The organism is Buttiauxella cochleicola, assembly GCF_021282405.1.
Lineage (GTDB): Bacteria > Pseudomonadota > Gammaproteobacteria > Enterobacterales > Enterobacteriaceae > Buttiauxella > Buttiauxella massiliensis.
In genome coordinates this window covers 1-115,343 of the sequence record NZ_JAJSOU010000007.1, presented here as the reverse complement: position 1 = coordinate 115,343, position 115,343 = coordinate 1, and the positions used below count along the sequence as shown (strand labels likewise).

The following is a 115,343-nucleotide window of genomic DNA, read 5'->3' as shown; positions in this document are numbered from 1 at the left end:
GAGTTTGTGTTCATCTTCAAGCGTTGCACGAACGGCATCATCAAAGGTAAGTAGCTTTTGCGGGATCAACGCGCGAAGTTCACGATCGTCGGCCAGCAGATCGTGTTTCAACCCCTGGATCAGCGCCTTAGCGATCGTTGGTGGCACCGAAGTGATCATGTTCAGGAACCAGACCGAGATCCAACTGGTCGGTAACGGAATGGGGATAAGAGGGCGACGTTTACCGCTAATTGCCATAAAACGCTCGAACTGCTGCTGATAGCTCAGTACTTCCGGGCCCGCGGCTTCGAAAACACGATTTTCCTGTGATGGATGATTGAGTAGTTCAGTTAAATAATGCAGCAAGTTTTCGAGTGCGATAGGTGTGGTGCGTGAGCGCACCCATCGTGGGGGCGTGAGTACCGGTAGGTTATAAACCATATCGCGCATGACTTCGAAGGCGGCAGAACCTGCGCCAACAATAATGCCAGCCCGAACTTCAGTTACCGGAACTCCAGCATCACGCAGGATATCGGCGGTGAGTTGGCGAGCGCGCAGGTGTGCGGAATCACCGTCACCTTCGGCAGCTTGCAGTGAACTCAGAAAGATAAGCTGTTTTACCGGATGTTCTCGTAGTGCATCACGCAAATTGAGCGCAGTCTGGCGTTCATGGGCAACAAAATCAGCGCCGTCGCCCATGCTATGTACCAGGTAGTAAAGGGTATCGATGTTTTCCAGCAGTGCGGGAAGCGTTCCCGGCCACTGTAAATCGACATGGCGACAAACGACCCCCGGCCAGGGTTGTTTCTCCAGCCACTCGACACGTCTTGCCGCAGCAGTAACATGATGCCCGGCAGCGGCAAGCTTTGGCACCAGATGCTGGCCTATATAGCCGCTAGCACCGAGCACCAGAATGTTTTGTGGCTGTGTCATCGTCCGTGACCTCTGTTTAGCGTTGTAAAAAAGTCTGCCAGTGAGAAACCACTTCGGCCAACTGCTCACGGTTCACATCAAGGTGAATCACCAGGCGAGTTACCGGGCCCGCACTCATCAAAACACCGCGTTCTTTCATGAATTTACCGAGGCTTTCAGCTTGTTCAACCGGCACGCGTACAAACACCATATTGGTATCCTGACGAGAGACATCAACACCGATTTCACGCAATTCGCCAGCCAGCCAATGAGCGTTGTCGTGATCCTCTTTCAGGCGTTGCACATTATTTTCCAGCGCGTATAAACCCGCCGCTGCCAGAATTCCCGCCTGACGCATACCGCCACCAACCATTTTACGCCAGCGTGTCGCACGTTTGATGTACTCGTGGCTGCCGACTAACAGCGAACCGACCGGCGTTCCAAGTCCTTTAGAGAGGCAAATTGTGAAGGTGTCGCAGTAGCGCACCACTTCTTCAAGCGTACAGCCATATTCCACCACGGCGTTGAAGATACGTGCACCGTCAACATGCAAAGCCAGGTTGTGATTGCGGCTAAATTCCCAGGCCTGCTTCAAATACTCACGCGGCAAAACTTTGCCGTTATGGGTATTTTCGAGGCTAAGCAATTTGGTGCGCGCAAAGTGGATATCGTCGGGTTTGATCTTCGCGGCGACTTTATCAAGCGGCAACGAACCGTCCGGGTTGGCATCAATAGGCTGCGGCTGAATACTGCCTAAAACCGCAGCACCACCGGCTTCGTAGAGATAATTGTGCGCAAGTTGACCGACAATATACTCTTCGCCACGTTCGCAATGGCTCAGCAGCGCTACCAGGTTTGCCTGGGTGCCGGTTGGCAAAAACAGCGCTGCTTCTTTACCGCTGAGTTTGGCGGCGTAATCTTGTAGTTCGTTGACCGTTGGGTCATCACCGTAAACGTCATCGCCAGTGGGGGCTGCCATCATACGTTTGAGCATTTCATCGCTCGGGCGGGTTACGGTGTCGCTGCGCAAGTCAATCACGGTGGGTCCTTATTATTGTTCAAAATTATCCTTACTTTTACCGGAACCAGTTGGTTTTCGCCAGTTCGATAACTTCATCACCGCGTCCGCTGATGATGGCGCGTAGCATATACAGACTGAACCCTTTGGCCTGTTCAAGTTTGATTTGCGGTGGAATCGCCAGCTCATCTTTGGCAACGACTACATCCACCAGCACCGGGCCGTCAATACTTAGGGCGCGTTGCAAGGCGTTATCCAGGTCGGCCGCTTTTTCAACCCGAATACCTGTGATTCCGCAGGCGTCAGCGATTTTGGCAAAGTTTGTGTCGTGCAGTTCGGTGCCGTCTGTGAGGTAGCCGCCCGCTTTCATTTCCATCGCCACAAAACCCAGCACGCTATTGTTAAACACCACAATTTTGATCGGCAGTTTCATCTGCACGACCGAGAGAAAATCCCCCATCAGCATGCTGAAACCGCCATCGCCGCACATGGCGATAACTTGCCGGTCGGGTGCGGTCGCTTTTGCGCCCAGCGCTTGTGGCATGGCATTAGCCATCGAGCCGTGAGTGAATGAACCTATCAGGCGGCGTTTGCCGTTCATTTTCAAATATCGCGCGGCCCAAACGGTAGGTGTACCGACGTCACAGGTGAAGATGGCATCTTCATCAGCGTACCGGCTGATTTGCTGTGCGACATATTGCGGATGGATGACGCTGCCATCACCGGGTTGTGCCAGCTCATCGAGGCTTTCACGCGCTTCGCGATAATTATCCAGCGCTTTATCGAGGAAGCTGCGATCGGTTTTTTCTTCCAGAAGCGGAATGAGTGCCGCAAGTGTGGCTTTGATGTCACCGACCAGCGCCATATCAACTTTGCTATGCGCACCGATGCTGCCGGGGTTGATATCAATCTGAATGATTTTTGCATCGGTCGGGTAGAAGGCGCGATAGGGGAATTGGGTACCGAGCAGGATCAACGTGTCGGCGTTCATCATGGTATGGAACCCTGACGAAAAACCGATTAGCCCGGTCATGCCAACATCGTAAGGGTTATCGTATTCAACGTGTTCTTTGCCACGCAGCGCGTGAACAATCGGCGCTTTAAGCGTGGCCGCAAATTGCACCAGTTCTTCATGCGCACCTGCACAACCACTACCACACATCAGCGCGATGTTGTCGTTATAGCGCAGCAATTGCGCCAGTTTTTTTAGCTCGTCATGCGGCGGCACAATAATTGGCTGTGGTGCCGGATACCAATGCGTGCTGGCGGTTTCCGGGGCGGGCTTAAGCGCCACATCGCCGGGTAAAACCACGACCGAAACGCCACGGTTTAATACCGCTTTGCGCATCGCAATCGCCAGTACCTGGGGAATTTGTTCCGGGGATGACACCAGCTCGCAATAATGGCTGCATTCGCGGAATAACTCTTCGGGATGGGTTTCCTGGAAATAACCGCTGCCGATTTCGCTCGATGGAATGTGCGCCGCAATGGCCAGTACCGGAACCCGGTTACGGTGGCAGTCGAACAGGCCATTGATTAAATGAAGGTTTCCGGGGCCACAGGAACCCGCGCACACCGCCAATTCACCTGATAGGTGGGCTTCTGCGCCCGCGGCAAAAGCGGCGACCTCTTCATGACGGGTCGGCATCCATTGAATGGTACCCATGCGATTCAGACTATCGCTCAGCCCATTGAGGGAATCCCCGGTGACGCCCCAGATTCGTTTTACGCCTGCACTTTCAAGCGTTTTTGCCAGGTAAGCTGCTACGGTCTGTTTCATTGGTTCTCCTTGTCACGATTCAGTTAACGTAAACAAGCTTAGTCAAGGAAACAGAAGAGGCAGGGCAGAAAGTGCCACTCAGAATCTGAGTGGCACGAGTGGGATCAGGCGAGAACTAAATCACTTTGCGGATGGCAACAGCAAGCCAGTACGTAACCGTTGGCAATTTCTGCATCGGTCAACGTCATGGTGCTGCTTACGGTGTAATCACCAGACTCAACTTTGGTTTTACAGCTGCCGCACACACCAGCACGACAAGCCGCATTCACTTGCACTTTATTGCTTTCCATTGCCGCCAACAGCGAACTGCCTACCGGTGCGTAGAACTCGCGCAGCGGTTTTAGCGTGGTGAACTTCAAACCGCTTTCGACAGGTGCAGCGACTGGGGTAAAGAATTTCTCAGCATAAAAAGCGCTCACGCCCAATGCTTTGACTTCTTTCTCCACCAACTCCATATACGGAGCTGGGCCGCAGGTCATGACTGTGCGAGAGGCAATATCCGGCACGGTTGTCAGAATTTCGCGCGTTAAGCGCCCGGCGATAAAACCGTGCGTCGCGTGATTCTCTGCAACCATTGTCACCGGATAATGACGCCATTCGTCGGCAAAAATCACATCTTCGGGCGTTCGAACGTTATAAATAACCTGTACGTCTGCCTGTGGGCGATGCTTTGCCAGCCAGCGGCGCATCGACATAATCGGTGTGACGCCACACCCTGCCGCCATCAGCAGATAGCGGTCGGTGGTGAGATTTTCACAGGTAAATTCCCCCTGCCCTTCAGACAGCCAGAGGTAATCACCGGGTTTCACATCCTGGGTAAGCCATGCGGAACCAACGCCATTTTCGATACGGCGGATGGTCAGCGTGACGAACGGGCTGAGCCCCGGCGTGGAAGAAATGGTGTAAGCCCGCAGTGTTTCATCACTATCAAGAATACTTACCAGTGCGTACTGCCCGGCTTTGTATGGGTAAAAATCGTGATTAATCAGCGAGAGCGTCCATACATCCGGTGTTTCCTGATGAATATGATGCACCTGCATGCGATACGGGCACAGTGGCGTTGGCATTGTCATGACTTCTCCTTATGCGCCTATCAGCTGTTTAATATCTTCATCAACAGTCGTGATGGCGCGCAGGCCAAACTTCTCATTGAGCACAGCCAGCAGGTTTGGTGTCAGGAAGGCCGGTGTAGTAGGACCTGCGACAATATTGGTCACGCCCAGCGACAGCAGCGTCAGCAGGATAACAATCGCTTTTTGCTCAAACCATGAAAGCACCAGGCTCAGTGGCAGGTCGTTCACGCCACAACCGAGTTTTTCGGCAAGCGTTACCGCAAGAATGATTGCTGAATATGCGTCGTTACACTGGCCGGCATCGATCAGGCGTGGCAGCCCTTCGATATCGCCGAAGTCCAGTTTGTTAAAGCGGTATTTACCGCAGGCAAGCGTCAGGATCAGGCAGTCTTTCGGCACGCTGGTAGCGAAATCGGTGAAGTAGCTACGCTCGCCGCGTTCACCGTCACAGCCACCCACCAGGAAGATGTGGCGCAGTTTTTCACGGCTAACCAGGTCAATAAGGGTATCGGCAGCGCCCAGCAGAGTCTGACGGCCAAAGCCGACAGTAATCAGGTGCTCGATTTCGCTGTATGGGAAGCCCGCCATTTGCGTGGCCTGGGTAATAACCGATGTGAAATCGTCACCTTCGAGGTGGCTAACGCCCGGCCAGCCAACAATGCTACGCGTCCAGATGCGGTCAGTGTAGGAGCCGACTTCCGGGTTAATGATGCAGTTTGAAGTCATCACGATTGGGCCAGGGAAGCGGGCGAATTCGCTTTGCTGGTTCTGCCAGCCGCTGCCGTAGTTGCCAACCAAATGTTTGAATTTGCGCAGTTCCGGGTAGCCATGCGCTGGCAGCATTTCGCCATGGGTATAGACGTTTACGCCAGTGCCTTCAGTTTGTTCCAGCAGGTTATAGAGATCTTTAAGATCGTGGCCGGAAATCAGAACACATTTGCCAGCGACCGGGCGCACATTCACTTGCGTAGGTGTTGGGTGACCGTATTTCTCGGTTTCGCCCTGGTCCAGAATGCTCATCACTTTGAAGTTCATCTGGCCTATTTCCATGGAGCACTCAAGCAGTGCGCCCATGTCCGCAGGCCAGGTGCCGAGCCAAGCCATAATTTTGTGATATTGCGCGTAGATGTCGTTGTCGTACTGGCCGAGAACGTGGGCGTGTTCCATGTAGGCCGCAGCACCTTTCAGGCCGTACAGGCACAGCAAGCGCAGGCCGAGAATATCGTCACCAATTTCTGCTTTGTCGCGGTTTGGCGCGAACTCAGCAGCCTGGCGCTGCAGGTCCCCCAAATCGTTGCTGACCAGTTGCAGTTCAGCCATTGGATTGGTGACGGTAATGTGTGGGTTAATCGCAAGGGTACGAGTTTTCAGGCTTTCGCGCGCAATGATGGCTTCGCGGGCGTAGCCAACGATGCGTGGGGAATCGAAGTTGACGTTGGTCAGCGTTGAGAAAAAGGCACGCGGTGCAAAGTGATCAACTTCATGACTGATGATGCCGACTTCACGTGCGGCCAGTGCCCATGCAGATAAACCCTGCAGTGTTGCGATCAACAAATCTTGTAGGTCTGATGTTTCAGCCGTTTTCCCGCACATGCCCTGAGCATAAGAGCAGCCGTTGCCCGCAGGGGTGCGGATTGTTTGTTCACATTGCACACAAAACATGATCGTACCTTTTAAAGTTATATTTGATATACATGTTTAAGGTTATGCTCAGTGCCGCACAGGGAAAAGGTATTTCTGATACAACTTAAAAGGAGATTGATTTAGCGCAAATTTGGCGGCAGAAACCTACCGCCAATGAGGTATCAGGAAGCGAAAAATGCCATGAGAAGCGGGGTGAGTAAGCTGAGGATGAACCCGTGAACAATCGCCGCTGGAACAATTTCCAGCCCTCCGCTGCGTTGTAAAACAGGCAGGGTGAAGTCCATCGACGTTGCGCCAGACAACCCGAGTGCGGTTGAGCGTCTACGGCGTACCAGTCCGGGAATCAACATGATGGCAATTAGCTCTCGCGCAAGGTCGTTAAAGAATGCCGCACTACCAATTACTGGCCCGTAGGATTCCGTCATCAAAATGCCCGACAGTGAATACCAGCCGAATCCCGATGCCATCGCTAAACCTGTCTTAATTGGCAGGTCAAGAATAAAGGCGTTGATAACACCACCGGCAAGTGAGCTCAGTGCCACGACGACTGCCACGATCATACCGCGCCGATTAAGCACAATCTGTTTTAACGTCATACCGCTATTACGCAGTTGGATACCTACCAGCAGCAACAGGAATATAAGTGTGTATTCGCTGGCGTCGGTGGCGTGATGCAGAATTGGCCAGCCAGTCAGACCAAGCAGAAAACCCGCTATCACCACAAAGCATAATTTTAGTGATTCCAGCGCCATCGCAATTCGTGAAGGGAGTTTTTCTTGCTCGTGATTGTGGCGCCATGGCATGGAACGCTCAAGCCAAAGCAGTGCAGCAGCATTGCAGAGCAATAACACCACAACGGTGACCGCAGCGTAATGAAGGATTGCAAGCAGGTTACTTGCCAGGTTATCGAGAAATGCGAGGCTGATGCCCATGAAAAATAAAATCACATACACAATCCAGCTCAATAGGCGATTAATGAGCTTTAACAGACTGGTTTTTTTCAGAGGAATCAGATAACCGATAATCAGCGGCACTAAGATAATTAACAATCCCGAAAACATGGTGCGGACAATCCTTGCGATAGAAGTAACGACGTATGTCACACTACCCAAAGAAAGAGAATGAGTAAAGCTACGAAAAAAAAGGATTTTTATGCAGGTTGAGGATTTAGTGCAGGGCAAGTAAATACAGCGCCACCAGCCAAATTGAAGCCGGTGACGCTTGAATCAAATTAGTTACGTTTTTCCAGCAATGTCCGGTAGATAACGCCACCCAGGATACCGCCAATAATTGGCATTACCCAGAACAGCCACAATTGCTGTAATGCCCAACCGCCCTGGAAGATAGCAACGGCAGTACTACGTGCTGGGTTCACAGAGGTATTGGTGACTGGGATGCTAATCAGGTGAATCAAGGTTAACGCAAGGCCGATAGCAATGGGTGCAAAGCCCGCTGGTGCAAACTTATCGGTTGCCCCATGGATCACAATCAAGAAGCCACAGGTCAAGACGATTTCAATAATGATTGCTGACAACATGGAGTAATGGTCTGGTGAATGTTCACCATAACCATTAGAAGCAAAACCGCTTGCTGCTGCATCAAAGCCACTTTTGCCGCTGGCAACTAAATAAAGAATACCGGCTGCAACAATACCGCCAATCACTTGCGCCACAATATAACCAATAACATCTTTAGCTGGGAAACGACCGCCAGCCCACAAGCCCAGCGTGACTGCTGGGTTAAAGTGGCCACCGGAAATATGACCAACTGCATAAGCCATAGTTAATACGGTTAAACCAAATGCTAATGCCACACCAGCAAAACCAATCCCTAACTCAGGATATGCCGCTGCCAGCACAGCACTCCCACAGCCACCGAATACTAACCAGAATGTACCAAAGAATTCTGCCGCTAATTTCCTAAACATAACCACCTCTGCATTTCAAAAACAGTGAATCCCGGGTGATGTAAATAAAGGCATCTACCCGATTATTGTTTGTTACAGCCGTTTAAGACGTAACGTAAATAATAAAAGAGCAGCAATGTTAATGAGTTCACTTAGTTAGAGCCACACTATAAAATCCTAAAAAATTGATTTAGGGCAATGAGATGGCATTCCTTTCAAGAATAAACACGTTGGAAGTATAGAAGAGTTTTTAATAAAGTAAGAATTGTCTTGTATTAAACGCACTTTTTATCGGTTGGCAGAATTACAAGTAATAACAATAAACTTCACTGTTTATTTTTGAGCAAAATAAAAATGGAAAAATTAATAGTATCCTGCTACGCCATAAATAACTCGACGGGCTAACCTGCCGCCAGAGGGGGAAAGGTATATACTCGAGCTATGCAGGCTGTGGCGTGTAGCTAAAGGAAAGCATTAACCAATCTGGAGGGATTATGTTTCTCGAGCGCGTAGAAATTGTCGGATTCAGGGGTATTAACCGTTTATCGTTAATGCTTGAGCAAAATAATGTTTTGATTGGCGAAAACGCATGGGGTAAATCCAGCTTGCTGGATGCGCTCACTTTGTTGCTGTCACCGCACGAAACTCTCTATCACTTCGGTCGTGACGATTTCTACTTCCCTCCGGGCGATCTACAAGGCCGGGAGCACCATCTACACATTGTGCTGACCTTTCGGGAAACAGCACCTGGCCATCATCTCGGGCGGCGTTACCGCTCACTGTCGCCTGTATGGGTGGAAGGGAATGATGGCTTCCATCGCATCATGTATCGTCTGGTCGGTGAGCTTGCGGAAGATGGCACAATTCTGACGCTACGCAGCTTCCTTGATAACAACGGTCACTCCGTTGAGCTTGATGATATTGATACGCTTGCCAGGCAAATTATCCGTCTCAACCCCGTGTTACGCTTGCGTGATGCGCGATTTATGCGCCGCCTGCGCAACGATAGCATCCCGGTAATGCCAGAAACTGAGATGACGGCCCGTCAGCTTGATTTCCTCGCGCGTGAACTGGTTTCTCGCCCGCAAAATCTCACAGATTCACAGTTGCGCCAGGGGCTGTCGGCCATGGTGCAATTGCTTGAACACTATTTTTCTGAGCAGGGCGCTGTTGCGCATCAGCGGCTGTTACGACGTCGCTCGCACGATGAGCAACGAAGCTGGCGTTATCTGGATGTCATCAACCGCATGATAGACAAACCCAATAGTCGCGCTCATCGCATGATTTTATTGGGAATGTTTTCAACACTTCTGCAAGCAAAAGGAACCGTAGCGCTGGATAAAGACGCGCGCCCCCTGTTGCTGGTGGAAGACCCGGAAACGCGGCTACACCCTATTATGTTGTCAGTGGCCTGGCATTTATTAAATTTGCTACCGCTACAAAAAATCACCACCACCAATTCCGGTGAATTGTTATCACTCACCCCGGTTGAGAATGTCTGTCGTCTGGTGCGTGAATCTTCGAAAGTTGCTGCATGGCGGCTCGGTCCTGGCGGGATGAATGCTGAAGATAGCCGTCGCATTGCGTTTCACATCCGTTTTAATCGGGCCTCATCACTGTTTGCTCGTTGCTGGTTGTTAGTTGAAGGGGAAACAGAAGTGTGGGTGATGAACGAACTGGCGCGCCAGTGTGGGCATCATTTTGATGCTGAAGGGGTGAAAGTCATCGAATTTGCACAGTCTGGCCTGCGCCCACTGATTAAATTTGCAAGGCGCATGGGTATTGAATGGCATGTGCTGGTTGATGGCGATGAAGCGGGAAAAAAATATGCGTCTGTGGTGCGCGGCATTCTGGAAAATGACCGCGATCAGGAACGCGACCATCTGACGACATTGCCTGCGATGGATATGGAGCATTTCATGTACCGCCAGGGATTTGCAGATGTTTTCCACCGCGTGGCACAACTTCCCGAAAATGTGCCGATGAATATGCGGCGCATTATTGTAAAAGCCATCCACCGTTCTTCTAAGCCTGATTTAGCCATTGAAGTGGCGATGGAGGCTGGCAGGCGTGGTATTGATGCTGTGCCTTCGCTGTTGCGAAAAATGTTCTCACGCGTACTTTGGCTTGCACGTGGACGTGCTGATTAGCCCGGTAGTTGCTTAAAACTGCTGCTCAATATGCGTTGTCATCTCATCTAACAAGCTGTAGCGGCGGCGATACTCCGCGCGTTTTTTGCTGGCGATATCCTCAAGGGGTTTGCGAGCCACGCTCAAAGGCATGCTAAAGAGACCTTCTGGCAATAACTCACCGCTCATTGATTGCCAGAAGCTGTCGTAATCGGCATGGATTTTATCTTTCTTCTTTTTCGCATAACGCCATGAGCGATAGATATGCGAGCTGTTGCTGACCGCGAGGATTTTTTTCGCTCCCAAATGGCGTGCCAGTTGGCAGGCAGCTTCAAGAACCAGGCGTTTTGGGAACAATCCGTGACAGGCTTTTGTGGCGACCTGGATATATTCATGGGGTACGTCGCTTTGAGCTCCCTGCAATCCGCCGATAAACAGCGTCTTTTGGCCCTGATACTGGCACAAAGTGAAGGTTAATCCGGCAAGCGAAATCCCATCCTGACGGGTGAAAGTCAACGTCGCTTCACCTTCTTTGTCGAGATTGGCGATGGCACAAAAATTCAGGTAGTAGAAGCATTCATCTTTACCCGTTATGGTTGCCAGATGCGCACCTTTTTCTGAGAAGTGCTGCTGTAGTAGGGCTACAGGCAGGGCATTGGTCAGTTCGTTGTAGTGGAAAGACAATGCATTCGCCACAGCCTTGCGGTTAAAATTCGTTGTTAAATAAGGGCGATGGGTTCGGCAGGGTAAACCAGGTTGCACGTTAAGCAGTTTTTCAAGCCAGGGCTGATGAGATAAATCGCTCAGTAAACGTGCCGTAGCCCATGGATTTGCCAGTGACCGCAGGACAAACTTGCGGCGGTAAGCCGGATTCTTCCATGCGCTACCAGGCGTCCACTGTCCCTTTGCCAGACAAAGAAATAGCTGCCAGCCATTAAGTTGCGGTGTTGAAATAAGTTCGTCTACGGTAATTGGCGACATGATTGAAACCTGGTTGATAAAGAATGGTGTAATTTCACCACTCTTAAGTTCAATGAATGTTCAATCAGTAGCCAGAGAGCCGTAGACTCGCGGTTTTTGTTGAGACTTTATTTAATTAGCCAGTCTGTTTGCAGGATACCTATGAGATTCAAGGGAAAAATAAAAAAACGTTATTGGCTTCTGGGCCTGTTGGTATTGCTGTTCGTCATTTGGCTCTGGAAGTTTCTGAATGCGCCAGCGCCGGTTTATCAGACCATGATCGTGCGTAAAGGTGAGCTGCAACAAAGTGTGCTGGCGACGGGTAAGCTCGATGCTTTGCGTAAAGTTGATGTGGGTGCGCAGGTCAGCGGGCAGCTAAAAACGCTGTCGGTAAACATCGGCGATAAAGTGAAGAAAGATCAGTTGTTGGGAGTTATTGACCCAGAACAAGCGCAAAACCAGATTAAAGAAGTGGAAGCGACATTAATGGAGTTGCGTGCTCAGCGGCGCCAGGCTGTGGCGCAGGCCAAACTTGCGCAAGTAACGTTAAACCGCCAGCGGGCGCTGGCCAAAACGCAGGCAATATCACAGCAAGATCTGGATACCGCAGTGACCGATCTTGAAGTCAGGCAGGCGCAAATCGGCACTATTGATGCGCAAATTAAACGTAATCAGGCGTCGTTAGATACGGCAAAAACCAACCTTGATTACACGCAGATTGTGGCACCGATGGCAGGTGAGGTGACTGAAATTACCACCAAACAAGGCCAGACGGTGATTGCGGCTCAGCAAGCACCGAACATTCTGACACTTGCCGATCTCGGCACCATGCTGGTGAAAGCTCAGGTTTCTGAAGCTGACGTGATTCACCTGAAGCCCGGCCAAAAAGCGTGGTTTACCGTGCTTGGCGATCCGCTAACACGCTATGAAGGGCTGCTAATCGATATTTTGCCGACGCCGGTTAAGGTCAACGACGCGATCTTCTATAACGCCCGTTTCGAAGTCCCGAACCCGAAAGGTGTGCTGCGTCTGGAAATGACGGCGCAGGTACATATTCAGCTTGGTGGCGTGAAAGACGTATTAACCATTCCGCTTGCCGCTCTGGGCGAGCCGGTCGGTGATAACCGCTATAAAGTTTCGGTTTTACGCAACGGTGAAACCCGTGACCGCGAAATTACTATCGGTATGCGTAATGACACCCAGGCGCAAGTTGCCACTGGCCTCACCGAAGGTGAAGAAGTGGTGACTGGCAAAAGCACCGCCGGGAGTGCGCCATGACAGCACTGCTTGAGCTACGGGATATTCGCCGTAGCTATCCGTCGGGAGACGAACAAGTTGAAGTGCTTAAAGGCATCAACATCACTATTGAAGCTGGTGAGATGGTGGCGATTGTCGGGGCGTCAGGCTCTGGTAAATCCACGCTGATGAACATTCTTGGCTGTCTGGATAAACCCAGCAGCGGTAGTTACAAAGTGGCCGGGCAGGACACGGCACTGCTGGACAGTGATGCACTTGCGACGTTACGCCGTGAGCACTTTGGTTTTATCTTCCAGCGCTACCATTTGCTCTCGCATCTGAACGCGACCCAAAACGTGGAAGTACCCGCGGTGTATGCCGGTACGGCGCGGATTTATCGTCAGCAACGTGCGCGAGCTTTATTAATGCGTCTGGGGCTTGCTGAACGTGTTGATTATCTCCCTTCACAGCTTTCAGGCGGGCAGCAGCAGCGCGTCAGTATCGCTCGCGCTCTGATGAATGGTGGGCAGGTTATTCTTGCTGATGAACCAACCGGTGCGCTCGATAGCCACTCTGGCGAAGAGGTGATGGCAACACTCAAGCAACTGCGTGAACTGGGTCATACCGTCATCATTGTGACCCACGATCCGAGTATTGCAGCACAGGCACAGCGTGTTATCGAGATTCACGATGGTGAGATTATCAGTAATCCTCCTTCTGTTATTCAACAGACTGGTGCACCGAAAGAGGTGAAACCACAGCCCGCAAACTCGGCATTTCAGCAAACACTTAGCAGTTTCCGCGAAGCATTTACCATGGCCTGGCTGGCGCTGGCGGCGAATAAAATGCGCACGCTGTTAACCATGCTTGGGATCATTATCGGTATTGCTTCGGTGGTATCGATAGTCATTGTCGGTGATGCGGCAAAACAGATGGTGTTGCAGGATATTCGCTCGATAGGTACCAATACGATTGATATCTATCCAGGTAAAGATTTTGGCGACGATGACCCGCAGTACCAGCAGGCGCTGAAATATGACGATCTGGCAGCAATAAGCCAGCAACCTTGGGTCAGGTCAGCCACACCTGCGCTTTCAAGCAACTTACGTTTACGTTATGGCAATGTTGATGCGGCCGCCAGCGTGAACGGTGTCAGCAGCCAGTATTTTAACGTCTATGGCATGACCTTTAGCGAAGGTAACACCTTTAACGAAGAGCAGCTGGCAGGGCGCGCACAGGTGGTGGTGCTCGACAGCAACACCAAACGTCAGTTGTTCCCCGATAAAGCCAAAGTAGTGGGTGAAATCGTGCTGGTGGGGAATATGCCCGCGACGGTAATTGGTGTAGCGCAAGAGAAGCAGTCGATGTTTGGCAGCAGTAAAATTCTGCGTGTCTGGCTGCCGTATAACACCATGGCTGGGCGGGTGATGGGGCAAAGCTGGCTTAACTCTATTACGGTACGCGTTAACGAGGGTTACAACAGCCACGAAGCGGAGCAGCAGCTCAACCGGCTGTTGCAGTTACGTCACGGTAAGAAAGATTTCTTCACCTACAATATGGACGGCCTGTTGAAAACGGCGGAAAAGACCACACGTACTCTACAGATGTTCCTGACTTTGGTGGCGGTGATTTCGTTGTTGGTAGGTGGTATTGGCGTGATGAACATCATGCTGGTGTCGGTAACGGAGCGTACCAAAGAGATTGGTATTCGCATGGCGGTCGGCGCACGAGCCAGTGATGTCCTGCAGCAGTTTTTGATTGAGGCTGTGCTGGTGTGTCTGGTGGGAGGTGCGTTGGGGATTTCTTTATCTCTTCTTATTGCCTTCACTTTGCAACTGGTTTTGCCGGGCTGGGAAATTGGTTTCTCGCCGATGGCATTGTTAACCGCATTTGCCTGTTCGACTGCGACGGGAATTATTTTTGGCTGGCTGCCAGCGAGAAATGCCGCAAGATTGAACCCGATTGATGCGCTGGCGCGTGAATAATTTTAATCTGAGATATGACGATTGGTTATAGACCCGAAATAAAAATGCCAGCTTGCGGGCTGGCATTTTGACTGGGTGATGTACACAATGAAACAAAAGGTCAGGCGACCGCTGCTTCTAGCTCCAGAGGTACAATCAAGCTAGCGTGATTGCCTTTTGGCCCCTGATGTACATCAAACCTGACTGTTTGCCCGGCTTTAAGCGTTCTGTAACCATCCATCTTAATGGTGGAGTAATGAGCGAAGATATCTTCGCCACCGCCTTCAGGGCAGATAAAACCGAACCCTTTGGCGTTATTGAACCATTTAACTGTACCCGTCTCCATGCTTCTACATCCTTCGAAAATCTTATAAGTGAGATGGAATGAACCGGTGGGTGAGGGCGGGCTGTTCAAAACCTCGCCAACTCACGCTTGTACAATGTAGATAATTTAACCATGTCGTCAAGCGTTGCACGGGGGTGATCGATTGAAAATGAATCAAAAATTTGAAGCAGTTAACGCTATTGTGATTAATGTGACAGAGCTCTCTATAGCTAAAAGTTGTCACGTTTGAACTCAATGAGTCACGTTAACTGAAAGCGTATTACACTCAACCTATGGGCTTCGCCTTAATGATAACGGGCGATTTAACATGATGACGATTTGCAATGGGTAAGACGAACGATTGGTTGGATTTCGACCAACTGGTGGGTGACAAATTGCGCGAAGCGCTAAAACCACCGTCGATGTATAAAGTAATGTTAATGAACGATGACTACACGCCGATGGAATTTGTTATTGACGTGCTGCAAAAGTTCTTTTCTTATGATGTAGAACGTGCGACGCAATTGATGCTCACTGTGCACTATCAGGGTAAAGCTATCTGTGGCATTTTTACTGCAGAAGTAGCGGAAACCAAAGTCGCGTTAGTGAACCAGTATGCAAGGGAGCATGAGCATCCGCTGCTGTGTACGCTAGAAAAAGCCTGAAGAAGGCAAAATTTGGGGGAGGTGCCTATGCTCAATCAAGAACTGGAACTCAGTTTAAACATGGCTTTCGCCAGAGCGCGCGAGCACCGACATGAGTTTATGACTGTCGAGCATCTGTTACTGGCTTTGCTCAGTAACCCATCGGCTCGTGAAGCGCTGGAAGCGTGTAGCGTAGATCTGGTGGCGCTGCGACAGGAACTCGAGGCCTTCATCGAACAAACCACACCGGTTCTGCCAGCCAGTGAAGAAGAGCGTGACACTCAACCTACGCTCAGCTTCCAGCGCGTGCTGCAACGTGCGGTGTTCCACGTCCAGTCTTCTGGTCGCAGTGAAGTCACAGGCGCAAACGTGCTGGTGGCTATCTTTAGCGAGCAGGAATCCCAGGCAGCGTACCTGCTGCGTAAACATGAAGTTAGCCGCCTTGATGTGGTGAACTTTATCTCTCACGGTACACGTAAAGACGAACCTAATCAGGCACCGGGTGCAGAAAATCCGGTCAATGAAGAGCAAGCAGGCGGGGAGGAACGTATGGAAAACTTCACCACCAATCTCAACCAGCTTGCACGTGTGGGAGGGATCGATCCGCTGATTGGCCGCGAGAAAGAGCTTGAGCGTGCCATTCAGGTTCTGTGCCGTCGCCGTAAAAACAACCCACTGTTAGTGGGTGAATCGGGTGTCGGTAAAACCGCCATTGCCGAAGGGCTTGCCTGGCGTATTGTGCAGGGCGATGTTCCGGAAGTGATTGCTGATTGCACTATTTACTCGCTGGATATCGGTTCGCTGCTGGCGGGTACCAAATACCGTGGTGACTTTGAAAAACGTTTCAAAGCGCTGCTTAAACAGCTTGAGCAGGATCAGAACAGCATCCTGTTTATTGATGAAATTCATACCATCATCGGTGCGGGCGCTGCATCTGGTGGGCAAGTTGATGCCGCAAACCTGATTAAGCCGCTGCTCTCAAGTGGCAAGATTCGTGTTATCGGTTCAACCACTTACCAGGAATTCAGCAATATCTTTGAGAAAGACCGTGCTCTGGCGCGTCGCTTCCAGAAAATTGATATTACTGAGCCAAGCGTTGAAGAAACCGTTCAGATTATTAACGGCCTGAAACCGAAGTACGAAGCGCACCACGACGTGCGTTACACCGCGAAAGCGATTCGTGCAGCGGTGGAGTTGGCGGTGAAATATATCAACGATCGCCACTTGCCAGATAAAGCCATTGACGTTATCGACGAAGCGGGTGCTCGTAGCCGCCTGATGCCGGTGAGCAAGCGTAAGAAAACGGTCAATGTCTCTGACATCGAAACCGTGGTTGCGCGTATTGCGCGTATCCCGGAGAAAAGTGTTTCAGCAAGCGACCGCGATACGCTTCGCAGCCTTGATGATCGCCTGAAAATGCTGGTGTTTGGCCAGGATAAAGCCATTGAGGCGTTAACCGAAGCCATCAAAATGAGCCGTGCCGGTTTAGGGCATGATCATAAGCCAGTGGGTTCATTCCTGTTTGCCGGCCCTACGGGTGTTGGTAAAACAGAAGTCACTGTTCAATTGGCGAAATCACTGGGCATTGAGCTGTTGCGCTTCGATATGTCGGAATACATGGAACGCCACACGGTGAGCCGTTTGATTGGTGCACCTCCAGGTTACGTTGGTTTCGACCAGGGCGGCCTGCTGACGGATGCGGTCATTAAACATCCTCACTCCGTGCTGCTGCTTGATGAAATCGAAAAGGCGCACCCGGATGTCTTTAACCTGTTATTGCAGGTGATGGACAACGGTACGCTGACCGATAATAACGGGCGCAAAGCTGATTTCCGTAACGTAATTCTGGTGATGACCACCAACGCCGGTGTGCGTGAAACCGAGCGTAAGTCTATTGGCCTGATTCGTCAGGACAACAGCACCGATGCCATGGAAGAGATCAAGAAGATCTTTACTCCAGAATTCCGCAACCGTCTGGACAACATTATTTGGTTCAACCATCTGTCTACAGATGTGATTCATCAGGTTGTCGACAAGTTTATCGTCGAACTCCAGGTGCAGCTGGATCAGAAAGGTGTGTCTCTGGAAGTGAGCCAGGAAGCGCGCGATTGGCTGGCAGAAAAAGGCTATGACCGTGCAATGGGCGCTCGTCCAATGACACGTGTTATTCAGGACAACCTGAAAAAACCACTCGCTAACGAACTGTTATTTGGTTCACTGGTGGATGGGGGACAGGTGACGGTAGCGCTGGATAAAGATAATCAGAAACTGATTTATAATTTCCATAGCGCGCAGAAGCATAAACCGGAAACGGCGCACTAATTAATAATTAGTGCCGTAATAAAAAAAGGCCAGGTCAATGACCTGGCCTTTCTATTATTAAATTGTTCACGCCGCCTGTTTACTACGCAGCGCTAAATAAAACTATCAGCGACTACGGAAGACAATGCGGCCTTTGCTCAGGTCGTACGGGGTCAGCTCTACAGTGACTTTGTCACCCGTCAGGATGCGGATATAGTTTTTACGCATTTTACCGGAGATATGAGCGGTTACCACGTGCCCGTTTTCCAGCTCAACGCGGAACATGGTGTTAGGTAACGTATCAAGTACGGTACCCTGCATTTCAATATTGTCTTCTTTGGCCATCTAATCCTCGAGGGTATCACTACCATAGTTTTGAACCGGCAAGATAATGCCCAAGTTCACGTATCATGTAAAGAATTGTTGGTGAAATCACCAGCGAAAGTGCAATTTGCGCATTACCCAAAACCCAACCAAAAGCTGCACTATTGGCGCTTATGATGAGGGCTGCGAAGAGATAAACGATGGGCTGTCCCTGTTAAAGCTAATCCCAAACGGCGGCGGGGTAATGAGCAGAGCTCACTCTGCGGGGCTAATTATAACACTCTTAACAGTAATGTGCCGTAAACATTATCGCTACGACAGGATTTGTGGCACCCAACAATAAGATGCCAGATGTTGTGGACGAAATATGGACAGATGTTCCAGATACTCACGGCGAGGAATTTCAATTGCTCCTAGCGATGCGGTATGGGCATTAAGTACCTGGCAATCTATTAGCTTGCCGCCATAACTGAGAAAGTGTTGGCAGAACACCAGTAGCGCTGTTTTGGAGGCGTTTTCTCGGCGACTGAACATTGACTCTCCACAAAATAGAGAGCCTTGCGCCACACCATATACTCCCCCCACTAATTCTTTATCTTCCCAGACTTCTATCGAATGAGCATGGCCGAGTTCATGGAGTCGTTTATAGGCGTCGATGATTTCAGGTGTAATCCAGGTTCCTTCGTCACGATCGTCTGCGCACTCGGCGATAACACGCTCGAATGCGTGGTTCAGCGTTACGCGGTACGGGGAGTTGCGGTGGAAACGCTTCATGCTGCGGCTCAGGTGAAACTGATCCGGGAAAAGCACCGCGCGCGGGTCTGGCGACCACCACAAAATAGGATCGCCAGGTGAAAACCAGGGAAAGATGCCACGCTGGTAAGCCATCAACAAACGAGCCGGGCTTAAATCGCCCCCGAGCGCCAGTAACCCATTAGGTTCACGCAACGCGCCTTCCGGTGAAGGAAAGGCGATTGAGTCACGGGAAAGCTGAATAAGGCGCATGACGTCACGGCTCCGGGGCTAACTATAATTATTGATAATAGACTAAGTGCTCATCCCATTAGGGCTATTTAATTTGCCATTTTGAACCTGGGCAGTGCTCAGAATCCTCACGTACTTCGTTTACGTTCCGGTTCCTGCGCGCTGTCCGTGTTCAAACTGACTGCAACAATAACGCCTACTGGGATGGTACTCATTACACAGTCTACAAACGCTGATGGAAATGATAATAACGGCCAGCGCTGGCCATCAAATCTGCGTGAGTACCTTGCTCAATAATTTCCCCGTTGTCCATCACAATAATGCTGTCGAAATGAGCCAGCCCACGCAGGCGATGCGTCACCATCAGCACGGTTTTTTCTTTGGTCACTTCGGCCAGTAAATCAAGTATCTGGCGTTCAGTTTCCGCATCTAAACCTTCGGTCGGCTCGTCGAGCAAAAACAGCGGCGCGTCATGCAATAAGGCTCGTGCAATCGCCAGACGGCGCAATTCTCCGCCTGATAACTGCCTGCCACCTTCCCCAAGCCAACTATTCAGGCCTGAGTCGTCTAACAACTTCTCAAGACCTACGCGCGTCAGTACACGACTCAGTTGTTGATCGCTTGCCTGGGGGGCTGCGAGCAAAAGGTTGTCGCGCAGCGTGGCACTAAATAAATGGACGCGCTGAGAGACGACGCTGGTGGCTGCGCGTAAAGCCGTTTCATCAAACTGGCTCAACGGTTCTCCATTAAGGCGAATCTCGCCCTGCTGCGGTTCCCATGCACGGGTCAGCAATTGAAGCAGCGTTGATTTACCACAGCCTGTGCGCCCGAGAATCGCGACATGTTGCCCAGCCTCGATTCTGAGAGAGATGTCCCGTAACGCCATTTGAGACTGCTCAGGATAGGCAAAGCTAAGGTTGTTAATATCCAAAGCTACGCTTTCAGGGATGGAGTGAGGCTGTTCGGTGAAAACGACCTCCGGTTTTTGACTGGTGATTTCAGTTACGCGTAATGCTGATGCGATAACCTGACCTAAATGTTGAAACGCTCCGGTGACCGGAGCCAGTGCCTCAAAGGCGGCCAGGGCACAGAACACAAACAACGCAATAAGCGCACCAGGTGTTGTATTTCCACCTACACCAGCCGCAGCCATCCACAGCATCAATATGACGGCAACACCGCTGATAAGCAGCATAACGGCTTGTGAAAGAGCCGTAAGCTCCGCCTGGCGGCGCTGTGCTTCTTGCCAGCGATCTTCGGTGGCTTCGAGTTGCTGGCGATAACGCTGGGTAGCACCAAAAATGGTTAATTCTGCGTGGCCCTGTAGCCATGCTGTGAGTTGCTGACGGTATTGTCCACGCTGGACGGTAATCGCCTCACCGGTTGATTTTCCCGCGTAATAAAATAAGGGTGGCAATATGACTAATGTCGCCAGTAAAACACCGCCGAGCGTTAGAGCTAACTGCACATCGAGGAAGCTCAAACCGAACGTGACAACGGCAATGACGACAAATGCACCGACCATCGGCGAAATCACGCGCAGGTAAAGATGATCAAGGGTGTCGACATCCGCAACCAGGCGATTAAGCAATTCACCCTGACGAAAACGAGCAAGCCCAGCAGGGGAGAGCGGAAGCAGTTTGCTAAAAGTGGAGACGCGCAGATGCTGAAGCACGCGGAAAGTCGCATCATGGCTGACTAAGCGTTCAAAATAGCGCCCTGCGGTACGCGTAATTGCGCCACCACGCACACCCGCGGCAGGCAACATATAGTTAAAACTATAAATACCTGCAACGCCGACCACAGCCGATGCGGAGAGAAACCAGCCAGAAAGCGTGAGCAGCCCAATGCTTGCCAGCAGTGTGATAATCGCCAGCACCACGCCAAGTGTCAGTAGCCATTTATGACGGCAATAAAGCGCCAGATAGGGCAGTAAAGCGCGCATTAAATCTCCTCCTGGCGATGAGCCAGTAATGTAGCAAACGGACCTTCCTGAGAGGCAAGCGTTGCGTAATTCCCTTGTTGCACAATACGACCATCACGCATCACCCACACTTCATCCCAGTCGCTGATGTAGTCCAATTGGTGCGTTACCATTAACGTCGTTTGTTGGCGGGAAGCGTCACTCAAAGCGTCCATCACTCGCTGCTCGCTGTGAGCGTCCAGGCTTGCGGCTGGTTCATCCAGCAGTAACAATCCACATGGCATCAGCAAGGCTCGTGCTACGGCAACACGTTGTGCCTGGCCGACCGATAAGCGCGCTGCGGCTTCGCCAAGCGGTGTATCAATACCTTGCGGTAACAACGGCAGGAATTCGCTGACAGAGGCTTTTTCCAGTGCGGTAGCTAATTGTTCAGAGCTGGCATCTGGATCACTTAACAGCACGTTTTCGCGGATGGTTGGAGCCGGAAGTTGTGGGTTTTGCCCAACCCAACTGAGTTGTTCACGCCACCATTTAGGGTCAAGCTCTGAAAGCTCAATACCGTTGATTAGCAAGTGCCCTTGATAAGGTAAAAAACCAGATAACACGTTGAGTAGTGAGCTTTTACCAGCACCACTTTGCCCAACCAAAACGACGCGTTGATTAGCTGAAAGAGTGAAGTTCAGAGGACCTGCGAGAGCTTTTTCTTCGGTTGACAGGATAACTAAATCTCGCGCTTCAATGCAGATTGGCTCGTTGCAATTAAATTGTGCACTGCCTTTTTTACGTTCCTGCAATGGCGCATCGAGGAATGTCATCAGGCTATCAGCTGCACCCACGGCTTGTGCTTTAGCGTGATAGAAAGTGCCTAAGTCGCGTAGCGGTTGGAAAAATTCAGGAGCAAGAATCAGGGCCAGGAAACCCGCAAACAGAGTCACGCCGGTGCTGTAATGGCCAAAGTTCAGCTCGCCCAGATAGGAGAAACCGAAGTAAACCGCAACCAGCGCGATTGAAAGTGAGGCGAAGAACTCCAGCACGCCGGAGGAGAGGAACGCAAGACGTAATACTTCCATTGTCCGCTGGCGGAAATCCTGCGAAGCGACGCGGATATTCTCTGTTTCAGCGCTACCACGGTTAAACAAGCGAAGTGTTTCCATACCACGCAGGCGGTCAAGGAAATGGCCGCTAAGGCGAGCCAGCGCCTGGAAGTTACGGCGGTTCGCATCTGCAGCCCCCATACCGACCATTGCCATAAACAGCGGGATAAGCGGTGCGGTGCAGAGCAAAATCAATGCAGCGACCCAGTTAGATGGGAAGATTACGATTAAAATCAGTACCGGAACCATCACTGCAAGCGACATTTGCGGCAGGTAACGGGCGTAATAATCATGCATATCTTCAATCTGTTCGAGAACCAGCGTTGCCCAACTGCCTACAGGTTTGCCCTGAATCCAGGCCGGACCAGCTTCGTGGATGCGATCGAGCACTTTACGGCGTATTTCCTGCCGAATGTGCAGCCCGGCATAAAAACCGACCTTTTCACGCAGCCATACGACCCAGGCTCGTAATACAAAAATCAGAATCAGGATAACGAACAGCAGAAGCAAAGCTTCACGCGGTATGTTTTCCATAATCATATGCTGCAACATCCTGGCTAAAATCCAGGCCTGAGCAACGATCAGCAGCCCACTGACCAAACCCAAAAAACGGGAAAGCCCCAGCCAGCGGCGCGAGATAATGCTTTGTGTTTTTAGCCAGCGGCTAAGTTCTTGTTGACGGGTTTTATTCATGGTTGCCAGTGCAGGTAAATGATGAATTATCAGGCAAAATTTGCGGGCAATGTTACAACGCAGGCAAAAGAAAGGCGACTTATTCAGTCGCCTTTACGTATCTTCAAACTGTCGCTATGGGTTATGAGAGTTACTTATTCTGTTCGGCGAGTCCGTCCAGGTAACGCTCAGCATCTAATGCAGCCATACATCCTGTGCCTGCAGAGGTAATTGCCTGGCGGTAGATATGGTCCATAACATCACCAGCGGCAAATACACCAGGGATGCTGGTTTGCGTGGCATTACCGTGGATACCGGACTGGACTTTGATGTAACCATTCTCCAACTCTAGCTGACCGTCAAAAATCCCCGTGTTCGGGCTGTGGCCGATAGCAACAAACAGACCCGCAACTTCTAGCTCTTCAGTCTGGTCAGTATTATGCGCATCGCGCAGACGCAAGCCACTAACACCCATTTGATCGCCAGTTACTTCATCCAGCGTGCGGTTAGTGTGAAGTACGATATTGCCGTTCTTCACCTTATCCATCAGGCGATTAATCAGGATTTTCTCAGCGCGGAAGCTGTCACGGCGGTGAATCAAATGCACTTCAGAGGCAATGTTTGCCAGATAAAGGGCTTCTTCAACTGCGGTGTTACCACCGCCGATGACCGCAACTTTTTGATTGCGATAGAAGAAACCATCACAGGTAGCACAGGCAGAAACACCACGACCTTTAAATGCCTCTTCTGAAGGCAGACCCAGGTAACGTGCTGAGGCGCCGGTTGCGATGATCAATGCATCACAGGTGTATTCACCGCTATCACCCGTCAGTCGGAATGGACGATTCTGAAGATCAACTTTAGAAATATGATCGAACAGGATTTCTGTTTCGAATTTGGTCGCATGTTCGTGCATGCGCTCCATCAGAGCCGGGCCAGTCAGGTCGTTTGGATCACCCGGCCAGTTCTCGACTTCGGTCGTAGTGGTCAACTGGCCACCTTTTTCCATTCCGGTAATCAGAACGGGTTTGAGGTTGGCGCGTGCCGCGTAGACTGCTGCGGTGTAGCCCGCAGGGCCGGAGCCAAGAATTAGCAATTTACTGTGTTTAGCGGTGCCCATGAGATCCTCATTGTTCGTTGGCAGACAATCGAGGGATTGTAGGGAATTTGGCGGGTTAAAAAAAGGGTGCAGCGATTTTGTTAACTATATGTGCAATAGCTGTGCTCAATCAGCCGTAGAACAATTCACTGAAAGCGCATAAAAATCCACCTGATCAGGGTAATTAGTCACGTAGGTAAAGTGATGAATAATCGTCAAGTGCCCCGGATATATGGCACGTTCCACTAAATTTCGATGTTTTGCTTTGACAATCCGCTAAGCATTTGCGAAAACATTCGAGGAAGAAAAACATTTGGTATGAGAGCTGTAAAATAATCACGCATACCTGATGCAATTTTACCGGGTTATTGAAATCTACTCATGGCGTGGACAGACGCCATGAGTGATGTCGATGGCGGCCATTGGGCACCGGTCTTCTCACGTACACTCGGAACATTGACGTTGCCCGGGTTATGGCAGGTGAAGGAAGGAACACAGAGAGACAATAATAATGGTAGATAGTAAGAAGCGCCCTGGCAAAGATCTCGACCGCATCGATCGTAACATTCTAAACGAGCTGCAGAAGGATGGACGTATTTCCAACGTCGAGCTTTCGAAGCGAGTAGGGCTTTCACCGACTCCGTGCCTTGAGCGCGTGCGTCGCCTGGAACGACAGGGTTTCATTCAGGGCTACACAGCTCTGCTGAACCCGCATTATCTGGATGCATCACTTCTGGTTTTTGTTGAGATTACTCTGAATCGTGGCGCACCGGATGTGTTTGAGCAATTTAACGCCGCAGTTCAAAAACTTGAAGAAATTCAAGAATGTCATTTGGTATCCGGCGATTTCGACTACCTGTTGAAAACCCGCGTGCCTGATATGTCAGCGTACCGCAAATTACTAGGCGAAACCTTGTTGCGACTGCCGGGTGTGAACGATACCCGTACCTATGTGGTCATGGAAGAGGTCAAACAGAGCAATCGTCTGGTTATTAAGACCCGTTAACACGGGCCAGGTGCAAAATCTGCGTATTTTGGTTACACTCCTGGTAATTCATACAGCAACAGTGCCGGGAATGCCCGGCACTGTTGCTCTCCATAGTTATTAAGGACCTGGAGAGTCTTACTTGAGCCAGGAATACACCGAAGAAAAAGAAGTTACATTGAGGAAACTCAGCAGCGGGCGTCGGGCATTAGAAGCCTTACTGCTCCTTGTTGCCATTTTTGCCGTCTATTTGATGGTAGCGCTGCTTAGTTTTAATCCTTCCGATCCCAGTTGGTCACAAACCGCATGGCATGAACCTATCCATAATTTAGGTGGGATGCCTGGCGCGTGGTTGGCCGATACACTGTTGTTTATTTTTGGCGTAATGGCCTACACCATCCCGGTTATCATTATCGGTGCGTGTTGGTTTACTTTCCGCAATCGGGATAACGAAGAGTTTATTGATTATTTTGCCGTTTCCTTACGCCTGATAGGCGTGTTGGCTATGGTTCTTACCGCCTGTGGCCTTGCTGCGATTAACGCCGATGATATTTGGTATTTTGCCTCTGGCGGGGTAATTGGTAGCTTGCTGAGCACTGCCATGATGCCATTGCTCAACAGCAGTGGCGGCACTATTGCGCTTTTGTGCGTGTGGGCGGCAGGGTTAACGTTGTTTACTGGTTGGTCTTGGGTCGGGATCGCTGAGAAAATTGGTAGCGCGACTTTAAGCGTGCTGACGTTTGCCAGCAACCGCACTCGCCGGGATAACACCTGGCAGGATGATGATTACGACGAAGAAGAACATGATGAAGAACACGCACCAGCAGTAGAAAAGCGTGAGTCTCGTCGTGCGCGTATTTTGCGTGGCGCATTGGCTCGCAAGCAGCGCATTTCAGAAAAATTCGCCAATCCAAATGCACGCAAAACAGATTCAGCGCTGTTTTCTGGCAAGCGTATGGATGATGCCGAAGATGATGTTTTGTTCTCGCCAAATAAAGCTACGCAGTCTGAGGATGACGTACTTTTCTCTGGTAATAAAGCAACACTGTCGGAAAACGATGAGTACGATCCGTTATTACATGGGCAATCTATCGTTGCGCCGGTCGCTGCTGCTGCCGCTATGGCGAACCCAGCATACGCCGCCCCGGTGATGCCAACAGCAACCGTGCCTCCTGTCGCTACACCTGCGCCGGAAGTAGTAGAGACTCCTGCAATTGCCTGGGAACCAGCACCGACTACTGTGACGCCTGAGCCAGTGCTTGCGCCGACACCTGAAAGTTATCACGCGCCTCGTGCCGCTGAACAATACAGCCCTCAACAGGTGACCAGCCATTGGGCAGAGCCAGAAATAGTTCAGCCTGTTGTTGAACAAGCTGTTGTTGCACAAGCTCCAGTTCAGCCAATTTATTACGACCCCACCCCAGCACAACCAATTGTTGAGCCTGAGCCTGTAGAAGAGGTAAAGCCAGCCGTTCGTCCGCCTATCTATCATTTTGAAGAAGTAGAAGCCAAACGTGCTCGTGAGCGTGAACAACTGGCGGCCTGGTATCAACCGGTTAGTGAGCCGAAACCCGATCCTTATGGGTATGACAGCTCCCCGGCATTTGCATCAACATCTGTACCGGATTCTTCACGCTTTGAAGCGCCAGCTATTCCTCAGGGCTTCTCTGGCGTTGTGCCTGAGGTTACTGTCGTAGCGGCTCCCCCTGTTCCTCAGGGTGTCAAAGATGCGGCAAAAGCTGCCAGTGCTGTGGCTGCCTTTAGCCCGGTATTCAGCATTGCCAGTGATGCGCCACGTCCGCAGACAAAAGAGGGGATTGGCCCGCAGTTGCCACGCCCAAATCGTGTGCGTGTACCGACTCGCCGTGAACTCGCCTCTTATGGAATTAAGTTACCGTCTCAGCGTATGGCTGAAGAAGAAGCGCGTCGCCAGAATGGTATGGATATTGAAGACGACTATGCTGACGATGACGCAGAAATAGAACAGCATGAGCTTGGGCGTCAGTTCGCAGCCCAACAGCAGCAGCGTTATGGCGAAGAGTATGAAGACAACTCTTTGCAGCAGGATGCGGATGAGGCCGAGCAGGCAGAATTGGCGCGTCAGTTTGCTGCCCAGCAGCAACAGCGTTATTCAGCACCTCAGCAGCAACCGAATCAGCAGCCAGCGAGTCAACAACAGCCAAACAATGTACCGTTCTCACTGGATGATTTTGATTTCTCACCAATGAAAACGCTAGTAAACGAGGGGCCAGGCGAACCGATATTTACGCCGAGTCACATTGAAGAGGCTGTGCCTGTTCAGCAGCCGCAAAGCTGGCAGCCTGCACCGCCGCCGCAACACAATGTGCAACAGCCGCCAGCACCTTCTGCACCCGTAGCGGCGCCACAGGCGCAGATTCATGAAAGTTTGATCCATCCTTTCCTGATGCGTAATGGTGACGATCGCCCATTGCAGCGCCCAACCACGCCGTTGCCATCTCTGGACTTGCTGACTTCGCCACCTGCGGAAGTTGAGCCAGTAGATACCTTTGCTCTTGAGCAAATGGCGCGTCTGGTTGAAGCTCGTCTTGCGGATTATCGTATTAAAGCCGATGTGGTGGATTACTCTCCAGGTCCGGTAATCACGCGCTTTGAACTTGATTTAGCGCCGGGTGTTAAAGCTGCGCGGATTTCTAACCTGTCTCGTGACCTTGCGCGTTCGTTGTCGACTGTCGCGGTGCGTGTTGTAGAGGTTATTCCGGGTAAACCGTACGTGGGCCTGGAATTACCGAACAAAAAACGCCAGACCGTATACCTGCGCGAAGTGCTCGATTGTGCCAAATTCCGCGAAAGCACGTCACCGTTAACCGTGGTGTTGGGCAAAGATATTGGTGGCGAGCCTGTCATTGCCGATCTGGCGAAAATGCCGCACTTGCTGGTAGCCGGTACGACCGGTTCAGGTAAGTCCGTTGGCGTTAATGCCATGATCCTCAGCATGTTGTATAAAGCCACACCTGACGAAGTGCGCTTTATCATGATCGACCCGAAAATGCTTGAGCTGTCGGTGTATGAAGGCATTCCACATCTGTTAACTGAAGTCGTTACAGATATGAAAGATGCTGCCAATGCATTGCGCTGGAGCGTTAACGAAATGGAACGTCGTTACAAGCTGATGTCTGCGTTAGGCGTGCGAAATCTGGCGGGTTACAACGAACGCGTTCTGGAAGCTGAACGCATGGGCCGTCCGATTCCAGACCCGTTCTGGAAACCGGGCGACAGCATGGAAATTGCCCATCCAATGCTTGAAAAACTGCCGTATATCGTGGTGCTGGTGGACGAATTTGCTGACCTGATGATGACGGTAGGCAAGAAAGTTGAAGAGTTGATCGCTCGCCTGGCGCAGAAAGCGCGTGCCGCGGGTATTCACTTAGTGCTGGCAACCCAGCGTCCATCGGTAGACGTGATTACCGGCTTGATTAAAGCCAACATTCCTACGCGTGTAGCGTTTACGGTGTCGAGTAAGATTGACTCCCGTACCATTCTTGACCAGGCCGGTGCTGAGTCACTGCTGGGAATGGGGGATATGCTCTATTCCGGGCCAAACTCAACACTGCCAGTGCGTGTACATGGCGCGTTTGTCCGCGATCAGGAAGTACATGCTGTCGTTCAGGACTGGAAAGCGCGTGGTCGCCCACAATATATCACCGGTATTACTTCAGATACCGAAAGTGAAGGCGGTGCAGGTGGCGGTCTTGACGGTGATGAAGAACTCGACCCGTTATTTGATCAGGCTGTCGCGTTTGTGGTTGAAAAACGTAAAGCGTCTATTTCCGGCGTTCAGCGCCAGTTCCGCATTGGCTACAACCGTGCGGCGCGAATCGTTGAGCAGATGGAAGCGCAGGGTATCGTGAGTCCCCAAGGGCATAATGGTAACCGCGAAGTGCTTGCCCCACCGCCATTTGAGTAACCCTGTGCAAAAGAGTCGTGATTGCGGCTCTTTTGCAAAGAAGGGTAAATTACCGGAAAATCAGCTTATTCTTCTGTTGCTTCAGAATAGCTCTCAACTAGAGTGGGCAGCAGAAACGCCACTGTGTATTCATTTTGTGGTGCGTGAATTTAAAGGGATCATAATGAAAAAAATCGTTATTACTTGTGCTTTGTTGACCGCTCTTACCGCAACCGCTGCCTGGGCTGATGCCGCAGGCGACCTGAAAACGCGTCTGGATAAGGTCAGCAGCTTCCACGCCAGTTTCACGCAGAAAGTGACTGATGGTAGTGGCGCGGCTGTTCAGGAAGGTCAGGGGGACTTGTGGGTTAAACGTCCAAACCTTTTCAACTGGCACATGACTCAACCTGATGAAAGTATTCTGGTCTCTGACGGCAAAACCTTGTGGTTCTACAACCCGTTTGTTGAGCAAGTCAGCGCAACCTGGCTGAAGGATGCAACCGGTAATACACCGTTCATGTTGATTGCGCGTAACCAGAGCAGTGACTGGCAGCAATACAACATTAAACAAAGCGGTGATGATTTTGTACTTACGCCAAAAACCAGTGCAGGTAATCTCAAGCAATTCACTATTAATGTCGGAAGCGACGGTACTATCCATCAGTTCAGTGCGATTGAGCAAGACGATCAACGCAGCAGCTATGCGCTGAAAACTCAGCAAAATGGTGCGGTGGATATGAGCAAGTTTACGTTTACCCCGCCTAAAGGCGTGACGGTGGACGATCAACGTAAGTAGGGGTATCAGTGAGCAACCTGTCGCTCGATTTTTCTGAGAATACCTTCAAACCTCTGGCTGCGCGTATGCGGCCGGAGAACCTCGCGCAGTACATTGGTCAACAACATCTGCTAGCCCCTGGCAAACCGCTTCCTAAAGCAATCGAAGCGGGGCATCTTCATTCGATGATTTTATGGGGACCACCAGGTACGGGCAAAACCACACTTGCTGAAGTGATTGCTCACTATGCTGACGCCGATGTAGAACGCATTTCGGCTGTCACTTCAGGCGTCAAAGAAATCCGCGAAGCCATAGAACGTGCGCGCCAGAATCGCAACGCCGGGCGGCGAACGATTCTGTTTGTCGACGAAGTCCATCGCTTCAACAAAAGCCAGCAAGATGCTTTTTTGCCACACATTGAAGACGGCACGATTACGTTTATCGGCGCAACCACTGAAAACCCCTCATTCGAGCTCAATTCTGCACTATTGTCGCGTGCTCGCGTTTACTTGCTTAAATCGCTGACCACGGAAGACATTGAAAAAGTTTTGAGCCAGGCGATGAGCGATGCCGCTCGTGGCTATGGTGGGCAAAACATTGTTCTGCCCGATGACACGCGTCTTGCTATTGCAGAACTCGTCAACGGCGATGCCCGGCGTGCATTAAACACGCTGGAAATGATGGCCGACATGGCCGAAGTCGATTCTAGTGGCAATCGCGTTTTGCAGATTGCTCTATTGACTGAAATCGCGGGCGAACGCAGCGCGCGTTTTGATAACAAAGGCGATCGTTTTTACGATCTGATTTCTGCATTGCACAAATCGGTTCGCGGTTCATCCCCTGACGCGGCTTTGTACTGGTACGCGCGCATTATCACGGCAGGCGGTGATCCTTTGTATGTGGCTCGTCGTTTGCTGGCGATTGCCTCAGAAGATGTAGGTAATGCTGACCCTCGTGGCATGCAGGTTGCTATCTCTGCGTGGGACTGCTTTACCCGTGTTGGCCCAGCGGAAGGGGAACGCGCCATCGCTCAGGCCATTGTTTACTTAGCCTGTGCACCTAAAAGTAATGCGGTTTACACAGCATTCAAAGCAGCAATGGCGGATGCTCGGGAACGCCCGGATTATGACGTTCCGGTTCACTTACGTAATGCCCCAACCAAGCTGATGAAAGAAATGGGTTATGGCCAGGAGTATCGTTATGCTCACGACGAGCCTAACGCCTATGCTTCCGGCGAAGTCTACTTTCCACAGGAAATGGCACAAACACGCTATTATCAGCCGACAAACAGAGGTCTTGAAGGCAAGATTGGTGAAAAGCTCGCCTGGCTTGCTGAACAGGATCAAAATAGCCCGACAAAACGCTACCGCTAAAGCAGACGTTGCGGTAAGGTTAGGAAAACTATCACTGTGGTTGCAGTCTGTGGCCGCATCCCCTTCATTTAATTCGATAAGCACAGGATAAGCATGCTCGATCCCAATCTACTGCGTACAGAGCCAGACGCAGTCGCTGAAAAACTGGCACGCCGAGGCTTCAAGCTGGATGTAGAAACGCTGCGCTCTTTAGAAGAGCGTCGTAAAGTGTTGCAGGTAAAAACTGAAAATCTGCAGGCTGAACGTAACTCGCGATCGAAATCCATTGGCCAGGCGAAAGCGCGTGGAGAAGACATCGAGCCGTTGCGTTTGCAAGTCAACCAGTTGGGTGAAGAGCTGGATGCAGCGAAAAGTGAGCTTGATGTCCTGCTTGCAGAGATCCGCGACATTGCACTGACGTTGCCTAACATCCCGGACGATTGCGTGCCGATGGGTAAAGATGACAGCGAAAACGTTGAAATCTGCCGCTGGGGTGAGCCGCGTAAATTCGATTTTGAAGTACGTGACCACGTGACGCTGGGCGAAATGGCTAAAGGCCTGGATTTCGCATCTGCGGTTAAACTGACCGGTGCTCGTTTTGTTGTGATGCAAGGGCAAATTGCTCGTCTGCACCGCGCTCTGAGCCAGTTCATGCTTGACCTGCATACTGAGCAGCATGGTTATATTGAGAACTATGTTCCGTATCTGGTAAACCACGACACGCTTTATGGTACAGGCCAATTGCCGAAATTTGCCGGTGACTTGTTCCATACTCGTCCGCTGGAAGAAGAGGCTGATGCAAGCAACTACGCGTTGATCCCAACCGCAGAAGTGCCGTTGACCAACCTGGTGCGTGATGAAATTCTCGATGAAGATACTTTACCGCTGAAAATGACCGCACATACCCCATGCTTCCGTTCCGAAGCGGGAACGTATGGTCGTGATACCCGTGGCCTTATCCGTCAGCACCAGTTCGATAAAGTTGAGATGGTGCAGATTGTGCGTCCGGAAGACTCTATGGAAGCTCTGGAAGAGTTGACCAGCCACGCTGAGAAAGTCCTGGAGTTATTGAACCTGCCATACCGCAAAGTGTTGTTGTGTTCTGGAGATATGGGCTTTGGCGCGGTCAAAACTTACGATCTGGAAGTGTGGCTGCCTGGGCAGGATACTTACCGTGAAATCTCCTCTTGCTCCAACTGTGGGGATTTCCAGGCGCGTCGTTTGCAGGCTCGCTGCCGCAGCAAAGCAGACAAGAAAACCCGTCTGGTGCATACACTGAACGGTTCTGGTCTGGCTGTAGGTCGTACACTGGTTGCTGTGCTGGAAAACTACCAGCAGGCTGATGGCCGTATCGAAGTTCCTGAAGTGCTGCGTCCTTACATGAAAGGGCTTGAGTTCATCGGCTAATATATTAGTGCTATTTTATTCTTGAAAAGCGCCTGCGGGCGCTTTTTTTATGCCGTAAATATTCTCATTCCCATAGATAATCTGCCTTTATTGACACCAGACAATAACAAATACCCCTATATGGGTATTATCTCTCCCAGAAAGAGAGTGGTGATTATTAATACAATTCATTCGGCGTCCTTATCATTTGATAGTTTCAGATTACATGATGTAACTGGACTACCAATAGCGGCCCTGACATAGCCTAAAACACTCCTTTCTCTTTTGGGCTGAGCAATGGACACGCGTGCCGCAATTTAGTCAGCAACCGTTGCCAGCTTGTTTAAATGTGAGCACTAAACAAGTGGGTCATTATGAAAGAGAAAACTTCTAATGCGGTCCTTACCGCACAAGTGAGTCGTCGTAAGCTGGTGCAAACCACAGCTATCGGTGGTCTTGCTGCTGCGAGTGGAGCATTAACACTTCCCTTTAGCCGCCTGGCTTTTGCACAGTCCGCCGCTGATACACAAACAGATGCTGAAAAAGTTATCTGGAGCGCCTGTACAGTAAACTGTGGTAGCCGTTGCCCACTTCGTATGCATGTGGCGGATGGTGAAATCAAATATGTAGAGACAGACAACACCGGTGATGACAACTATGAAGGGTTGCATCAGGTTCGTGCCTGCTTGCGTGGCCGCTCAATGCGTCGCCGTGTCTATAATGCCGATCGCCTGAAATATCCGATGAAGCGCGTTGGTGCTCGAGGGGAAGGCAAATTTGAGAAAATCAGTTGGGATGAAGCTTTCGACACCATCGCCAACAGTATGAAAGGCATCATTAAAGAGCATGGCAACGAAGCTATTTACCTGAACTACGGTACAGGGACGCTGGGTGGAACGATGACTCGCTCCTGGCCGCCAGGGTCAACATTAATAGCCCGCTTGATGAACTGCTGCGGCGGTTATCTGAACCATTATGGCGACTATTCTACCGCGCAAATTGCCGCTGGCCTGAATTACACCTACGGTGGCTGGGCGGATGGCAATAGTCCATCAGATATTGAAAACAGTAAACTTGTCGTGTTGTTTGGGAATAACCCGGGTGAAACGCGTATGAGTGGCGGCGGGGTGACGTATTACCTCGAGCAAGCGCGCGAAAAATCCAATGCGCGCATGATTATCATTGACCCGCGTTATACCGATACTGGTGCAGGCCGTGAAGATGAATGGATTCCGATTCGCCCCGGTACTGATACCGCGCTTATCTCCGCACTGGCGTGGGTGATGATCTCTGAAAATCTGGTCGATCAGCAGTTCCTCGATAAATACTGCGTCGGTTACGACGAAAAAACTCTTCCAAAAACAGCTCCTGCTAACGGACATTACAAAGCCTATATTCTTGGTGAAGGAGCTGATGGCCAGGCAAAAACGCCACAATGGGCGGCCCAAATTACCGGTATTCCTGCCTATCGCATTGTTAAACTTGCTCGTGAAATTGCCACGGCGAAACCGGCATTTATCAGCCAGGGTTGGGGGCCGCAGCGCCACTCAAATGGTGAGCTGGTTTCCCGCGCCATCGCCATGTTGTCGATTCTGACCGGCAACGTAGGGGTTCACGGTGGAAACAGCGGCGCACGCGAAGGTTCTTACAGCCTGCCATTTGTGCGCATGCCGACGCTGGAAAACCCGGTACAAACCAGTATTTCGATGTTCCTGTGGACCGATGCTATCGAGCGTGGCCCGGAAATGACGGCAACTCGTGATGGCGTGCGCGGCAAAGATAAGCTCGATGTTCCAATCAAGATGGTCTGGAACTACGCCAGTAACTGCCTGATTAACCAGCACTCAGAAATTAACCGTACTCACGATATCCTACAAGACGACAAGAAATGCGAAATGATTGTGGTGATCGATAACCACATGACTTCATCAGCTAAATACGCAGATATATTGCTGCCTGACTGCACCGCATCTGAGCAGATGGACTTCTGCCTTGATGCGTCATGCGGAAATATGGCTTATGTAATTTTTGCCGATCAGGTGATCAAACCGCGTTTTGAGTGCAAAACCATTTATGAGATGACGACTGAACTGGCAAAACGCATGGGTGTTGAGCAACAGTTCACTGAAGGGCGCACGCAAGAAGGCTGGATGCGTCATCTCTATCAACAGTCTCAGGAAGCGATTCCTGGCCTACCGAGCTTTGATGAATTCCGGAAAGTTGGCATCTTCAAGCAGCGTGACCCTGAAGGGCACCACGTGGCGTATAAAGCCTTCCGCGAAGACCCTGCGGCGAATCCACTGACGACACCATCAGGGAAAATTGAAATCTATTCTGAGCAGTTAGCCGAAATTGCAGCCACCTGGCAACTTGATGAAGGAGATGTCATCGATCCGCTGCCGGTTTACAGCGCGGGCTTTGAAAACTTTGGCGATCCGCTGGCCGAGAAATGGCCATTGCAGATGACGGGCTTCCATTACAAAGCGCGTACCCACTCAACCTACGGCAATGTGGATGTATTGAAAGCAGCCTGTCGTCAGGAAATGTGGATCAACCCAATTGATGCACAGCAACGTGGGATTAAGAACGGCGACATAGTGCGCATCTTCAATGGACGTGGGGAAGTTCAAATCAATGCGAAAGTGACACCACGCATAATACCTGGCGTTGTCGCGATGGGGGAAGGGGCCTGGTATAGCCCTGATGCCAATAAAGTTGACCACTCGGGTAGCATTAACGTGTTAACCACGCAGCGACCGTCGCCACTGGCAAAAGGCAATCCATCCCATAGTAACCTCGTCCAGGTCGAGAAGGCGTAAGGAATAGCTGATGACAACCCAATACGGATTTTATATAGACTCCAGCCGCTGCACTGGTTGTAAGACCTGCGAGCTGGCTTGTAAAGATTACAAAAATTTAGGCCCGGACGTCAGCTTCCGTCGCATTTATGAATATGCTGGCGGTGACTGGCAACAAGACAACGGGGTTTGGCAGCAAAACGTCTTCGCCTACTATCTGTCGATTGCTTGTAACCACTGTGAGGATCCGGCTTGCACCAAGGTCTGCCCAAGCGGTGCGATGCATAAGCGTGATGACGGTTTTGTGGTCGTTAATGAAGATGTTTGTATTGGCTGCCGCTATTGCCACATGGCTTGCCCGTACGGCGCACCACAGTACAACGCTGAAAAAGGTCATATGACTAAGTGTGATGGCTGTCATGAGCGTATTGCTGAAGGCAAGAAACCCATCTGTGTTGAGTCCTGCCCATTACGCGCGCTAGATATGGCACCAATTGCCGAACTGCGCGCGAAGTATGGAGAACAGGCCGCCATCGCTCCGCTGCCATCAGCACATTTCACCAAGCCAAATATTGTCATTAAACCTAACGCCAACAGCCGCCCATGTGGGGATAAAACCGGTTATCTGGCAAACCCGAAGGAGGTGTGAGATGGGCAGCGGATGGCATGAATGGCCACTAATGGTCTTTACGGTTTTAGGACAGTGCGTCGCAGGTGGTTTTATTGTTATGGCATTAGCATTGCTGACTGGTGTTTCTGACCGGGTACAGCAAAAGCGTGTGTATTGGGCGATGATCGTGCTGTGGGTGTTGATGGGCATTGGTTTTATGGCCTCAGTACTGCATCTCGGCTCACCACTACGCGCCTTCAACTCGCTTAATCGCATCGGGGAATCAGCCCTCAGTAATGAAATTGCCAGCGGCTCGGTCTTCTTTGCAGTGGGTGGTTTCTGGTGGCTGATTACCGTGCTGGGCAAAATGCCGCAGGCACTGGGTAAAATCTGGATGACGCTGACGATGGTTCTGGGCGTATTTTTTGTCTGGATGATGTGTAAGGTCTACCTGATTGATACCGTACCGACCTGGTATAGTGTTTATACGCCGCTCAGTTTCTTCCTGACTATGTTTATAGGTGGGCCGCTACTCGGTTACTTACTGCTGCGTGTTGCAGGTGTAACGGGTTGGGGAATGCGTCTTCTTCCTGCAATTTCATTGCTGGCTGTTGTAGTAAGTTCCATGGTTGTGATGTTGCAGGGTATGGATTTAGCGACAATCCACAGCTCAATCATGCAGGCATCTGCACTGGTTCCTGAATACGGTGCATTGATGTCATGGCGCTTGTTGGTGCTGGCGCTTGCATTAGCTTGTTGGATTATCCCGCAACTCAAAGGTGGTCAGGCGAACCCTGCAGTTCTGACATTCGCCTTCGTGTTGGTTATTGTTGGTGAGCTAATCGGCCGCGGTGTGTTCTACGGTCTGCATATGACGGTTGGTATGGCTATCGCGAGTTAATGCCATCTCGATTAAATGCGCTTTCGGGCGCATTTAATCTTTTCGGATAAAAAAATATCATCCGATTTACCATGAAAATTTTCATCCAACCCGCTTCGATTCCCAATACCTGATCCCATCAAAAACAGAGAGATAGCATTTCGTCTATATGCTTTGCTCACAAGTAAGATAAGTTTTTCAAATCGACAGTTTTCAAATCGTGCCAGGCCCCGTCAGCACTGGATTGACAATCCTTTTTCCAGTGGCATGATGCGCACAAATTATTCTCTTCCTCGCGGTTTTTTTACATGTCCACCTATACCCGACCAGTGATGCTTTTGCTCTGTGGTCTGATGCTTTTGACCCTGGCGATAGCGGTTTTAAATACGCTGGTTCCACTTTGGTTAGCCCATGAACATCTTCCAACCTGGCAAGTCGGGATGGTGGGTTCGTCGTACTTTACCGGAAACTTGGTGGGTACTTTGCTGACCGGATGGCTAATTAAACGTCAGGGATTCAACCGTAGCTACTATCTTGCCTCGCTGATTTTTGCGGCGGGTTGTGCAGGATTGGGGCTGATGACCGGTTTCTGGAGCTGGATGATGTGGCGCTTCATCGCGGGTATCGGCTGTGCGATGATTTGGGTGGTGGTTGAAAGCGCCTTGATGTGCAGCGGCACTTCTCACAACCGTGGGCGCTTGCTGGCAGCCTACATGATGGTTTATTACGTTGGCACGGTGTTAGGCCAATTGATGATCAGCAAAATGCCGACCGATTTATCCAGCGTACTCCCATGGGTGACGGCGCTTATTTTAACCGCGATTCTTCCGCTATTGTTTACTCGCATTGTGAATGATCGAAGTGAAAACCAGCAAGCGACGCCTGTCTGGCCAATGCTGCGCCTGCGACATGCTCGTCTTGGCGTGAACGGCTGCATTATTTCCGGGATTGTTCTCGGCTCCCTTTATGGGTTGATGCCGCTGTATTTAAACCACAAAGGCTTCAGCGATGCCGGTATTGGTTTCTGGATGGCGGTGATGGTTAGCGCGGGGATAGTTGGGCAGTGGCCGGTAGGTCGCCTCGCTGACCGTTTTGGTCGCTTGTTAGTGCTGCGCGTTCAGGTGTTTATTGTGATTATGGGTTGCATGGCGATGCTGACTAATGCCGCGATGGGGCCGACATTGTTTGTGCTTGGCGCGGCTGGTTTTACGCTTTATCCAGTGGCAATGGCCTGGGCCTGCGAGAAAGTCGAACACCATCAGCTGGTGGCAATGAATCAGGCGCTGTTGCTCAGTTATACGGTAGGCAGCTTGCTTGGCCCAACGTTTACCTCAATGCTGATGCAAAGTTTCTCAGACAATTTGCTGTTCGTTATGATAGCCGGCGTCGCGTTTGTCTACTTACTAATGCTGTTACGCAAAGCAGGGCCGCAAACTACTCCGATTGCCCATGCCTGATACAAAAATGGCCCTCATCGAGGGCCATTTTGCTAGTGCTGCAAGATTAGTACATCACTTTGTGACCGTACTGTTCCAGAATACCTTTAACGCGTTCCATAGTTTCTTTCTTCGGTGGATGCACGCCATCAAGCTTGTATTCTTCGCCCATCGCCACCCATTTATGTTTGCCCAGTTCGTGATATGGCAGCAGCTCAATCTTCTCGACGTTGCCCATATCGCGCGTGAACTCGCCAAGGCGATGTGCAGAGTCATCATCATCAGACCAGCCCGGTACAACAACGTAACGAATCCAGACATTAACGTTTTTATCGGACAAGTAACGCGCAAATTCCAGCGTACGATGGTTTGAGACGCCAACCAGATTCTGGTGAATTTCGTCGTTCATCTGTTTCAAATCCAGCATCACCAGATCGGTCACTTCGAGTAATTCATCAATCACCGGGTCGTAGCGACGGACAAAACCGTTGGTATCGAGACAGGTATGAATGCCTTCTTTACGACAGGCGCGGAACCAGTCACGTACAAATTCGGCCTGCAGAATGGCTTCGCCACCAGACGCTGTGACGCCGCCACCAGAAGCGTTCATAAAGTGGCGATAGGTCACCACTTCTTTCATCAGTTCTTCAACGGTAATCTCTTTGCCGCCGTGCGTATCCCAGGTATCACGGTTGTGGCAATACAGGCAGCGCATCAGGCAGCCCTGGAAGAAGGTGATAAAACGAATACCGGGACCATCCACGGTACCGCAGGATTCAAAGGAATGAATTCGGCCAATTACTGACATTGCGGTGTTCTCTCCAGTATTGGTCCATGCCCTAAAGCAAGAACCAGGTTGAGCGCGGTCTAAGTCTTGATTGCCGCGTCGAATCGATTTTGCGAGATAACTTAAACGTAGCAGTTATCTTGCAAAACCGGTTCTGACATAAGAAAAGGCCCCACCGAGGTGGAGCCTTGTATTGTACGCCTTTTCAGACAAACCGTGAATTACATGGTTTGAGTGAAGGTACGAGTAATAACGTCCTGCTGCTGTTCTTTAGTCAGGGAGTTAAAACGTACAGCGTAACCAGATACACGAATGGTCAGCTGAGGATATTTCTCAGGGTGTTCCATCGCATCCAGCAGCATTTCACGGTTCATTACGTTCACGTTCAGGTGTTGACCACCTTCGATGGACGCTTCGTGGTGGAAGTAACCATCCATCAGACCCGCGAGGTTAGTTTTACGAACTTCGTCGTCTTTACCCAGTGCGTTAGGAACGATAGAGAAGGTGTAAGAGATACCATCTTTAGCGTATGCAAACGGCAGTTTAGCAACGGAAGTCAGAGAGGCAACAGCACCTTTCTGGTCACGACCGTGCATTGGGTTAGCACCTGGACCGAATGGAGCGCCAGCGCGACGACCGTCTGGGGTGTTACCGGTTTTCTTACCATAAACCACGTTAGAGGTGATGGTCAGAACAGACTGAGTCGGGATAGCGTTACGGTAAGTAGTCAGTTTCTGAATTTTCTTCATGAAACGTTCTACCAGGTCAACAGCGATATCATCTACGCGAGAATCGTTGTTACCGAACATTGGGTATTCGCCTTCGATTTCGAAGTCTACAGCCAGGCCGTCTTCGTCACGAACAGGTTTAACTTTCGCGTATTTGATTGCAGACAGGGAGTCAGCTGCAACAGACAGACCCGCGATACCACAAGCCATGGTGCGAACAACGTCACGGTCATGCAGAGCCATCAGAGACGCTTCGTAGCTGTACTTATCATGCATGTAGTGAATGATGTTCAGCGCGGTGACGTACTGTTTAGCCAACCAGTCCATGAAGTGATCAAGACGGTCAAGAACGTTATCGTAGTCCAGAACGTCAGCCATGATTGGCGCTTCTTTAGGACCGATCTGAATTTTCAGTTTTTCATCAACGCCGCCGTTGATTGCATACAGCATGGTTTTCGCCAGGTTAGCACGAGCACCGAAGAACTGCATTTGCTTACCAACAATCATTGGGCTTACGCAGCATGCGATTGCGTAGTCATCGTTGTTGAAGTCAGGACGCATCAGATCGTCATTCTCGTATTGCAGAGAAGAGGTATCGATGGAAACCTTAGCTGCGAACTTCTTGAAGTTCAGTGGCAGTTTTTCAGACCACAGAATAGTGATGTTCGGCTCCGGAGACGGCCCCATGGTGTACAGGGTGTTCAGGAAACGGAAGCTAGATTTGGTAACCAGAGTACGGCCATCTACACCCATACCGGCGATAGATTCGGTCGCCCAGATTGGGTCACCAGAGAACAGCTCATCATACTCAGGGGTACGCAGGAAGCGAACCATACGCAGTTTCATGACCAGGTGGTCAATCATTTCCTGTGCTTCAAGCTCAGTAATTTTGCCTGCTTTCAGGTCACGTTCGATGAATGCATCCAGGAAGGTGGATACACGACCGAAGGACATTGCAGCGCCGTTCTGAGATTTAACCGCAGCCAGGTAGCCGAAGTAAGTCCACTGAATAGCTTCTTGAGCATTTTTAGCAGGACCAGAGATATCGCAGCCATATTTAGCAGCCATTTCTTTGATCTGACCCAGAGCACGGTGCTGCTCGGAGATTTCTTCACGCAGACGGATAGTTGCTTCCAGATCTTCGCCGTTTTCCAGTTTGGTCTGCAGAGAGTTGAACTGAGCAAATTTGTCTTTCATCAGGAAGTCGATACCGTACAGCGCTACGCGACGGTAGTCACCAATGATACGACCACGACCGTAAGCATCCGGCAGACCGGTGATTACGCCTGATTTACGGCAGTTCAGGATGTCTTTGGTATAAACGTCAAACACACCCTGGTTGTGGGTTTTGCGGTATTCGGTGAAGATCTTTTTCAGCATTGGGTCAAGTTCACGACCGTATACTTTGCAAGAACCTTCAACCATTTTGATGCCACCAAACGGAATAATTGCACGTTTCAGTGGAGCATCAGTCTGCAAGCCAACGATAGTTTCGAGGGACTTGTTGATGTAACCAGCATCATGAGAGGTGATGGTGGAAGCGAGATCAGTGTCGAAGTCAACAGGCGCGTGAGTGCGGTTTTCCTGTTTAACGCCTTCCATAACGTTGTCCCACAGAGCGGTAGTTGCGTCTGTAGCACCTGCCAGGAAGGACTCGTCACCCTCGTAAGGGGTGTAGTTTTTCTGAATAAAGTCACGCACGTTGACTTCATTCTGCCAGTCGCCTTTAGCAAAACCTTCCCAAGCGGTGGCTAACTTTTCATTAAGTTCGGACATTTAACACCTACCTTCTAATGTGGATTTCTTATTCCCTGAACAATGGTTAGCACTTAGTGCTTATCGCCACCGCGCAGATAAATTACCCAGTACGTCAACCCAACCAGTACACCGCCACCAATGATGTTCCCGATGGTTACTGGGATCAGGTTATCAGTGATGAAATTCAGTACGGTCAAGTGTGTGAAATTGTCCGGAGACGACCCAACTGCGGTCCAGAATTCCGGGCTTGCAAAGTTGCGTACTACGATACCCAAAGGGATCATGAACATGTTTGCGATACTGTGCTCAAAACCGCAAGCAACAAACATGGCGACCGGAAGGATCATAGCAAACATCTTGTCCATCAAACTGCGACCCGAGTAGCTCATCCAGACAGCCAGACAGACCATCAAGTTAGCTAAAATACCGAGGCAAACAGCTTCAATAAAGGTGTGATGCATTTTGTGGTCTGCGGTTTGAAGCACATTCAGACCCCACGCACCGTTAGCCGTCATATACATGCCTGACAACCAAATCAACACCACGAATAGCAATGCACCAACCAAGTTTCCGACGTAGACGTTAATCCAGTTCTTGGCTAGCTGACCCCAGGTGATTCGCCCGCTGGCTTTCGCAACAACGATTAACACCGTAGAGGTGAAAAGGTCGGCACCGCAGATGACACAAAGGATAAGCCCTAAGGAGAAGCAAGTTCCACCAATCAGTTTTGCAATCCCAAATGGAATGGTTGCAGTACCTGTAGTAGCAGTGATGTAAAAGACAAAGGCAATCGAGATGAACATGCCCGCAGTGATCGCTAAATAAAACGTAGTCAGCGGGTGTTTTGTTGCTTTATAGACGCCAGCATCTTCGGCGACTTTCGCCATAGCGGCTGGGAGCAATAGATCAAAAGGGTTGTCAGCTTTCACACTAACTCTCTCTTATTTAATTCGGCGACGAGATACTAACAAAGCATTATAGAGTAAAAATTGATATGGATCATATCTCGCCAAGCTTATAGGCCTGATAAAAGCAGGTGTTTACCTGTTTTTCAGTGTAAGGTATTGATACTAATTATAAAAATAAAGTTTAAATTTTATAACGTAATTTGATATTTGCCCTCTAAGCTTTGTTGAGTGGTTAATTAGAATGGAGTATTTTAATAATTTGACAACAATATTTGCAGCATAATTTAATAATATTTCACCAATATTTAACCGTTGAGTTACATATGAAATTATTATGCTGACAATAAAAACACGGGGCAATAAAAATCGCCCCGTAATATAGCGTAAACATTAAGGTTTACGTAGCTTGAGTTTTAGTTTTTGACTTTATTTCCAAAATGCCGCTTTTGCGCGTTGCAATTTTTCATACGCGCTTAACAACGCTTGGTGCGCAGGGAAGGCTTTTAAATCGCTATCTACAGCTTGCAGGCCATAGAATGCAGCTTCGCCACTCAGGGCGGCGCTTGCAGCTTCAACCGTTTCGGCGCCGTACATGCGTACGAAGGCATTCAGGTATTGCAGCGGTTGGCGATCTTCTTCCATTGCTAAAAGCAGTAACGTTTGCAGGCAACGGTAGTAGTTCGCACGCTCAGCGCTGAAAATAGAGGCGTTGAACTCCATCGTCCATTCAGTCCAGATAAGCGCCTGCTCGGTATCGCCACCCGCCAGTGCCAGCATGGCCTTCAGCTCACCAATACGCAGCGTGTACCAGCCGTTGTCTTTACCGGTCGCCAGGCCCAGCAGTTCACGCACACGAGTGAAATCATCATGGCCTTCTTCATCTAACTGCGAGATGAGATTGAGATAATCCTGTTTTTCCCACTCGCTGCCCGGCAGTGCCAGAATAGTGTCGCGCAGGTGATAGCCCATATTATTGTTTGCGAGTAACAGGTCTTCAGCCGGGTAAATATCAGACATGCCTGGCACGATGATGCGGCAAGCGTAAACATCCAGATGCTGGTAGTCAGCGATGTAGACTTCCTGGTCTTCAGCATCAAAAATTGCCATCAACGTGGCAAACTCTTCTTCTGTTGTGCCGGAGAAGCTCCAGTCAACAAATGGATAGTCAGCATCTTGCTTAAACATATCCCAGGAGATCAGACCGCTGGAATCAATGAAGTGAGTTTCCAGATTTGCATGTTCGGCCACCTCTTCGTCGTCAAAGGTTGGTGGGGTGAATACATCGAGGTCTTTCAGACCACGGCCCTGCAGCAGTTCTGTTACGGTACGTTCCAGCGCAACGCCAAAATCTGGGTGAGCACCAAACGAGGCAAAGCAGGTGCCATTTGCCGGGTTGAATAACACAACACAGATAACTGGGTATTTGCCGCCTAATGAACCGTCATACGCGAAGATTGGGAAACCTTCAGCTTCAAGTGTTGCAATAGACTCAACCACGCCCGGATAACGTGCCAGCACTTCCTGCGGGATTTCTGGCAAGCTGATGCTTTCGGCAATAATGCGGTTTTTAATATGGCGTTCGAAGACTTCAGATAGTGCTTGTACGCGAGCTTCGTTTGCGGTGTTCCCTGCGGACATCCCATTTGAAACATACAGGTTGCCGATGATGTTCATCGGAATATACACAGTTTCTTGATCGGACTGGCGGGTGAATGGCAGTGCACAGATACCGCGCTCTTCATTACCCGATTGCAGGTCAATAAGCATACCTGCGGTGACTTCGTTTTCAGGGTCGTAAAACGCGCGCAGACGAGAGTCCAGGATGCCTTCCGGCAATTGCTCATCTTCTGGGATTGGGAACCACTTCTCGTTTGGATAATGCACAAACGGGCCATTGGCGATGGTTTTGCCCAACCAGAAATCAGCAAAGAAATAGTTAGTCGACAGACGTTCGAAATATTCACCCAGCGCTGAAGCTAAAGCAGCTTTTTTAGTTGCGCCTTTACCATTGGTAAAGCAAAGCGCGCTGTCTTTATCACGGATGTGCACTGACCAGACGTTCGGTACTGGGTTTAACCAGGAGGCTTCTTCTATATTAAAGCCAAGATCGGCGAGTTTGGTCTGAAAGCGAGCGATGGAGTCTTCCAGAGCGGCATCTTTGCCAGGAATAAAGGTTTGAGTCATGAGGTTTCACTTTTGTCGTACGCAAAGCGCGCAATGATACGGGTTTTAGCAGACTGACGCCATCGTCAGCAGCACGCAGGCGGCCTTAGCATAACAGGCTATGCTTACTGTCAGTAACCTACTGTTATGGCGGTATAAATGAAGACTTTTGATCTCCAACGGATGGCTCTTGACGAAGTCCCTCTCGATTTTCTGTGGGAAGTGGCTTTTCGTAGTCTCTACACCTTTATATTAGTGTTCCTGTTTTTGAAGATAACCGGACGGCGTGGCGTACGGCAGATGTCGCTTTTTGAAGTGCTAATTATACTGACGCTTGGATCGGCGGCAGGGGATGTGGCGTTTTATCATGATGTCCCGATGCTACCTGTGTTTGTCGTATTCATTACTCTGGCCTGTTTGTATCGTCTGGTCATGTGGTTGATGAGCCACAGTGAAAAACTGGAAAACCTTCTGGAAGGGAAACCGGCTGTCATTATCGAAGATGGTGAGTTTGCGTGGGAGAAAATGAACGCCCAGAACATGACCGAGTTTGAGTTTTTTATGGAGCTACGACTGCATGGTGTGGAGCATTTGGGGCAGGTGCGCCTGGCGATACTCGAAACTAACGGCCAGATTAGCGTTTATTACTTCCCCGACGATCTTGTCCGGCCTGGTTTATCTATTTTGCCGGAGTATTGCAGCAAACGTTTCGAAGTGATTCCTGAAGATGGCGATTACGCCTGCATACATTGCAGCGAAGTGCTTACCTTTAATGCGGGCGTTAAAGCAGCATGCCCACGTTGTAAACATCTGAAATGGGTCAAAGCCAGCACCGCCACGCGAGTGACATGACGGGCAGTTATCGGGCGTTTACTTCAGCGACTAGTTGATTATGTTGTGTGATTTTGCGCACATTACCTGGCCATGCCTGATTAACCGTTGCAGCCTCTGCATCTGAGTGATAAAACCGATAGCGTGATAAAACTTATTGCTCTAAGCGTGGTGAGGGGAAATGGCTCAGGTATACAATTTTAGTTCCGGTCCGGCAATGCTGCCGGCTGAAGTGCTTCGTCGTGCGCAACATGAACTCTGCGACTGGCAAGGTTTAGGCACCTCCGTAATGGAGATTAGCCACCGTGGTAAAGAGTTTATTGAGGTCGCTGAAGAAGCTGAAAAAGATTTTCGTGATCTGCTGCAAATCCCCTCAAACTACAAAGTTTTGTTCTGTCACGGCGGCGGTCGCGGCCAATTTGCTGGTGTACCGTTAAACCTGCTGGGCGACAAAACTACCGCAGATTATGTTGATGGCGGTTACTGGGCGAGTAGCGCAGTAAAAGAAGCGCATAAATACTGCACTCCGAATGTTATTGATGCCAAAGTCACCATCGACGGCCTGCGTGCCATCAAACCGATGAGTGAGTGGCAGGTTTCTGAAAACAGTGCCTACCTGCACTATTGCCCGAATGAAACTATTGACGGTATCGCGACTCATGAAACGCCTGATTTCGGCGATACAGTCGTGGTTGCTGACTACTCATCTTCTATTCTGTCGCACCCGATGGATATCAGTCGTTTTGGTGTTGTTTACGCAGGTGCGCAGAAAAACATCGGCCCTGCGGGTTTGACGTTGGTTATTGTGCGTGAAGATTTGCTCGGCAAGGCGCATAAAGCTTGCCCGTCAATTCTTGACTATACCGTGCTTAAAGAAAATGACTCCATGTTTAACACCCCGCCAACTTTCGCCTGGTACCTTTCCGGTCTGGTCTTCAAATGGCTGAAAGAGCAGGGCGGCGTTGAAGCAATGGACAAAACCAACAAAGCAAAAGCTGAGTTGTTATATGGTGTTATAGATAAAAGTGACTTCTACCGCAACGATGTCGCTCCGGCGAACCGTTCACGTATGAACGTGCCGTTCCAGTTAGCTGACAGTGCACTTGATAAAGTGTTCCTGGAAGAGTCGTTTGCCGCGGGTCTGCATGCACTGAAGGGCCACCGCGTAGTGGGTGGTATGCGCGCATCCATCTACAATGCAATGCCGCTTGAGGGCGTACAAGCGTTAACCAACTTTATGGTCGACTTCGAACGTCGCCACGGTTAATCGTTGCTCGTTGTTATTCTCCCCGCGACTCGCTTCGCGGGGTTTTTATTCTGTTTGAGTTGAGAGTATTTTCCCCATGCTGGAATCCCTGACGTTACAACCCATCGCCCTTGTCGACGGCACAATTAATCTCCCTGGTTCAAAAAGTGTCTCTAATAGAGCTTTGTTGCTGGCAGCACTGGCTAATGGCACCACCGAACTGACTAATTTGCTGGATAGCGACGATGTGCGTCACATGCTCAACGCGCTGAAAGCATTAGGGGTGAACTACACACTTTCCGCCGATCGTACGCGTTGTGAAGTCACAGGAATGGGTGGTCCGTTACAAGCGTCAGGCGAGCTGGAACTTTTCTTAGGAAACGCAGGTACGGCGATGCGTCCACTGGCGGCGGCACTGTGCCTGGGCAGCAATAACATCGTGCTGACGGGTGAACCGCGCATGAAAGAACGCCCAATTGGCCATCTGGTTGATGCATTACGCCAGGGCGGCGCTCAGATTGATTATCTGGAGCAGGAGAATTACCCGCCGTTGCGTTTACGTGGCGGTTTTAGCGGCGGCGAGGTTTCGGTTGATGGCAGTGTTTCCAGCCAGTTCCTGACGGCGCTTTTAATGACCGCTCCACTGGCGGCAAACGACACCGAAATCACCATTAAAGGTGAGCTGGTATCGAAACCGTATATCGATATTACCCTGCACCTGATGAAAACTTTTGGTGTTGAAGTCGAAAACCGTGATTACCGGAGCTTTGTTATTCGTGGCGGCCAGCAGTACACCTCACCAGGCGCGTATCTGGTGGAAGGCGATGCCTCTTCTGCTTCTTACTTCCTCGCGGCTGGTGCAATCAAAGGCGGCACGGTAAAAGTCACGGGTATTGGCCGTAACAGCGTACAAGGCGATATCCGCTTTGCTGATGTGTTGGAAAAAATGGGTGCAAAAATTACCTGGGGCGATGATTTCATCTCCTGCGAGCGCGGGGAACTTAACGCCATTGATATGGATATGAACCATATCCCAGATGCGGCAATGACCATTGCTACCGCTGCGTTGTTTGCTAAAGGCACCACTACACTGCGTAATATTTATAACTGGCGTGTGAAAGAGACTGACCGCCTGAGCGCGATGGCAACAGAGTTGCGTAAAGTCGGAGCGGTGGTAGAAGAGGGCGAAGATTACATTACTGTGACGCCGCCAGCTCAGCTACAGGTTGCTGAAATCGGCACCTATAACGACCACCGTATGGCGATGTGTTTCTCGCTGGTGGCATTGTCCGACACACCAGTAACTATCCTTGATCCGAAATGTACCGCGAAAACTTTCCCGGACTATTTTGAGCAGTTAGCGCGTATTAGCACCCCGGTTTAATACCTGAAGATAAGCTCCGACCTCACAATGTGGCGGAGCTGATTTCAACAAGTTTTCCCTTCTGATATCACATCCTCTGTATCCATTCCTGCTGTTTTTCCAGGCTTTTTAACGTAACTTGCGCAATTCTTCTACACTCAGCCTCATTAACTACGATAATTGGCAGGAAAGATAACGGTCAGTAATCTGGCGGCGTATAATATGCGGCGTTGATATTTTAGGTCCGCAATTCCAGCGAGAGGAGAGTACGATGACGGCACCCGCCCCGGTAATAACGATTGATGGCCCAAGCGGCGCAGGTAAAGGTACGCTGTGTAAGGCCATGGCGGAAGCATTGCAATGGCATCTACTTGATTCTGGTGCAATTTATCGAGTTCTTGCATTAGCAACCCTGCATCACCAGGTTGATGTGACTTCTGAAGATGCACTGGTTCCGTTGGCCGCACATTTGGATGTTCGCTTTGTAGCGAGTAATGGCAATCTGGAAGTTATCCTTGAAGGTGAGGATGTCAGCGCGGAGATTCGTACTCAGGAGGTTGCTAATGCAGCGTCTCAAGTCGCCGCTTTTCCTCGTGTACGTGAAGCGTTATTACGCCGTCAGCGTGCGTTCAGAGAGGCCCCTGGCCTGATTGCTGATGGCCGTGATATGGGAACAGTCGTTTTCCCTGATGCACCGGTAAAAATCTTCCTTGATGCCTCATCTGAAGAGCGTGCTCACAGGCGTATGCTGCAGTTGCAGGAGAAGGGCTTTAGTGTTAACTTTGAGCGCCTTTTGGCAGAAATTAAAGAACGTGATGATCGTGACCGTAACCGTGCAGTAGCACCGTTAATGCCAGCCGCAGATGCGTTGGTGCTGGACTCAACCAGCATGTCCATTGACGAAGTCATCAAACAAGCGTTGACGTACGCGCAGAAAATTTTAACACCAGCTCAATAATCAATATTGCGCTGGTGTCTGTTTTGTCATATTTGTCATGATATTGCCATAGTGGTATCCTGACATATCGGGTAGTTCCTTACCCCTGTAACCTAAACCCTGTCGGCATGGAGCCAATGGCGGGGTATGTGAAACAACCCCATTCGGCGGGATGCTAAATGGACGTTAAACTAAAGAACCTTGAAGATTAACAACATGACTGAATCTTTCGCTCAACTCTTTGAAGAATCCCTTAAAACAATCGAAACCCGTCCGGGTTCCATCGTTCGTGGTGTTGTAGTTTCTATCGATAAAGACGTAGTACTGGTTGACGCCGGTCTGAAATCTGAATCTGCAATTCCGATTGAGCAGTTCAAAAATGCTGCTGGCGAACTGGAAATCCAGGTTGGTGACGAAGTTGATGTTGCTCTGGACGCTGTTGAAGATGGCTTTGGCGAAACTCTGCTGTCCCGTGAAAAAGCTAAGCGTCACGAAGCTTGGATCACGCTGGAAAAAGCTTACGAAGAAGCTGAAACTGTGGTCGGTATCATCAACGGCAAAGTTAAGGGTGGCTTCACTGTAGAGCTGAACGGTATTCGTGCGTTCCTGCCAGGTTCACTGGTAGATGTTCGTCCGGTACGTGACACTCTGCACCTGGAAGGCAAAGAGCTTGAGTTCAAAGTCATCAAGCTGGACCAGAAGCGTAACAACGTTGTTGTTTCTCGTCGTGCAGTTATCGAATCCGAAAACAGCGCAGAACGTGATCAACTGCTGGAAAACCTGCAAGAAGGCATGGAAGTTAAAGGTATCGTTAAGAACCTTACTGACTACGGTGCATTCGTTGATCTGGGCGGCGTTGACGGCCTGCTGCACATCACTGATATGGCATGGAAACGCGTTAAGCATCCAAGCGAAATCGTGAATGTTGGCGATGAAATTACCGTTAAAGTACTGAAGTTCGACCGTGAGCGTACTCGTGTGTCTCTGGGTCTGAAACAACTGGGCGAAGATCCATGGGTCGCAATCGCTAAGCGTTATCCAGAAGGTACCAAACTGACTGGTCGCGTGACTAACCTGACTGATTACGGCTGCTTCGTAGAAATCGAAGAAGGCGTTGAAGGCCTGGTTCACGTTTCCGAAATGGATTGGACCAACAAAAACATCCACCCATCCAAAGTTGTTAACGTTGGTGATGTTGTGGAAGTTATGGTTCTGGATATCGACGAAGAACGTCGTCGTATCTCCCTGGGTCTGAAGCAGTGCAAATCTAACCCATGGCAGCTGTTCGCTGAAACCCACAACAAGGGCGACCGCGTTGAAGGTAAAATCAAGTCTATCACTGACTTCGGTATCTTCATCGGCCTGGACGGTGGCATCGACGGCCTGGTTCACCTGTCTGATATCTCCTGGAACGTTGCAGGCGAAGAAGCAGTTCGTGAATACAAGAAAGGCGACGAAATCGCGGCTGTGGTTCTGCAAGTTGACGCAGAACGTGAGCGTATCTCCCTGGGTGTTAAACAACTCGCAGAAGATCCGTTCAACAACTACGTTGCACTGAACAAGAAAGGTACTATCGTTACTGGTAAAGTAACAGCAGTAGACGCGAAAGGTGCTACAGTTGAATTAGCAGATGGCGTAGAAGGCTACCTGCGTGCTTCTGAAGCTTCCCGTGACCGCGTTGAAGATGCAACTCTGGTTCTGAGCGTAGGCGACGACGTTGAAGCTAAATTCACCGGCGTTGACCGTAAAAACCGTGTTGTGAGCCTGTCTGTTCGTGCTAAAGACGAAGCTGACGAGAAAGATGCAATCGCTACTGTTAACAACAAACAGGAAGATGCACCGAACTTCTCTAACGCTATGGCTGAAGCATTTAAAGCAGCTAAAGGCGAGTAATCGTCTGAGCACTAAATCAGGGCGGCTACGGCCGCCCTTGTTCGATTGATAGCTGTAAGTTAATTTTCCTGAAAGGAAACCGGAGGAATCATGACCAAGTCAGAATTGATAGAAAGACTGGCAACTTCGCAATCTCACATCCCGGCGAAAGCTGTAGAAGATGCAGTGAAAGAGATGCTGGAGCATATGGCCTCTACTCTCGCCCAAGGTGAGCGTATTGAAATCCGGGGTTTCGGCAGTTTTTCCTTACACTATCGCGCACCTCGCACCGGACGTAACCCTAAAACTGGCGACAAAGTGGATCTGGAAGGCAAATATGTTCCGCACTTTAAACCAGGTAAAGAATTACGTGACCGCGCCAATATTTACGGCAATTAAATCTTCGGATTTGATTCTTAAGAACGGCACCTTCGGGTGCCGTTTTTTTATGTCTGAAATTTCTAATTCCGAGTCCCCTCGCAAAAATATTCAGCTCATTTTCAAATAGCATAAAATCTGTGGAACCCTTCTCGTGTAATCAATAAACCCAGGCTGACGCAAATGCCAGGATACCTCAAACTTGCCTGCAACAAGGAGGCACTGTGAGGAATCTTATCGGACTATGTTGTAGTGCAATTATTGGTACCCTACCTCTGCTGTGGTTGCCCACTATTCCAGGGTGGCCAGTCATTGCAATATTGTTCATGGCTGCCCTGGGTGTCGCACTCATTCGTCATCCATTGGCACGTTATTTTGCGTTGAGCATACTTTGTTGCTGCTGGGCCTTATTTTCTGCTAGAGAAATCTTGATCCCCGTTGAGGAGTGGACGGGTAAACCTGTTGTTGTTGAAGCCGTCATTAATCGCAGTGATGGCAAGCAAGATCATGAAATGCAGATAATTTCAGTTGCGGGGAGAATGGTTTTTCCAGCTTTAGGTATCAGGAGCCAGAGTAGTTATTTGCCAGAAAGTGTCTGTGCAGGGCAACGCTGGCACATGAAAGTATATCTTCGCCCTGTGCATGGGCAACTCAACGAAGGAGGCTTCGATAGCCAGCGTTATGCTCTTGCGCAGCACCAACCTTTAAGGGCGCGGATTATTTCAGCTCAGCGTATTACGCAGCAGTGTGGCTTACGTGCCCGGTGGTTGTCTGCCGTTGAAACTGCAACCCAGGCGTTACCCTATCAAGGCGTTATTCTTGCACTGGCATTTGGTGAACGTTATGGGATGAGTGACGAGCAAAAAAATATGCTGCGCCAAAGTGGAACTGCACATCTGATGGCTATTTCCGGGATGCATATTTCATTGGCAGCGATGATTGGCTGGTTAATCGCTCGTTTACTGCAACTGGCTTTTCCCGCCCACAGAATTTATTTCCGAATGCCGTTACTCGCAAGTGTACTTGCCGCTGGGATTTATACCTGGCTCGCGGGAGGAAATCCCCCGGCAGTGAGAGCATTGATTGGCGTTATTATCTGGCTGTTTTTGCGGTTACAAGGCCGAAATTGGTCGGGTTGGGAGGTCTGGCTTTGTTGCATTACCTGTATCCTGATTTATGATCCTTTAACCGTTTTATCAGACAGTTTCTGGTTATCCGCACTGGCTGTTGCGGCACTTATTTTCTGGTATCAGTGGATGCCGATCCCTGGATATATCGCAACTGCGAAGTGGATCTATCGTTACCCGTTAGCGCTAATACATTTGCAAATTGGCATTATGATTTTGTTGTTGCCACTACAAATTTTTATCTTTCATGGCATCAGTGTCAGTGCCTTGTTTGCGAACCTGGTGGCAGTGCCGCTCATTTCATTTGTTGTGGTTCCTCTACTTTTGGCGGGATTGGTATTTACGTTGGTTCCGTGGCTTGGAGAATATCTCTGGTGGAGTGTCGACCGTTCGCTGGCTCTTCTTTTTACCGCACTATCTTTATTGCCCGATGGTTGGCTAGAGGTCGATAAGCGTTTTCAGGCTCTGAGCTTAAGTGGTTGGCTCGTAGTTATTATCCATCGTTTATCGCTGTGGCGTAGTTCATGTCTATCAGTGATTGTTCTGGCGTTGTCTTTATTCACCTCGGCAATACGGGCTGAGAAGAGAGACAATTCATGGCAAGTGAACATGCTGGATATTGGGCACGGATTGGCGATAGCCATTGTCCGCCATGGGAAAGTCTTTCTTTATGATGCAGGGAATGCCTGGCCTGGCGGCGATGCTGCTCAACAAGTGATTATCCCGTGGCTGCGTTGGCACCATTTATCTCCCGAACAAGCGATCATCAGCCATGAGCATCTGGATCACCGTGGCGGTTTGCTTAGTTTGCAACGTGAATGGCCAGCACTAAAAATTCGCAGCCCATTGCGCAGGGAAGGACATCACTCTTGTTTTCAAGGGGACCAGTGGCAATGGCAGGGTTTGCAATTTACCGTACTGTGGCCTCCCGCACAGCCGCTGATGAAAGGTAATAACGGCTCATGTGTTGTGATGGTCAGTGACGGTAACGTTCGTATTTTATTAACCGGAGATGTGGAAGCTGAAGCGGAATTAGCTATGCTGAAGAGGCGATGGGGTACCTTACATGCTGATATCATTCAGGTCCCTCATCATGGTAGCCGTACATCTTCGAGTGCACCTTTGTTACGTGCCGTCGCTGGAAGTGCTGCGTTATCTTCTTCATCGCGCTATAACGCCTGGCATTTGCCCTCCGAAAAAGTAGTTCAACGCTACCAGTCGCAGGGGTACAAATGGTATGACACCGCGCAATCGGGCCAACTCACTATCGACATAAATAGTGATAAATGGCAAATCAATAGCTTCAGAGCACAAATTTCACCCCGTTGGTATCATCAGTGGTTTGGTGTATCCCGGGATAATGGGTAGAATATGCGGCTATTTCATCAAATGCTGGTTCGACTTAATGCAGAACGATAAAGATCTCTCCACATTGCAGACCTTCCGCCGTCTATGGCCGATGATTGCGCCTTTTAAAGCTGGTCTGATCGTGGCTGGGATTGCGTTAATCCTCAACGCAGCCAGCGATACATTTATGCTATCGCTGCTCAAACCGTTACTGGATGATGGTTTTGGTAAAACGGATAAATCCGTTTTGTTATGGATGCCACTGGTTGTCATCGGGCTTATGGTGATGCGCGGTATCACAAGCTATGTCTCAAGCTACTGCATTTCCTGGGTTTCAGGACAGGTAGTAATGAACATGCGTCGTCGCTTGTTCAGCCATATGATGGGAATGCCGGTTTCGTTCTTTGACCAACAGTCTACGGGGACACTACTTTCGCGCATTACCTATGACTCTGAACAAGTTGCTTCATCCTCATCTAGTGCTCTGATAACGGTAGTACGTGAAGGCGCCTCCATCATTGGCCTATTTGTGCTGATGTTCTGGTATAGCTGGCAGCTTTCGCTGATTCTGATAGTTCTGGCACCTATCGTTTCCTTTGCGATTCGCATGGTTTCTAAACGTTTCCGTAATATCAGCAAAAACATGCAAAACACCATGGGGCAGGTTACGACCAGTGCTGAGCAGATGCTGAAAGGTCACAAAGAAGTGTTGATCTTTGGCGGCCAGGAAGTGGAAACCGAGCGCTTCAACAAAGTCAGTAATCGTATGCGTCGCCAGGGTATGAAACTAGTATCAGCTTCGTCTATTTCTGACCCGATTATCCAGCTCATTGCCTCTCTTGCGTTGGCCTTCGTAATTTACGCGGCAAGCTTCCCGAGTGTCATGGAAACGCTGACCGCTGGTACAATCACCGTTGTGTTCTCTTCCATGATTGCACTGATGCGCCCACTGAAATCGCTGACTAACGTCAATGCCCAGTTCCAGCGCGGTATGGCAGCATGTCAGACTCTGTTCTCTATCCTCGATTCAGAGCAAGAGAAAGACGAAGGAACTCGCGTAATTGAGCGTGCGAAAGGGGATGTTGAATTCCGTGACGTGACCTTTACCTATCCAGGTCGCGAGATACCTGCTTTGCGTAAAATCGACCTGAAGATTCCTGCTGGCAAAACAGTGGCATTGGTAGGGCGTTCCGGCTCGGGTAAATCAACGATCGCCAGTTTGATGACGCGTTTTTACGATATCCAGGAAGGTAGTATTACTATCGATGGCGTAGATATTCGTGAATACACCTTATCTTCTTTGCGTAATCAGGTTGCTCTCGTTTCGCAAAACGTCCACTTGTTCAATGACACGATTGCTAACAACATTGCTTACGCGCGTACTGAACAGTATAGCCGTAGCGATATCGAGAATGCCGCGCGCATGGCCTACGCCATGGACTTCATCAATAAGATGGAAAATGGTCTCGATACAATCATCGGTGAAAATGGCGTGCTTCTTTCAGGTGGTCAGCGGCAGCGTATCGCCATTGCTCGCGCATTATTGCGTGACAGCCCAATCCTGATTCTTGATGAAGCGACATCTGCGTTGGATACGGAATCAGAACGTGCCATTCAGGCGGCGCTTGATGAACTGCAGAAAAACCGTACTTCCCTGGTAATTGCTCACCGCTTATCAACCATTGAACAGGCGGATGAAATCGTGGTTGTTGAAGATGGCCGTATCGTGGAACGTGGCCCACACGCAGAACTGATTGAGCATCGCGGTGTGTACGCGCAACTGCACAGGATGCAATTCGGGCAATGATAGAACGCATTTGGTCGGGTAAATCTCCTCTCTACCTTTTGCTCTTACCGCTTTCCTGGCTTTATGGCCTGGTGAGCGGTGCTATTCGTCTGAGTTATCGATTAGGTTTTAAAAAAACCTGGCATGCGCCGGTACCTGTGGTGGTCGTGGGTAACCTGACTGCCGGAGGTAACGGTAAAACGCCGGTTGTTATCTGGCTTGTCGAACAGCTACACCAACGCGGAGTTCGCGTTGGTGTTGTTTCTCGCGGTTACGGCGGTAAATCTGAGCATTATCCGCTGCTGCTTGATCAGTTCACGACGACGTTGCAGGCAGGCGATGAACCCGTCCTTATTTATCAACGCACTGGTGCTGCTGTAGCGGTTGCGCCTCGTCGAAGTGATGCTGTGCAAATGCTCGTTGAAAAAGTACAGCCACAGCTGATCATTACAGATGACGGTTTGCAGCATTACGCCCTTGGGCGTGATAAAGAAATTGTGGTCGTTGATGGTGTCAGGCGATTTGGTAACGGATGGTGGCTTCCCGCTGGCCCAATGCGTGAGAGAACAGGGCGCCTGACTTCTGTCGATGCAATTATCACCAATGGTGGCAATGCTCAGACTGGTGAGATAGCCATGACGCTGCGCCCGGGCGATGCGGTTAATTTGCTTACCGGAGAGCACCAGCCTGCGCACACGTTGCAAAATGTGGTTGCTATGGCCGGAATTGGCCACCCCCCCCGTTTTTTTGCTACTTTGCAGCAATGTGGCGTAACTCCAGTTAATACGGTTAGTCTCGCAGACCATCAGGCTCTGAGTGAAAGTGATGTGGTTAAATTAGTCCAGCCGGGGCAAACCCTACTGATGACTGAAAAAGATGCCGTTAAATGCCGTGTTTTCGTTACAGGGCACGATAACTGGTGGTATTTGCCGGTCGATGCGCACCTTGCCCAGCCTCAGGCCGACGAATTATTGCAATCACTATTGGCGCTGGTGCGATAAGAGCTCATTTCCGCACCAGAATTCGAGTTTGCTGACGACAGGATTCCTTCATGTCCGTACCGCAACTAACTTTACGTGCAGCCCGTAACCTTCATCTTGCGGCGCAGGGCTTATTGGTAAAGCCTCGTCGCCGTGCTAGAGCCGCCGATGTTGTTGCCACCATCTCCCGTATGTCCCTTCTGCAAATTGATACCATCAATATTGTTGCGCGCAGCCCTTACCTGGTGCTGTTCAGCCGATTAGGCAGTTACCCACAAACCTGGCTTGATGATGCGCTGGTGAATGGTTATTTGATGGAGTATTGGGCGCATGAAGCCTGTTTTTTACCGAGAACAGATTTTTCGCTGATACGTCACCGCATGCTCAATCCCGAAAAAATGGGCTGGAAATACCGCGCGGAATGGATGGTGGAGCACGCCGATGAGATTGAAAAACTCTTAACGCACATCGAGAGCAACGGTCCGGTGCGCTCCGCTGATTTTGAACACCCCCACAAAGGTTCCAGTGGCTGGTGGGAATGGAAACCGCACAAGAAACACCTGGAAGGTTTATTCACTGCCGGGAAAGTAATGGTGATTGAGCGGCGCAAATTCCAACGAGTCTATGACCTGACTACACGCGTACTACCGCACTGGAACGACGAGTTACATTTGATTCATCAGGCAGATGCTGAACAGCAAATGCTAGAAAACAGCGCACGTAGCCTTGGTATTTTTCGTACTGAATGGCTAGCCGATTATTATCGTCTGAAGAATGTCTCAATTAAGCCACTGCTAGCCCAATGGCAGGAAAAAGGCATCGTCATTTCTGTTAATGTCGAAAGTATTGGCGAGATGTGGTTGCATCGCGACCAATGGCCATTGCTGGAAAAGGCTGAGAAAAACACCTTGCGAGCGACCCACAGTGCGGTGCTATCACCGTTTGACCCTGTAGTCTGGGATCGTAAACGTGCTGAAGAGCTTTTTAACTTCTCTTATCGCCTGGAGTGTTATACCCCTGCTCAGAAACGTAAATACGGTTATTTCGTCCTGCCATTGCTGCATCAAGGAGTTCTGGTGGGAAGAATGGACGCCAAAATGCATCGCAAGAGTGACGAGCTGGAAATTATCAGCTTGTATCTTGAAGAAGGTGTTAAGTCTGGTATCTCGTTGATTAATGGCCTGCATACGGCCATAACCGATTTTGCTCACTGGCAGGGTGCAACCTTGATTCGGCTCGGGAATATTCCCGCCACGTTAGCGGCATCATGGGGTGAAGGCTGGGAAATTAGCCCGGAGATCGAGTAAGTTATGTTATTCTGCTCCCTTTGATGGCAGCCATTCTGGAGTAACCATGGATCATCGATTACTTGAAATCATTGCTTGTCCGGTTTGTAACGGCAAGCTCTACTTTAATCAGGAAAAGCAGGAGCTTATCTGCAAACCTGATCATCTGGCGTTTCCTCTGCGCGATGGTATTCCGGTGCTGCTGGAGACTGAAGCTCGAGTTCTGACTTCTGACGAGAAAAATCCATGAGTTTTGTGGCAATAATTCCTGCCCGCTATGCCTCTACACGCTTACCGGGTAAACCGCTTAAAGATATCAATGGTAAACCGATGGTCGTTCACGTTATGGAACGTGCTCGCGAATCGGGTGCTGAACGTATCATTGTGGCAACCGATCATGAGGACGTGGCTCGTGCAGTGGAAGCCGCGGGCGGCGAAGTTTGTATGACTCGCGCTGATCATCAGTCTGGCACCGAGCGTCTTGCTGAAGTTATTGAAAAATGTGGTTTTAGCGATGACACCGTGATTGTGAATGTGCAGGGCGATGAGCCAATGATCCCACCGGCGATCATTAGCCAGGTTGCCAGTAATCTTGCGAACAGTCAGGCCGGTATGGCAACACTTGCTGTGCCAATCGACTCCGCTGAAGAAGCGTTTAACCCGAATGCAGTAAAAGTGGTGATGGACGCGCAGGGCTACGCGCTCTATTTCTCTCGTGCGACCATTCCATGGGACAGAGACCGCTTTGCACAATCGCGTGAACAGATCGGTGATTCCCTTTTACGCCACATCGGTATCTACGGCTACCGCGCAGGTTTCATCCGTCGGTACGTGACTTGGGAGCCAAGCCAGCTTGAGCAAATCGAAATGCTCGAACAGCTGCGCGTACTGTGGAATGGTGAAAAAATCCATGTTGCCGTTGCGAAAGAAGTCCCGAGTATTGGTGTTGATACGCCAGAAGATTTAGAACGTGTACGACAAGCGATGATTTAATCTGCAGGTATCAATCCTTAGAAAAAAACCGGTGCTGAGCGCCGGTTTTTTATTATCTGAAGGCATATTGATCTGAGAGTGATGACATCCTGCGTCAGCAAGCTCATTATAAAAACACCAGTGTTGTAAGGGGTAATGAGTCATGGAGTTGCTACGCAAGGAATTGAGTCATCTGCTGGGTGAAAAACTAAGCCGGATTGAATGTATCAATGAACAGCCAAATAGCACCTTGTGGTCGCTGTATGACAGTGACGGCAACGCGATGTCATTGCTGGCTAAAAGTTTTAGTACTCCGGGTCTTGCAGCTCAGCTAGCATGGAAAATGTCCATGCTAGCGCGTTCCGGAACGGTTCGCATGCCTGTGGTTTATGGCGTGGTGACTCATGACGAGACGCCGGGGCCAGATGTGTTGTTAATGGAGCGTCTACGGGGTGTTCCTGTTGAAGCGCCAACTCGCACACCCGATCGTTGGGAGCATCTAAAAGATCAAATTGTTGAAGGGCTTCTCGCCTGGCATCGCGTCGATAGCCGTGGATGTGTCGGCAACGTCGACAGCACACAAGAAAATATCTGGCCTTCATGGTATCGGCAGCATGTTGAAACACTGTGGGCAACCATCAATCAATACCCAAATAATGGCCTGACGATGCAAGACAGGCGCATTTTGTTCCGCACCCGTGAATGTTTGCCGCGTTTATTCGAAGACTTTAACGACAACTGTGTACTGGTGCATGGCAACTTTACGCTTAGCAGTATGTTAAAAGATGGGCGCAGCGATCAGCTTCTGGCGATGGTCAATCCTGGAATCACGCTTTGGGCGCCGCGTGAATATGAAATATTCCGTTTGTTTGAGCCTGGCCAATCAGAAAACCTGCTGTGGCATTATTTACAACGAGCGCCGGTTGCGGAGTCATTTCTGTGGCGACGTTGGTTGTATATTCTGTGGGATGGTGTAGCGCAATTACTACAGACGGGCCGACTTAATCGACCCGCCTTTGACATGGCTGCGAAAAACTTACTTCCCTGGATCGCCTGACGCCCCTTTCAACCACTGCCAGATGCGGCCAAGGGTTTCGTAGCCAACACGGTCGCTATGCATTAACCAAATTGGTGATGGAATTATACGCTCCCAAGGATTCAGCGGTGATTCGATTGCCAGTTGGTTGGCTGGAGCCGGAATAGGGTGCAAGCCGGCATTGCGGAAGAAAATCATTGCCCGCGGTAGATGGGAAGCTGAGGTCACCAATAAGAATGGCTGCTGGCCAATCGTTTTTGCCACCGCAGCGGCTTCTTCTTCAGTATCTTTTGGTTCATCAAGGGTAATTATTTGCGAGCGCGGTACACCTAAACTTTCGGCAACTCGCGCGCCCGCTTCAGCGGTACTCACCGGGTTGGTCATTGCTCTGGCGCCCGTGAAGATCATTTTTGCACCAGGATTTGCCTGCCATAAGCGCACCCCTTCCGCCAGGCGAGGCAAACTATTGCTGATAAGATTGGAACTTGGTGCCCATTCTGGGTTCCATGTATAGCCGCCACCGAGTACCACGATATAATCGACTTTTTCGCTACCGCGCCACGTTGGGTAAGTATCCTCGATGGGCTTGAGCATTTTATCAGCCACCGGTTGTAGGCTAATCAGCAGCAAAGCTAACCAGCTCACACTTAATAGCGTTTTGGCGCATTTTTGCCAACGAGTGAACCACAACAAGTAAAGTGCCGCCCCCATCATCAATAATAAAAATGGGAGGGGCAGCAGTAGCCCGCCGATAAATTTTTTCAGGATAAAAAGCATGAATTATGGGTCCTTTTTAGCCATATAGTAGGCAAACGCTGGTGATATTACACCAGACGGGTTCATTCCTGGCGCAGCTGTGCCAAAATACCCGCTTTCTCGTATGAACCCTTTTCCCCCATGGAGCCGTACCCGTGCGTGACCGCAATTTTGATGATATTGCTGAGAAGTTCTCACGCAACATTTACGGTACAACCAAAGGACAGCTCCGCCAGGCCATCTTATGGCAAGACCTTGATGCTTTGCTGGCAACTATGCCTGAAAAAATCCGCGTTCTGGATGCGGGTGGTGGCGAAGGGCAAACTGCGTGTGGTCTTGCGCAGCGGGGCCATGAAGTTCTGCTTTGTGATGTTTCCGCTGAGATGATTTCTCGTGCTCAAGCTCAGGCTGATGAGAAAGGTGTGAGCGGCAACATGCATTTCGTACATTCCTCCGCTCAGGATATTGGCCAACATTTGGAAAAACCGGTTGATCTGATATTGTTTCACGCGGTGCTGGAATGGGTCGTAGATCCGCAAGCTGTACTTAAAACATTATGGGATTGCCTTGCACCCGGCGGTGCATTATCCCTGATGTTCTACAATGCTAACGGCTTGCTGATGCGGAACATGTTTGTCGGCAACTTTGAATATGTTCTTCAGGGTATGAAAAAGAACAAACGGAAAACGCTTTCGCCTGACAATCCGCTACAGCCAGAACAGGTCTATCACTGGCTGGAGCAAATTGGCTGGCAGATTACCGGTAAAACCGGTGTGCGAGTATTTCACGATTACTTGCGTGATAAGCATAAACAACACGATGGTTTTGAGAATTTGCTTGAACTGGAAACGCGTTATTGCCGCCAGGAACCTTTTGTTAGCCTCGGCCGCTATATCCACGTGACAGCAATCAAGCCGCTTGAGCCAAGGAAAAATTATGAGTGATGTTTCCCAGACAGTGCCGGAGCTGGTTGCCTGGGCCAGGAAAAATGACTACTCGATTTCGCTGCCTACAGAGCGTCTGACGTTTCTGTTGGCGATCGCGACCTTAAACGGTGAGCGGCTAGATGGCGAAATGAGTGAAGGCGAGCTGATTGACGCTTTCCGTTACGTGAGCGAAGGCTTTGATCAAACCAGCGAAACAATTAACGTTCGTGCCAACAACGCCATTAATGACATGGTGCGCCAGCGTTTGATCAACCGTTTCGTCAGTGAAATCAATGAGGGCAATGCAATTTATCGCCTGACGCCTCTCGGTATTGGCATTACCGATTACTACATTCGCCAACGTGAGTTTTCAACGCTGCGTTTATCTATGCAGTTATCGATAGTCGCCGGTGAATTGAAGCGCGCAGCCGATTCAGCAGATGAAGGTGGTGATGAATTCCACTGGCATCGCAACGTGTTCGCACCATTAAAATATTCAGTCGCCGAGATTTTCGACAGTATCGATCTCACACAGCGCATCATGGATGAACACCAGCAACAGGTTAAAGATGATATCGCACAGCTGCTGAACAAAGACTGGCGTGCAGCCATCTCCAGTTGTGAAATGCTGCTGTCCGAAACATCGGGTACGTTACGTGAGTTGCAGGACACTCTGGAAGCTGCGGGTGATAAATTGCAGGCAAATTTATTGCGTATTCAGGATTCGATTCTGGGGCGCGACGATTTGCACTTTGTTGACCGTCTGGTGTTTGATCTGCAAAGCAAACTCGACCGTATTGTCAGTTGGGGCCAGCAGGCTATCGACCTGTGGATTGGCTATGACCGCCATGTTCATAAATTCATTCGTACCGCCATCGATATGGATAAAAACCGCGTCTTTGCGCAACGCTTGCGTGTGTCGGTTCAAAACTATTTCGATGCTCCATGGGCTCTGACCTACGCTAACGCCGATCGTCTGCTGGATATGCGCGATGAAGAAATGACGTTGCGTGACGATGAAGTGATGGGTGAACTGCCAAGCGATCTGGAATTCGAAGAGTTCAATGAAATCCGTGAACAACTCGCCGCAATGATCGAAGCTGCACTTCAGGTCTACAAAACCAGACAAGTGCCACTAGATTTGGGCGTTGTCATGCGGGACTATCTGGCGCAATACCCACGCGCACGCCATTTTGATGTGGCGAGAATCGTAGTCGACCAGGCGGTACGTCTGGGTGTGGCTGAAGCAGACTTTACTGGCTTGCCGCCACAGTGGCAGGCAATTAACGATTACGGAGCCAAGGTACAGGCGCATGTCATCAACAAATATTGAAAAAGTGATGCCAGTAAAACTGGCACAGGCGTTGGCCAATCCGTTATTCCCAGCACTCGATAGCCAACTGCGCGCCGGTCGCCATGTTGGGCTCGATGAACTGGATAATCATGCTTATTTGATGGACTTCCAGGATGAACTGGAAGAGTTCTATACCCGTTATAACGTGGAGTTGATTCGCGCGCCGGAAGGTTTCTTCTATTTGCGTCCGCGCTCCACCACACTGATCCCGCGCTCAGTGCTGTCTGAGCTGGACATGATGGTGGGTAAAATTCTCTGTTACCTCTATCTCAGCCCAGAACGGTTGGCGAACGAAGGTATTTTCACCCAGGCAGAGTTGTACGATGAACTGTTGACGCTTGCGGATGAAAGCAAGCTGCTTAAGCTTGTGAACAACCGTTCCACAGGCTCAGATCTCGACCGTCAAAAACTGCAAGAGAAAGTCCGTGCCTCATTAACGCGTTTACGCCGTCTTGGCATGATCTGGTTTATGGGCCATGACAGCAGCAAATTCCGCATTACCGAATCAGTATTCCGCTTTGGTGCCGATGTACGTGCTGGCGACGATGCGCGTGAAGCGCAACTCCGCATGATCCGCGATGGAGAAGCGATGCCGGTAGAGACTCGTTTGCAACTCAATGATGAAACTGAAGAGTCGCAGTTGGCTTCAGATAACGCGGAGGATGAACAGGAATGATTGAACGCGGTAAGTTTCGCTCACTAACGCTGATTAACTGGAACGGTTTCTTCGCGCGTACTTTTGATTTAGATGAACTGGTGACCACGCTTTCTGGCGGTAACGGTGCCGGTAAATCCACTACTATGGCGGCGTTTGTAACCGCGCTAATCCCGGACTTAACACTGTTGCACTTCCGTAACACCACCGAAGCGGGGGCCACATCAGGTTCACGTGACAAAGGTCTGCACGGCAAGTTAAAAGCGGGTGTCTGCTACTCCTTGCTCGATGTGGTCAACTCACGTAATCAGCGAGTTGTGGTCGGTGTGCGCCTGCAACAAGTAGCTGGCCGTGACCGTAAAGTCGACATCAAACCGTTTGCAATTCAAGGTTTACCTTCTTCTATTCAGCCAACTCAGTTGTTAACGGAAACGCTAAATGAGCGTCAGGCTCGCGTACTGAGTTTGCAAGAGCTGAAAGATAAAGTGGAAGCCATCGAAGGCGTTCAATTTAAACAGTTCAGCTCGATTACCGATTACCACTCGTTGATGTTCGATTTGGGCATTGTTGCACGTCGTCTGCGCAGTGCTTCCGATCGTAGTAAGTACTACCGTCTCATCGAAGCCTCGCTGTACGGCGGGATTTCCAGCGCCATTACTCGTTCACTGCGCGACTACCTGTTGCCAGAAAATGGTGGTGTGCGTAAAGCGTTCCAGGATATGGAAGCGGCTTTGCGTGAAAACCGTATGACGCTTGAAGCCATTCGTGTCACCCAATCAGACCGCGACCTGTTTAAGCATTTGATTTCTGAAGCGACTAACTATGTAGCTGCGGATTACATGCGCCACGCCAATGAACGTCGTATCCACCTGGATAAAGCGCTCGAATTCCGTCGTGAACTATTGACCAGCCGCAAGCAACTTGCCGCAGAGCAATACAAACATGTCGAAATGGCTCGCGAGCTTGCAGAACACAGCGGAGCGGAAGGGGATCTGGAAACTGATTATCAGGCGGCCAGTGACCACCTGAACCTGGTGCAAACGGCGATTCGCCAGCAGGAAAAAATCGAGCGTTACGAAGCTGACCTCGACGAACTGCAGATGCGCCTCGAAGAACAAAATGAAATTGTTGCCGAAGCCTCAGAGCAGCAAGAAGAGAACGAAGCCCGCGCGGAAGCGGCCGAGCTGGAAGTCGATGAGCTGAAAAGCCAACTGGCCGACTACCAACAAGCACTCGATGTACAACAGACGCGTGCTATTCAATACCAGCAAGCGTTGCAAGCACTTGATCGCGCGCGCGCGCTTTGTCACTTGCCAGATTTGACTGCTGAAAGCGCGGAAGAGTGGCTGGAAACCTTCCAGGCGAAAGAGCAGGAAACAACCGAAAAACTGCTGACACTTGAGCAGAAAATGAGTGTTGCACAAACGGCGCATAGCCAGTTTGAGCATGCTTATCAGCTAGTCACTGCTATCAATGGCCCGGTGAGTCGTAGTGAAGCCTGGAATGTCGCGCGTGAATTACTGCGTGACAGTAACAACCAACGTCATCTGATGGAACAAGTTCAGCCGCTCAGAGCGCGCCTTAATGAACTTGAACAACGCCTGCGTGAACAGCAAGAAGCCGAACGAATGTTTGCGGAGTTCTGCAAGCGTCAGGGCAAACATTTCGATCCAGAAGATCTTGAAGTGCTGCACGACGAGCTTTCTGAGCGCATCGAAACTTTACAGCAACGCGTTTCTGATGCCAGCGATCAGCGTGCAAACTTGCGCCAGGAACAAGAGCAGATTCAAGCGCGTATCAAACGCCTCCAAAGTCGCGCACCGATCTGGCTTTCTGCACAAACCAGCCTTACCCAGTTGTGCGAGCAGAGTCATGAGCAGTTTGAAAGCAGCCAGCAAGTTACTGAATACATGCAGCAACTGCTTGAGCGCGAGCGTGAAGTCACGGTTGAACGTGATGAAGTGGGAGCGCGTAAACGTGCTATCGACGATGAAATTGAACGTCTTAGCCAACCTGGTGGTGCTGAGGATCCACGTTTAAATGCCCTGGCTGAACGTTTTGGCGGCGTGTTGTTGTCAGAAATTTATGACGACATTAGCATCGATGACGCACCGTACTTCTCTGCGTTGTACGGCCCATCGCGTCATGCAATCGTGGTTCCAGATTTGTCACTGGTTCGTGATCAACTGGATAATCTCGAAGATTGCCCAGAAGACCTGTATCTGATTGAAGGTGACCCATCTTCCTTCGATGACAGCGTGTTTACCGTTGAAGAGCTTAATGCTGCCGTTCTGGTAAAAACTGCCGAGCGCCAGTGGCGTTATTCTCGTTTGCCGGTGTTGCCTCTGTTTGGCCGTGCAGCACGTGAGAATCGCCTTGAAAATCTCCATGCCGAGCGTGAAACCCTGGCTGAGCGTTTCGCGACGTTGTCGTTTGATGTTCAGAAATCTCAGCGTTTACACCATGCCTTTAGCCGTTTCATCGGCCAGCATTTGGGCGTGGCGTTTGATGATGATCCAGAGGTGGAAATTCGTCAGCTCAACACTCGTCGTGGCGAAGTTGAACGCGCTATCAGCAACCACGAAAATGACAATCAGCAACAGCGCCAGCAATATGAGCAGGCGAAAGAGGGCGTTGATCAACTCAACCGCCTGTTGCCGCGCATCAGTTTGCTGAGTGATGAAACGCTGGCTGACCGTTGTGATGAAATCCGTGAACGTCTGGACGAAGCAGATGAAGCCGCACGCTTCCTGCATCAGTTTGGCAATCAGTTGGCGAAACTCGAAGCTGTGGCTTCGGTGTTACAAAGTGACCCTGAGCAGTTTGAACAGCTGAAAGAAGATTATCAGTACGCGCAACAAGTTCAGCGCGATGCGCGCCAACAGGCGTTCGCATTGACCGAAGTGGTGCAACGTCGTGCGCACTTTGGTTACTCTGACTCAGCCGCTATGCTCGATGGCAATAGCGATTTAAATGAAAAACTGCGTAACCGTCTTGAGCATGCTGAAGCTGAACGTACCCGTTCGCGTGAGGCACTGCGTAGTCATGCACAGCAACTGAGTCAGTTCAGCCAGTTAATGGCGTCGCTGAAAAGTTCGTTTGATACCAAAAAAGAGTTGTTAACCGACCTGCACAAAGAGTTAAGCGATATCGGTGTTCGTGCGGATCTGGGTGCAGAAGAGCGTGCGCGTGCGCGTCGTGATGAACTGCACACGGCATTGAGCAATAACCGTTCACGCCGTAATCAGCTCGAAAAAGCGCTGACCATGTGTGAAGCGGAAATGAGCAACCTGAACCGCAAGCTCAAGCAACTAGAGCGCAGCTATTTCGAAATGCGTGAGCATGTTGTCACCGCGAAAGCAGGCTGGTGTGCCGTGATGCGCATGGTGAAAGAAAACGGCGTAGAGCGTCGTTTGCATCGCCGCGAGTTGGCCTATGTCACCGGCGACGAGCTGCGTTCAATCTCGGATAAAGCGTTGGGCGCATTGCGTCTGGCCGTTGCCGATAACGAACACCTGCGCGACGTATTGCGCATGTCCGAAGATCCGAAACGCCCAGAACGCAAAATTCAGTTCTTTGTCGCGGTTTATCAGCATCTGCGCGAACGTATTCGTCAGGATATTATCCGTACCGATGATCCTGTCGAAGCTATCGAGCAGATGGAAATTGAGCTGAGCCGCCTGACGGAAGAGTTGACCTCTCGTGAGCAAAAACTGGCCATCAGTTCACGCAGTGCGGCGAACATCATTCGCAAGACGATTCAGCGTGAGCAGAACCGTATCCGCATGCTTAACCAAGGGTTGCAAAGCGTCTCCTTTGGCCAGGTAAATAGCGTGCGTTTAAATGTGAATGTGCGTGAAACGCATGCCACATTGCTGAATGTGCTTTCGGAACAACATGAGCAGCATCAGGATCTGTTTAATAGCAATCGCCTGAGCTTCTCGGAAGCATTAGCGAAACTGTATCAACGCCTGAATCCGCAAATTGATATGGGCCAGCGCACCCCACAAACTATTGGTGAAGAGCTGCTCGATTACCGTAACTACCTGGAAATGGAAGTTGAAGTAAACCGTGGTTCAGATGGCTGGTTGCGTGCGGAAAGTGGCGCATTGTCGACCGGTGAAGCTATCGGTACCGGTATGTCAATTCTGGTGATGGTCGTTCAAAGTTGGGAAGAAGAGTCGCGCCGACTGCGTGGTAAAGATATCTCCCCATGCCGTTTACTGTTCCTCGATGAGGCGGCACGACTGGATGCTAAGTCAATTGCTACGCTGTTTGAGCTGTGTGAGCGACTTGAAATGCAACTGATCATTGCAGCGCCAGAGAACATCAGTCCGGAAAAAGGCACCACCTACAAGCTAGTACGTAAGGTTGTTCAGAATCATGAACACGTCCATGTTGTAGGACTCAGGGGCTTTGCACCACCGCTTCCCGAGCCGGTTGCCGGCACAATAGATGCATCATAAAAATCGCGGGCTACGGCCCGCGTTTTCTTTTCTCAGAATTCTTAATCTTTAATTTTATTTACATTTATACGGGCAAATAATATTCGCTGTTTATATACTGATTATCAAAACCCAGCGACAAAAGCTGGGTGATGTAAAAACAGGTATAAACAGGGGGCAAGGGATGTTGCTAACAAAATTGCACGGTTTTAAGCTGTCAGCTCTCGGTTACGGGCTGGCACTGAGTTTCGCTCCACTGTTTATGGCGCAGGCCGATGAGCCAGCGGTCGTTCCTTCTGATAGCTCTGCTGTGAGTATCGAACCAACCAGCTCGCCAGACCAACCACTACCGCAATCTACTGCTACCGCTACCATGGTGGGAGTGTTACCGCTAAATTCTACCGGCATGTCTGCCGCACAAAGCCGTTCTCAGCTCGTGGCGCATTTGCCTGCAGGCTACGCTCCGGTTTATCTGAATGCGCTGTCTGCATTTTATGCAGCCCGCGAGATGAAACCGATGTGGGAGAATCGCGATGCTGTGAAGGCCTTCCAGCAGCAACTTGCCGAAGTTGCCATTTCTGGCATCCAACCACAGTTTACTACCTGGGTAGAGCTGCTTACCGATCCGTCTGTCACGGGGTTATCGCGCGATATTGTATTGTCTGATGCGATGATGGGCTATTTGCAGTTTGTCTATGGCATCCCGACGGAAGGCAATCGCTGGTTGTACAGTGCTAAACCTTACAAGCTGCAAACTCCGCCAATTTCCGTTATCAACCAATGGCAAGTGGCGGTAGATCAAGGGACGCTAGTCAGTTTTGTTGAAACGCTAGCCCCTCAGCATCCGCAATATGCCAAGCTGCACCAGTCGTTGGTGCACTTACTCACTGACTCTCGTCCATGGCCTCAACTGACCAGCGCTGAAACTTTGCGCCCCGGCCAGTGGAGCAATGATGTACCAGCGCTACGGGAAATACTTGCGCGTACCGGCATGTTGCAGGCTGAACCTTCGATTCCGTTACCTGAGCGCGACAATGCTTCTAAGACTGCGGTTGCCGTTAGCCCGTCAGCTATTCAGATAGACGGCGAGCAAACCGTGCAACAGACGCCAGATGCAGTGGCTGGGAAGAAAAAGAAATCAACTCCAGCTGTTCGAAGTGCCTACAGCAAAGAGCTGGTTGAAGGCGTAAAACGTTTCCAGAAATGGCAAGGTTTGGGTGTCGATGGCTCCATCGGGCAATTAACACGCGAATGGCTGAATGTCACACCGCAACAACGTGCGTCGCTGGTTGCATTAAACATTCAACGTTTACGTTTACTGCCGAAAAAACTCGATACCGGCATTATGGTAAATATCCCTAACTATTCTCTGAGCTATTACCTTAACGGCAGTGAAGTATTGGCTTCACGCGTCATCGTTGGACGGCCAGATCGCAAAACGCCAATGATGAGCAGTGCGCTTAATAATGTGGTCGTTAACCCGCCGTGGAATGTTCCACCAACACTTGCACGCAACGATATTTTGCCAAAAGTGCGCCAGGACCCAGGCTATCTCGACCGTCATGGTTACAGCGTGCTACGCGGTTGGAGTAATAATGCAGAAGCAATCGACCCATGGCATGTTGATTGGGAAACTATTACTGCCAGCAACTTGCCTTTCCGCTTCCAGCAAAAACCTGGGGTGCAGAACTCGTTAGGGCGTTACAAGTTTAATATGCCGAGTTCTGACGCTATCTATTTGCATGACACGCCTAACCACACCTTGTTCCAGAAAGATGCGCGAGCGTTGAGTTCGGGCTGTGTACGAGTCAACAAAGCCTCTGAGCTGGCAAGCATGTTGTTGCAAGATGCAGGATGGAACGATGCCCGGATTTCGAGTCAACTGAAAGATGGCAATACTAAATACGTTAACATTCGCCAGACCATCCCGGTGAGTCTCTATTACCTGACTGCTTTTGTCGGTGACGACGGACGCACGCAGTACCGTACAGATATTTACAATTATGATCTTACCGCGCGATCAGGCGCACAAATCCTTTCAAAAGCTGAACTATTAATACGCTAAATGCAGTAATTCTAATGAATTAGCGGTCGTAATAATTGCTGAGCCCTTCCGGGTCCTCTACAGGGCCCGGTTTTACTGGGTTTTGCACGCCTTGACTCGCTTTGTTTTGGCGGTTAAGGTGCCCAGCAGTGCGCCCAAAGTGCATATTATTCGATCGTTTTTTACCTGTAGACCTGGACATCATGGACAAATTTGACGCAAACCGCCGCAAGCTGCTGGCGTTGGGTGGTGTGGCTTTAGGTGCCTCGCTGTTACCAACACAAGCGTTTGCCATGCTATCAACACCGCGCCCACGCATTCTGACTCTTAATAACCTGCATACCGGGGAGTCATTGAAGGCTGAATTTTTCGATGGTAAAGGCTATATTCAGGATGAATTAGCAAGGCTTAATCATTTCTTCCGTGATTATCGCGCAAACAAAATCAAATCCATCGACCCTAAATTGTTTGACCAGCTTTATCGCCTGCAAGGTTTGTTAGGAACCAACAAACCGGTGCAGCTGGTATCTGGTTATCGCTCCCTGGACACGAACAATGAGTTACGTGCCCACAGCCGAGGTGTAGCTAAAAAGAGCTATCACACCAAAGGCCAGGCAATGGATTTCCATATTGAAGGGATTTCGTTAAGCAATGTTCGCAAAGCAGCATTATCTATGCGCGCTGGTGGTGTAGGATACTACCCAAGCAGCAACTTTGTGCATATTGATACCGGGCCACTAAGGCATTGGTAAAACAACGGAATCCGGCGAGCGTTGCCGGTATTGGAGCGTTATGAACTATCACATTATTCCGGTCACCGCATTCGGCCAAAACTGTTCTCTGATTTGGTGCGAAGAAACTCAGCAGGCAGCATTGGTTGACCCAGGCGGTGAAGCCGAAAAGATCAAACAGCAAGTTACTGCGAAAGGCGTGACAATTACGCAGATCCTGTTAACTCATGGCCATCTTGATCATGTTGGAGCGGCTGCTGAACTGGCTGAGCACTATGGTGTTCCTGTGGTTGGGCCGGAAAAAGAAGACGAATTCTGGTTGCAGGGTTTACCCGCGCAAAGCCAAATGTTTGGCCTCGAAGAGTGTTTGCCGCTGACACCAGATCGCTGGCTGAACGAAGGTGACACGGTGTCGGTAGGGAATGTGTCCTTCCAGGTTCTGCATTGCCCGGGCCATACACCTGGTCACGTTGTTTTCTTTGATGCTCAATCCCAGTTACTGATTTCCGGTGATGTGATTTTCAAAGGTGGGGTGGGGCGTAGCGATTTCCCTCAGGGCAATCATGCAGCACTCATCGACTCAATTAAACGTAAGCTATTGCCACTGGGCGATGATGTGACGTTTATTCCGGGTCATGGACCATTGTCGACGCTCGGTTACGAACGCCTGCACAATCCCTTCTTGCAAGACGAATTACCGGTCTGGTAAATCAGGCCGCAGAAATAGAAAGAGCCGCATTGCGCGGTAATGCCGATCAGTTAAGGATCGGTTGACCGATCCAGTGGCTGTGTAAGAATCCGGAAATGCTCACCCGTTTCCGGATTTTTTTATGCATATCGCACAGGCTCTTGATCTCGTTTCACGTTACGACTCTATGCGTAACCCAATGACTTCTCTCGGGGATTTTCTTGACCCGGAGCTTATTTCCCGCTGTCTTGCCGAGTCCGGCACTGTCACTCTGCGTAAGCGCCGTCTGCCGCTGGAAATGATGGTCTGGTGCGTTATCGGTATGGCACTCGAGCGTAAAGAGCCACTTCATCAAATCGTTAACCGGCGGGATATCATGCTGCCGGGTGACCGTCCCTTCGTCGCCCCCAGCGCCGTTATCCAGGCCCGTCAGCGGCTGGGAAGCGAGGTTGTTCGCCAGGTGTTCCTGCAAACTGCACAACTCTGGCATGGTGCCACGACTCATCCCCACTGGTGTGGCCTGACACTGCTGGCCGTGGATGGCGTGGTCTGGCGAACACTGGACACAGCCGAAAACGACGCAGCGTTCCCGCGTCAGACGTATGCCGGTCAGCCCGGACTCTACCCTCAGGTTAAAATGGTCTGCCAGATGGAGCTGACCAGCCATCTGTTAACGGCCGCCGCTTTCGGCACGATGAAGGAAAGTGAATACACGCTGGCAGAGCAGTTGATAAACCAGACCGGTGATAACACTCTGACTCTGCTGGATAAAGGCTATTACTCTCTGGGTCTGCTAAACGCCTGGAGCCAGGCAGGGAAACAACGCCACTGGATGATCCCACTGAGGAAAGGCGCGCAGTACGAGGAAATACAGAAGCTGGGAAAAGGCGACCATCTGGTGAGGCTGAAAACCAGCCCGCAGGCGCGGAAAAAGTGGCCGGCGCTGGGAGAGGAAATGACGGCCCGACTGTTGACGGTCACCCGGAAAGGAAAAGTCAGCCATCTGCTGACCTCGATGACGGATGCGATGCGCTATCCGGGTGGGGAGATGGCGGAGCTGTACAGCCATCAGTGGGAAATCGAGCTGGGTTACCGGGAAATCAAACAGACAATGCAACTGAGCAGGCTGACGCTGCGGAGTAAAAAGCCGGAGCTTGTGGAGCAGGAACTGTGGGGCGTGCTGCTGGCGTATAATCTTGTGCGTTATCAGATGAAAAAAATGGCAGGCAGTCTGAAAGGTTACTGGCCGAATCAGCTGAGATTCTCGGGATCATGCGGAATGGTGATGCGGATGTTGATGACATTGCAGGGTGCGTCACCGGGACGGATCCCTGAACTGATGCGGGACATGGAGAGCATGGCGCAGATGGTAAAGCTGCCGATAAGAAGAGAAAGAGCCTTCCCGAGAGTGGTAAAGGAAAGGCCACGAAAATATGGTAAAGCCTGGAACAAAAATGCCAGTCAGTTGCTTAACTGACTGGCATTACCGCATTGCGCGGCTCTTTTTTTATATATTATGGCTTACAGCACAGCGACAATCGCTTCGCATAGTGGCGCCATGTTGTCTGGAGTCATACCAGCTACGTTTACTCGGCCGGATGCTACTGCATACACACCAAACTCTTCACGTAAACGCAGTACCTGCTCTTTGGTCAGGCCGCTGAACGAGAACATGCCGTTCTGGTTGATGATGAAGCTGAAGTCGCGATTAGCGCCTTTCTCTTGCAGGGTATTTACAAACAGGTGACGCATACGCTGAATACGCTGGCGCATGTCGGACAGCTCTTGTTCCCAAAGAGTACGCAGGGCATCGTTGCTAAGAATCGTTGCTACTACCGATGCACCGTGAGCTGGTGGGTTAGAGTAGTTCGCACGAATCACAGATTTCATCTGACTGAATGCACGGTCAACGGTATCTGCATCAGCAGCAACCAGCGTACACGCACCTACACGCTCATTGTAGAGGCCGAAGTTCTTGGAGTAGGAACTCGCCACAATCAGCTCTTGATGGCTTGCTGCGAAGATACGCAAGCCTTCTGCGTCTTCTTCCAGACCACGGGCAAAGCCCTGGTAGGCGAAATCGAATAGTGGCAACCAGCCTTTGGCCAGAGACATCTCTGCCAGGACTTTCCATTGCTCAGCTGTTGGGTCGATACCGGTCGGGTTATGGCAGCAACCGTGGAACAACACCACGTCGCCAGCTTGTGCAGATTGCAGGCTGTTGACCAGGCCATCGAAATTCAGAGAGTGGTTCTGTGCATCGTAATAATCATACTCGCACACTTCCAGGCCAGCGGAGTTAAAGACGCTTTTATGGTTCGGCCAGCTTGGATTGCTCACCCACACACGTTTGGTTGTGGTGTTTTTAGCGAGGAAGTCAGCGGCAACACGCAGCGCGCCAGTACCACCCGGGGTTTGTGCTGTGCGAGCGCGTTTGTTAGCACTCAGAGCATTGTTTTTCCCGAACAGCAATTCCTGGGTGCAGCTACCAAACTCTGGAATACCGTCGATGCCGAGGTAGTTCTTGGTGTTCTCATTTTCCAGCAGATACTGCTCCGCCTTCTTAACACAGGTCAAAACCGGAGTTTTACCCGTTTCATCCTTATAAACACCAATGCCGAGATTAATTTTAGTCGGACGGTCATCGGCGCGAAACAGATCGGCTAAACCAAGAATTGGATCAGCTGGAGCAGCGGTAATGTTCTCAAACATGACGGGTTTCCATTGTGATATCGAGGGAGTAACGCTCTCAGGTTAACTGCTGTTTTAGCAAATGCCAACCGTTTGCAACAAAAAGAAACAGCCCCCGTCACAAGATAAGTTTTTCTACTTTTCAGGCATAAAAAAACAGGACCGAAGCCCTGTTTTTAAATCATCCTTGCAACAAAGTTGCTGGATAATTAGAACTGGTAAACGATACCAACAGTGGTCTGGTCATCAGTTTCTTGACCAGTCGCTTGTGCGTAGCTGTTGTCGTCCAGCAGGTTAAATTTGTATGCCGCGTAAACGTTCATGTTTTTGTTGAAGTAGTACCAGGTACCGACTTCGACATATTTAACCAGGTCAGCATCGCCGCCTGCAAAGCCTTTACGACCAACAAGGTCCTTACCTTTAGACTGCACGTAACCCACGGATGGACGCAGACCGAAATCGAATTGGTACTGAACAACCGCTTCGAAGTTCTGAGTTTTGTTAGCGAAGTTTGCATCTGGTTCACGAGTCATGTTCTGCGTTTCTGCATACATAACTGCTGCGTACACGTTGTTTGCATCGTATTTAGCAGAAGTAGACCATGCTTCAGCTTGATCACCACTTGCGCCGCCGTTATAGCGAACACCCGCTGGAGTTGATGCTGTTTCTGCATTCTTCTGTGCATCGGTACGGTCAGAGTTTGCATAACCCGCAGCTACGCTGAAGCCTTCTGCAAAGTCATAAGTTACAGCAGTGCTGTAGCCTTCGCCGTTAGCTTTAGCGCCGTTACCACTCAGGCTAGCTGAGATTGGGGTACCAGTAGTGTCGTCATAGTTAACGGTAACTGGACTGTTACGATCGTTTTTACCCTGGTATTGCAGAGCAAAGTTCAGACCGTCAACCAGACCGAAGAAGTTGCTGTTACGGTAAGTCAGAACACCATTAGTACGGCCAGTCATGAAGTTGTCGGTAGCAGCCCATGAATCGCCACCCCAAACAACGAACATATCGGTGTAAGCCGCTACGTCGTAGATTGCGCCATAGTTACGGCCGTAATCCAGGGAACCTGCATCACCAAATTTCAGACCAGCAAATGCCAGACGAGTATTTTGGCTCTGAGCGCCTTCCGGGTTGGAAGCGGTCATGTTGTATTCCCACTGACCGTAACCAATCATCTGGTCATTGATCTGGGTTTCACCCTTGAAGCCAATACGAGCATAGGTAGAGTCAGCGTTTGTGCTGTGACCGTTAGTCGTCCAGCCATGCTCACCAACAGCCTTACCATAGAAGTCCAGTTTGTTGCCGTTTTTGTTGTAGATTTCTGCAGCGTTAGCTGCACCGGCTACCAGCAGAGCAGGGATTAACACTGCCAGAATATTGCGCTTCATCATTATTTATTACCCTCATTAGGTTTTTTTGTAACACCTGCCACTGCCGTCAATAATTCTATACGGAACTATTGATGAGAGTTTGGTGTCTTTCTGTATCTGTCAGGCATCTTTCCATCCATGAAACCGTTTCGCTAGCCTGAAAGTGCTACAAACATCGAGAGTGAGTTACAAGAAGAAACTATGTGTAACTAAATGTGTATTTTATGGAACTTTGTGAACTAACTCAAACTTCTTAGCCGCTTCGTATAAAATTCGACCTTTCCATTCCTATATATATGAATTACTTATGTTTAATCCGTATAAGAAGAGGCTTAGTGAATTCTTCGCTTACATTTGCACATTTCTTGAGTGTTTTTTGGATGTCCAGACATCTGTGTGAATTTTGGCCGAATGTGCTAAGTCAAACACCAGAATGAGGATGCAAGCGGAAAGTAAGGTTATTTTGTGTTTGTCTGTTTCATGGACACAATTGGTAACCGGCAAGTTGCAGGAAGGGGTTGAAATTGACGTTTGTTTAACTTTCGTTGAAGAAAAAAGACGTTTGTACGACAGGCAGAAAAAAGGCCAGCAATGCTGGCCTTTGAAAAACGACGACTTAGAAGCTTGCGTTACGCGGTGTACGTGGGAATGGAATCACGTCACGAACGTTCTGAACACCGGTTACATAGGCAATCAGACGCTCAAAACCAAGACCGAAGCCCGAATGTGGAACGGTGCCGTAACGACGCAGGTCGCGGTACCACCAGTAGTCTTCTTTATTCAGACCCATCTCAGCCATGCGCGCATCCAGCACATCCAGGCGCTCTTCACGCTGAGAACCACCGATGATCTCACCGATGCCCGGCGCTAACACGTCCATTGCGGCAACGGTTTTACCGTCTTCGTTAAGGCGCATATAGAACGCTTTAATATCTTTCGGGTAATTCTTCACAACTACCGGTGCTTTGAAGTGTTGCTCAGCAAGGTAACGTTCATGCTCAGAAGAAAGGTCAACGCCCCAGTAAACTGGGTTTTCGAATTTCTGGCCACAATTCTCGAGAATTGTAACAGCGTCGGTGTAGTCAACCTGAGCGAAATCAGCATCAATGAAACGCTGTAAACGTGCGACTGCATCTTTGTCAACGCGCTCTGCGAAGAACTCCATGTCATCCATGCGCTCATCAAGCACCGCTTTGAAGACATATTTCAGCATCGCTTCTGCCAGACCTGCTACGTCGTCCAGATTTGCGAAAGCGACTTCCGGTTCTAACATCCAGAACTCAGCCAGGTGACGGCTGGTGTTAGAGTTTTCAGCACGGAAGGTTGGGCCGAAGGTATAAACCTTGGACAACGCGCACGCATAGGTTTCACCGTTCAACTGACCCGATACGGTCAGGAACGCTTCTTTGCCAAAGAAGTCTTTATCGAAATCGACTTTGCCAGCGTCGTTACGTGGCAGATTTTCCATATCCAGCGTAGACACGCGGAACATCTCGCCTGCGCCTTCGGTGTCTGAGGCAGTAATCAGTGGTGTAGAAACCCAAAAATAACCTTGCTCATGGAAGAAGCGATGCAGCGCCTGGGCCAGTGTATGACGAACGCGTGCAACAGCGCCGATCATGTTGGTACGCGGACGCAAGTGAGCAACTTCACGCAGATACTCAATGCTGTGGCGTTTAGCCGCCATCGGGTAAGTATCAGGATCATCAACCCAACCAGTCACTTCAACTTCAGTGGCCTGGATTTCAAAGCTCTGGCCCTGACCGAGAGACTCTACAACTTTACCTGTGACAACGACTGAACAGCCAGTGGTCAGGCGCAGTACGTCTTCATTGTAATTAGGCAGAGTATTATTAATGACGGCCTGTACAGGAGAGAAGCAGGAACCGTCATAGACGGCGAGGAAGGAGATACCAGCTTTTGAATCTCTACGAGTACGCACCCATCCGCGCACGGTGACTTCTTGGTCAACGGCTACACGGCCCTGGAGTACGTCGGCTACAGGCACAACGCTCATATTTTTCTCTCTATTAATTGGTCAATGACAAAAATAAATTACCCACAATGGGGGGTTATCTATGTTACCTGTCGCGAGCAATCAGACAAGTAGAAAAATCATCAGGGAGCAAGAAATACAATAAAGAAGGGGGCGTGGGGGGATAAATAGGAAAACTCATGGGCTCAATGAATATCACCCATGAGTTTATCTGAATCAGCTGGCTTTCTTAACCTGTGGCAAATCGAAGGCTTTACGCAATGCGCGGACGAACGCTTTATCGTGGCAAATCGTTTTGCCCGGGCTGTCAGAAAGTTTCGCCACCGGCTTGCCGTTACACTCTACCAGCTTGATAACAATATTCAGCGGTTTCACATGTGGAATATCGCAGGTCAGGCGAGTACCGATACCAAAACTTAAATTGATGCGCGCTGCGAAGTGGCGATACAACTCAATAGCTTTTGGCAAATCCAAATTATCAGAGAACACCAATACTTTGGTTTTTGGATCAATGCCAAGCTTCTGATAATGAGCGATAGCTTTTTCGCCCCATTCGACTGGATCCCCTGAATCATGGCGCAATCCCTGGTATTGGCTGGCAAACGAGAGGTCAAAATCGCGCAAGAAGGCATCCATAGTGATGCAATCCGTTAATGCGATACCGAGTTTGTCAGGATACTCGTCAAGCCATGCCTGGAGTGCTGCACGTTGGCTGTTCGCCAGTGTAGGGCTGATTTGCTGATGTGCCTGGAACCATTCGTGGGCCTGAGTGCCCATTGGGGTTAAATTCAGTCGATGCGCCAGGTCGTAATTACTGGTACCGACAAACCACGTTTCTTGTTGCAGGCGGCTGACAATCGCCTCCTGAACTTCACGGGAGAAACGGCGGCGGGTACCAAAATCCATCAGACGGAATTTGGAAAGGTCGGTGTCTGCTGTCAGTTCTTTGAATTGAACCAGCTTACTTTCCAGACTCTCCAGCGCCATTTGCGGCGTGACGCCGGGTGAACGATGCTGATGCACCACTTCACTGATCACGGCCAGCAGCGGCACTTCCCACATAATCACTTCCAGCCAGGTGCCGGTCAGACGAATGTCTAAATGACCATTGTTATTGCGGATATGGACTGTCGAGGGGTCGTAGCGAAAAGTACGCAGCCACGCGAGATAATCTGCTTTAAAGAACGGCAGACTTTCCAGGAAGGTAAATTCCTCGTCGCTCAGCGCGAGGTGCTGCATTAAATCAACCTGTTCACGGATGTCATCTGCATAAATGCCCAGCAGATCGTCACCGCGGCAACGGAACTCGGCCGCGACGCTCACGTCGTGATAACGGTGGAAAACCGCCTGCTGCATATGAAGCTTATAGGCGTCAGTATCCAGAAGCGTTTGCAAAATCGGGGAAGCGTATCGTGTCATGGCGCGTTGCAGCATCCTCTCACAGGAGCGTTTCCATAAGGGCTAAGCAGATAAAAGACGCAGGAGTATACCCTGATTATCTGTTTATTAAACCTGGATCACAACACACGAACCGATCCGGGTCGATGGCAATTCGTGCCGCTTGTTATATAAATGTAGCAATATGCGCCAGATGCCCAGAAAAGTTGATGATTCTGCGTGGCAACATTAGAGCAACAGGAATAGACTGAACCCCGAAAACTTACGGAAGATATATAAGGTTTTTTATGACACAACAGCCACAAGCCAAATATCGCCACGACTACCGTGCGCCGGATTACACGATTACCGATATCGATTTGACCTTTGACCTTGATGCCACAAAAACCCTGGTCACTGCTATTAGCCAGATTACCCGCCAGGGCTCGGCGAATGCGCCACTGCGTCTTGATGGCGAAGACCTGACGCTGGTTTCAATTTCGGTCAACGGTGCTGCCTGGGAAGATTATCGCCAGGAAGATGGCGCATTGATTATTGAATCGCTGCCAGAAGCCTTCACGCTGACCATCGCTAATGAAATCAGCCCGGCAACTAATACCGCGCTCGAAGGGCTTTATCTTTCAGGCGATGCGCTTTGCACTCAGTGTGAAGCTGAAGGTTTCCGCCACATTACCTGGTATCTCGACCGACCAGACGTTCTGGCGCGCTTCACCACCAAAATCATTGCCGATAAATCCAAATATCCTTTCCTGTTATCTAACGGCAACCGCATTGCCGAAGGAGAACTGGATAACGGCCGTCATTGGGTTCAGTGGCAAGACCCGTTCCCGAAACCGTGCTACCTGTTTGCGCTGGTGGCGGGTGATTTCGACGTCCTGCGCGATACGTTTAAAACGCGTTCTGGCCGTGATGTGGCGCTGGAGCTGTTCGTCGACCGCGGCAATCTCGACCGCGCAGGCTGGGCGATGACCTCTTTGAAAGCGTCGATGAAATGGGATGAAACCCGCTTCGGCCTGGAATACGACCTCGACATCTATATGATTGTCGCCGTCGACTTCTTCAATATGGGGGCGATGGAGAACAAAGGGCTTAACGTCTTTAACTCCAAATATGTGCTGGCCCGTGCGGAAACCGCGACAGACAAAGACTACCTCGATATCGAAGCCGTCATCGGCCACGAATATTTCCACAACTGGACCGGCAACCGCGTGACTTGTCGTGATTGGTTCCAGTTAAGCCTCAAAGAAGGGCTGACTGTTTTCCGCGATCAGGAATTCAGCTCTGACCTCGGTTCACGTGCAGTTAACCGCATTCAGAATGTGCGGACCATGCGTGCTGCGCAGTTCGCTGAAGACGCAAGCCCGATGGCGCATCCGATTCGCCCGGACAAAGTCATTGAAATGAACAACTTCTACACCCTGACGGTGTATGAGAAGGGTTCAGAAGTTATCCGTATGCTGCACACTTTGCTGGGTGAAGAGAACTTCCAGAAAGGGATGCTACTTTACTTTGAGCGCCATGACGGCAGCGCGGCAACGTGTGATGATTTCGTGCAGGCGATGGAAGATGCGTCGAACGTTGACCTGTCCCATTTCCGTCGCTGGTACAGCCAGGCAGGTACGCCTGTAGTCACCGTGCGTGATGACTACGACCCGGAAAAAGAGCTGTACACGCTGACTATCAGCCAGCACACGCCGCCAACCTCCGAGCAGCAGGAAAAGCACCCGTTACATATTCCGTTCGACATCGAACTGTATGACAACGAAGGCAAAGTGATTCCGTTGCAGAAAAATGGTCATCCGATTCATCACGTGTTGAATGTGACCCAGGCAGAGCAGACATTTGTTTTCGATAACGTCTATTTCCAGCCTGTTCCGTCTTTGCTGCGTGAGTTTTCAGCGCCAGTGAAACTGGAATACAAATGGAGCGACCAGCAGCTGACGTTCCTGATGCGTCACGCGCGTAACGATTTCTCGCGTTGGGATGCGGCACAAAGTCTGCTGGCAACTTACATCAAGCTGAACGTCAACCGCAGCCAACAGGGCCAGCCGTTGTCGCTGCCGCTGCATGTTGCTGATGCGTTCCGTGCAATTTTGTTGGATGAGAAAATTGACCCGGCACTGGCGGCAGAAATTCTGACGCTGCCATCGCAGAACGAAATCGCCGAGCTGTTCCAGAAAATCGATCCACAGGCAATTGCTGCAGTGCATGAAGCACTGACTCGTACTTTGGCAAACGAGCTGGCTGATGAGTTCCTGGCGGTTTACAACGCCAACAAACTCGATGCTTATCGCGTCGAGCATGCGGATATCGGCAAACGCGCGCTGCGTAATACTTGCCTGCGTTATCTGGCCTTTGGCGAGAAGCAGCTTGCTGAGCAACTGGTGCGTAACCAGTTCGAAAGCGCTGATAACATGACGGACTCTATTGCCGCTTTATCTGCGTCAGTTGCTGCGCAATTGCCGTGCCGTGCAGAACTGCTGGCCGCGTTTGATGAGAAATGGCATCAGGACGGTCTGGTTATGGATAAATGGTTTGTGTTGCAAGCGACAAGTCCTGCGGCTGACACGCTGAGCAAAGTGCGTGAATTGCTAAACCACCGTTCATTCAGCATGGGTAACCCGAACCGCGTGCGCTCGCTGATTGGTGCTTTTGCCTCGGCTAACCCGTCTGCATTCCACGCGCTTGATGGTAGCGGTTATCAGTTTATGGTGGAAATGCTCAGCGAGCTGAACCACCGCAACCCGCAGGTGGCGTCGCGTCTGATTGAGCCGTTGATTCGCCTCAAACGCTATGACGAGAAACGTCAGGGCATGATGCGTGCAGCGCTGGAACAGCTGAAAGGGCTGGAGAATTTGTCGGGCGATTTGTTCGAGAAGATTTCTAAAGCGCTAGCTTAATATCGCTTTTATAAGGTGGATGTCGCTTACCGCTAATCCACCCTACAAAAGTTTGACCAGGTCGGATTAGCGTAAGCGACATCCGACATAATTTAACCGGTGCGCACCACGCGTGCCGGTTCTTCTATAACCTGCCGTTTCATCACTCGCTCTAACACCTGAGATTCCAGTTCAGCCAGCCGGACAGAGCCGAGCTTACGGGGACGTGGCAAATCAACCGTCAGATCCAAACCGATCTTTCCTTCTTCAATCAGTAACACTCGATCTGCCATCGCAACGGCTTCGCTAACATCGTGCGTCACCAGCAATACCGTAAACCCATGTTCCTGCCACAAAGAGACAATCAACTCCTGCATTTCGATACGCGTCAGGGCATCCAGTGCACCCAACGGTTCATCCAGCAATAACAAGCGTGGGCGATGAATCAGCGCTCGAGCCAACGCCACGCGTTGTTTCTGGCCGCCGGACAGGGCAGCCGGCCACTCGGTAGCGCGATTGGCAAGCCCAACCGCTTCCAGCGCTTTCATCGCCGATTCTTTCCAGTTCCCTTTCAGCCCCAGGCCAACATTGTTAATCACCGATTTCCACGGCAGCAGGCGAGCATCCTGGAACATTAAGCGTGTTTCATCCTGGCTCTCGCGCAGTGGTGCGTTTCCGGCAATCAGCGAGCCACCGTTGGCATTTTCCAACCCCGCCAACAAACGTAGCAAGGTACTTTTACCGCCGCCGCTGCGCCCGACTACCGCAACAAATTGTCCGGCAGGAATATGCAATTCCAGCTCATCAAGAATCGTTTTATTACCGTAGCGTTTGGTTACGCTGTTAAGGAGCAGGGGAGTCCCCTGGTTTAAGCGAGCGGTATTCATGCATTCTCCTCCTGCAACTGATAAGCCGGATGCCAGCGCAGCCAGACACGTTCGAGTAATTGCGCGCTGATGTCAGCGAGTTTGCCGAGCAGGGCGTAAAGAATGATGGCGACCACCACCACATCGGTTTGCAGGAATTCGCGGGCGTTCATTGCCAGATAGCCAATTCCTGAGTTAGCAGAAATGGTTTCTGCCACGATTAAGGTCAACCACATCAGGCCTAAGGCGAAGCGAATTCCGACCATAATCGAAGGAAGTGCACCGGGCAGAATCACCTGCGCGAACAGGCTAAAGCCTGACAACCCATAGCTGCGGGCCATCTCCAACAAACCCTGGTCGATATTACGGATGCCATGCCAGGTATTGATATAAATAGGGAACAGCGTACCGAGTGCGACGAGGAAAATCTTCGCGGATTCATCGATACCGAACCACAAAATCACCAACGGAATCAGCGCCAGGTGCGGAACGTTACGCAGCATCTGAATCGAACTGTCCAGCAGGCGCTCTCCCCAGCGAGACAGGCCGCTTATCAATCCGAGCACTAACCCCAGAGAACCGCCAATGCTAAAACCAATCACCGCACGCCATGAGCTGATAGCCAGGTGCTGCCATAATTCACCGCTGGCTGAGAGATTCCAGAATGCAATCACCACCCCTTCAGGAGAAGGGAGGATTCGCGACGAGAGCCAGCCTGCGCTCGAAGAGAGTTGCCAGATTGCGATAACCGCAACCGGCAAAAACCACGGTGCCAGCCTCAGTAACAGTTTGTGCGTTGAAGGGGTCATTGGCGGCTCCTTAGCTTTGCGCCACTTTGCGCGGGATAAAGTCATTGGCTACCACTTCGCCCCTTTCATGAACCAGGCGCGGCTGTGGAATTTGTGGAATCGCGACATCAAGATGCGGGAACAGCAACTCCCCAACTCGATAAGCCTCTTCCAGATGCGGGTATCCCGAAAGAATAAAACTGTCGATACCAAGCGCTGCGTATTCGTTGATGCGCTCCGCAACAGTTGGGCCATCACCTACCAACGCAGTACCCGCACCGCCACGCACCAGGCCAACGCCCGCCCACAGGTTCGGGCTAATTTCCAGGTTGTCACGTTTGCCGCCGTGCAACGCCGCCATGCGGTGCTGCCCGACGGAATCGGTGCGCGCAAATGCGGCCTGCGCTTTGGCGATGGTTTCATCATCAAGCTGAGAAATCAGGCGATTAGCGGCATCCCATGCTTCTTCGTTGGTTTCGCGCACTATCACATGCAAGCGAATGCCGAAACGTACCGTGCGGCCATGAGCTGCGGCTTTGGCGCGAACTTGCTCGATCTTCTCTTTGACTAAATGCGGCGGTTCGCCCCAGGTGAGATAAAGATCAACCTGTTCAGCGGCCAGATCCTGCGCTACATCCGAGGAGCCACCAAAGTAGAGCGGTGGACGCGGTTGTTGAACTGGCGCGAACAGCAGTTTTGCGCCCTTAACCTTAATGTGTTTGCCATCGAAATCGACGGTTTCACCTTCCAGCACGCGACGCCAGACGTGGGTAAATTCCGATGACGCTTCATAACGTTCTGCATGATTCAGGAACACGCCGTCAGCCGCTAACTCTTCAGGATCGCTGCCGGTTACCAGGTTAAACAAAGCACGCCCGTTTGAAAGTCGGTCGAGCGTAGCCGCCTGACGAGCCGCTACGGTAGGGGAAGTCACGCTCGGGCGCAGCGCCACCAGGAATTTCAAACGCTGCGTCACCGGTATCATAGATGCGGCAACCAGCCAGGCATCTTCGCAAGAACGGCCCGTTGGGATCAGTACGCCAGTAAAACCGAGTCTGTCAGCAGCCTGAGCAATCTGTTGCAGATAACCGTGATCAACCGGGCGTGCTGCATCGTTGCTGCCTAAGTAGTGGCCATCGCCATGGGTAGGTAAGAACCAGAACATATTTAAACTCATGACTTGTTTCCTTGTGTTGAGGGCTGCCAGATTCGTGTACGAATATCGACTTTCTTAGGCACTAAGTGGTTGTCATAAAACAGATCTGCGGTTTGCTGTTGTTTTTTCGCAGTCTCGGCGCTGACTGGTGTAATCACCGTTGGTGGGCGATGATCGAAATAGGTGGCAATCACTTTTTCCGGTAGCCCCATGGTTTTTGCCAGCAGCGCGACGCTTGCATCACGTTGGCTACGGGTTAACGCATCGGCGTCGCTAAATGTTTTCAGAACCTGTTGCAGGAACGGACCGTTTTGTTCGGCATAAGGGCGTGAAGCAAGATAGAAAGAACCCGTCTGATTCAGCTCGCTGCCGTCGGTTAACACGCGCACACCGCCGTTTAACAAGGCCGCAGAATAGTACGGGTCCCAAATCGCCCAGGCATCAACGTTGCCCTGTTGGAATGCAGCACGCGCATCTGCTGGCGTTAAATAAGCAGGCTGGACATCGGTAAATTTCAGCCCAGCTTTTTGCAGCGCTCGTAGTACCAGGTTGTGGGAACTGGAACCTTTCTGGAAAGCAATTTTATGCCCTTTAAGATCCGCCACGGTTTTTATTGGGCTGTTTTCCGGTACCAGAATCACTTCGGCTTTTGGTTTTGCAGGCTCAGACCCGACATACACAAGATCAGCGCCCGCGGCCTGCGCGAATATTGGCGGAATATCACCGGTGCTGCCAAGATCGATACTGCCGATGTTCAGCGCTTCGAGCATTTGCGGGCCCGCCGGGAATTCAATCCACTGGAATTTTGTGTTTGGATACTCTTTTTCCAGCAGCTGGTGGCTTTTCGCCAGCACCATGCTGACCGAGCCTTTTTGATAACCAATGCGTAGCTGCTCAGGACCAGTTTCAGCCGCGTGAAGTGTAGCGCTCAGGCTTAATGTTCCTGCGAGTGCAAGCCAGGGCGCGGTTCGTTTCAGAAAGTTAAACATGAGCAACTCCTTGCGTTTTAAAAGGGGAGGAGACAATGAAATCCCGGCGGTGCAGAGCCTGCCAGAAGGTTTCCAGCGAGTTATCGAGGCGTTGTTGTAAGTTGTTGCTGAACACTGGTTTGTGCTGGTAATCCGCTATCTGGCTGTCATCAGCAAACACGCCATGTAGGATTTCCTGTGCTTTTAGCGCATTAAGGACAGGCTTTAGTGCGTAATCGACTGCCAGCATGTGCGCGACCGTACCGCCAGTGGCTAAAGGCAGAACGACTTTCTTATCCAGTGCGCGCTCAGGAAGCAGGTCGAGCAGCGTTTTCAGCGCGCCAGAAAATGAAGCTTTATAAACAGGTGTTGCGATGATCACGCCATCGGCCTGCTGCAATTGCTCAATGAGCGCTAAAAGAGCGGGGCTATCGAAACGTGCGTACAGCAAATCTTCAGGCGCGAAATTCTGTAGATGCCAGTGACACACCTCGATATCCAGAGCGCTCAGTTTTTCGCGGGCATATTCCAGCAGTGCACTAGAACGGGATGGGAAGCGCGGGCTTCCAGCAAGGGTAATCACACGCATATTGTTTCCTTATAACTAATTGTTTGCTTTTAGATAACATTGATAACAATTGAGTGTGATATTCGCGCAGAACTCTTATTCCACTAAATGATTTATCTGGAAAACAATTGCTAAAAAACGCATAACAACAAGGAGGGAGGGAAACGATTGCGCTGATTCAGCCTTTTTTGTCACAGGTCAATTCCATTCAATGACGTTATCGACGATAATACCGCCCCGGTTTGCATACCGGGAATCCAGGAGAGTTCATGTACTACCCCTTCGTTCGTAAAGCCCTATTCAAGCTCGATCCAGAGCGCGCTCATGAAGTGACATTCCAGCAATTGCGTCGTGTATCAGGTACACCTCTCGAATGGCTGGTACGGCAAAACGTGCCGTCGAAACCTGTCACTTGTATGGGATTGACCTTTAAGAACCCATTAGGCCTGGCTGCAGGTCTGGACAAAAATGGTGAGTGCATTGATGCGTTGGGTGCAATGGGCTTTGGCTCCATTGAAATTGGCACGGTAACGCCTCGCCCACAGCCTGGTAATGACAAGCCAAGGATCTTTCGTCTGGTAGAGGCTGAAGGATTAATTAACCGTATGGGTTTCAATAACCACGGTGTTGATAACTTGGTTGAGAATGTCAAAAAATCCCATTTTGACGGGGTACTTGGCATCAATATTGGTAAGAATAAAGACACTCCAGTTGAACAAGGGAAAGATGACTATTTGATCTGCATGGATAAAATTTATCCTTACGCGGGTTATATAGCGATTAATATTTCATCACCAAATACCCCTGGATTACGCACGTTGCAATACGGCGATGCGCTGGATGATCTGTTATCTGCAATCAAAAATAAGCAGCAAGCGCTTCAGGAATTGCATCATAAATATGTACCTGTGGCGGTGAAAATCGCACCAGATCTTTCTGAAGAAGAATTGATCCAGGTAGCTGATAGTTTGGTACGCCATAATATTGATGGGGTAATTGCGACCAATACGACATTGGATCGCAGCCTGGTGCAGGGTATGAAATATTGCGATGAAATGGGTGGCTTAAGTGGTCGTCCGGTTCAGTTAAAAAGCACAGAAATTATTCGCCGCTTGTCGCAAGAATTAAATGGTCGTCTGCCGATTATTGGCGTAGGCGGTATTGATTCGGTGATTGCTGCTCGTGAGAAAATGGCAGCGGGTGCTTCTTTAGTACAAATATATTCCGGCTTCATATTTAAAGGCCCACCTCTGATTAAAGAAATCATTTCAGGTTTGTAATCTCTGAATGTTTTACTTTCGGACAACCGGGGCTTTATTTTGAGTCCCGGTTGTTTTATATTCCATCACTGTTGCTAATTTGAACATATTGGTCTTTTATTAATGTGTTCATTTACGAAGCGGTGATAAGGATATTTCTAATCGCAGGTATATGGGGATAAGGGCAAATAATTATGCGGATTAAACCGGACGATAATTGGCGTTGGTATTATGATGAGGAGCATGATCGTATGATGCTCGATTTAGCCAATGGTATGCTTTTCCGTTCCCGTTTTCCTCGTAAAATGCTTACTCCTGATGCCTTTGAAAACACAGGTTTTTGTGTTGATGATGCAGCTCTATTTTTCTCTTTTGAAGAAAAATGTCGTGATCTCGTATTAAGCAAAGAGCAGCGCGCTGAACTGGTATTAAATGCACTCGTAGCGATTCGTTATCTCAAGCCGCAGATGCCAAAAAGCTGGCACTTTCTCTCTCATGGGGAATGCTGGCAGCCAATACCGGGCGATGCAGCCTGTGTGTGGTTAAGCGACGATATGCAGCAGGTGAATCTGCTGGTGGTAGAAACGGGTGACAACGCCGCACTGTGTTTATTAGCGCAACCAGGCTTGCAACTTGCTGGCCGTACCATGCAGCTCGGTGATGCGATTAAAGTGATGAATGACAGATTAAGGCCGCAACCAACAAGTCACGCCCTTAACCTTGATCAGGCAGTTTAATTTCCCGCTAACTCTACATCTCCTGCAGGAATACAACTACAGCAAAGGATTGTGCCATCATCATTGATAGCATTTTTCTTCAACGCTTTGACTTCCCCACTGACTAACTTTATCCGGCAGCTGCCACAAATCCCGGCCCGACAAGAATAGGGCACGCGAATTCCTTGTTGTTCGAGTTGTTCCAGTAAAATTTGTTGGTTGTTACCGCGAAATTGTTGACCCTGCCAGTCAATCGCCACCAAACTTTCTTGCTGCTCGAAAGGCTCAAGAGTTTCTTCGGTCGCTCCTGCGCCATAAACTTTCGCAGGTTTAGTCGCCAGTACTTCGAGTTCATCACCCACACGAATCACACCGCTATTGCGGGCAATCAGATTTTGGCCAAAATCGACATCACCATTGTCCAGTGCGGTACGGAATTTTTGTAACGTTGCCAGCGGCTCGCCACTCGGATGTTTGCGGCCACGCTCCGGGCTGACGGTGGTGAAAATACAGCGGCTACATGGTTTTGCTACATCAAAGGTGACGCCGCCAATCCGTACTACTTGCCAGCTATCTTCGTCCCAGGCTTGTGCGCCGGTGACCACAATATTCGGGCGAAATTGCGTCATTTTTACACTCGCTGGGCAGCGATTTTGCAAATCGCGCAGCGATGCTTCATTAGCCAGCAAGAATGGGAAACCGTCGGCAAAAGAGAGTGGTACCTCTTCATGGCGTTTAACGCGACGCGTTAAATTTTCACCCAGCCAGCGCAACTGTACCGGGCGTGAGAAAAAACCGCTTAGCCATTGGTTAATGTCATCTGGCGCAATTTGGGCGGTGAAATGGTTTCCCCAGACTTCCGTTGGCGCAGCCTCAGGCCGGAAATCGCTAAAGCGTATTGTGGCGGAACTGCCGTCTGGCGCACTCAAAAATAGACCATCGTGAATAATGGCCGGAGTAAATAGCACCATCTGCGGGAACTGACGTGCGGTAATAAAAGTGCCGTCAGGTTCTGTCACCATAAAGATGCGGTCAAAAGCTAAGCCGCTGGTTGTTGCCTGTGCATGGGAGAGCGCAAGGCCGCGCATCGATTTCACCGGGTGAATATAAAGCTGGGATAGGGTGATCATGATACGCACGCGCTCCTTGCATAAATGAAGAAAAAGAGAATATAAGAGGCCAACTTTATGACATGCGTGGCGGATTGGCTATAATGCGCCACAATTTTCTTTTTATACCTGATTAAGTGACGATATGAATTCTCTGTTTGCCAGTACGGCGCGTGGGCTTGAAGAGCTATTAAAAACTGAACTGGAGGGCCTTGGTGCGCAAGCATGCCAGGTGGTTCAGGGCGGCGTACATTACCAGGGGGACTCACGTCTGCTCTATCAAAGCTTGATGTGGAGCCGCCTTGCGTCCCGCATTTTGCTGCCATTAAATGAATGCAGTGTTTATAGCGACCTGGATTTATATCTGGGCGTACAGACCATCGACTGGCCTGCATTGTTTGGCTCGGATGCCACATTTGCAGTGCATTTCAGTGGCCTGAATGACGTCATCCGTAACAGTCAATATGGCGCGTTAAAAGTGAAGGATGCGATTGTTGACTCCTTCACGCGTAAAAACTTGCCGCGTCCGAACGTTGAACGTGAACAGCCAGATCTGCGCATTAACGTTAGGCTGAACAAAGATACCGCCAGCATCGCGCTGGATTTAAGCGGCGAAGGTCTACATCAGCGCGGTTACCGCGATAGCACTGGTGCTGCTCCTATTAAAGAAACGCTGGCCTCGGCCATTGTGATGCGTTCTGGCTGGCAGCCGGGTACTCCGCTGCTCGATCCAATGTGCGGTTCCGGCACGCTGTTGATTGAAGCTGCGATGATCGCCACCGATCGTGCGCCTGGTTTACATCGCAAACATTGGGGCTTCCTTGGTTGGGCGAACCATGATTTCGATCTGTGGAAAGAGATCACCACCGAAGCGCAGGTTCGTGCACGTAAAGGTCTCGGCGAATACACTTCGCGTTTCTATGGTTCGGATAACGACTCACGCGTGATTGAACGCGCCCGCGCCAACACCCGTCGTGCGGGTCTGGGCGATATCATCAGCTACGAAGTCAAAGACGTGGCTAAATTGACCAATCCGCTGCCGGAAGGCCCGGTTGGTACGGTGGTCAGTAACCCGCCATACGGCGAGCGTCTGGATAGCGAACCTGCGTTGATTGCGTTGCACAGCCTGCTTGGCCGCAATATGAAAAACCATTTTGGCGGCTGGAATTTGTCGCTGTTTAGTGCATCTCCGGATTTGCTAAGCTGCCTGCAACTGCGCGCCGAACGCCAGTTTAAAGCGAAGAACGGCCCGCTGGATTGTGTGCAGAAAAACTATCAATTATCTGCCACCAGCACGGGTGCGCAATCAGGTCAGATCGCTGACGATTACGCGAACCGCCTGCGCAAAAATATCAAAAAACTCGATAAATGGGCGCGGCAGGAAGGCATCGAATGCTACCGAATTTACGATGCCGATTTGCCAGACTATAACGTTGCTGTTGACCGCTACGGCGAGTGGGTTGTGGTCCAGGAATATGCGCCGCCGAAAACGGTTGATGCTAATAAAGCACGTCAGCGTCTGTTTGATGTGATCGCTGCAACAATGTCTGTACTGGAATTACCATCCAACCGTCTGATTCTGAAAACCCGTGAGCGTCAGAAAGGGAAAAGCCAGTATCAGAAAATGGATGAGAAGGGCGACTTCATGGAAGTGAGCGAATATAACGCTCGTCTGTGGGTCAACCTGACTGACTATCTTGATACCGGTTTGTTCCTCGACCACCGTATCGCGCGCCAAATGCTGGGCAAAATGAGCAAAGGGAAAGATTTCCTTAATCTGTTTGCTTATACCGGCAGCGCGACAGTTCACGCAGGGTTAGGTGGCGCTAAAACGACGACCACCGTTGATATGTCTCGTACTTACCTTGAGTGGGCTGAGCGTAACTTGCGTCTTAACGGCTTGAGTGGCCGTGCACACCGCTTGGTTCAGGCTGATTGCCTGGGCTGGTTGCGTGAAACCGATGAACAGTTTGATCTGATTTTTATCGATCCACCGACGTTCTCAAACTCAAAACGTATGGAAGAATCTTTTGATGTCCAGCGCGACCATATCGTGCTGATGAAAGACCTTAAGCGTCTGTTGCGCCAGGGTGGCACCATTATGTTCTCCAACAATAAACGTGGCTTCAAAATGGACTTTGACGGGCTGGCTAATCTGGGCTTGAGTGCTCAGGAAATCACGCAGAAAACCTTGTCACAAGATTTTGCCCGTAATCGCCAAATTCATAACTGCTGGCTCGTTACTCACGTAGCCAAGGATTAATTGTCATGTCATTGATTAGTATGCACGGTGCCTGGTTGTCGTTTAGTGACGCACCGTTGTTAGATAACACCGAACTTCATATTGAAGAAAACGAACGCGTCTGTCTGGTTGGCCGTAACGGTGCAGGTAAATCCACACTGATGAAAATCCTCAACCGTGAAGTGCCGCTTGATGATGGGCGCATGGTTTACGAACAGGATTTGATTGTCGCGCGTTTGCAACAAGATCCTCCGCGTAATGTCGCGGGCACGGTTTACGACTTCGTTGCGGAAGGCGTGGAAGAGCAGGCAGAGTACCTCAAGGCGTATCACGATATTTCCCATAAAGTGATGACCGACCCGAGCGATAAAAACCTCAATGAAATGGCGCGTATCCAGGAGATTTTGGATCATCAGAACCTCTGGCAACTGGATAGCCGCATCAACGAAGTGCTCGAACAATTAGGCCTGGAAGCTGATACTGAACTGTCGGCACTTTCTGGCGGCTGGTTGCGTAAAGCGGCACTGGGCCGTGCGCTGGTGAGTTCTCCACGCGTTTTGTTGCTTGATGAGCCAACCAACCACCTGGATATCGAAGCTATCGACTGGCTGGAAGGTTTCCTGAAAGAGTTCCAGGGCAGCATTATTTTCATCTCGCACGACCGTTCATTTATTCGCAATATGGCGACGCGTATCGTCGATCTTGATCGCGGCAAACTGGTTTCTTACCCTGGCGATTACGATCAGTATCTGCTGGCAAAAGAAGAAGCTTTGCGTGTTGAAGATCTGCAAAATGCCGAGTTTGATCGCAAACTTGCGCAGGAAGAAGTGTGGATCCGTCAGGGCATTAAAGCACGCCGTACGCGTAACGAAGGCCGTGTGCGTGCCTTGAAAGCGATGCGTAACGAACGTAGTGCTCGTCGTGAAGTGTTGGGCAGCGCTAAAATGCAAGTTGGTGAAGCGGCGCGTTCCGGCAAGATCGTCTTTGAAATGGAAAACGTGTTTTACCAGATCGCTAACAAAAATCTGGTATCCGATTTCTCAGCCCAGGTGCAGCGCAGCGACAAAATTGCGCTGGTGGGGCCAAACGGCTGTGGCAAAACCACATTGTTGAAACTGATGTTAGATCAGTTGAAAGCGGATAGCGGGCGTGTGCATTGCGGTACCAAGCTTGAAGTAGCGTACTTTGACCAACACCGTGCGGAGCTTGATCCTGATCGTACGGTAATGGACAACCTGGCAGAAGGTAAGCAAGAAGTGATGGTGAATGGCAAGCCACGCCATGTACTGGGTTACTTGCAGGACTTCTTGTTCCACCCGAAACGCGCCATGACTCCGGTTCGTGCGTTGTCTGGTGGTGAGCGTAACCGCCTTTTACTGGCGAAGTTATTCCTAAAACCAAGCAACTTGATGATTCTCGATGAACCGACGAATGACCTGGATGTCGAAACGCTTGAATTACTTGAAGAGCTGATTGATGGTTACCAGGGCACGGTCATGTTGGTGAGCCACGATCGTCAATTTGTGGACAACACTGTTACTGAATGCTGGATTTTTGAAGGCGAAGGTAAGATTGGTCGTTACGTCGGTGGTTATCATGACGCCAAAGGTCAACAGGCATCTGCGCAAACTTTGCGCCACTCTGTGGCAGATAAGGCGCAAAACAACCAGCCAGCAAAGGCGGAAGTTGTTAAACGTGCAAGTAGCAAGCTAAGCTATAACCTGCAACGTGAATTAGAGCAATTACCACAACGTCTTGAACAACTTGAAGCGGAACTGGAAGCTATCCAGGCTAAGGTCGGAGATGCTGAGTTTTTCAACCAGCCACACGACGTCACACAAAAAACATTGAGCGACCTGACCACGGCAGAAAAAGCACTGGAAGAGGCTTTTGAACGCTGGGAATATCTTGAAGCTCTGAAAAACGGCGCGTAACACAAGGAGACACGATATGTGTGCCACGCATCATCATCGTTCACACATATTATGCTCACAATGTGACTTACTGGTTGCGCTACCGGTATTGGAGGACGGCCATAAGGCCGTCTGTCCACGTTGCGGTACAACACTTCTCACTCAGTGGTCCTCACCACGTCAACGTCCTACAGCTTATGCGCTGGCAGCTCTGTTTATGTTGCTGCTCGCCAACCTATTTCCCTTCATCAACATGAAAGTAGCAGGACTCAGCAGTGAAGTTTCGCTGCTTGAAATTCCTGGCGTCATGTTCAACGAAGACTACGCAAGCCTCGGCACTTTCTTTATGGTCTTTGTGCAGGCGGTGCCTACGTTCTGTTTAATCACGATTTTGTTATTAGTTAACCAGGTGGCATTACCACTAACTCTTAAAAAGCGCCTGGCACGAATCCTATTCCAGCTAAAGTCCTGGGGTATGGCTGAAATTTTTCTTGCTGGCGTCTTGGTGAGTTTCGTCAAATTAATGGCTTACGGCGATATTGGTGTCGGGAGCAGTTTTATTCCGTGGTGCCTGTTCTGTGTGTTGCAACTGCGGGCTTTCCAGTGTGTGGACCGGCGCTGGCTTTGGGATGATATTGCGCCTGAGCCGGCGATTTCGGTACCGCTTAAAGTCGGTGTATCAGGCCTTCGCCAGGGGCTGCGTTCTTGTTCATGCTGCACAGCAATCGTGCCAGAGGATCAGGAAATTTGTCCCCGCTGCGAAACCAAAGGGTACGTTCGTCGCCGTCATAGCTTGCAATGGACACTCGCTCTGTTGCTGACTTCAATTATGCTTTACCTACCCGCAAATATATTGCCCATCATGATAACCGAAGTATTGGGCAGCAAAATCCCGTCGACGATTATTGCCGGGGTTATTTTGTTGTGGAGCGAAGGCTCTTATCCGGTTGCTGGAGTTATTTTCATCGCCAGTATTTTGGTTCCGACACTGAAAATGTTAGCGATTGCCTGGTTGTGCTGGGATGCTAAAGGCCACGGTCAGCGTGATAGTGAAAGAATGCATTTGATCTACGAGGTGGTCGAATTTGTCGGGCGTTGGTCAATGATCGATGTGTTCGTTATAGCGGTATTATCGGCCCTGGTGCGTATGGGAGGATTGATGAGTATCTACCCGGCGATCGGAGCCGTGATGTTTGCATTAGTAGTGATTTTGACAATGTTTGCAGCGATGACCTTTGACCCTCGCTTGTCCTGGGATCGCGCACCGGATTCAACTCATGAGGAGTCGTCTGAGCATGGAAAATAAAAGCGGGGAAGCAAAAGTAGCAAAGGTGAAAAATTGGTCCCCGGTATGGATTTTCCCTATCGTAACCGTGCTAATCGGCGCGTGGATCTTATTTTATCACTACAGCCATCAAGGGCCTGAAGTCACGCTGATTACCACTAATGCCGAAGGCATCGAAGGTGGGAAAACCATGATTAAAAGCCGCAGTGTGAATGTGGGCGTGGTTGAAAGCGCGGTGCTGTCAGACGATTTGCTTCATGTCGAAATTACAGCCCGGCTGAATTCGGGCATGGAAAAACTTCTGCATAATGACACAGTATTTTGGGTCGTTAAGCCGCAAGTCGGGCGTGAAGGTATTTCCGGGCTTGGTACTCTGCTCTCTGGTGCATATATCGAACTGCAACCGGGCAATAAGGGGTCGCAATCCGCTAAATATGATTTGCTGGATGCTCCTCCACTGGCACCACCTGATGCTAAAGGTATCCGCATTACCCTCGACAGTAATAAAGCAGGGCAGCTTTCTCCAGGTGACCCGGTGCTGTTCCGTGGCTATAGAGTTGGTTCAGTAGAAACGAGTACCTTTGATGCGGCGAAACGTAGCATCAGTTATCAGCTATTCATCAGTGCGCCAAACGATCGCCTCGTGACCAGTAACGTACGCTTCTGGAAAGACAGCGGCATTGCCGTTGATATGTCTTCACAAGGTATGCGCGTAGAGATGGGGTCTCTTACCACGCTGTTTAGCGGCGGTGTTAGTTTTGACGTACCAGAAGGCTGGGAGCTTGGTAAACCTGCGAAACCGGGTAGCGAGTTCAATCTCTTCGACGATCAGAAAAGCATTCAGGATTCTCTGTATACCGATCACATTGACTACCTGATGTTCTTTAAAGATTCAGTGCGTGGCCTGCAGCCAGGAGCACCAGTTGAGTTCCGCGGCATTCGATTGGGAACCGTGGCTAAGGTGCCATTCTTTACCGATGGGATGCGCCAGAAGATCAATGATGACTTCCGTATTCCGGTTCTGATCCGTCTTGAACCTGAGCGTTTGCAAAATCTTGTCGGTGATGATGTCCATATCCAGGACAACATGACAGCGTTGATTAAACGTGGTTTACGAGCGTCTATGAAAACGGGCAGCATTGTTACCGGGGCACTGTTTATCGACCTGGATTTCAATCCTAAAGCGCCGCCGGTAACCGAGTTACCGACATTTGCGGGTTACCCGATAATCCCAACGATGAGTGGTGGACTGGCGCAAATCCAACAACGCTTGCTGGAGACACTGGATAAGATTAACAACTTGCCGCTCAATCCGATGATTGAACAAACCACCAATTCGCTTGCGGAAAGTCAGCGAACCATGAAGCGCTTGCAGCAGACGCTCGATAATCTGAATAAGATTACCGCGAATAAGTCGATGCAATCTTTGCCTGAAGATATGCAGTCGACACTGCGTGAACTTAATCGCAGTATGCAGGGCTTCCAGCCGGGTTCTGCGGCCTACAACAAGATGGTGGCCGATATGCAGCGTCTTGATCAGGTTCTGCGTGAATTGCAGCCTGTACTGCGCACGTTGAACGATAAGAGCAATTCGCTGGTCTTTGAAGCGAAGGATAAAAAAGATCCCCAGCCGAAGAGGGCGAAAGAATGAAAAAATGGCTCCCACTCTTTGCTGCATTGGCTCTAACGGCCTGTAGCAGCAGCGATAATGGAAAGACCTATTACCAGCTACCTCAAAGCTCCGCACCTGCTATGCAGGCCGTGAGCCAGCCTGGAACCCATTTATTGTGGGTAGAGCAGGTTGCGGTTCCTGATTACCTCGCTGGCAATGGCGTGGTTTATCAGACCAGTGAGGTGCAGTACGTCATTGCCTCCAGCAATTTGTGGGCAAGTCCGTTGGATCAGCAATTGCGAAATACTCTTGTCAGCAATCTGAGTAGCGCGTTACCTGGTTGGGTTGTGGCATCACAACCACTAGGCAACGATCAGGATACTCTGAATGTTAACGTGACCGGTTTTCACGGACGTTATGACGGGAAAGTGATTGTAAGTGGCGAGTGGTTGCTCAAACATCAGGGGCAATTGATTAAACGTCCGTTCCACGTTGAGCTGAAGCAAGAAGCTGATGGTTATGATGCCATGGTGAAAACCTTAGCTCAGGCCTGGCAGCAAGAAGCGAAAAGTATCGCTGGTGAGCTGACTCGCTTTAACTAATCATCTCAGTAGCACAAAAAAGCTGCGTCATTCGCCTACAAAGCGGAACGCAGCTTTTCTTTTGGCATTAATTTGTTACCCATGCGTTCTCACACTTTTTGTGCAAAACAAAACTCTTGTAGCTCACATTTATGACATTGGCGTGAATTTTGCGCATTGACGATAGAGGCTTTAGGAGTTATTGCTTATATGTGGTTGCACGTTTTGTGGCCACTGTTTTCTTTCCACCAGATTATATAGAAATGAGGGAAACGAGGCATGAAGAGACAAAAACGAGATCGCCTGGAACGGGCTCATCAACGTGGTTATCAAGCAGGTATCGTCGGACGCTCCAAAGAGATGTGTCCCTATCAGACACTGAATCAAAGGTCGTACTGGATGGGAGGCTGGCGAGAAGCCATGGAAGACAGGGCGGTTACCGCGTAATCACTGTCTCTTTAGAAAAAGAAACCTCCGCATAGCGGAGGTTTCGCGTTTATACCCTTCATACTTCGAGCTGCATCTTTGTTGGCTCGTTCACGCGCCCGACAAATCTGCCTGGAGCAGATTTGAACGCTGTTACCAGCGCCCCGAAGGGGTGAGGCGCATGGATGGGCCGAATAATCACTTACTTATGTAAGCTCATCGGGACTTGCTCTCTTGCCGCCTCGATGCCACTCGAATTATTTTGGGTATAAAATCAGGCTTAGAAAGCGGTGGTGTCTTTGAAAAGACCCACTTTCAGATCGGTGGCGGTGTAAATTACACGGCCATCAACCAACACTTCACCATCTGCCAGGCCCATAATCAGGCGGCGATTGATAACGCGTTTGAAGTGAATACGGTAGCTGACTTTTTTCGCTGTCGGCAGGATCTGACCCGCGAGTTTAACTTCACCCACGCCCAGTGCACGGCCTTTACCTTCACCGCCTAACCAGCCGAGGTAAAAACCTACCAGCTGCCACATCGCATCCAGACCCAGGCAACCAGGCATTACTGGATCGCCGATAAAGTGGCAACCGAAGAACCACAGGTCAGGATTAATATCTAATTCTGCTTCAACGTAACCTTTATCGAAGTTACCACCGTCTTCGGTCATCTTGACGACGCGGTCCATCATCAGCATGGATGGCGCAGGCAAACGTGGGCCTTCAGCACCAAACAGTTCGCCACGACCAGAGGCAAGAAGATCTTCTTTTGTATAGGATTCGCGTTTATCTACCATGTTTACAGTAAGCCTTATTGTAATGAAGCACGCATGTTAGCTAACACGTGTACGCTCAACAAGTCCGATCAGTTTTGATTGAACCAATTGAGCCAACGCAGTGGCCATGGATAGCGGTGCCGAATATCTTGCGCGGATGCCTGAGCGATTCGCTCTTGTACCGCACGCATGAGCGTATTTTGCCCTTCGCCATCCCAGGGCAGATTTGTTAATAAGGGTAGTGCATCAGTGACATCATCGATGGCCCAAATGGTGAATTGCCCTTGTTCTACAGCATCCAGAACGTCCTGATGCAGGCAAAGGTGACGCACGTTGGCAACCGGGATAATCACGCCTTGCTTGCCGGTAAACTCGCGTTGTTGGCAAATTCGGAAGAAACCTTCGATCTTCTCATTCAGACCGCCAACGGGTTGCACTCGACCAAACTGGTCTACGGAACCTGTCACCGCAATATGCTGATAAATAGGTACATTTGCCAGTGCACTGATTAATGCGCAAAGTTCGGCCATTGAGGCACTGTCGCCATCCACTTCACTATAAGACTGTTCAAAAGTCAGAGATGCAGAGAAGGGGATTTGCTGGTCAAGTTGCAACTCAGACATTAAAAATGCCTGCATGATCATCATGCCTTTCGCATGAATATTGCCGCCCAGCTCCGCTTTGCGTTCAACGTCAGTAAACTCACCATCACCGACATGCACCACACAGCTGATACGAGAAGGTTCACCAAATGCACGTGGATGCCCTGGGAACTCAATCACCGACAGGGCATTGATCTGGCCGACCATTTCACCTTCAGTTTCGATGAGGATCTGCTCAAGCAGAATTTCATCTTGCATACGTTCAGCAAGATAACCTTCACGCCACTCACGTTGTGCCAGCATTTGCGTTAGTTCGTCAGCACCGAAACTTTTTTCTTCAGTAAAGGCGGCAACTTCGCGCAACTGACGGCTAATCCACGATGGGCATAGCGGCAGTGTTTCCTGGTCGCCGGTATAACGCACGGCTTCACGGATTAACACTTGCCATGCATCAGTTGCAGGGGCAGGCAGAGATTTTGATTTGGCTACCGCGTAAATCCACTGGCACCATAACGCCATATCATCAGCAGAGGCGATCTGCAGATTTTCTTCAAATTCACTATAAATCGCCGAAGTAGCCAGTTCAGGTTCCATATCCTGGAAGTCTGCCAGCGATTCGCGCTCGCCTACCAGAATCAGTTTCAGGCTCAATGGTAATGAAGGAATATTAATTGGCAGAGGACGCGTTTCGTCAGGTGAAATCCAGTCGAAGCGACCCTGAATGACCATTTGCTTTAGGCGTAACCACAATAGCGGTTGTGCGAGCACACTGCGCAATGACAGCACCAGAATGCCACCGTTTGCACGGTGAACCAGGCCTGGAGTCAGAGTAATTTCGCCTGCAAACTGGCGCACGCAGCCAAACAGCTGGTCCGCTTCAATCCAGTCGGCAGCGACAACCTCAGACAGCCCTGCAAAATTGTCTTCTGCGGACTCGGCCGGGCGTAACGTTACGTGACTGCCTTCTACCAGATAATGACCGCCCGTCAGAGCGTTGTCATGCGACCAGCACTCGCGTGCTGCTTCGGTAATAAGATTAAGGTATTCGGCTTCTTCAGCGGCTTTTACCAGCATCAGATCGGCCGAGGCTACCGGTTGGCTGAGCTGCACCAGTCCGTAAGACAGACGGGGTTGCACAGCGGAGAAAGGGGCAGTTTCGGAATCATAAGGCTGTGCGAAAATTTCCTGATAGCTTTCGGTATCAGGTACAAGAGCACGCCATTCAAGTCGATTAGTCGTCAAAGTCGCTATTTATTAATTAGATGTCAAAGGCGCGATTATACAAGAATAGGGAAGGCAGCACACGGTTTATGCGGAGCGGCAAGTTTACTTAGCTCACAGCTTTCATTTTTCAGGTAAGCGAAAATAAAAAAAACTGTTATTCTGAAATGAGTTACACGGTCACACTGAGATCGCAATGAAATATCAACAGTTGGAAAATCTCGAGAGCGGCTGGAAGTGGAAGTATCTGGTCAAAAAACACCGCGAAGGCGAATTAATTACACGTTACATCGAAGCTAGTGCGGCGAAAGAAGCCGTTGATGAACTGTTACGCTTCGAAAATGAACCTGTGCTTGTGTTGAGTTGGATTGAGAAACATATGAATCCAGAGCTTCATAATCGTATGAAGCAAACTATCCGTGCGCGGCGTAAAAGGCACTTTAATGCCGAGCATCAACATACCCGTAAGAAGTCCATCGACCTTGAATATTTGGTTTGGCAGCGGTTAGCAGGGCTTGCTCATCGACGAGGATGCACTCTCTCAGAAACTATTGTGCAATTGATTGAAGATGCTGAGCGTAAAGAGCAATACGCCAATCAGATGTCATCGCTCAAACAGGATCTCCAGGCTTTGCTAGGCAAAGAGTAGAGGGGCGGTTGTATTGACCCAGAGTTCTATTTTTGGGTTCTGGGTATCCACCAAAGAATAAAAACAAAAAACCCCGCCTTAGCGGGGTTTTTTTATAACGGTAACTTATGCCGCAGGCTGAGTTACAACGTCTTTGATACCTTTAACTTCGATCTCTACGCGACGATCTGGAGCCAGGCAATCAATCAGTTTAGCTTTAGGAGCTACGTTATCACAGGTGTTGCCAGTAACTGGGTTAGATTCGCCCATACCGCGTGGGGAGATCTTGTTAGCTGGGATACCTTTAGAGATCAGGTAATCAACAACTGACTGTGCACGTTTTTCAGACAGTTTGTTGTTGTATTGATCGGAACCGATACGGTCGGTGAAGCCCAGAACTACAACAGAACCATCTTTCGGGTCGAGGTTGCTCAGCTGAGTATACAGCTGATCCAGTGCCTGCTGACCTTCTGGTTTCAGAGTTGCTTTGTTGAAGTTAAACAGAACATCAGACTTCAGAGTGAAGTGCTTGGTCTGTACTTCTGGAGCTGGTGCTGGAGCTGGAGCTACTACTGGAGCTGCAACTTCGCCCTGACCGAAACGGTAAGAAACACCCAGGCTCAACAAGCCGTTGTCTGGACGAGTACCAACGGTAGCAGCGTCACCAATGTTGTTAGTCCACTGGTATTCCAGACGGGTAGCGATATCGCGGGTAACAGCCCACTCGATACCACCAGCAGCCAGCGGAGATACGCCAGTGTCGTGATCGCTTACACGGTTACCAGCAGCATTCATAGCTGTAGAATCTGCACGCCATACCATACCACCCAGACGAGTGTAGATGTCCAGATCGTCAGTGATTGGGTAGCCCAGTTTAGCGGTCAGTTGAACGCCTTGCGCTTTGAAAGCACCGTTTTCTACGCTGCCTTTATATGGCATACGACCTAACCAGTCATAACCCATTTCAAAACCAACGTACGGGTTAACCTGGTAACCACCGAACGCACCAGCACCCAGTTGGCTTTCATGAGTAGGGCCATTACCGATGCCGCTATCATAGCCGTTCTGGTTAGAGAAACCGGTGTCGTGGAATTGGGACCAACCCAACTTACCACCTGCATACCAGGTGTTATCTTTCGGTGCGGCCTGCGCTACGGTAGCGAAGCCAGCCAGTGCCACTGCAATCGCGATAGCTGTCTTTTTCATTTTTTGCGCCTCATTATCATCCAAAAAGGCCATGAGCTTTAAAATCGCTCTAAAGCCCAGGGTTAAATCCTTCGCCCGAGTTTATGCTCACTTGTTACTCTACCGATCAATCGGTGTTATGAAGAGCAACCCTGGCGAGCTAAAGTCTACAACGTAGTTTAAAACTTACAAGTGTGAAGTCCGTCAGGCATATGAAAAAAAACGACTTGTATAAACATTTTCTAACATTTTTGCGCGTAATTCACACTCTAAAGATTTGCTGGAAGGCCGCCTGGAGCGGCTTGGGACGCGGATTCTTGATAATTCACAATGGATTGTCAAGAGTTCATAAAAAGTTCCAGGAATTCTCTTAAATTTACTTAATGATACAAACTAGAATGAATTTTTAGCTCACTTCGTGGTCGACACCCTGTTTCCGAGATACGGGTTGGACGCATAATGAAGCCGATCGCATTCCCTATTTCGGCGGCAGATGACAGTTGCGAATGCTCTTCATTCGTCAATTCTTCAGGTAACCAACCGATAACAACACTGTAATTTCCTGTCTGCAATGCTTTTACCATAGCATCTACTGTGAAAAGTGGATCTAACTGGCTCACTTGCATAACTTTTGCCAGCGGAAGACCTGCTGATTGTACCCACTGACGACTTAATTTCTGCTGTGGTGTTAGCCACAGCTGCCAGCGTGACTGTTGCCCCAGTTGTTGAAGCAGTGGCAATAAAACCAGCTGTGTAACCCATGGCTGATCTTCGCTGTAGATCACTTCACTGATCAACCCTTTAATTTTGTTACCTGCTGATGACTGGGCCACAGAAGGCACAGTATTTGTAACAGTGGCAACCTGAGTTCGAACGTTATGTGAATGCATAGTTAATCCCGCCTGATGGGTTACTGTATGGATATACAGTAATACCTGTTTGGATAAAGATCAATCTAAATTTCGGAAAGTGTCTCGCAATTTCATCATGTAATTCGACGGAAAGTGAGAATGTGATTGCGGTGAGTGATTAGGTTACTTATTTTCGTACTACAGGAAGCGGTAATAAACTGTGATGATGCGTTAATACATGATATTTAGGGATATATTCATGAAAAATAAATCATATGCAAGGATTCATCAGTCCAAAGAATACTTATCACCACTAGGGGAAATAGGCTGTCGATCGCTATTTGGTGGATATAGCCTGACGGTAGAAAATGTTGTGTTTGCCATGGTTTCAGAAGGGGAGCTCTACCTGCGAGCATGTGAACAAACGGAAGTCTATTTTGTTAAACGAGCCTCGCAGCCTCTGCTCTACAATAAACGCGGACGTACTATCGAACTAAATTATTACCGCGTTGATGAGGGGTTGTGGAGCGATCGGGAAAAGCTAGTGCAACTGTCAATGGATGCTCTATTCAGTGCCCGGCGCCAAAAATCCCGGCAGCGTGCTCAGCAAAGGCTTAAAGATTTACCCAATTTAACGCACAGTCTGGAAATGATGTTGTGGGAAGTCGGTATTGCCGATGTACGTACCCTTCATGCCTACGGCGCAAAGCGCTCCTGGATAAAGCTTAGAGGCATTAAGAAAGGGCTTGGCGTACAGGTATTGCTGGCATTAGCTGGTGCTATTTGCGGAATTCATGAGGCTGCACTCCCGGCGGCAACGCGCCAGGAGTTGGTCGAGTGGGGGCATCATTACGAGAAACGCCAAAGGCGTTAATCGTGTTGTTGCGACACAAGTTGTTGAAGGCGCGATATCTCAGGTAATAGCGCAACCAGCAGACCAACCTGCTGAAGCACCAGTGGCTCTTTGGAGTCTGGTTGCGGTTCAAGTGTGGTTATACGTTCAGATAGTCCCTGAAGTGCTTTTTGTACTCGTTCTTCATCTGCTGGCAGGTGATGAAGTGCATCGTCGACGTAGCACACAGCATCATCAAGCAGGAGCAAAATATCCTCGTTGGTCAGTCTTTCACGATGTGCACCCAACGCTGAAATATAGCTGTTGAAGGTATGATTCAGGCACAATAGTCGAAATGCTGTTTCCCGCATCTCCGGTGAAACACGCGGTTCAGACGACATATTCGACACAACAGAAGCCAGTTCAGCATCTTTGTTATGTGCATCCCGGCGTGCAATACGGTACTCAAGCCTATTGTCACGACCCTGGTGATATTGCTCAAGAATCGCATCCAGATAACGGCAGTTAGCGTTAAATGCACGCTCCACCACTAATGGCAATCTGCGAAAACGCCAGTCAGGCCAGATGAAACTGACTGCGGCCCAGGCTATGGCACATCCTAATAAGGTATCGAAGATACGTGGCATTGCGACTTCAAACCCTTCGCCCAACAGGTTGAAACAGAGCAACACTAGCAAGGTGATAAACATGGTGGCGTGCGCATATTGTACGTTGCGAAAAGCAAAGAACAGCACGCCGGTAATCACAATTAAAACAAGCTGTCCTTCAATTGATGGCACAAAGAACAATACCGGAAGCCCGACAGCCACGCCTACCAAAGTGCCAATAATACGTAAAGCCAGGCGTCGGCGAGTGGCGCTGTAGTTAGGCTGGCAAACAAAAAGGCTGGTCAACAGTATCCAGTAGCCATGTTTTAACCCGGTGAATTGAATAAACGCATAGCCGACGCATAGTACAACGGACATGCGCACCGCATGGCGGAATAACGCTGATTCTGGAGTTAAATTCCGTTTTAATCGCTGCCAGATATCACCAAAGCCAGTTAAGCGATCATCCAACAGTCGGTTTTCAATATCGCTGTGCGGCGCGGCGAGGGCTTGTTCAGATTCAATAGTTGCTAACTGAGCATCAATGGCGCGCAAATTACTCACCAGGAAGCCAAGTGCTTTTAATTCACTGGCCAGAGACTGATCCGTTTTTAATCTCTCAATGGCGGCGTCAAGATGGGTAAACGCTCGCTCGAACCGTGGGTCATGTTGATATTTCACGCGTAATAAAACGGAGCGTGAAAGCTGCAAGCAGGCCTGAGATTGCATGGTTAACAGGCGTTGAAAGCGAAACATGATGTCGCTGTAGCGAAACTTATCGCGCAGTGCCTGGTACTGGATGTGGGAAGAGCTGGCGCGCTCATGAATATCCTGAGCGACAAAATAGTAGTGCAGAGTCCGCCGAGTGCCTCGCTGCCCACGATCTCCTCGTAAGCGCGTCAGCAACGAGCCTTTGGTTTGATTCAACATTGTCACAAGCTGGCTATTCGCCATCGCAAGTTCAAGCATTGGTGCCTGGCTTTCTTCTTCGATATCGGGGTCAAATAGGGTTGCTTTGACTTCGAGATAACGCGCGAGGCTTTCATAACAGCGTGCCAGGTTATCCTGAAGCGGTCGAATCGGGAATATAAGATGCCCAGCAAGTGTCAGTAAGTTGTACCAGATGGCACCTGCCAACAGCAAAATAGGTTGTTGATACCAGTGATCGTACAAAGAAATGCCGAGCATGGTATAGATGGCGATAAGCAGCGCCCCAAAAGCGATAGTGGCGTAACGCTGACCTAATCCTCCCAGAAGAATAAACCCGCTGGTGGAAACCATTAGCCCAATACCAAACAGTACAGGCCATGGATATAACAACTCCACCGATGCGGAAGCGATGAAGAAACTAACCAAAGTAATCAGAAGATTACGTATACGCCCGGTGAGACGGTCATCTAAATCTGCAAGAGCTGCGGCAACAACGCCAAGCGTTAACGGAATAGTGAGCTTGACCTCGCCCAACCACCATGGGAAGGCAGCGGTGCCCGTAAGCGCAATGAAAATACGTAAGTTATAGAGCCAGGTGCTGTTCCAGGTATAGCGGCGCAGAATTGGGCTAAGCATTAATACTCACTATTCTTGTCAAATTTACTGGAAACGACGTCGTGCATTAGCTTCACGTGCAGCCTGTGCAGTTTCTACAGAAACGACACGGCGACCCACTGGCCAAAGTGCAATCGCTGCTATCTTGAAGTTAGCGATTCCTACAGGAATACCGATAATAGTGATGCACTGTGCAATCCCGGTACAAATGTGCAACACACATAGCCACCAGCCGAAAAATACTAGCCAGAGAATGTTTAGCAGCGTGCCGCCGGTGTTCAGGATGGCGCTTTTACCCTGCGGGTTGAGCTCATCAACATGAACCGCTTCATTGCCATACGGAACGAACGAGAGTTTAGTTATCTCCCAGCAGGAACGAGTCAGCGGGAGAGTGAAAATAAAAATGATACTGACGAGAGTGGCCAGCAACCAAGAGAGAGTGGTGAGGAAACCACCCAGTACAAAGTTCAATACATTAAGGACTGTACGCATAATCACTCTTTGTTGGTATGAATGTAGATAAATGAATAACCACAGCAATTGTAACGCGTTTTTACTCTGGAGCGTCATTCCTTCGGCGGGTAAACTTAACCACAACCATTTTTTGGATCAGGCAAAGCGTAATGGAATTGAAAGCGACTTCCCTTGGCAAACATTTAGCACAACATCCCTACAATCGGGTGAGATTACTGACTGCGGGTGTAGAGGTAAAGGGCGATCGTCATGAATACCTTATTCCATTCAATCAGTTAATCGCAATTAATTGCAAGCGTGGTCTGGTTTGGGGCGAGCTGGAATTTGTCTTGCCCGATGATAAAGTCGTGCGTTTGCATGGTACGGAATGGAGTGAAACGCAGCACTTTTATCATCACCTGAACGAACTCTGGCAGAACTGGAGCACTGAAATGAGCGAAGTGGCAGCTCAGGTGCTACAACAGCAATATGCCGAAATAACGCGCAGGATTCAGCAAGAGAAATGGTTCAAACGCAGTGATATGCAGGCGTTACAGCAAAATGTTCGCGCTGCGTTTTCAGCACTACCGCTGCCATTAGCACGGCTTGATGAATTCGAAAATTGCCGCGAACTTTGGTTTCATTGTAAAGCCTGGCTTGAACAAGGTGATACGCGCCGCCATCAACGCAATACCGCTTTTACCAATCACATGCTGGAAAAGTATGCTGACTTTTTCCAGCACATAGAAAGTTCTCCTCTGAATCCTTCTCAGGCTCGTGCCGTCGTCAATGGCGAAGATTCGCTATTAGTGCTCGCGGGGGCGGGGAGTGGCAAAACCTCCGTTCTTGTTGCTCGAGCTGGTTGGCTATTACAACGTGGCGAAGCCAGTGAAGAACAAATCCTGCTGCTGGCATTTGGGCGCAAAGCTGCGCAGGAGATGGATCAGCGAATTGCCGAACGCTTGAATACCGATGCTATCTCCGCGCGTACGTTTCATGCTATTGCATTGCATATCATTCAGCAAGGAAGCAAAAAAGTGCCGCGTGTTAGCGAGCTGGAATCCGATACCACGGCACGCCACCAATTGCTAATTGAAAGCTGGCAACAGCAGTGTCGTGAGAAAAAAGCGCAGGCAAAAGGCTGGCGTGAGTGGTTACGAGACGAGCTGCAATGGGAAGTGCCTGAAGGTGAATACTGGAAAGATGAACGTTTAGCTAAACGTCTGGCAAGCCGGTTAGATCGCTGGTTGGGGTTATTGCGTATGCATGGTGGTTCGCAGGCAGAAATGATTGCCGCAGCGCCTGAAGAGGTCCGCGATCTCTTTGCCAAACGCGTCAAGCTAATGGCCCCGTTACTGAAAAGTTGGAAAACTGCGCTGAAAGCTGAAGAAGCAGTCGATTTTTCGGGCTTGATTCATCAGGCTATTAATGTGCTGGAAAAGGGGCGGTTTATTAGCCCGTGGAAGCATATTTTAGTGGATGAATTTCAGGACATCTCGCCGCAGCGTGCAGCACTGCTGGCGGCACTCAGAAAACAAAACTCGCATACTTCGTTATATGCGGTGGGTGATGACTGGCAGGCAATTTATCGATTCAGTGGTGCAGAAATGTCGCTGACCACCGCTTTTGCTCACCATTTTGGCGATGCAGACCAGTGTGCGTTAGATACCACTTATCGCTTCAACGATCGCATAGGTGAAATAGCGAATCTGTTCGTACAGCAAAATCCGCATCAGTTGGCTAAGCCATTAAACAGTCTATCTAAAGGCGATAAAAAATCCGTCACGTTATTGGCTGATGACCAGCTCGAAGCACTGCTGGATAAGATGAGCGGATATGTGAACCCGCAGCAGCGCATTCTGGTTCTGGCCCGTTACCATCATTTACGTCCGGCGATTCTGGAAAAGGCAGTAACACGCTGGCCAAAGCTCGCCATTGATTTTATGACTATTCATGCCAGTAAAGGGCAGCAGGCTGACTACGTTGTGGTGTTGGGCTTACAGCAGGGTAAAGATGGTTTCCCGGCTGTAGCACGAGAATCGGTAATGGAAAAGGCATTATTGCCGCAGCCGGAAGATTATCCTGATGCTGAAGAAAGGCGATTATTGTATGTGGCGATGACGCGGGCCCGTCATCGAGTCTGGCTTTTATTCAACAAACAGGAACCGTCCAGTTTTGTCGATATCCTGAAACATCTTGGCGTGCCCGCAGCAAACCGACCGTAATTACTTCAGTCGTTCTGCCAGATAACGTGCGTAATCGGGGATTAAAATTTCAACTGCCTGATTAAAACCCGGTGACTGAATAATAAAATCGGCGGTTGATAAGTTAGTTGCAACAGGTATGTTCCACACAGTTGCCAGACGTAGCAATGCTTTAACGTCAGGATCGTGTGGAACTGCATTAAGCGGGTCCCAGAAGAAAATCAGCACATCAATTTTCCCTTCGGAAATCAAAGCACCGACTTGCTGATCGCCACCCATCGGGCCGCTAAGCATAGCGTTGACATCAAGACCGCTGCCACGCTGGATGAGATTTCCGGTGGTGCCGGTCGCGTACAATACGTGATGTGAAAGATTAACTTTATGGCGCTCAACCCATTTCAATAAGGCATCTTTACAGTGGTCATGCGCAACCAGCGCAATATGTTTTTTTTCCCCCAGGGTGCGGGTCGTTAATTCCATTGGTTAATCCTGATTGATTTATATTGGCTACAGCTTACTGGAAGCCACTGATGCTGCAAGAGAAGGGTGTCAAAAATGCGTGATTTGGAAGTCAATTATTGCGTTGGATTATCTTTTGCCCATTGCAAGAAACGGTCGCGGGTAGGTTTATCTGCTTGTAGAAACCAATATCTGAGGCGCTGCTCGATTAACGTATCGGATTGACGAGGCGGAGCGTCGAGTTCAGATGTTTTCGAGAGTAGTTCGCTGTCGTCTGCCATCATAGTGGCGAATCCTTTTACCGCCGCCGTTTTCCCCGATTTGTTGTAGACCTGAGTATCCCGCTCGTAGTCGATTCCCTGTGATGCGTTTTTAACCGGCAAAATATCTACTTTCGATGGGATGACTCCAGCGTCACCATCGAGCAACTGAAGATGAGGTGCCAGGTCAAATTCATCGCTGTCTTTATCATTTTCAATCCGTGGGATATTGAAATTTACCTGGCTGACTTCTTTGGTATCGAAACTCACCACTAAAGGTGGGGAAATATAAAGGCGCTGTTCTCGCGTGTTGGTTCTGATATTTTTTTCTACACGAAATACTAGCTGATGCGGACCGTTGTCCAACTCAATGCTATCAGCACCTCTTAGCAAAGAACTGGAAACTTTTTTCCCATCCAGTACCAGCAAGTCGATCTCTGTGGACAGACGCAGGGTTGTCGCCCTCGATTCACCAGGCAAAAGAAGGATCCAGCATAGTGCGATTAAGAACACGGTTCTCATCAATTTCTCCTGCCTGAGGGTAAATAGGACCATCCCTTACTGAATGTTTCAAAGTTTTTCATATGGACGGTTCATTAACATATAGACATATTCTCAATAATTGCTCTACTACCAGCGTATGGGAAAGATGGTGAGTCAGTAACGGATGACATACACTTTTGATTACAGAGTCCCAGCGGAGAGAGTGATGAAACAGGCTGATATCGAAACTATTCTAAAAGATACCCGAACCATTGCGCTGGTCGGTGCCAGTGATAAGCCAGATCGCCCAAGCTATCGGGTGATGGCGTATTTGCTCGATCAAGGATATGAAGTGATCCCGGTGTCCCCAAAAGTGGCGGGTAAAACCCTGTTAGGGCAGCAGGGTTATGGCTCACTTGCAGAAATACCTAAGAAAGTTGATATGGTCGACGTGTTCAGAAATTCGGAAGCAGCATGGGAAGTGGCACGCGAAGCGATAGCCATTGGCGCCAAAACGTTATGGATGCAGTTAGGCGTGATTAATGAGCAAGCTGCTGTCCTTGCGCAAGATGCCGGTTTAAACGTGGTGATGGATAAATGTCCGGCAATTGAAATACCAAGACTAGGTCTGGCTAAATAATAAAAAACCCCGCGATTGCGTAACACCATTCATTTAAGCTAATGAATTAGGGGAAACGCCGGGATTTGGTTCCCGGAGGGACACCAAACCCGGTGGTCGCCCCCGGATATCTCATTCTTAAACTAACGGTGTTACCGCAATTGCGGGGTTTTTGCTAATTACGCAGGCGAGGTGCCTGAAGCTGTTGCCGTATCGAAGCCGCCAATTCATCCATCGACGGTTGTTCGGGATGCTCGTCTTGTGACTCCCCACTTAACTGGGCTTCAGCAAGATAGGTGTGCACAGCCTGGCCATCATCATCTTCCATCACTACATGATACCAGGGTGCACTACGGAGGGCATCGTTGTCGGCCAGTTCATCTTCTGCCGGCTCATCCAGAGAGTATTCCGGGTCGATATCGACCACTACCCCCAGATAACCCAACAAAGAGTGTCGTACTTGCTGGCCTATGCCGAATTTGCTGGCAATCATAGTCACCTCCTGAGAAACATTACCTGCCATTAATGTGCGGGCAAGTTTTTGTAATTCAAGTTACATGATGCGACAGGCAAACCCTTTCAGATACAGCCCTTCCGGGTAGGTGGCGATCACAGGGTGATCTGCGGCCTGGCGGAACTGCTCTATAAATTGTACATCACGCCCGGCATCTACGGCGGCATCAGCGATGATTTTCTGGAATAAATCTGTCGTCATTAAACCAGAACATGAGAACGTCATCAGAATGCCACCCGGATTCAACAGCTGAATTGCCAGCATATTGATATCTTTGTATCCACGGCAGGCACCCATCAGTTGGTTCTTATTCTCGACGAATTTTGGTGGGTCCATAATGATAACGTCGAACTTCTCACCCTGATCGCGGTATTTGCGCAGCAGTTTGAATACATCATCACGCACGAATTCAGCTTTGCTCAGGTCGAGTTTGTTCAGCTCAACGTTTTGCTTCGCAACATCTAATGCATCCTGAGATGTATCAACACTGACAACCTGGCGGCAGCCACCCATTAATGCGGAAACCGCAAAACCGCCGGTGTAAGAGAAGCAGTTCAGCACGCGCTTATCTTTCACATACTGGCGAGTTGAAAAGCGGCTGTCGCGCTGGTCAAGGTAGTAACCCGTTTTATGGCCGCCTTTAATATCGACCAGCAACTTCATGCCGTGTTCTTCGATTGGCAACAAATCAGGTGGCAGTTCACCGCTGATCGGGCCTTGCGTCAGTTCCATTCCTTCTTTCTTACGAACCGCAACATCGGAACGGTCGTAAATAGCGCATTCTGGATAGAGATTTTGCAAAGCAGCAACCAGCGCAGGGCGTTGATATTCAGCGCCAGCGGAAAGTAATTGCAGCACAAGGAAGTTGCCGAAGCGGTCAATCGTCACACCTGGCAAACCATCAGACTCGCCAGCAATCAGACGATAACTATCCAGCCCGTCGCGAGCCGCGAGCCATTCACGCCAGACCTGTGCCTGCTGCAAACGACGAGTGAAGAAATCGATGTCGATGCTTTCATTCGCATCGAAAGTCCAGACGCGCGCACGGATTTGCGAAGATGGCGAATAAGCGGCGCGTGCCAGCCATTTGCCATTGCTATCCACAACATCAATTGTTTCACCGAGATTGGCTTTGCCTTCCATGCGTGCAACAGCACCAGAAAACACCCACGGATGACGGCGCAATAACGATTTTTCGCGCCCTTTGGTTAACACTAAACGTACACTCATAATTTGCTATGCTTTCTTGCTAATAATTTGGCGCCATTTTCCGGGTTAGACCGGCTAAATGCAACGCAAGAACCCGAAACGGAGGAAGTTATGGCCACAGTATGCACACTTGCCTGGGTCCACGGCCTGGTTCAGGGGGTTGGGTTCCGCTACAGCACCCAGCGTGAAGGGTTAAAACTGGGGTTAACCGGTTATGCCCGTAATATGGATGATGGTAGCGTTGAGGTATTAGCCTGCGGCGAAGAGCAGCAGGTTGATAAACTTATCGCGTGGCTAAAAGCGGGAGGGCCACGCAGCGCTCGGGTCGATAAAGTGCTGACTGAGCCGCATCAACCCGATCGCCAATGGACCGATTTCAGTATTCGCTACTAAATGCACTTCACCGGCTTTGGCAGGCCTGCAATTTTGGTTGCCTGCTTAGCCGGCCCTTTTGGGAACAAACGGTATAGATAGCGGCTATTGCCTTTCTCTTCGCCAAATTTGTTAGCCATCGCTTTAACCAACATGCGAATCGCCGGGGAGGTATTAAATTCGAGGTAAAACTCGCGCACGAATCTCACTACTTCCCAGTGTTCAACTGCAAGGGTAATACCTTCATTGGCGGCAATAGCTTCGGCAAGCGGTTCACTCCACTCCTGGCTATTTTTCAGATAACCATCGGCATCTGTTTCTATTTCTCGGCCTTCAAACATCAACATAATTATTCTTTGCTCCAGACAAACTGGCGGCAGTGTAGCAAATTTTAGCGTGTCAGAAAAAACAAAGCCCCGCGATAGCGAGGCTTTGGATGGGGAACAAGCAGCGATTAGTCGCGGCTTGCGAAGCCCAGGATGCTCAACAGGCTGATAAAGATGTTGTACAGAGAAACGTACAAGCTCACCGTTGCGCGGATGTAGTTAGTTTCACCGCCGCGGATGATATTGCTGGTCTCAAACAAAATCGCGCCAGAAGAGATCAGAATAAATACCGCGCTGATTGCCAGGTGCAGAGCAGGCAGCTGCAGGAAGATGTTCGCAACCATACCCACCAACACCACGACTACGCCTGCCATCAGCATACCGCCGAGGAAGGACATGTCTTTTTTGGTGGTCAGCACATAAGCGGAGCAGCTAAAGAACACCAGCGCCGTGCCACCTAATGCCATACCAATCACATCACCCATACCGGCAGAGATGTAGGAGTTAAGCATTGGGCCGAGGATATACCCCAGGAACCCGGTGAATGCGAAGGCAGCAAGGATACCCGTCGGTTTATCAGCCAGGCGGTAAGTTAAAAACATCAGACCATACATACCAACCAGCGTCAGAATCAGACCTGGAGATGGCAGCATCAACACGGTGCTTGCGGTTGCGGTAATCGCAGAGAACGCCAGCGTCAGGCTGAGCAAGAAATAGGTGTTACGCAGTACCTTGTGGGTACTTAGCAGTGACGAACGGTCACGCGAGGAAGTAATTATGCGATCCATTCAGAAACTCTCTCTTATAACAGGTGTATATGGTGACTGAGAATAATAGCCTCCTTTATTGCAAGGAAGCCCTTTTACCCATCTTTACCTTGCTCTGATTTAATTCACAGATTCGATATCTGTCATAAAACTCACTTATATGTGGCTGAAAATTATTGCTTTAATCATTTCCGATGCTAAGAGTGTTAACCGTACCGTCGTTAATAACTCAAATAAGGCGTGTTTAATGAAAGCAAATAACCACATCACAATTATCAGATCGTTTGTCGCTCTTGGCGTTGCTTGTGCAATTTCTGGAGCCTGGGCTGCCAATGTGCCAGCAGGAACAGAGTTGGCCGCAAAACAGGAATTAGTTCGTAACAACGGCAGCGAGCCAGCCTCGCTTGATCCTCATAAAGTCGAAAGCAGTGTTGAGTCGAGTATTATTAGTGACTTTTTTGAAGGTTTGGTAGAAGTACGCAACGATGGTTCGATTGAACCAAGGCTTGCTGAAAAATGGGAACAGAAAAGCAGTACGGTTTGGGTTTTCCATCTTCGCCCTGGCATTAAATGGTCTAATGGTGAGCCGATCACCGCTGAAGATGTGGTCTGGAGTTGGCAGCGCCTGGTTGACCCCAAAATAGGATCACCTTATGCGAGCTATCTCGGCAATATGCATGTGGAAAACGCTGCAGATATTGCAGAAGGTAAAAAATCCCCTGATACGTTAGGTGTTAAAGCGTTAGATGATGCAACGCTACAAGTTACGCTGACTCAACCTACCGCCGCATTTCTCGCAATGCTTGCACACACCTCGCTGGTGGTTGTTGATAAAGCCGTCGTAGAGAAGTTCGGCGACAAATGGACGCAGCCTGCGAATTTTGTGAGTAGTGGGCCATACACACTTTCTGATTGGGTGGTAAACGAAAAAGTCATCGGGGTGCGTAATAAAAACTATTGGGACGATAGCCACACCGTTATTAATAAAGTGACTTACTTACCCATCGCTTCCGAAACTGCCGATATCAATCGCTATAAAGCAGGTGAAATAGATATTGTTTTAACTGTCCCACAGACACAGTTTGCTTCATTAAAAAAATCCATTCCGGATCAGGTTCATGTGACACCTAAGCTTGCAACCTACTACTACCAGTTCAATACAACCAAAGCTCCATTTAATGATCCGCGCGTTCGCCGGGCGCTCAATATGGCGTTGGATAAAGACATCATCGCTGAGAAAGTATTAGGACAGGGGCAGATCCCTGCCTGGGTTATCAGTCAGAAAAACATCGGCGGTGTCGAACTAAAATCTCCTGACTATGCGTCCTGGAGCCATGAGAAGCGTGTAACTGAAGCCAAAAAACTACTGGAAGAAGCGGGATTTAATACGTCTCACCCATTGAGTTTCAATCTGTTGTACAACACCTCTGAGTCACATCAGCGCATTGCGATTGCGGCCAGTTCAATGTGGAAGAAAAATCTGGGTGTTGAAGCGAAGCTGCAAAATCAGGAATGGAAAACGATGCTTGATACCATGCACAACGGGACTTTTGACGTCGTGCGCTATGCGTGGATTGCTGATTACGACGATGCGGCGACGTTCCTGAATAACTTCCGTACAGGCGATAGTGAAAACACCTCGAAGTACAGCAATGCTGCTTTTGATGACGCACTGAAAAATGCAGCGAAGGCAGACAACGTTGCGCAGCGCGGCAAGTTCTACCAACAGGCCGAGGATAAACTGGCGGAAGATGTGCCAGCGATTCCCGTTTATCACTATGTTTTAGTCCAGTTAGTGAAACCTTATGTCGGTGGATACGCGCCAAATAATCTTGGTTTCTACTACACCAAAGATATGTTTATCAAAAAACACTAGGGCGCATTTCATTTTGGGAGGCTAAACCCACAATGATTTCTGCTATTAACCCAATCAAATTGTTGAAGTTTTGCCCAAACAATACCGAATTGGTGATTAATCAGGCGAACGAACAAAATCGTGCTTTACATGAAGTATGGGGATGTTTATAGTTCGCCTCGTTGGAAGCGTGGCCGAGTGGTTGAAGGCACCGGTCTTGAAAACCGGCGATCCGAAAGGGTTCTAGAGTTCGAATCTCTACGCTTCCACCAACATTTTAGCCCCAGCTTAGAAATAAGCTGGGGCTTTTTCGTTTCTGTTTGTTGGTGTTTCAAACAAATAAACCAGATTTGATGATTTTTCAGGCGAACGAACAAAATCACTCTTTACATGCAGTTTGGGTATGTTTATAGTTCGCCTCGTTGGAAGCGTGGCCGAGTGGTTGAAGGCACCGGTCTTGAAAACCGGCGATCCGAAAGGGTTCTAGAGTTCGAATCTCTACGCTTCCACCAACATTTTAGCCCCAGCTT

Annotated in this window: 91 protein-coding genes and 2 tRNA genes (1 of these 93 running past the window's edge); 52 read left to right on the top strand and 41 right to left on the bottom strand. The window is 49.9% G+C overall.

Annotated elements, in window-relative coordinates; genetic code table 11:
* The 7 genes from LVQ79_RS11460 to aqpZ all read right to left on the bottom strand — a co-directional run.
* Positions 1-912, bottom strand: the 5' portion of a protein-coding gene (locus LVQ79_RS11460) for an SDR family oxidoreductase (RefSeq protein ID WP_232865032.1). 531 nt of this gene lie to the left of the window's left edge; 912 of the gene's 1,443 nt are visible here — the first part of the coding sequence; its start codon is at positions 910-912; the stop codon falls past the left edge of the window.
* 16 nt (positions 913-928) lie between these two features.
* Entirely contained in the window at positions 929-1,930 is a 1,002-nt protein-coding gene (gene ltaE / locus LVQ79_RS11455; RefSeq protein ID WP_232865031.1) for a low-specificity L-threonine aldolase, read from the bottom strand.
* Positions 1,931-1,967: 37 nt separating this feature from the next.
* The gene (poxB, locus tag LVQ79_RS11450) at positions 1,968-3,689 is read right to left on the bottom strand and encodes a ubiquinone-dependent pyruvate dehydrogenase (RefSeq protein ID WP_232865030.1); all 1,722 of its coding nucleotides are present in this window, start codon (positions 3,687-3,689) and stop codon (positions 1,968-1,970) included.
* Between the two features lie 104 nt (positions 3,690-3,793).
* Entirely contained in the window at positions 3,794-4,762 is a 969-nt protein-coding gene (hcr, locus tag LVQ79_RS11445; RefSeq protein ID WP_232865029.1) for an NADH oxidoreductase, read from the bottom strand.
* A 9-nt stretch (positions 4,763-4,771) separates the two neighbouring features.
* Positions 4,772-6,424 carry a hydroxylamine reductase gene (gene hcp / locus LVQ79_RS11440; protein ID WP_232865028.1) on the bottom strand — a complete coding sequence of 551 codons (1,653 nt, stop codon included), beginning with the start codon at positions 6,422-6,424 and terminating at the stop codon, positions 4,772-4,774.
* Positions 6,425-6,567: 143 nt separating this feature from the next.
* Complete coding sequence (locus tag LVQ79_RS11435; RefSeq protein ID WP_232865027.1) at positions 6,568-7,467, bottom strand: LysO family transporter; 900 nt, start codon at positions 7,465-7,467, stop codon at positions 6,568-6,570.
* Positions 7,468-7,637: 170 nt separating this feature from the next.
* Positions 7,638-8,333, bottom strand: a complete 696-nt coding sequence (aqpZ, locus tag LVQ79_RS11430; protein ID WP_154149594.1) for an aquaporin Z — start codon at positions 8,331-8,333, stop codon at positions 7,638-7,640.
* Between the two features lie 473 nt (positions 8,334-8,806).
* Here aqpZ and LVQ79_RS11425 point away from each other — a divergent pair, with 473 nt between their 5' ends.
* Positions 8,807-10,462, top strand: coding sequence for an ATP-dependent endonuclease (locus tag LVQ79_RS11425; protein WP_232865026.1), 1,656 nt, complete (start codon positions 8,807-8,809; stop codon positions 10,460-10,462).
* A 12-nt stretch (positions 10,463-10,474) separates the two neighbouring features.
* Here LVQ79_RS11425 and LVQ79_RS11420 read toward each other — a convergent pair whose 3' ends face one another.
* The gene (locus LVQ79_RS11420) at positions 10,475-11,422 is read right to left on the bottom strand and encodes a VirK/YbjX family protein (protein WP_232865025.1); all 948 of its coding nucleotides are present in this window, start codon (positions 11,420-11,422) and stop codon (positions 10,475-10,477) included.
* Between the two features lie 141 nt (positions 11,423-11,563).
* On the opposite strand from LVQ79_RS11420, the gene macA reads away from it, so the two are divergent.
* Both macA and macB read left to right on the top strand, forming a co-directional pair.
* Entirely contained in the window at positions 11,564-12,679 is a 1,116-nt protein-coding gene (gene macA, locus LVQ79_RS11415; protein WP_232865024.1) for a macrolide transporter subunit MacA, read from the top strand.
* Positions 12,676-14,622: a macrolide ABC transporter ATP-binding protein/permease MacB gene (macB, locus tag LVQ79_RS11410; protein ID WP_232865023.1), complete on the top strand. Its 1,947-nt coding sequence runs from the start codon at positions 12,676-12,678 to the stop codon at positions 14,620-14,622. The genes macA and macB overlap by 4 nt, the downstream gene beginning before the upstream one ends.
* A gap of 100 nt (positions 14,623-14,722) precedes the next feature.
* Here the strand turns inward: macB and cspD are convergent, their stop codons facing one another.
* On the bottom strand, positions 14,723-14,947 hold the full coding sequence (gene cspD, locus LVQ79_RS11405) for a cold shock-like protein CspD (protein WP_151992731.1): 225 nt from the start codon (positions 14,945-14,947) through the stop codon (positions 14,723-14,725).
* 323 nt (positions 14,948-15,270) lie between these two features.
* Here cspD and clpS point away from each other — a divergent pair, with 323 nt between their 5' ends.
* Both clpS and clpA read left to right on the top strand, forming a co-directional pair.
* Positions 15,271-15,591, top strand: coding sequence for an ATP-dependent Clp protease adapter ClpS (gene clpS, locus LVQ79_RS11400; protein ID WP_034456405.1), 321 nt, complete (start codon positions 15,271-15,273; stop codon positions 15,589-15,591).
* Positions 15,592-15,618: 27 nt separating this feature from the next.
* A complete protein-coding gene (gene clpA, locus LVQ79_RS11395) occupies positions 15,619-17,892 on the top strand; it encodes an ATP-dependent Clp protease ATP-binding subunit ClpA (RefSeq protein WP_151992730.1) in 2,274 nt (757 codons plus the stop codon).
* 105 nt (positions 17,893-17,997) lie between these two features.
* On the opposite strand, the gene infA is transcribed toward clpA, so the two are convergent.
* The 5 genes from infA to trxB all read right to left on the bottom strand — a co-directional run bounded on the left by infA (position 17,998) and on the right by trxB (position 23,989).
* Entirely contained in the window at positions 17,998-18,216 is a 219-nt protein-coding gene (infA, locus tag LVQ79_RS11390; protein ID WP_002211347.1) for a translation initiation factor IF-1, read from the bottom strand.
* 291 nt (positions 18,217-18,507) lie between these two features.
* Positions 18,508-19,200: a leucyl/phenylalanyl-tRNA--protein transferase gene (gene aat / locus LVQ79_RS11385; RefSeq protein ID WP_232865022.1), complete on the bottom strand. Its 693-nt coding sequence runs from the start codon at positions 19,198-19,200 to the stop codon at positions 18,508-18,510.
* Between the two features lie 202 nt (positions 19,201-19,402).
* A complete protein-coding gene (gene cydC / locus LVQ79_RS11380; protein WP_232865021.1) occupies positions 19,403-21,124 on the bottom strand; it encodes a heme ABC transporter ATP-binding protein/permease CydC in 1,722 nt (573 codons plus the stop codon).
* Complete coding sequence (gene cydD, locus LVQ79_RS11375; protein WP_232865020.1) at positions 21,124-22,890, bottom strand: heme ABC transporter permease/ATP-binding protein CydD; 1,767 nt, start codon at positions 22,888-22,890, stop codon at positions 21,124-21,126. Before cydD ends, cydC begins: the two co-directional genes overlap by 1 nt.
* Before the next feature lie 130 nt (positions 22,891-23,020).
* Entirely contained in the window at positions 23,021-23,989 is a 969-nt protein-coding gene (gene trxB, locus LVQ79_RS11370; protein ID WP_064517474.1) for a thioredoxin-disulfide reductase, read from the bottom strand.
* Positions 23,990-24,479: 490 nt separating this feature from the next.
* On the opposite strand from trxB, the gene lrp reads away from it, so the two are divergent.
* The 9 genes from lrp (at position 24,480) to LVQ79_RS11325 (ending at position 38,136) form a co-directional block, all read left to right on the top strand.
* Entirely contained in the window at positions 24,480-24,974 is a 495-nt protein-coding gene (gene lrp / locus LVQ79_RS11365; RefSeq protein WP_000228469.1) for a leucine-responsive transcriptional regulator Lrp, read from the top strand.
* A 121-nt stretch (positions 24,975-25,095) separates the two neighbouring features.
* Positions 25,096-28,899 carry a DNA translocase FtsK 4TM domain-containing protein gene (locus tag LVQ79_RS11360; RefSeq protein ID WP_232865019.1) on the top strand — a complete coding sequence of 1,268 codons (3,804 nt, stop codon included), beginning with the start codon at positions 25,096-25,098 and terminating at the stop codon, positions 28,897-28,899.
* A 163-nt stretch (positions 28,900-29,062) separates the two neighbouring features.
* On the top strand, positions 29,063-29,674 hold the full coding sequence (lolA, locus tag LVQ79_RS11355) for an outer membrane lipoprotein periplasmic chaperone LolA (protein WP_151992725.1): 612 nt from the start codon (positions 29,063-29,065) through the stop codon (positions 29,672-29,674).
* Positions 29,675-29,682: 8 nt separating this feature from the next.
* The gene (locus LVQ79_RS11350) at positions 29,683-31,026 is read left to right on the top strand and encodes a replication-associated recombination protein A (protein WP_232865018.1); all 1,344 of its coding nucleotides are present in this window, start codon (positions 29,683-29,685) and stop codon (positions 31,024-31,026) included.
* A 93-nt stretch (positions 31,027-31,119) separates the two neighbouring features.
* Complete coding sequence (gene serS / locus LVQ79_RS11345) at positions 31,120-32,412, top strand: serine--tRNA ligase (RefSeq protein WP_232865017.1); 1,293 nt, start codon at positions 31,120-31,122, stop codon at positions 32,410-32,412.
* Between the two features lie 353 nt (positions 32,413-32,765).
* Entirely contained in the window at positions 32,766-35,210 is a 2,445-nt protein-coding gene (gene dmsA, locus LVQ79_RS11340) for a dimethylsulfoxide reductase subunit A (protein ID WP_232865016.1), read from the top strand.
* Between the two features lie 10 nt (positions 35,211-35,220).
* On the top strand, positions 35,221-35,838 hold the full coding sequence (locus tag LVQ79_RS11335; RefSeq protein WP_151992721.1) for a DMSO/selenate family reductase complex B subunit: 618 nt from the start codon (positions 35,221-35,223) through the stop codon (positions 35,836-35,838).
* A gap of 1 nt (position 35,839) precedes the next feature.
* Positions 35,840-36,700: a dimethyl sulfoxide reductase anchor subunit family protein gene (locus LVQ79_RS11330; protein WP_232865015.1), complete on the top strand. Its 861-nt coding sequence runs from the start codon at positions 35,840-35,842 to the stop codon at positions 36,698-36,700.
* A 287-nt stretch (positions 36,701-36,987) separates the two neighbouring features.
* On the top strand, positions 36,988-38,136 hold the full coding sequence (locus LVQ79_RS11325) for an MFS transporter (protein WP_232865014.1): 1,149 nt from the start codon (positions 36,988-36,990) through the stop codon (positions 38,134-38,136).
* Between the two features lie 46 nt (positions 38,137-38,182).
* Here LVQ79_RS11325 and pflA read toward each other — a convergent pair whose 3' ends face one another.
* The 4 genes from pflA to ycaO all read right to left on the bottom strand — a co-directional run bounded on the left by pflA (position 38,183) and on the right by ycaO (position 44,480).
* Positions 38,183-38,923: a pyruvate formate lyase 1-activating protein gene (gene pflA / locus LVQ79_RS11320; protein WP_034494315.1), complete on the bottom strand. Its 741-nt coding sequence runs from the start codon at positions 38,921-38,923 to the stop codon at positions 38,183-38,185.
* Positions 38,924-39,123: 200 nt separating this feature from the next.
* On the bottom strand, positions 39,124-41,406 hold the full coding sequence (gene pflB, locus LVQ79_RS11315) for a formate C-acetyltransferase (protein ID WP_151992718.1): 2,283 nt from the start codon (positions 41,404-41,406) through the stop codon (positions 39,124-39,126).
* 53 nt (positions 41,407-41,459) lie between these two features.
* Positions 41,460-42,317: a formate transporter FocA gene (gene focA / locus LVQ79_RS11310; protein WP_034494317.1), complete on the bottom strand. Its 858-nt coding sequence runs from the start codon at positions 42,315-42,317 to the stop codon at positions 41,460-41,462.
* A 405-nt stretch (positions 42,318-42,722) separates the two neighbouring features.
* Positions 42,723-44,480, bottom strand: a complete 1,758-nt coding sequence (gene ycaO / locus LVQ79_RS11305; protein ID WP_232865013.1) for a 30S ribosomal protein S12 methylthiotransferase accessory factor YcaO — start codon at positions 44,478-44,480, stop codon at positions 42,723-42,725.
* 138 nt (positions 44,481-44,618) lie between these two features.
* Here ycaO and LVQ79_RS11300 point away from each other — a divergent pair, with 138 nt between their 5' ends.
* From LVQ79_RS11300 to LVQ79_RS11240, 13 genes are all read left to right on the top strand, one after another.
* Positions 44,619-45,311 (top strand): DUF421 domain-containing protein, encoded by a 693-nt coding sequence (locus LVQ79_RS11300; protein ID WP_232865012.1) that lies wholly within the window; start codon positions 44,619-44,621, stop codon positions 45,309-45,311.
* A 160-nt stretch (positions 45,312-45,471) separates the two neighbouring features.
* Entirely contained in the window at positions 45,472-46,557 is a 1,086-nt protein-coding gene (gene serC / locus LVQ79_RS11295) for a 3-phosphoserine/phosphohydroxythreonine transaminase (protein ID WP_232865011.1), read from the top strand.
* 79 nt (positions 46,558-46,636) lie between these two features.
* Positions 46,637-47,920, top strand: a complete 1,284-nt coding sequence (gene aroA / locus LVQ79_RS11290) for a 3-phosphoshikimate 1-carboxyvinyltransferase (RefSeq protein WP_232865146.1) — start codon at positions 46,637-46,639, stop codon at positions 47,918-47,920.
* A 250-nt stretch (positions 47,921-48,170) separates the two neighbouring features.
* On the top strand, positions 48,171-48,857 hold the full coding sequence (gene cmk, locus LVQ79_RS11285) for a (d)CMP kinase (protein ID WP_232865010.1): 687 nt from the start codon (positions 48,171-48,173) through the stop codon (positions 48,855-48,857).
* Between the two features lie 195 nt (positions 48,858-49,052).
* Positions 49,053-50,729, top strand: a complete 1,677-nt coding sequence (gene rpsA / locus LVQ79_RS11280; RefSeq protein ID WP_064517522.1) for a 30S ribosomal protein S1 — start codon at positions 49,053-49,055, stop codon at positions 50,727-50,729.
* A 90-nt stretch (positions 50,730-50,819) separates the two neighbouring features.
* Entirely contained in the window at positions 50,820-51,107 is a 288-nt protein-coding gene (gene ihfB / locus LVQ79_RS11275; RefSeq protein WP_034494322.1) for an integration host factor subunit beta, read from the top strand.
* Positions 51,108-51,310: 203 nt separating this feature from the next.
* Entirely contained in the window at positions 51,311-53,581 is a 2,271-nt protein-coding gene (locus LVQ79_RS11270) for a ComEC family protein (RefSeq protein WP_232865009.1), read from the top strand.
* Positions 53,582-53,618: 37 nt separating this feature from the next.
* Complete coding sequence (gene msbA, locus LVQ79_RS11265) at positions 53,619-55,367, top strand: lipid A ABC transporter ATP-binding protein/permease MsbA (protein WP_232865008.1); 1,749 nt, start codon at positions 53,619-53,621, stop codon at positions 55,365-55,367.
* Positions 55,364-56,347: a tetraacyldisaccharide 4'-kinase gene (lpxK, locus tag LVQ79_RS11260; protein WP_232865007.1), complete on the top strand. Its 984-nt coding sequence runs from the start codon at positions 55,364-55,366 to the stop codon at positions 56,345-56,347. The genes msbA and lpxK overlap by 4 nt, the downstream gene beginning before the upstream one ends.
* A 50-nt stretch (positions 56,348-56,397) precedes the next feature.
* Positions 56,398-57,633 carry a winged helix-turn-helix domain-containing protein gene (locus LVQ79_RS11255; RefSeq protein WP_232865006.1) on the top strand — a complete coding sequence of 412 codons (1,236 nt, stop codon included), beginning with the start codon at positions 56,398-56,400 and terminating at the stop codon, positions 57,631-57,633.
* Positions 57,634-57,679: 46 nt separating this feature from the next.
* Entirely contained in the window at positions 57,680-57,862 is a 183-nt protein-coding gene (ycaR, locus tag LVQ79_RS11250) for a protein YcaR (RefSeq protein ID WP_034456356.1), read from the top strand.
* The gene (gene kdsB, locus LVQ79_RS11245; protein ID WP_064517535.1) at positions 57,859-58,605 is read left to right on the top strand and encodes a 3-deoxy-manno-octulosonate cytidylyltransferase; all 747 of its coding nucleotides are present in this window, start codon (positions 57,859-57,861) and stop codon (positions 58,603-58,605) included. The genes ycaR and kdsB overlap by 4 nt, the downstream gene beginning before the upstream one ends.
* 142 nt (positions 58,606-58,747) lie before the next feature.
* On the top strand, positions 58,748-59,641 hold the full coding sequence (locus LVQ79_RS11240; protein WP_232865005.1) for a YcbJ family phosphotransferase: 894 nt from the start codon (positions 58,748-58,750) through the stop codon (positions 59,639-59,641).
* On the opposite strand, the gene elyC is transcribed toward LVQ79_RS11240, so the two are convergent.
* Positions 59,621-60,397 (bottom strand): envelope biogenesis factor ElyC, encoded by a 777-nt coding sequence (gene elyC, locus LVQ79_RS11235; RefSeq protein WP_232865004.1) that lies wholly within the window; start codon positions 60,395-60,397, stop codon positions 59,621-59,623. The two genes, LVQ79_RS11240 and elyC, sit on opposite strands and share 21 nt — an antisense overlap.
* Before the next feature lie 134 nt (positions 60,398-60,531).
* On the opposite strand from elyC, the gene cmoM reads away from it, so the two are divergent.
* The 8 genes from cmoM to LVQ79_RS11195 all read left to right on the top strand — a co-directional run bounded on the left by cmoM (position 60,532) and on the right by LVQ79_RS11195 (position 72,696).
* Positions 60,532-61,320 (top strand): tRNA uridine 5-oxyacetic acid(34) methyltransferase CmoM, encoded by a 789-nt coding sequence (gene cmoM, locus LVQ79_RS11230; RefSeq protein WP_232865003.1) that lies wholly within the window; start codon positions 60,532-60,534, stop codon positions 61,318-61,320.
* On the top strand, positions 61,313-62,635 hold the full coding sequence (gene mukF / locus LVQ79_RS11225) for a chromosome partition protein MukF (protein ID WP_064517543.1): 1,323 nt from the start codon (positions 61,313-61,315) through the stop codon (positions 62,633-62,635). The genes cmoM and mukF overlap by 8 nt, the downstream gene beginning before the upstream one ends.
* Entirely contained in the window at positions 62,616-63,332 is a 717-nt protein-coding gene (mukE, locus tag LVQ79_RS11220; RefSeq protein WP_034456346.1) for a chromosome partition protein MukE, read from the top strand. Before mukF ends, mukE begins: the two co-directional genes overlap by 20 nt.
* Positions 63,329-67,777, top strand: a complete 4,449-nt coding sequence (mukB, locus tag LVQ79_RS11215; RefSeq protein ID WP_232865002.1) for a chromosome partition protein MukB — start codon at positions 63,329-63,331, stop codon at positions 67,775-67,777. The genes mukE and mukB overlap by 4 nt, the downstream gene beginning before the upstream one ends.
* Positions 67,778-67,940: 163 nt before the next feature.
* Complete coding sequence (ldtD, locus tag LVQ79_RS11210) at positions 67,941-69,821, top strand: L,D-transpeptidase (protein ID WP_232865001.1); 1,881 nt, start codon at positions 67,941-67,943, stop codon at positions 69,819-69,821.
* 182 nt (positions 69,822-70,003) lie between these two features.
* Entirely contained in the window at positions 70,004-70,552 is a 549-nt protein-coding gene (gene mepK, locus LVQ79_RS11205; protein ID WP_034457197.1) for a peptidoglycan L,D-endopeptidase MepK, read from the top strand.
* Between the two features lie 40 nt (positions 70,553-70,592).
* Positions 70,593-71,240: an MBL fold metallo-hydrolase gene (locus LVQ79_RS11200; RefSeq protein WP_232865000.1), complete on the top strand. Its 648-nt coding sequence runs from the start codon at positions 70,593-70,595 to the stop codon at positions 71,238-71,240.
* A 121-nt stretch (positions 71,241-71,361) separates the two neighbouring features.
* Positions 71,362-72,696, top strand: coding sequence for an IS4 family transposase (locus LVQ79_RS11195; RefSeq protein WP_232864999.1), 1,335 nt, complete (start codon positions 71,362-71,364; stop codon positions 72,694-72,696).
* A gap of 44 nt (positions 72,697-72,740) precedes the next feature.
* Here the strand turns inward: LVQ79_RS11195 and LVQ79_RS11190 are convergent, their stop codons facing one another.
* The 4 genes from LVQ79_RS11190 to pncB form a co-directional block, all read right to left on the bottom strand.
* Entirely contained in the window at positions 72,741-73,931 is a 1,191-nt protein-coding gene (locus LVQ79_RS11190) for an amino acid aminotransferase (protein WP_232864998.1), read from the bottom strand.
* 188 nt (positions 73,932-74,119) lie between these two features.
* Entirely contained in the window at positions 74,120-75,298 is a 1,179-nt protein-coding gene (locus LVQ79_RS11185; protein ID WP_193216210.1) for a porin, read from the bottom strand.
* Between the two features lie 598 nt (positions 75,299-75,896).
* Complete coding sequence (gene asnS / locus LVQ79_RS11180) at positions 75,897-77,297, bottom strand: asparagine--tRNA ligase (RefSeq protein WP_232864997.1); 1,401 nt, start codon at positions 77,295-77,297, stop codon at positions 75,897-75,899.
* A gap of 195 nt (positions 77,298-77,492) precedes the next feature.
* A complete protein-coding gene (pncB, locus tag LVQ79_RS11175; protein WP_232864996.1) occupies positions 77,493-78,695 on the bottom strand; it encodes a nicotinate phosphoribosyltransferase in 1,203 nt (400 codons plus the stop codon).
* A 266-nt stretch (positions 78,696-78,961) separates the two neighbouring features.
* On the opposite strand from pncB, the gene pepN reads away from it, so the two are divergent.
* Entirely contained in the window at positions 78,962-81,574 is a 2,613-nt protein-coding gene (pepN, locus tag LVQ79_RS11170; RefSeq protein WP_232864995.1) for an aminopeptidase N, read from the top strand.
* A gap of 92 nt (positions 81,575-81,666) precedes the next feature.
* Here pepN and ssuB read toward each other — a convergent pair whose 3' ends face one another.
* The 5 genes from ssuB to ssuE are packed head-to-tail and all read right to left on the bottom strand — an operon-like array spanning position 81,667 to position 85,920.
* Complete coding sequence (gene ssuB, locus LVQ79_RS11165) at positions 81,667-82,440, bottom strand: aliphatic sulfonates ABC transporter ATP-binding protein (protein WP_232864994.1); 774 nt, start codon at positions 82,438-82,440, stop codon at positions 81,667-81,669.
* Positions 82,437-83,228 (bottom strand): aliphatic sulfonate ABC transporter permease SsuC, encoded by a 792-nt coding sequence (gene ssuC, locus LVQ79_RS11160; RefSeq protein WP_064517571.1) that lies wholly within the window; start codon positions 83,226-83,228, stop codon positions 82,437-82,439. The genes ssuB and ssuC overlap by 4 nt, the downstream gene beginning before the upstream one ends.
* A 10-nt stretch (positions 83,229-83,238) precedes the next feature.
* Positions 83,239-84,384 (bottom strand): FMNH2-dependent alkanesulfonate monooxygenase, encoded by a 1,146-nt coding sequence (ssuD, locus tag LVQ79_RS11155; RefSeq protein ID WP_232864993.1) that lies wholly within the window; start codon positions 84,382-84,384, stop codon positions 83,239-83,241.
* Positions 84,381-85,352: a sulfonate ABC transporter substrate-binding protein gene (locus LVQ79_RS11150; protein WP_232864992.1), complete on the bottom strand. Its 972-nt coding sequence runs from the start codon at positions 85,350-85,352 to the stop codon at positions 84,381-84,383. The genes ssuD and LVQ79_RS11150 overlap by 4 nt, the downstream gene beginning before the upstream one ends.
* Positions 85,345-85,920: an NADPH-dependent FMN reductase gene (gene ssuE / locus LVQ79_RS11145; protein WP_064517580.1), complete on the bottom strand. Its 576-nt coding sequence runs from the start codon at positions 85,918-85,920 to the stop codon at positions 85,345-85,347. Before ssuE ends, LVQ79_RS11150 begins: the two co-directional genes overlap by 8 nt.
* A gap of 248 nt (positions 85,921-86,168) precedes the next feature.
* On the opposite strand from ssuE, the gene pyrD reads away from it, so the two are divergent.
* Together pyrD and zapC are read left to right on the top strand one after the other, a co-directional pair.
* The gene (pyrD, locus tag LVQ79_RS11140) at positions 86,169-87,179 is read left to right on the top strand and encodes a quinone-dependent dihydroorotate dehydrogenase (RefSeq protein WP_151992694.1); all 1,011 of its coding nucleotides are present in this window, start codon (positions 86,169-86,171) and stop codon (positions 87,177-87,179) included.
* A gap of 173 nt (positions 87,180-87,352) precedes the next feature.
* Entirely contained in the window at positions 87,353-87,895 is a 543-nt protein-coding gene (zapC, locus tag LVQ79_RS11135) for a cell division protein ZapC (protein ID WP_154149524.1), read from the top strand.
* On the opposite strand, the gene LVQ79_RS11130 is transcribed toward zapC, so the two are convergent.
* The gene (locus LVQ79_RS11130; RefSeq protein ID WP_232864991.1) at positions 87,892-89,004 is read right to left on the bottom strand and encodes a YcbX family protein; all 1,113 of its coding nucleotides are present in this window, start codon (positions 89,002-89,004) and stop codon (positions 87,892-87,894) included. The genes zapC and LVQ79_RS11130 overlap by 4 nt on opposite strands.
* 124 nt (positions 89,005-89,128) lie before the next feature.
* Here LVQ79_RS11130 and rlmKL point away from each other — a divergent pair, with 124 nt between their 5' ends.
* The 6 genes from rlmKL (at position 89,129) to rmf (ending at position 97,063) form a co-directional block, all read left to right on the top strand.
* Positions 89,129-91,246 carry a bifunctional 23S rRNA (guanine(2069)-N(7))-methyltransferase RlmK/23S rRNA (guanine(2445)-N(2))-methyltransferase RlmL gene (gene rlmKL, locus LVQ79_RS11125; RefSeq protein ID WP_232864990.1) on the top strand — a complete coding sequence of 706 codons (2,118 nt, stop codon included), beginning with the start codon at positions 89,129-89,131 and terminating at the stop codon, positions 91,244-91,246.
* Between the two features lie 5 nt (positions 91,247-91,251).
* Positions 91,252-93,159: an ABC transporter ATP-binding protein gene (locus tag LVQ79_RS11120; protein WP_154149520.1), complete on the top strand. Its 1,908-nt coding sequence runs from the start codon at positions 91,252-91,254 to the stop codon at positions 93,157-93,159.
* A 16-nt stretch (positions 93,160-93,175) separates the two neighbouring features.
* The gene (gene pqiA, locus LVQ79_RS11115) at positions 93,176-94,444 is read left to right on the top strand and encodes a membrane integrity-associated transporter subunit PqiA (RefSeq protein WP_232864989.1); all 1,269 of its coding nucleotides are present in this window, start codon (positions 93,176-93,178) and stop codon (positions 94,442-94,444) included.
* Entirely contained in the window at positions 94,434-96,074 is a 1,641-nt protein-coding gene (pqiB, locus tag LVQ79_RS11110) for an intermembrane transport protein PqiB (RefSeq protein ID WP_232864988.1), read from the top strand. The genes pqiA and pqiB overlap by 11 nt, the downstream gene beginning before the upstream one ends.
* Positions 96,071-96,637: a membrane integrity-associated transporter subunit PqiC gene (gene pqiC / locus LVQ79_RS11105; RefSeq protein WP_064517598.1), complete on the top strand. Its 567-nt coding sequence runs from the start codon at positions 96,071-96,073 to the stop codon at positions 96,635-96,637. The genes pqiB and pqiC overlap by 4 nt, the downstream gene beginning before the upstream one ends.
* A 258-nt stretch (positions 96,638-96,895) precedes the next feature.
* Positions 96,896-97,063, top strand: coding sequence for a ribosome modulation factor (gene rmf, locus LVQ79_RS11100; RefSeq protein ID WP_034456319.1), 168 nt, complete (start codon positions 96,896-96,898; stop codon positions 97,061-97,063).
* A 259-nt stretch (positions 97,064-97,322) separates the two neighbouring features.
* Here the strand turns inward: rmf and fabA are convergent, their stop codons facing one another.
* Together fabA and LVQ79_RS11090 are read right to left on the bottom strand one after the other, a co-directional pair.
* On the bottom strand, positions 97,323-97,841 hold the full coding sequence (gene fabA, locus LVQ79_RS11095; RefSeq protein ID WP_034494356.1) for a bifunctional 3-hydroxydecanoyl-ACP dehydratase/trans-2-decenoyl-ACP isomerase: 519 nt from the start codon (positions 97,839-97,841) through the stop codon (positions 97,323-97,325).
* 68 nt (positions 97,842-97,909) lie between these two features.
* Entirely contained in the window at positions 97,910-99,664 is a 1,755-nt protein-coding gene (locus LVQ79_RS11090) for an AAA family ATPase (RefSeq protein ID WP_232864987.1), read from the bottom strand.
* Between the two features lie 175 nt (positions 99,665-99,839).
* On the opposite strand from LVQ79_RS11090, the gene matP reads away from it, so the two are divergent.
* Positions 99,840-100,292, top strand: a complete 453-nt coding sequence (matP, locus tag LVQ79_RS11085; protein WP_151992685.1) for a macrodomain Ter protein MatP — start codon at positions 99,840-99,842, stop codon at positions 100,290-100,292.
* A 105-nt stretch (positions 100,293-100,397) separates the two neighbouring features.
* Here the strand turns inward: matP and ompA are convergent, their stop codons facing one another.
* Together ompA and sulA are read right to left on the bottom strand one after the other, a co-directional pair.
* Positions 100,398-101,477: a porin OmpA gene (gene ompA, locus LVQ79_RS11080; RefSeq protein ID WP_232864986.1), complete on the bottom strand. Its 1,080-nt coding sequence runs from the start codon at positions 101,475-101,477 to the stop codon at positions 100,398-100,400.
* A 359-nt stretch (positions 101,478-101,836) separates the two neighbouring features.
* Positions 101,837-102,346 carry an SOS-induced cell division inhibitor SulA gene (gene sulA, locus LVQ79_RS11075; protein ID WP_232864985.1) on the bottom strand — a complete coding sequence of 170 codons (510 nt, stop codon included), beginning with the start codon at positions 102,344-102,346 and terminating at the stop codon, positions 101,837-101,839.
* 220 nt (positions 102,347-102,566) lie between these two features.
* Between sulA and LVQ79_RS11070 the strand changes: the two genes are divergently transcribed.
* Positions 102,567-103,181 carry a TfoX/Sxy family DNA transformation protein gene (locus LVQ79_RS11070; protein ID WP_154149506.1) on the top strand — a complete coding sequence of 205 codons (615 nt, stop codon included), beginning with the start codon at positions 102,567-102,569 and terminating at the stop codon, positions 103,179-103,181.
* Here the strand turns inward: LVQ79_RS11070 and yccS are convergent.
* A complete protein-coding gene (gene yccS, locus LVQ79_RS11065) occupies positions 103,178-105,313 on the bottom strand; it encodes a YccS family putative transporter (RefSeq protein WP_232864984.1) in 2,136 nt (711 codons plus the stop codon). The genes LVQ79_RS11070 and yccS overlap by 4 nt on opposite strands.
* A gap of 24 nt (positions 105,314-105,337) precedes the next feature.
* Positions 105,338-105,784: a YccF domain-containing protein gene (locus tag LVQ79_RS11060; protein ID WP_034456313.1), complete on the bottom strand. Its 447-nt coding sequence runs from the start codon at positions 105,782-105,784 to the stop codon at positions 105,338-105,340.
* Positions 105,785-105,915: 131 nt separating this feature from the next.
* Here LVQ79_RS11060 and helD point away from each other — a divergent pair, with 131 nt between their 5' ends.
* The gene (helD, locus tag LVQ79_RS11055; RefSeq protein WP_232864983.1) at positions 105,916-107,970 is read left to right on the top strand and encodes a DNA helicase IV; all 2,055 of its coding nucleotides are present in this window, start codon (positions 105,916-105,918) and stop codon (positions 107,968-107,970) included.
* Here the strand turns inward: helD and mgsA are convergent, their stop codons facing one another.
* Positions 107,971-108,429: a methylglyoxal synthase gene (gene mgsA, locus LVQ79_RS11050; protein WP_064517611.1), complete on the bottom strand. Its 459-nt coding sequence runs from the start codon at positions 108,427-108,429 to the stop codon at positions 107,971-107,973.
* 95 nt (positions 108,430-108,524) lie between these two features.
* Positions 108,525-109,190 (bottom strand): curli synthesis inhibitor, encoded by a 666-nt coding sequence (gene csgI, locus LVQ79_RS11045; protein ID WP_232864982.1) that lies wholly within the window; start codon positions 109,188-109,190, stop codon positions 108,525-108,527.
* 187 nt (positions 109,191-109,377) lie between these two features.
* On the opposite strand from csgI, the gene LVQ79_RS11040 reads away from it, so the two are divergent.
* Positions 109,378-109,791: a CoA-binding protein gene (locus LVQ79_RS11040; RefSeq protein ID WP_064517615.1), complete on the top strand. Its 414-nt coding sequence runs from the start codon at positions 109,378-109,380 to the stop codon at positions 109,789-109,791.
* Positions 109,792-109,945: 154 nt separating this feature from the next.
* Here the strand turns inward: LVQ79_RS11040 and hspQ are convergent, their stop codons facing one another.
* Both hspQ and rlmI read right to left on the bottom strand, forming a co-directional pair.
* A complete protein-coding gene (hspQ, locus tag LVQ79_RS11035; RefSeq protein WP_034456306.1) occupies positions 109,946-110,263 on the bottom strand; it encodes a heat shock protein HspQ in 318 nt (105 codons plus the stop codon).
* 60 nt (positions 110,264-110,323) lie between these two features.
* Positions 110,324-111,514 carry a 23S rRNA (cytosine(1962)-C(5))-methyltransferase RlmI gene (gene rlmI / locus LVQ79_RS11030; RefSeq protein ID WP_232864981.1) on the bottom strand — a complete coding sequence of 397 codons (1,191 nt, stop codon included), beginning with the start codon at positions 111,512-111,514 and terminating at the stop codon, positions 110,324-110,326.
* A 90-nt stretch (positions 111,515-111,604) separates the two neighbouring features.
* Here rlmI and yccX point away from each other — a divergent pair, with 90 nt between their 5' ends.
* Entirely contained in the window at positions 111,605-111,886 is a 282-nt protein-coding gene (gene yccX, locus LVQ79_RS11025; RefSeq protein ID WP_232864980.1) for an acylphosphatase, read from the top strand.
* Here the strand turns inward: yccX and tusE are convergent.
* Both tusE and yccA read right to left on the bottom strand, forming a co-directional pair.
* Positions 111,883-112,212, bottom strand: coding sequence for a sulfurtransferase TusE (gene tusE, locus LVQ79_RS11020; protein ID WP_064517637.1), 330 nt, complete (start codon positions 112,210-112,212; stop codon positions 111,883-111,885). The two genes, yccX and tusE, sit on opposite strands and share 4 nt — an antisense overlap.
* Positions 112,213-112,319: 107 nt before the next feature.
* Positions 112,320-112,979 (bottom strand): FtsH protease modulator YccA, encoded by a 660-nt coding sequence (gene yccA, locus LVQ79_RS11015; RefSeq protein ID WP_034456301.1) that lies wholly within the window; start codon positions 112,977-112,979, stop codon positions 112,320-112,322.
* A 226-nt stretch (positions 112,980-113,205) separates the two neighbouring features.
* Between yccA and LVQ79_RS11010 the strand changes: the two genes are divergently transcribed.
* The 3 genes from LVQ79_RS11010 (at position 113,206) to LVQ79_RS11000 (ending at position 115,325) form a co-directional block, all read left to right on the top strand.
* Positions 113,206-114,834 (top strand): ABC transporter substrate-binding protein, encoded by a 1,629-nt coding sequence (locus tag LVQ79_RS11010; protein ID WP_232864979.1) that lies wholly within the window; start codon positions 113,206-113,208, stop codon positions 114,832-114,834.
* 163 nt (positions 114,835-114,997) lie between these two features.
* Positions 114,998-115,085 (top strand) — tRNA-Ser (locus LVQ79_RS11005).
* A 152-nt stretch (positions 115,086-115,237) separates the two neighbouring features.
* A tRNA-Ser gene (locus LVQ79_RS11000) sits at positions 115,238-115,325 on the top strand.
* Positions 115,326-115,343 lie beyond the last annotated feature (18 nt).

Coding starts and splice junctions, on each gene's coding strand:
- mukF (WP_064517543.1), top strand. CDS start 61,313: ATGAGTGATGTTTCCCAGACAGTGCCGGAGCTGGTTGCCTGGGCCAGG.
- infA (WP_002211347.1), bottom strand. CDS start 18,216: ATGGCCAAAGAAGACAATATTGAAATGCAGGGTACCGTACTTGATACG.
- rlmI (WP_232864981.1), bottom strand. CDS start 111,514: ATGAGTGTACGTTTAGTGTTAACCAAAGGGCGCGAAAAATCGTTATTG.
- csgI (WP_232864982.1), bottom strand. CDS start 109,190: ATGAGAACCGTGTTCTTAATCGCACTATGCTGGATCCTTCTTTTGCCT.
- clpA (WP_151992730.1), top strand. CDS start 15,619: ATGCTCAATCAAGAACTGGAACTCAGTTTAAACATGGCTTTCGCCAGA.
- lrp (WP_000228469.1), top strand. CDS start 24,480: ATGGTAGATAGTAAGAAGCGCCCTGGCAAAGATCTCGACCGCATCGAT.
- LVQ79_RS11185 (WP_193216210.1), bottom strand. CDS start 75,298: ATGAAGCGCAATATTCTGGCAGTGTTAATCCCTGCTCTGCTGGTAGCC.
- cydC (WP_232865021.1), bottom strand. CDS start 21,124: ATGCGCGCTTTACTGCCCTATCTGGCGCTTTATTGCCGTCATAAATGG.
- LVQ79_RS11300 (WP_232865012.1), top strand. CDS start 44,619: ATGAAGACTTTTGATCTCCAACGGATGGCTCTTGACGAAGTCCCTCTC.
- aat (WP_232865022.1), bottom strand. CDS start 19,200: ATGCGCCTTATTCAGCTTTCCCGTGACTCAATCGCCTTTCCTTCACCG.
- LVQ79_RS11330 (WP_232865015.1), top strand. CDS start 35,840: ATGGGCAGCGGATGGCATGAATGGCCACTAATGGTCTTTACGGTTTTA.
- pqiA (WP_232864989.1), top strand. CDS start 93,176: ATGTGTGCCACGCATCATCATCGTTCACACATATTATGCTCACAATGT.
- mepK (WP_034457197.1), top strand. CDS start 70,004: ATGGACAAATTTGACGCAAACCGCCGCAAGCTGCTGGCGTTGGGTGGT.
- poxB (WP_232865030.1), bottom strand. CDS start 3,689: ATGAAACAGACCGTAGCAGCTTACCTGGCAAAAACGCTTGAAAGTGCA.
- mukE (WP_034456346.1), top strand. CDS start 62,616: ATGTCATCAACAAATATTGAAAAAGTGATGCCAGTAAAACTGGCACAG.
- LVQ79_RS11195 (WP_232864999.1), top strand. CDS start 71,362: ATGCATATCGCACAGGCTCTTGATCTCGTTTCACGTTACGACTCTATG.
- LVQ79_RS11120 (WP_154149520.1), top strand. CDS start 91,252: ATGTCATTGATTAGTATGCACGGTGCCTGGTTGTCGTTTAGTGACGCA.
- ssuC (WP_064517571.1), bottom strand. CDS start 83,228: ATGACCCCTTCAACGCACAAACTGTTACTGAGGCTGGCACCGTGGTTT.
- pyrD (WP_151992694.1), top strand. CDS start 86,169: ATGTACTACCCCTTCGTTCGTAAAGCCCTATTCAAGCTCGATCCAGAG.
- zapC (WP_154149524.1), top strand. CDS start 87,353: ATGCGGATTAAACCGGACGATAATTGGCGTTGGTATTATGATGAGGAG.
- LVQ79_RS11130 (WP_232864991.1), bottom strand. CDS start 89,004: ATGATCACCCTATCCCAGCTTTATATTCACCCGGTGAAATCGATGCGC.
- ssuB (WP_232864994.1), bottom strand. CDS start 82,440: ATGAATACCGCTCGCTTAAACCAGGGGACTCCCCTGCTCCTTAACAGC.
- lpxK (WP_232865007.1), top strand. CDS start 55,364: ATGATAGAACGCATTTGGTCGGGTAAATCTCCTCTCTACCTTTTGCTC.
- ihfB (WP_034494322.1), top strand. CDS start 50,820: ATGACCAAGTCAGAATTGATAGAAAGACTGGCAACTTCGCAATCTCAC.
- LVQ79_RS11325 (WP_232865014.1), top strand. CDS start 36,988: ATGTCCACCTATACCCGACCAGTGATGCTTTTGCTCTGTGGTCTGATG.
- yccA (WP_034456301.1), bottom strand. CDS start 112,979: ATGGATCGCATAATTACTTCCTCGCGTGACCGTTCGTCACTGCTAAGT.
- pqiC (WP_064517598.1), top strand. CDS start 96,071: ATGAAAAAATGGCTCCCACTCTTTGCTGCATTGGCTCTAACGGCCTGT.
- helD (WP_232864983.1), top strand. CDS start 105,916: ATGGAATTGAAAGCGACTTCCCTTGGCAAACATTTAGCACAACATCCC.
- macB (WP_232865023.1), top strand. CDS start 12,676: ATGACAGCACTGCTTGAGCTACGGGATATTCGCCGTAGCTATCCGTCG.
- ycaO (WP_232865013.1), bottom strand. CDS start 44,480: ATGACTCAAACCTTTATTCCTGGCAAAGATGCCGCTCTGGAAGACTCC.
- macA (WP_232865024.1), top strand. CDS start 11,564: ATGAGATTCAAGGGAAAAATAAAAAAACGTTATTGGCTTCTGGGCCTG.
- yccS (WP_232864984.1), bottom strand. CDS start 105,313: ATGCTTAGCCCAATTCTGCGCCGCTATACCTGGAACAGCACCTGGCTC.
- clpS (WP_034456405.1), top strand. CDS start 15,271: ATGGGTAAGACGAACGATTGGTTGGATTTCGACCAACTGGTGGGTGAC.
- cydD (WP_232865020.1), bottom strand. CDS start 22,890: ATGAATAAAACCCGTCAACAAGAACTTAGCCGCTGGCTAAAAACACAA.
- LVQ79_RS11150 (WP_232864992.1), bottom strand. CDS start 85,352: ATGTTTAACTTTCTGAAACGAACCGCGCCCTGGCTTGCACTCGCAGGA.
- dmsA (WP_232865016.1), top strand. CDS start 32,766: ATGAAAGAGAAAACTTCTAATGCGGTCCTTACCGCACAAGTGAGTCGT.
- ldtD (WP_232865001.1), top strand. CDS start 67,941: ATGTTGCTAACAAAATTGCACGGTTTTAAGCTGTCAGCTCTCGGTTAC.
- pflB (WP_151992718.1), bottom strand. CDS start 41,406: ATGTCCGAACTTAATGAAAAGTTAGCCACCGCTTGGGAAGGTTTTGCT.
- asnS (WP_232864997.1), bottom strand. CDS start 77,297: ATGAGCGTTGTGCCTGTAGCCGACGTACTCCAGGGCCGTGTAGCCGTT.
- matP (WP_151992685.1), top strand. CDS start 99,840: ATGAAATATCAACAGTTGGAAAATCTCGAGAGCGGCTGGAAGTGGAAG.
- LVQ79_RS11070 (WP_154149506.1), top strand. CDS start 102,567: ATGAAAAATAAATCATATGCAAGGATTCATCAGTCCAAAGAATACTTA.
- pqiB (WP_232864988.1), top strand. CDS start 94,434: ATGGAAAATAAAAGCGGGGAAGCAAAAGTAGCAAAGGTGAAAAATTGG.
- rlmKL (WP_232864990.1), top strand. CDS start 89,129: ATGAATTCTCTGTTTGCCAGTACGGCGCGTGGGCTTGAAGAGCTATTA.
- pncB (WP_232864996.1), bottom strand. CDS start 78,695: ATGACACGATACGCTTCCCCGATTTTGCAAACGCTTCTGGATACTGAC.
- fabA (WP_034494356.1), bottom strand. CDS start 97,841: ATGGTAGATAAACGCGAATCCTATACAAAAGAAGATCTTCTTGCCTCT.
- LVQ79_RS11040 (WP_064517615.1), top strand. CDS start 109,378: ATGAAACAGGCTGATATCGAAACTATTCTAAAAGATACCCGAACCATT.
- LVQ79_RS11010 (WP_232864979.1), top strand. CDS start 113,206: ATGAAAGCAAATAACCACATCACAATTATCAGATCGTTTGTCGCTCTT.
- ssuE (WP_064517580.1), bottom strand. CDS start 85,920: ATGCGTGTGATTACCCTTGCTGGAAGCCCGCGCTTCCCATCCCGTTCT.
- lolA (WP_151992725.1), top strand. CDS start 29,063: ATGAAAAAAATCGTTATTACTTGTGCTTTGTTGACCGCTCTTACCGCA.
- cmk (WP_232865010.1), top strand. CDS start 48,171: ATGACGGCACCCGCCCCGGTAATAACGATTGATGGCCCAAGCGGCGCA.
- cspD (WP_151992731.1), bottom strand. CDS start 14,947: ATGGAGACGGGTACAGTTAAATGGTTCAATAACGCCAAAGGGTTCGGT.
- rmf (WP_034456319.1), top strand. CDS start 96,896: ATGAAGAGACAAAAACGAGATCGCCTGGAACGGGCTCATCAACGTGGT.
- LVQ79_RS11420 (WP_232865025.1), bottom strand. CDS start 11,422: ATGTCGCCAATTACCGTAGACGAACTTATTTCAACACCGCAACTTAAT.
- ompA (WP_232864986.1), bottom strand. CDS start 101,477: ATGAAAAAGACAGCTATCGCGATTGCAGTGGCACTGGCTGGCTTCGCT.
- LVQ79_RS11425 (WP_232865026.1), top strand. CDS start 8,807: ATGTTTCTCGAGCGCGTAGAAATTGTCGGATTCAGGGGTATTAACCGT.
- serS (WP_232865017.1), top strand. CDS start 31,120: ATGCTCGATCCCAATCTACTGCGTACAGAGCCAGACGCAGTCGCTGAA.
- LVQ79_RS11335 (WP_151992721.1), top strand. CDS start 35,221: ATGACAACCCAATACGGATTTTATATAGACTCCAGCCGCTGCACTGGT.
- LVQ79_RS11240 (WP_232865005.1), top strand. CDS start 58,748: ATGGAGTTGCTACGCAAGGAATTGAGTCATCTGCTGGGTGAAAAACTA.
- hcp (WP_232865028.1), bottom strand. CDS start 6,424: ATGTTTTGTGTGCAATGTGAACAAACAATCCGCACCCCTGCGGGCAAC.
- rpsA (WP_064517522.1), top strand. CDS start 49,053: ATGACTGAATCTTTCGCTCAACTCTTTGAAGAATCCCTTAAAACAATC.
- mgsA (WP_064517611.1), bottom strand. CDS start 108,429: ATGGAATTAACGACCCGCACCCTGGGGGAAAAAAAACATATTGCGCTG.
- hspQ (WP_034456306.1), bottom strand. CDS start 110,263: ATGATTGCCAGCAAATTCGGCATAGGCCAGCAAGTACGACACTCTTTG.
- LVQ79_RS11255 (WP_232865006.1), top strand. CDS start 56,398: ATGTCCGTACCGCAACTAACTTTACGTGCAGCCCGTAACCTTCATCTT.
- hcr (WP_232865029.1), bottom strand. CDS start 4,762: ATGACAATGCCAACGCCACTGTGCCCGTATCGCATGCAGGTGCATCAT.
- LVQ79_RS11200 (WP_232865000.1), top strand. CDS start 70,593: ATGAACTATCACATTATTCCGGTCACCGCATTCGGCCAAAACTGTTCT.
- aqpZ (WP_154149594.1), bottom strand. CDS start 8,333: ATGTTTAGGAAATTAGCGGCAGAATTCTTTGGTACATTCTGGTTAGTA.
- trxB (WP_064517474.1), bottom strand. CDS start 23,989: ATGGGCACCGCTAAACACAGTAAATTGCTAATTCTTGGCTCCGGCCCT.
- mukB (WP_232865002.1), top strand. CDS start 63,329: ATGATTGAACGCGGTAAGTTTCGCTCACTAACGCTGATTAACTGGAAC.
- LVQ79_RS11190 (WP_232864998.1), bottom strand. CDS start 73,931: ATGTTTGAGAACATTACCGCTGCTCCAGCTGATCCAATTCTTGGTTTA.
- pepN (WP_232864995.1), top strand. CDS start 78,962: ATGACACAACAGCCACAAGCCAAATATCGCCACGACTACCGTGCGCCG.
- elyC (WP_232865004.1), bottom strand. CDS start 60,397: ATGCTTTTTATCCTGAAAAAATTTATCGGCGGGCTACTGCTGCCCCTC.
- LVQ79_RS11060 (WP_034456313.1), bottom strand. CDS start 105,784: ATGCGTACAGTCCTTAATGTATTGAACTTTGTACTGGGTGGTTTCCTC.
- tusE (WP_064517637.1), bottom strand. CDS start 112,212: ATGTTGATGTTTGAAGGCCGAGAAATAGAAACAGATGCCGATGGTTAT.
- LVQ79_RS11435 (WP_232865027.1), bottom strand. CDS start 7,467: ATGTTTTCGGGATTGTTAATTATCTTAGTGCCGCTGATTATCGGTTAT.
- msbA (WP_232865008.1), top strand. CDS start 53,619: ATGCAGAACGATAAAGATCTCTCCACATTGCAGACCTTCCGCCGTCTA.
- kdsB (WP_064517535.1), top strand. CDS start 57,859: ATGAGTTTTGTGGCAATAATTCCTGCCCGCTATGCCTCTACACGCTTA.
- serC (WP_232865011.1), top strand. CDS start 45,472: ATGGCTCAGGTATACAATTTTAGTTCCGGTCCGGCAATGCTGCCGGCT.
- ycaR (WP_034456356.1), top strand. CDS start 57,680: ATGGATCATCGATTACTTGAAATCATTGCTTGTCCGGTTTGTAACGGC.
- pflA (WP_034494315.1), bottom strand. CDS start 38,923: ATGTCAGTAATTGGCCGAATTCATTCCTTTGAATCCTGCGGTACCGTG.
- ssuD (WP_232864993.1), bottom strand. CDS start 84,384: ATGAGTTTAAATATGTTCTGGTTCTTACCTACCCATGGCGATGGCCAC.
- sulA (WP_232864985.1), bottom strand. CDS start 102,346: ATGCATTCACATAACGTTCGAACTCAGGTTGCCACTGTTACAAATACT.
- yccX (WP_232864980.1), top strand. CDS start 111,605: ATGGCCACAGTATGCACACTTGCCTGGGTCCACGGCCTGGTTCAGGGG.